Annotated in this window: 106 protein-coding genes and 1 pseudogene (1 of these 107 running past the window's edge); 41 read left to right on the forward strand and 66 right to left on the reverse strand. The window is 64.8% G+C overall.

Annotated elements, in window-relative coordinates; genetic code table 11:
* The first annotated feature begins 167 nt into the window (after positions 1 to 167).
* From ABIB38_RS03490 to ABIB38_RS03500, 3 genes are all read left to right on the forward strand, one after another.
* Positions 168 to 1670, forward strand: coding sequence for a calcium-binding protein (locus ABIB38_RS03490; RefSeq protein WP_005670894.1), 1503 nt, complete (start codon positions 168 to 170; stop codon positions 1668 to 1670).
* Between the two features lie 337 nt (positions 1671 to 2007).
* On the forward strand, positions 2008 to 2376 hold the full coding sequence (locus ABIB38_RS03495) for a c-type cytochrome (protein WP_370659810.1): 369 nt from the start codon (positions 2008 to 2010) through the stop codon (positions 2374 to 2376).
* Between the two features lie 80 nt (positions 2377 to 2456).
* The gene (locus tag ABIB38_RS03500) at positions 2457 to 2906 is read left to right on the forward strand and encodes a DUF305 domain-containing protein (protein ID WP_005670891.1); all 450 of its coding nucleotides are present in this window, start codon (positions 2457 to 2459) and stop codon (positions 2904 to 2906) included.
* Positions 2907 to 3218: 312 nt separating this feature from the next.
* Here ABIB38_RS03500 and ABIB38_RS03505 read toward each other — a convergent pair whose 3' ends face one another.
* The 8 genes from ABIB38_RS03505 to ABIB38_RS03540 form a co-directional block, all read right to left on the reverse strand.
* Entirely contained in the window at positions 3219 to 3662 is a 444-nt protein-coding gene (locus ABIB38_RS03505; RefSeq protein WP_005670889.1) for a YybH family protein, read from the reverse strand.
* Between the two features lie 25 nt (positions 3663 to 3687).
* Entirely contained in the window at positions 3688 to 4626 is a 939-nt protein-coding gene (locus ABIB38_RS03510) for a copper resistance D family protein (RefSeq protein WP_109343468.1), read from the reverse strand.
* 1 nt (position 4627) lies between these two features.
* The gene (gene copC, locus ABIB38_RS03515) at positions 4628 to 4993 is read right to left on the reverse strand and encodes a copper homeostasis periplasmic binding protein CopC (protein ID WP_005670885.1); all 366 of its coding nucleotides are present in this window, start codon (positions 4991 to 4993) and stop codon (positions 4628 to 4630) included.
* 75 nt (positions 4994 to 5068) lie between these two features.
* Entirely contained in the window at positions 5069 to 5425 is a 357-nt protein-coding gene (locus ABIB38_RS03520) for a copper-binding protein (RefSeq protein ID WP_005670883.1), read from the reverse strand.
* Between the two features lie 32 nt (positions 5426 to 5457).
* On the reverse strand, positions 5458 to 5901 hold the full coding sequence (locus ABIB38_RS03525) for a DUF411 domain-containing protein (protein WP_005670881.1): 444 nt from the start codon (positions 5899 to 5901) through the stop codon (positions 5458 to 5460).
* A 23-nt stretch (positions 5902 to 5924) separates the two neighbouring features.
* Complete coding sequence (locus ABIB38_RS03530) at positions 5925 to 7316, reverse strand: multicopper oxidase family protein (RefSeq protein WP_109343467.1); 1392 nt, start codon at positions 7314 to 7316, stop codon at positions 5925 to 5927.
* Between the two features lie 18 nt (positions 7317 to 7334).
* A complete protein-coding gene (locus ABIB38_RS03535) occupies positions 7335 to 8702 on the reverse strand; it encodes a TolC family protein (protein ID WP_005670877.1) in 1368 nt (455 codons plus the stop codon).
* 534 nt (positions 8703 to 9236) lie between these two features.
* The gene (locus ABIB38_RS03540) at positions 9237 to 9665 is read right to left on the reverse strand and encodes a hypothetical protein (RefSeq protein ID WP_040778120.1); all 429 of its coding nucleotides are present in this window, start codon (positions 9663 to 9665) and stop codon (positions 9237 to 9239) included.
* Positions 9666 to 10162: 497 nt separating this feature from the next.
* On the opposite strand from ABIB38_RS03540, the gene fdx reads away from it, so the two are divergent.
* The 3 genes from fdx to ABIB38_RS03555 all read left to right on the forward strand — a co-directional run bounded on the left by fdx (position 10163) and on the right by ABIB38_RS03555 (position 13170).
* A complete protein-coding gene (gene fdx, locus ABIB38_RS03545) occupies positions 10163 to 10501 on the forward strand; it encodes an ISC system 2Fe-2S type ferredoxin (RefSeq protein ID WP_109343465.1) in 339 nt (112 codons plus the stop codon).
* A 69-nt stretch (positions 10502 to 10570) separates the two neighbouring features.
* Positions 10571 to 12988 carry a heavy metal translocating P-type ATPase gene (locus ABIB38_RS03550; RefSeq protein WP_370659806.1) on the forward strand — a complete coding sequence of 806 codons (2418 nt, stop codon included), beginning with the start codon at positions 10571 to 10573 and terminating at the stop codon, positions 12986 to 12988.
* A complete protein-coding gene (locus ABIB38_RS03555) occupies positions 12985 to 13170 on the forward strand; it encodes a hypothetical protein (RefSeq protein WP_109343464.1) in 186 nt (61 codons plus the stop codon). The genes ABIB38_RS03550 and ABIB38_RS03555 overlap by 4 nt, the downstream gene beginning before the upstream one ends.
* A 104-nt stretch (positions 13171 to 13274) precedes the next feature.
* Here the strand turns inward: ABIB38_RS03555 and ABIB38_RS03560 are convergent, their stop codons facing one another.
* Positions 13275 to 13808 carry a hypothetical protein gene (locus tag ABIB38_RS03560; protein ID WP_157225732.1) on the reverse strand — a complete coding sequence of 178 codons (534 nt, stop codon included), beginning with the start codon at positions 13806 to 13808 and terminating at the stop codon, positions 13275 to 13277.
* A gap of 339 nt (positions 13809 to 14147) precedes the next feature.
* Between ABIB38_RS03560 and ABIB38_RS03565 the strand changes: the two genes are divergently transcribed.
* Positions 14148 to 15191 carry a DNA-binding protein gene (locus tag ABIB38_RS03565; RefSeq protein WP_162819330.1) on the forward strand — a complete coding sequence of 348 codons (1044 nt, stop codon included), beginning with the start codon at positions 14148 to 14150 and terminating at the stop codon, positions 15189 to 15191.
* Between the two features lie 130 nt (positions 15192 to 15321).
* Here the strand turns inward: ABIB38_RS03565 and ABIB38_RS03570 are convergent, their stop codons facing one another.
* Positions 15322 to 15723, reverse strand: coding sequence for a hypothetical protein (locus tag ABIB38_RS03570; protein ID WP_184236222.1), 402 nt, complete (start codon positions 15721 to 15723; stop codon positions 15322 to 15324).
* Between the two features lie 125 nt (positions 15724 to 15848).
* On the opposite strand from ABIB38_RS03570, the gene ABIB38_RS03575 reads away from it, so the two are divergent.
* On the forward strand, positions 15849 to 16127 hold the full coding sequence (locus tag ABIB38_RS03575) for a helix-turn-helix domain-containing protein (protein ID WP_184236219.1): 279 nt from the start codon (positions 15849 to 15851) through the stop codon (positions 16125 to 16127).
* A gap of 1028 nt (positions 16128 to 17155) precedes the next feature.
* Here the strand turns inward: ABIB38_RS03575 and ABIB38_RS03580 are convergent.
* From ABIB38_RS03580 to ABIB38_RS03600, 5 genes are all read right to left on the reverse strand, one after another.
* Positions 17156 to 17998 (reverse strand): hypothetical protein, encoded by an 843-nt coding sequence (locus ABIB38_RS03580; protein WP_429201807.1) that lies wholly within the window; start codon positions 17996 to 17998, stop codon positions 17156 to 17158.
* Positions 17999 to 18541: 543 nt separating this feature from the next.
* Positions 18542 to 20281 carry a GMC family oxidoreductase gene (locus ABIB38_RS03585; RefSeq protein ID WP_429201809.1) on the reverse strand — a complete coding sequence of 580 codons (1740 nt, stop codon included), beginning with the start codon at positions 20279 to 20281 and terminating at the stop codon, positions 18542 to 18544.
* 280 nt (positions 20282 to 20561) lie between these two features.
* Entirely contained in the window at positions 20562 to 21530 is a 969-nt protein-coding gene (locus tag ABIB38_RS03590; RefSeq protein ID WP_429201811.1) for an IS1595 family transposase, read from the reverse strand.
* A 502-nt stretch (positions 21531 to 22032) separates the two neighbouring features.
* Positions 22033 to 23133 carry a porin gene (locus tag ABIB38_RS03595; protein WP_429201813.1) on the reverse strand — a complete coding sequence of 367 codons (1101 nt, stop codon included), beginning with the start codon at positions 23131 to 23133 and terminating at the stop codon, positions 22033 to 22035.
* A gap of 487 nt (positions 23134 to 23620) precedes the next feature.
* A complete protein-coding gene (locus ABIB38_RS03600) occupies positions 23621 to 24832 on the reverse strand; it encodes an ABC transporter substrate-binding protein (protein WP_429201814.1) in 1212 nt (403 codons plus the stop codon).
* A gap of 207 nt (positions 24833 to 25039) precedes the next feature.
* Between ABIB38_RS03600 and ABIB38_RS03605 the strand changes: the two genes are divergently transcribed.
* The 5 genes and pseudogenes from ABIB38_RS03605 to ABIB38_RS03625 form a co-directional block, all read left to right on the forward strand.
* Entirely contained in the window at positions 25040 to 25810 is a 771-nt protein-coding gene (locus tag ABIB38_RS03605; protein ID WP_429201816.1) for an ABC transporter ATP-binding protein, read from the forward strand.
* Entirely contained in the window at positions 25807 to 26514 is a 708-nt protein-coding gene (locus ABIB38_RS03610; protein ID WP_429201817.1) for an ABC transporter ATP-binding protein, read from the forward strand. The genes ABIB38_RS03605 and ABIB38_RS03610 overlap by 4 nt, the downstream gene beginning before the upstream one ends.
* Before the next feature lie 10 nt (positions 26515 to 26524).
* Complete coding sequence (locus ABIB38_RS03615) at positions 26525 to 27412, forward strand: branched-chain amino acid ABC transporter permease (RefSeq protein WP_429201818.1); 888 nt, start codon at positions 26525 to 26527, stop codon at positions 27410 to 27412.
* A 10-nt stretch (positions 27413 to 27422) separates the two neighbouring features.
* Positions 27423 to 28463, forward strand: a complete 1041-nt coding sequence (locus ABIB38_RS03620) for a branched-chain amino acid ABC transporter permease (RefSeq protein WP_429201820.1) — start codon at positions 27423 to 27425, stop codon at positions 28461 to 28463.
* A 355-nt stretch (positions 28464 to 28818) separates the two neighbouring features.
* Positions 28819 to 28971: pseudogene (locus ABIB38_RS03625) on the forward strand (zinc ribbon domain-containing protein); the annotation flags it as partial.
* 36 nt (positions 28972 to 29007) lie between these two features.
* Here the strand turns inward: ABIB38_RS03625 and ABIB38_RS03630 are convergent.
* From ABIB38_RS03630 to ABIB38_RS03680, 11 genes are all read right to left on the reverse strand, one after another.
* Complete coding sequence (locus tag ABIB38_RS03630; protein ID WP_429201822.1) at positions 29008 to 30006, reverse strand: winged helix-turn-helix transcriptional regulator; 999 nt, start codon at positions 30004 to 30006, stop codon at positions 29008 to 29010.
* A gap of 148 nt (positions 30007 to 30154) precedes the next feature.
* On the reverse strand, positions 30155 to 31630 hold the full coding sequence (gene gabD, locus ABIB38_RS03635) for an NADP-dependent succinate-semialdehyde dehydrogenase (RefSeq protein ID WP_429201824.1): 1476 nt from the start codon (positions 31628 to 31630) through the stop codon (positions 30155 to 30157).
* Positions 31630 to 33174, reverse strand: coding sequence for a class I adenylate-forming enzyme family protein (locus ABIB38_RS03640; RefSeq protein WP_429201826.1), 1545 nt, complete (start codon positions 33172 to 33174; stop codon positions 31630 to 31632). The genes gabD and ABIB38_RS03640 overlap by 1 nt, the downstream gene beginning before the upstream one ends.
* Positions 33175 to 33207: 33 nt before the next feature.
* Entirely contained in the window at positions 33208 to 33963 is a 756-nt protein-coding gene (locus ABIB38_RS03645) for an SDR family NAD(P)-dependent oxidoreductase (protein ID WP_429201828.1), read from the reverse strand.
* Positions 33964 to 36336, reverse strand: a complete 2373-nt coding sequence (locus tag ABIB38_RS03650; protein WP_429201830.1) for a xanthine dehydrogenase family protein molybdopterin-binding subunit — start codon at positions 36334 to 36336, stop codon at positions 33964 to 33966.
* 44 nt (positions 36337 to 36380) lie between these two features.
* The gene (locus tag ABIB38_RS03655) at positions 36381 to 37142 is read right to left on the reverse strand and encodes an N-acyl homoserine lactonase family protein (RefSeq protein WP_429201832.1); all 762 of its coding nucleotides are present in this window, start codon (positions 37140 to 37142) and stop codon (positions 36381 to 36383) included.
* Positions 37139 to 37624, reverse strand: coding sequence for a (2Fe-2S)-binding protein (locus ABIB38_RS03660; protein WP_429201834.1), 486 nt, complete (start codon positions 37622 to 37624; stop codon positions 37139 to 37141). Before ABIB38_RS03660 ends, ABIB38_RS03655 begins: the two co-directional genes overlap by 4 nt.
* Positions 37617 to 38510, reverse strand: a complete 894-nt coding sequence (locus tag ABIB38_RS03665; RefSeq protein WP_429201835.1) for an FAD binding domain-containing protein — start codon at positions 38508 to 38510, stop codon at positions 37617 to 37619. Before ABIB38_RS03665 ends, ABIB38_RS03660 begins: the two co-directional genes overlap by 8 nt.
* A gap of 1 nt (position 38511) precedes the next feature.
* Positions 38512 to 39978 (reverse strand): enoyl-CoA hydratase-related protein, encoded by a 1467-nt coding sequence (locus ABIB38_RS03670; RefSeq protein ID WP_429201837.1) that lies wholly within the window; start codon positions 39976 to 39978, stop codon positions 38512 to 38514.
* 13 nt (positions 39979 to 39991) lie between these two features.
* The gene (locus ABIB38_RS03675; protein ID WP_429201838.1) at positions 39992 to 40444 is read right to left on the reverse strand and encodes an acyl-CoA thioesterase; all 453 of its coding nucleotides are present in this window, start codon (positions 40442 to 40444) and stop codon (positions 39992 to 39994) included.
* Positions 40441 to 41589 carry an iron-containing alcohol dehydrogenase gene (locus ABIB38_RS03680; RefSeq protein WP_429201840.1) on the reverse strand — a complete coding sequence of 383 codons (1149 nt, stop codon included), beginning with the start codon at positions 41587 to 41589 and terminating at the stop codon, positions 40441 to 40443. Before ABIB38_RS03680 ends, ABIB38_RS03675 begins: the two co-directional genes overlap by 4 nt.
* Before the next feature lie 172 nt (positions 41590 to 41761).
* Here ABIB38_RS03680 and ABIB38_RS03685 point away from each other — a divergent pair, with 172 nt between their 5' ends.
* Genes ABIB38_RS03685 through ABIB38_RS03700 form a run of 4 tightly spaced genes read left to right on the forward strand, consistent with a single transcriptional unit; the run spans position 41762 to position 44901 of the window.
* Positions 41762 to 42781: an XdhC family protein gene (locus ABIB38_RS03685; RefSeq protein ID WP_429201842.1), complete on the forward strand. Its 1020-nt coding sequence runs from the start codon at positions 41762 to 41764 to the stop codon at positions 42779 to 42781.
* Between the two features lie 13 nt (positions 42782 to 42794).
* Complete coding sequence (locus ABIB38_RS03690; protein WP_429201844.1) at positions 42795 to 43409, forward strand: phenylacetic acid degradation protein PaaY; 615 nt, start codon at positions 42795 to 42797, stop codon at positions 43407 to 43409.
* The gene (locus tag ABIB38_RS03695) at positions 43406 to 44209 is read left to right on the forward strand and encodes an alpha/beta fold hydrolase (protein WP_429201845.1); all 804 of its coding nucleotides are present in this window, start codon (positions 43406 to 43408) and stop codon (positions 44207 to 44209) included. The genes ABIB38_RS03690 and ABIB38_RS03695 overlap by 4 nt, the downstream gene beginning before the upstream one ends.
* Positions 44206 to 44901: a nitroreductase gene (locus ABIB38_RS03700; protein WP_429201847.1), complete on the forward strand. Its 696-nt coding sequence runs from the start codon at positions 44206 to 44208 to the stop codon at positions 44899 to 44901. The genes ABIB38_RS03695 and ABIB38_RS03700 overlap by 4 nt, the downstream gene beginning before the upstream one ends.
* 263 nt (positions 44902 to 45164) lie before the next feature.
* Here the strand turns inward: ABIB38_RS03700 and ABIB38_RS03705 are convergent, their stop codons facing one another.
* Complete coding sequence (locus ABIB38_RS03705; protein WP_429201849.1) at positions 45165 to 45818, reverse strand: BON domain-containing protein; 654 nt, start codon at positions 45816 to 45818, stop codon at positions 45165 to 45167.
* Between the two features lie 255 nt (positions 45819 to 46073).
* Here ABIB38_RS03705 and ABIB38_RS03710 point away from each other — a divergent pair, with 255 nt between their 5' ends.
* Together ABIB38_RS03710 and ABIB38_RS03715 are read left to right on the forward strand one after the other, a co-directional pair.
* On the forward strand, positions 46074 to 46520 hold the full coding sequence (locus ABIB38_RS03710; RefSeq protein WP_429201851.1) for a PRC-barrel domain-containing protein: 447 nt from the start codon (positions 46074 to 46076) through the stop codon (positions 46518 to 46520).
* A 160-nt stretch (positions 46521 to 46680) separates the two neighbouring features.
* The gene (locus ABIB38_RS03715; RefSeq protein ID WP_429201852.1) at positions 46681 to 47673 is read left to right on the forward strand and encodes an LLM class oxidoreductase; all 993 of its coding nucleotides are present in this window, start codon (positions 46681 to 46683) and stop codon (positions 47671 to 47673) included.
* Here ABIB38_RS03715 and ABIB38_RS03720 read toward each other — a convergent pair.
* Complete coding sequence (locus ABIB38_RS03720) at positions 47655 to 47999, reverse strand: DUF5335 domain-containing protein (protein ID WP_429201854.1); 345 nt, start codon at positions 47997 to 47999, stop codon at positions 47655 to 47657. The genes ABIB38_RS03715 and ABIB38_RS03720 overlap by 19 nt on opposite strands.
* Positions 48000 to 48303: 304 nt before the next feature.
* On the opposite strand from ABIB38_RS03720, the gene ABIB38_RS03725 reads away from it, so the two are divergent.
* Positions 48304 to 49452, forward strand: a complete 1149-nt coding sequence (locus tag ABIB38_RS03725; protein ID WP_429201856.1) for a low temperature requirement protein A — start codon at positions 48304 to 48306, stop codon at positions 49450 to 49452.
* A 79-nt stretch (positions 49453 to 49531) separates the two neighbouring features.
* On the opposite strand, the gene ABIB38_RS03730 is transcribed toward ABIB38_RS03725, so the two are convergent.
* The gene (locus ABIB38_RS03730; protein ID WP_429201857.1) at positions 49532 to 50932 is read right to left on the reverse strand and encodes a PLP-dependent aminotransferase family protein; all 1401 of its coding nucleotides are present in this window, start codon (positions 50930 to 50932) and stop codon (positions 49532 to 49534) included.
* A 286-nt stretch (positions 50933 to 51218) separates the two neighbouring features.
* On the opposite strand from ABIB38_RS03730, the gene ABIB38_RS03735 reads away from it, so the two are divergent.
* A complete protein-coding gene (locus tag ABIB38_RS03735; RefSeq protein WP_429201859.1) occupies positions 51219 to 51881 on the forward strand; it encodes a response regulator in 663 nt (220 codons plus the stop codon).
* 240 nt (positions 51882 to 52121) lie between these two features.
* Here ABIB38_RS03735 and ABIB38_RS03740 read toward each other — a convergent pair whose 3' ends face one another.
* Genes ABIB38_RS03740 through ABIB38_RS03765 form a run of 6 tightly spaced genes read right to left on the reverse strand, consistent with a single transcriptional unit; the run spans position 52122 to position 58364 of the window.
* Positions 52122 to 52643 (reverse strand): response regulator, encoded by a 522-nt coding sequence (locus ABIB38_RS03740; protein ID WP_429201860.1) that lies wholly within the window; start codon positions 52641 to 52643, stop codon positions 52122 to 52124.
* On the reverse strand, positions 52643 to 53965 hold the full coding sequence (locus ABIB38_RS03745) for an HD domain-containing phosphohydrolase (RefSeq protein ID WP_429201862.1): 1323 nt from the start codon (positions 53963 to 53965) through the stop codon (positions 52643 to 52645). Before ABIB38_RS03745 ends, ABIB38_RS03740 begins: the two co-directional genes overlap by 1 nt.
* The gene (locus tag ABIB38_RS03750; RefSeq protein WP_429201864.1) at positions 53962 to 54912 is read right to left on the reverse strand and encodes an ATP-binding protein; all 951 of its coding nucleotides are present in this window, start codon (positions 54910 to 54912) and stop codon (positions 53962 to 53964) included. The genes ABIB38_RS03745 and ABIB38_RS03750 overlap by 4 nt, the downstream gene beginning before the upstream one ends.
* Complete coding sequence (locus ABIB38_RS03755; RefSeq protein ID WP_429201866.1) at positions 54905 to 55762, reverse strand: HDOD domain-containing protein; 858 nt, start codon at positions 55760 to 55762, stop codon at positions 54905 to 54907. Before ABIB38_RS03755 ends, ABIB38_RS03750 begins: the two co-directional genes overlap by 8 nt.
* Positions 55759 to 56076 (reverse strand): hypothetical protein, encoded by a 318-nt coding sequence (locus tag ABIB38_RS03760; protein ID WP_429201868.1) that lies wholly within the window; start codon positions 56074 to 56076, stop codon positions 55759 to 55761. Before ABIB38_RS03760 ends, ABIB38_RS03755 begins: the two co-directional genes overlap by 4 nt.
* Positions 56073 to 58364 carry an EAL domain-containing protein gene (locus ABIB38_RS03765; protein ID WP_429201870.1) on the reverse strand — a complete coding sequence of 764 codons (2292 nt, stop codon included), beginning with the start codon at positions 58362 to 58364 and terminating at the stop codon, positions 56073 to 56075. The genes ABIB38_RS03760 and ABIB38_RS03765 overlap by 4 nt, the downstream gene beginning before the upstream one ends.
* 326 nt (positions 58365 to 58690) lie before the next feature.
* On the opposite strand from ABIB38_RS03765, the gene ABIB38_RS03770 reads away from it, so the two are divergent.
* Complete coding sequence (locus ABIB38_RS03770) at positions 58691 to 60400, forward strand: putative bifunctional diguanylate cyclase/phosphodiesterase (protein ID WP_429201873.1); 1710 nt, start codon at positions 58691 to 58693, stop codon at positions 60398 to 60400.
* An 81-nt stretch (positions 60401 to 60481) separates the two neighbouring features.
* Here the strand turns inward: ABIB38_RS03770 and ABIB38_RS03775 are convergent, their stop codons facing one another.
* Complete coding sequence (locus ABIB38_RS03775; protein ID WP_429201874.1) at positions 60482 to 62977, reverse strand: two-component system response regulator; 2496 nt, start codon at positions 62975 to 62977, stop codon at positions 60482 to 60484.
* A 79-nt stretch (positions 62978 to 63056) separates the two neighbouring features.
* Positions 63057 to 65285, reverse strand: a complete 2229-nt coding sequence (locus tag ABIB38_RS03780; RefSeq protein WP_429201876.1) for a sensor histidine kinase — start codon at positions 65283 to 65285, stop codon at positions 63057 to 63059.
* A gap of 302 nt (positions 65286 to 65587) precedes the next feature.
* Here ABIB38_RS03780 and ABIB38_RS03785 point away from each other — a divergent pair, with 302 nt between their 5' ends.
* Entirely contained in the window at positions 65588 to 65866 is a 279-nt protein-coding gene (locus ABIB38_RS03785; protein ID WP_429201877.1) for a hypothetical protein, read from the forward strand.
* A 3-nt stretch (positions 65867 to 65869) separates the two neighbouring features.
* Here the strand turns inward: ABIB38_RS03785 and ABIB38_RS03790 are convergent, their stop codons facing one another.
* On the reverse strand, positions 65870 to 67033 hold the full coding sequence (locus ABIB38_RS03790; RefSeq protein ID WP_429201879.1) for a tyrosine-type recombinase/integrase: 1164 nt from the start codon (positions 67031 to 67033) through the stop codon (positions 65870 to 65872).
* Between the two features lie 96 nt (positions 67034 to 67129).
* Positions 67130 to 67465, reverse strand: a complete 336-nt coding sequence (locus ABIB38_RS03795) for a four-helix bundle copper-binding protein (RefSeq protein WP_429201881.1) — start codon at positions 67463 to 67465, stop codon at positions 67130 to 67132.
* Positions 67466 to 67660: 195 nt separating this feature from the next.
* On the opposite strand from ABIB38_RS03795, the gene ABIB38_RS03800 reads away from it, so the two are divergent.
* Positions 67661 to 68059, forward strand: coding sequence for a hypothetical protein (locus ABIB38_RS03800; protein ID WP_429201882.1), 399 nt, complete (start codon positions 67661 to 67663; stop codon positions 68057 to 68059).
* Here the strand turns inward: ABIB38_RS03800 and pnuC are convergent, their stop codons facing one another.
* Both pnuC and ABIB38_RS03810 read right to left on the reverse strand, forming a co-directional pair.
* A complete protein-coding gene (gene pnuC, locus ABIB38_RS03805) occupies positions 68060 to 68644 on the reverse strand; it encodes a nicotinamide riboside transporter PnuC (RefSeq protein WP_429202823.1) in 585 nt (194 codons plus the stop codon). It abuts the gene before it with no gap.
* A 61-nt stretch (positions 68645 to 68705) separates the two neighbouring features.
* Positions 68706 to 69200 carry a pyridoxamine 5'-phosphate oxidase family protein gene (locus ABIB38_RS03810; RefSeq protein ID WP_429201884.1) on the reverse strand — a complete coding sequence of 165 codons (495 nt, stop codon included), beginning with the start codon at positions 69198 to 69200 and terminating at the stop codon, positions 68706 to 68708.
* Between the two features lie 149 nt (positions 69201 to 69349).
* Between ABIB38_RS03810 and nadB the strand changes: the two genes are divergently transcribed.
* From nadB to ABIB38_RS03830, 4 genes are all read left to right on the forward strand, one after another.
* Complete coding sequence (gene nadB, locus ABIB38_RS03815; protein WP_429201886.1) at positions 69350 to 70978, forward strand: L-aspartate oxidase; 1629 nt, start codon at positions 69350 to 69352, stop codon at positions 70976 to 70978.
* 3 nt (positions 70979 to 70981) lie between these two features.
* On the forward strand, positions 70982 to 71887 hold the full coding sequence (locus tag ABIB38_RS03820) for a DMT family transporter (protein ID WP_429201888.1): 906 nt from the start codon (positions 70982 to 70984) through the stop codon (positions 71885 to 71887).
* 90 nt (positions 71888 to 71977) lie between these two features.
* The gene (locus ABIB38_RS03825) at positions 71978 to 72871 is read left to right on the forward strand and encodes an NAD-dependent protein deacetylase (protein WP_429201890.1); all 894 of its coding nucleotides are present in this window, start codon (positions 71978 to 71980) and stop codon (positions 72869 to 72871) included.
* Complete coding sequence (locus ABIB38_RS03830; RefSeq protein ID WP_429201892.1) at positions 72868 to 73902, forward strand: alpha/beta fold hydrolase; 1035 nt, start codon at positions 72868 to 72870, stop codon at positions 73900 to 73902. Before ABIB38_RS03825 ends, ABIB38_RS03830 begins: the two co-directional genes overlap by 4 nt.
* Positions 73903 to 73978: 76 nt before the next feature.
* Here the strand turns inward: ABIB38_RS03830 and ABIB38_RS03835 are convergent, their stop codons facing one another.
* From ABIB38_RS03835 to queE, 11 genes are all read right to left on the reverse strand, one after another.
* Complete coding sequence (locus ABIB38_RS03835; RefSeq protein ID WP_429201893.1) at positions 73979 to 75004, reverse strand: hypothetical protein; 1026 nt, start codon at positions 75002 to 75004, stop codon at positions 73979 to 73981.
* Complete coding sequence (locus tag ABIB38_RS03840) at positions 74994 to 76661, reverse strand: N-6 DNA methylase (RefSeq protein WP_429201895.1); 1668 nt, start codon at positions 76659 to 76661, stop codon at positions 74994 to 74996. Before ABIB38_RS03840 ends, ABIB38_RS03835 begins: the two co-directional genes overlap by 11 nt.
* Before the next feature lie 195 nt (positions 76662 to 76856).
* On the reverse strand, positions 76857 to 77177 hold the full coding sequence (locus ABIB38_RS03845) for a hypothetical protein (protein WP_429201896.1): 321 nt from the start codon (positions 77175 to 77177) through the stop codon (positions 76857 to 76859).
* 37 nt (positions 77178 to 77214) lie between these two features.
* Positions 77215 to 78078, reverse strand: a complete 864-nt coding sequence (gene nadC, locus ABIB38_RS03850) for a carboxylating nicotinate-nucleotide diphosphorylase (protein ID WP_429201898.1) — start codon at positions 78076 to 78078, stop codon at positions 77215 to 77217.
* Positions 78075 to 79223, reverse strand: a complete 1149-nt coding sequence (gene nadA, locus ABIB38_RS03855) for a quinolinate synthase NadA (RefSeq protein WP_429201900.1) — start codon at positions 79221 to 79223, stop codon at positions 78075 to 78077. Before nadA ends, nadC begins: the two co-directional genes overlap by 4 nt.
* Positions 79224 to 79293: 70 nt before the next feature.
* Positions 79294 to 80892, reverse strand: a complete 1599-nt coding sequence (locus tag ABIB38_RS03860; RefSeq protein ID WP_429201901.1) for an ABC-F family ATPase — start codon at positions 80890 to 80892, stop codon at positions 79294 to 79296.
* 109 nt (positions 80893 to 81001) lie between these two features.
* The gene (locus ABIB38_RS03865; RefSeq protein ID WP_429201903.1) at positions 81002 to 81943 is read right to left on the reverse strand and encodes an LD-carboxypeptidase; all 942 of its coding nucleotides are present in this window, start codon (positions 81941 to 81943) and stop codon (positions 81002 to 81004) included.
* Positions 81940 to 82869: an alpha/beta fold hydrolase gene (locus ABIB38_RS03870; RefSeq protein WP_429202824.1), complete on the reverse strand. Its 930-nt coding sequence runs from the start codon at positions 82867 to 82869 to the stop codon at positions 81940 to 81942. The genes ABIB38_RS03865 and ABIB38_RS03870 overlap by 4 nt, the downstream gene beginning before the upstream one ends.
* 175 nt (positions 82870 to 83044) lie before the next feature.
* Positions 83045 to 83584: a tRNA adenosine(34) deaminase TadA gene (gene tadA / locus ABIB38_RS03875; protein ID WP_429201905.1), complete on the reverse strand. Its 540-nt coding sequence runs from the start codon at positions 83582 to 83584 to the stop codon at positions 83045 to 83047.
* The gene (queD, locus tag ABIB38_RS03880) at positions 83581 to 84024 is read right to left on the reverse strand and encodes a 6-carboxytetrahydropterin synthase QueD (protein WP_429201906.1); all 444 of its coding nucleotides are present in this window, start codon (positions 84022 to 84024) and stop codon (positions 83581 to 83583) included. The genes tadA and queD overlap by 4 nt, the downstream gene beginning before the upstream one ends.
* 15 nt (positions 84025 to 84039) lie before the next feature.
* Complete coding sequence (gene queE, locus ABIB38_RS03885; protein WP_429201908.1) at positions 84040 to 84675, reverse strand: 7-carboxy-7-deazaguanine synthase; 636 nt, start codon at positions 84673 to 84675, stop codon at positions 84040 to 84042.
* A 174-nt stretch (positions 84676 to 84849) separates the two neighbouring features.
* Between queE and ABIB38_RS03890 the strand changes: the two genes are divergently transcribed.
* Together ABIB38_RS03890 and ABIB38_RS03895 are read left to right on the forward strand one after the other, a co-directional pair.
* Complete coding sequence (locus tag ABIB38_RS03890; RefSeq protein ID WP_429201910.1) at positions 84850 to 85887, forward strand: hypothetical protein; 1038 nt, start codon at positions 84850 to 84852, stop codon at positions 85885 to 85887.
* Between the two features lie 145 nt (positions 85888 to 86032).
* Positions 86033 to 87007 carry a sensor domain-containing diguanylate cyclase gene (locus tag ABIB38_RS03895; RefSeq protein ID WP_429201912.1) on the forward strand — a complete coding sequence of 325 codons (975 nt, stop codon included), beginning with the start codon at positions 86033 to 86035 and terminating at the stop codon, positions 87005 to 87007.
* 378 nt (positions 87008 to 87385) lie between these two features.
* Here ABIB38_RS03895 and ABIB38_RS03900 read toward each other — a convergent pair whose 3' ends face one another.
* The 3 genes from ABIB38_RS03900 to ABIB38_RS03910 form a co-directional block, all read right to left on the reverse strand.
* Positions 87386 to 89485, reverse strand: coding sequence for a hypothetical protein (locus ABIB38_RS03900; RefSeq protein WP_429201913.1), 2100 nt, complete (start codon positions 89483 to 89485; stop codon positions 87386 to 87388).
* 261 nt (positions 89486 to 89746) lie between these two features.
* Positions 89747 to 90010, reverse strand: a complete 264-nt coding sequence (locus tag ABIB38_RS03905) for a hypothetical protein (protein ID WP_429201915.1) — start codon at positions 90008 to 90010, stop codon at positions 89747 to 89749.
* A 9-nt stretch (positions 90011 to 90019) separates the two neighbouring features.
* Positions 90020 to 90808 (reverse strand): DNA/RNA non-specific endonuclease, encoded by a 789-nt coding sequence (locus tag ABIB38_RS03910; protein WP_429202826.1) that lies wholly within the window; start codon positions 90806 to 90808, stop codon positions 90020 to 90022.
* Positions 90809 to 91082: 274 nt separating this feature from the next.
* Between ABIB38_RS03910 and ABIB38_RS03915 the strand changes: the two genes are divergently transcribed.
* The 5 genes from ABIB38_RS03915 to ABIB38_RS03935 all read left to right on the forward strand — a co-directional run bounded on the left by ABIB38_RS03915 (position 91083) and on the right by ABIB38_RS03935 (position 94877).
* Entirely contained in the window at positions 91083 to 91415 is a 333-nt protein-coding gene (locus tag ABIB38_RS03915; protein WP_429201916.1) for a hypothetical protein, read from the forward strand.
* A 112-nt stretch (positions 91416 to 91527) separates the two neighbouring features.
* Entirely contained in the window at positions 91528 to 91788 is a 261-nt protein-coding gene (locus ABIB38_RS03920) for a DUF5985 family protein (protein WP_429201917.1), read from the forward strand.
* Between the two features lie 4 nt (positions 91789 to 91792).
* Entirely contained in the window at positions 91793 to 92062 is a 270-nt protein-coding gene (locus ABIB38_RS03925; protein ID WP_429201919.1) for a DUF5985 family protein, read from the forward strand.
* 122 nt (positions 92063 to 92184) lie between these two features.
* Entirely contained in the window at positions 92185 to 92445 is a 261-nt protein-coding gene (locus ABIB38_RS03930; RefSeq protein ID WP_429201921.1) for a hypothetical protein, read from the forward strand.
* Positions 92446 to 92534: 89 nt separating this feature from the next.
* Positions 92535 to 94877 carry an ATP-binding protein gene (locus ABIB38_RS03935; RefSeq protein WP_429201923.1) on the forward strand — a complete coding sequence of 781 codons (2343 nt, stop codon included), beginning with the start codon at positions 92535 to 92537 and terminating at the stop codon, positions 94875 to 94877.
* A gap of 44 nt (positions 94878 to 94921) precedes the next feature.
* Here ABIB38_RS03935 and ABIB38_RS03940 read toward each other — a convergent pair whose 3' ends face one another.
* Both ABIB38_RS03940 and ABIB38_RS03945 read right to left on the reverse strand, forming a co-directional pair.
* Positions 94922 to 96100 (reverse strand): glycosyltransferase, encoded by a 1179-nt coding sequence (locus ABIB38_RS03940; RefSeq protein WP_429201925.1) that lies wholly within the window; start codon positions 96098 to 96100, stop codon positions 94922 to 94924.
* 398 nt (positions 96101 to 96498) lie between these two features.
* Entirely contained in the window at positions 96499 to 97701 is a 1203-nt protein-coding gene (locus tag ABIB38_RS03945) for a hypothetical protein (RefSeq protein WP_429201926.1), read from the reverse strand.
* Between the two features lie 139 nt (positions 97702 to 97840).
* On the opposite strand from ABIB38_RS03945, the gene ABIB38_RS03950 reads away from it, so the two are divergent.
* Together ABIB38_RS03950 and ABIB38_RS03955 are read left to right on the forward strand one after the other, a co-directional pair.
* On the forward strand, positions 97841 to 99133 hold the full coding sequence (locus tag ABIB38_RS03950; protein ID WP_429201927.1) for an NCS2 family permease: 1293 nt from the start codon (positions 97841 to 97843) through the stop codon (positions 99131 to 99133).
* A gap of 212 nt (positions 99134 to 99345) precedes the next feature.
* Positions 99346 to 100143 (forward strand): DUF481 domain-containing protein, encoded by a 798-nt coding sequence (locus tag ABIB38_RS03955; RefSeq protein WP_429201929.1) that lies wholly within the window; start codon positions 99346 to 99348, stop codon positions 100141 to 100143.
* On the opposite strand, the gene ABIB38_RS03960 is transcribed toward ABIB38_RS03955, so the two are convergent.
* From ABIB38_RS03960 to ABIB38_RS03970, 3 genes are read right to left on the reverse strand one after another with little or no spacing between them, the layout of a single operon-like run.
* On the reverse strand, positions 100131 to 100637 hold the full coding sequence (locus ABIB38_RS03960; protein ID WP_429201931.1) for a GNAT family N-acetyltransferase: 507 nt from the start codon (positions 100635 to 100637) through the stop codon (positions 100131 to 100133). The two genes, ABIB38_RS03955 and ABIB38_RS03960, sit on opposite strands and share 13 nt — an antisense overlap.
* Positions 100634 to 101923: an MFS transporter gene (locus tag ABIB38_RS03965; protein WP_429201933.1), complete on the reverse strand. Its 1290-nt coding sequence runs from the start codon at positions 101921 to 101923 to the stop codon at positions 100634 to 100636. Before ABIB38_RS03965 ends, ABIB38_RS03960 begins: the two co-directional genes overlap by 4 nt.
* On the reverse strand, positions 101920 to 102240 hold the full coding sequence (locus ABIB38_RS03970) for a thioredoxin family protein (protein WP_429201935.1): 321 nt from the start codon (positions 102238 to 102240) through the stop codon (positions 101920 to 101922). Before ABIB38_RS03970 ends, ABIB38_RS03965 begins: the two co-directional genes overlap by 4 nt.
* Before the next feature lie 184 nt (positions 102241 to 102424).
* Between ABIB38_RS03970 and ABIB38_RS03975 the strand changes: the two genes are divergently transcribed.
* Both ABIB38_RS03975 and ABIB38_RS03980 read left to right on the forward strand, forming a co-directional pair.
* Positions 102425 to 102601: a DUF3606 domain-containing protein gene (locus tag ABIB38_RS03975; protein WP_071362741.1), complete on the forward strand. Its 177-nt coding sequence runs from the start codon at positions 102425 to 102427 to the stop codon at positions 102599 to 102601.
* Positions 102602 to 102679: 78 nt separating this feature from the next.
* A complete protein-coding gene (locus tag ABIB38_RS03980; protein WP_429201937.1) occupies positions 102680 to 103519 on the forward strand; it encodes a glucose 1-dehydrogenase in 840 nt (279 codons plus the stop codon).
* A 27-nt stretch (positions 103520 to 103546) separates the two neighbouring features.
* On the opposite strand, the gene ABIB38_RS03985 is transcribed toward ABIB38_RS03980, so the two are convergent.
* Both ABIB38_RS03985 and ABIB38_RS03990 read right to left on the reverse strand, forming a co-directional pair.
* Positions 103547 to 104305 carry a class I SAM-dependent methyltransferase gene (locus ABIB38_RS03985; protein WP_429201939.1) on the reverse strand — a complete coding sequence of 253 codons (759 nt, stop codon included), beginning with the start codon at positions 104303 to 104305 and terminating at the stop codon, positions 103547 to 103549.
* Between the two features lie 89 nt (positions 104306 to 104394).
* Positions 104395 to 104715, reverse strand: coding sequence for a hypothetical protein (locus ABIB38_RS03990; protein WP_429201941.1), 321 nt, complete (start codon positions 104713 to 104715; stop codon positions 104395 to 104397).
* On the opposite strand from ABIB38_RS03990, the gene ABIB38_RS03995 reads away from it, so the two are divergent.
* On the forward strand, positions 104714 to 105292 hold the full coding sequence (locus ABIB38_RS03995; protein ID WP_429201943.1) for a M23 family metallopeptidase: 579 nt from the start codon (positions 104714 to 104716) through the stop codon (positions 105290 to 105292). The genes ABIB38_RS03990 and ABIB38_RS03995 overlap by 2 nt on opposite strands.
* On the opposite strand, the gene ABIB38_RS04000 is transcribed toward ABIB38_RS03995, so the two are convergent.
* Together ABIB38_RS04000 and ABIB38_RS04005 are read right to left on the reverse strand one after the other, a co-directional pair.
* Positions 105219 to 107738, reverse strand: a complete 2520-nt coding sequence (locus ABIB38_RS04000) for a penicillin-binding protein 1A (RefSeq protein ID WP_429201945.1) — start codon at positions 107736 to 107738, stop codon at positions 105219 to 105221. The genes ABIB38_RS03995 and ABIB38_RS04000 overlap by 74 nt on opposite strands.
* Before the next feature lie 101 nt (positions 107739 to 107839).
* Complete coding sequence (locus ABIB38_RS04005; protein WP_429201947.1) at positions 107840 to 110650, reverse strand: bifunctional diguanylate cyclase/phosphodiesterase; 2811 nt, start codon at positions 110648 to 110650, stop codon at positions 107840 to 107842.
* 131 nt (positions 110651 to 110781) lie between these two features.
* On the opposite strand from ABIB38_RS04005, the gene ABIB38_RS04010 reads away from it, so the two are divergent.
* Positions 110782 to 111255 carry a MarR family winged helix-turn-helix transcriptional regulator gene (locus ABIB38_RS04010; RefSeq protein ID WP_429201949.1) on the forward strand — a complete coding sequence of 158 codons (474 nt, stop codon included), beginning with the start codon at positions 110782 to 110784 and terminating at the stop codon, positions 111253 to 111255.
* Positions 111256 to 111258: 3 nt separating this feature from the next.
* On the opposite strand, the gene ABIB38_RS04015 is transcribed toward ABIB38_RS04010, so the two are convergent.
* Entirely contained in the window at positions 111259 to 112380 is a 1122-nt protein-coding gene (locus tag ABIB38_RS04015; protein ID WP_429201951.1) for a YbdK family carboxylate-amine ligase, read from the reverse strand.
* Positions 112367 to 113528: the 3' portion of a cation:proton antiporter gene (locus ABIB38_RS04020; protein WP_429201953.1), read on the reverse strand. Its footprint extends 68 nt past the window's final position; the window shows 1162 of its 1230 coding nt (coding positions 69-1230); its start codon lies off the right edge, out of view — the gene reads right to left on this strand; it ends in the stop codon at positions 112367 to 112369. The genes ABIB38_RS04015 and ABIB38_RS04020 overlap by 14 nt, the downstream gene beginning before the upstream one ends.

Consider the following 113528-nt stretch of genomic DNA (forward strand, 5'->3'; position numbering starts at 1 on the left):
GCTGTCGGTAAAACGGGAGGTCTTCATGTAGAGCTTTCTGTATCTTAAGTAGAAAATTCTACTTCTGATCGCGCTCTTTTTGCGGGGGGATTACCCAGTCATCGATGGGATGAAAACCGACTGTAGCCCCTTTTTGGAACAAGTATTGCATTCAAGGAGAGCAGATTATGGCAAATAACATGAACAGGGCAAAGGATGCACAGGATGCGGGCGCCCGGGCATTGGAGCGGGTTGGAGCACAGCACGCAAAACGTGATGGCATCTCTTTTGATTTCGACGCTGGTAGCGCCCCTTATGACTATGCAATCCGTGTCGGCACTGGCGCAGTCAATACATTGTCGGGCAGCGAAACGCGTGATTATCTGTGGGGCCTGGGCGGCGATGATGCGCTCGATGGCGGTGCTGGTGAAGACAATCTCTTCGGGGACGCAGGCGCCGATCTGCTCGTCGGCGGCGATGGTGGCGACCGGATGATGGGAGGGATGGGTAATGACCGGTTGTATGGAGGTGCTGAAGCAGACGGTCTGATGGGAGGAGCGGGTAACGACTTGCTTGACGAGGGCGAGGGCCATGGCGACCTCAACGGCGGCGCCGGCGACGACATCCTGATCGGGGGCTTGGGCGCGGACGCTTTCATGATCTCGCCCGACAGCGGCAATGACGTCATTCGCGACTTCACTGCTGGGCCAGGAATGTTCGATCACCTCGCGATCAACGGCCTGAGCTGGGCGGACCTTTCGTTTGCCGACACTCCCGACGGTGTCAAGATCAGCTGGGACGGCGGTTCGGTGCTCATGAATGGAGTGACAAAGGCGGATTTATCGCAAGACGATTTCATGTTTGCCGAGTCTCCTGAGCTTCCACCCTCCTCACGCCCGGCTGACGCTCCTACGCCTGAGCGGCCGACTATGAGCGAAGAAGGACCTGTGATTAACGGTTCGGACAGAAGCAATCCAGCGTTTGATCGCATCGCTGATGCAATGTTAAGGCGTGATACACCGGTGCAGTTCGGCTTTACCGGTGATGAAACCTACAGGGTGAAAGTAGGTACGGAGGTCGCAGACACCTTCGATGGGGCCGAGACATGGGATCACTTTTTTGGTCGCGATGGCAACGACCAGCTCTTCGGCAATGGTGGTGACGATATCCTCCAAGGCGACGCAGGCGACGATAGCCTGGAAGGTGGCGCAGGGTCTGATAGGCTCGACGGCGGGATGGGTAATGACCAACTTGACGGTGGCGATGCGGAAGACGAGGTCATGGGAGGGGACGGTAACGACGTCATCGATGCGGGCGCTGGTCACGACATGATTGAAGGCGGCATGGGTAACGATACCATACGCGGCGGTACTGGCGCAGACGCATTCATGGTCATGCCTGACAGCGGTAACGATGTCGTACTTGACTTCGAAGCGCGTGGTGCTGCCCAAGGGGCTTTCGATCACATCGCATTCATCGACATCATGCCAGACCAGGTATCTGTCCAGGATGCGACGGCTGGTGCCTTGATCTCGTGGGACACGAATGGGGATGGCGCGGCGGACGGTTCGGTCTTGCTGCAGGGTGTCTATATGGCGGATCTACGCCAGTCCGACTTCATGTTTAATGAAGAGCCTGCCTTTATCGCTGGGGTAAGTACGGTTGGCTCTAATTACGTCTTCCCGCTGTAAGGCGAAACGCCTTGCATGAGCTGTCAGTGACATCTTAGGCATCTTTTAATGCTTTAGATGTCACTGCTTAAAATTGCTATTAGCGTAGTATCGGGGAAGGTAAAAACACAACTTAAGTTTCCGTTCTTTGAGGTGACTGATGGTGGCATTGAAAACATTGCTTCTGGCGGCCGTGATAGTAATTGCCGCTGGATTCGCGTTTATATACTCTGGCTTATATAATATTGCGGCAAATGATATGCATACGGCGCCAGTCCGTTGGGCGCTTGAAACTACGCGCAACCAGTCAATTGATCGTCGTGACGACAGTATAAGGGTCCCTGCCGATCTCGCTGACATGCGACGAATCGAGAACGGCGCGAGGTCGTACGCAGCAATGTGCCAGATATGTCATCTCGGGCCTGGTGTCGAGCCAACGCCAATACACCTTGGGTTAAATCCGCAACCACCTTTATTTACCAAAGAAAATAGCCATCAGTCAGACGAGAGTTTGTTTTGGATTATAAAGAACGGTATCAAGATGACAGGGATGCCTGCGTGGGGAGCGACACACAGCGATAAAGAGCTATGGGATATCGTTGCTTTTCTCAAGAAGCTCCCTGAATATTCAATCGAGCAGTACGAAGATCTTAGTGGTCGCGCGGAGCACAACAGTAACCCGAGTTCGACACATGCGAATGGAGATTCCCCCGCTCATTCGCACTAGCAGTTTATTCCATAAAAAGCACTCGCACTGATGAATCTTCGAGCCTGAAGATTTTTTCACTCAACATGACAGGAGTAGCCATGAATAGTTATTTGCGGTTCGGTACGATGATTGCAGCATCTACGGTGGTAATGTTTGGCTTGATGTATTTGAACGTCTATGAGTCGGCGCATATATTTTTCAGCGAAACTCGGCTGTATATGGCCTTAGTGATGGGCGCGGCAATGGCGGTAGTTATGCTCGGATTTATGCTCGGCATGTACTCAAATAATAGGCTCAATGTAGGTATCTTTGTCGGCAGCATCGTATTGTTTGCGGTGGCGTTATGGCTGGCACGCAGTCAGAGCACAGTCGATGACGTGTCTTGGATGAAGGCAATGATTCCTCACCATTCGATTGCGATCTTGACCAGTGAGCGAGCGAATATTTCCGATCCACGCGTGCAGAAACTCGCTGATCAAATCGTCGAATCGCAGAGGAGGGAAATAGCGGAGATGAAAGCTCTTATTCTAGAGCTTGAGGGAAAATGAAACGCTGCGAGATCTGAATTTTTTGCCAAAAAAATATGTGTAAGACACCGTCGAGACACGGAATGTCTTTGTTCAGGTCCAATTTTTAAAAGCGGAAGTGATTCGAGGCAAACGAGGAGATAGAGCGCGGTAGAGGCTGATTTTCAGGTAAGCGCCATCTTGTTGTGCGTTGCGTACATCGCTGCGCGCGTATCACAACAGGGGACATCTGATGCTGAGTTCACTGTGTTTTGCTGGATTCGCCGTCAGATTTCGCTGTACAAGCGAGGAGCAATGCTCCTCGTTTCGAAGTATCAGGCGCAAGGCTTGCGATTACTTAGCCTTCCTAGAGGACCAATGCACGTGCACGATGGACCAGATATCGCCCTTCTTTTCGAGGACCGCCGTGCCTGTTCCGAATACGTGCACTGGTTTGCCTTTAGAAGTGCCCGTGGTTTCAGTTTCCTCCCACACGACGGCAGTATTGCCATCGATGCGTTCGGTCTGCTTCAGTACCTTCCGCGTCGAGTTCTTTGCGAATTCCATGTCGCCGCCCAGATGATGGCTCGCATATTCATCGCGCGAACGCTCGACGTAGCCCGATTCATAGATCGCAATTTCCGGGGACAGCAGGCTGAGTGCTTTCGCCTTGTCGCCGCTCGTGAGGGCATCATGGAAGGCTGCGAGCGCCTCTTTCGGTGACGCCGCCAGACTCGCTGCGGAGACCGCGAAGAGTGCAGCGCTCAGGACGAGCGCTGGAATGGTTTTCTTTTTCATTATTATTCCTTGGAAGATGAAGTCCTCACGACGCCGTCGGCGGTGAGGTGGAACTCAGGACGGCTGCTGCGACGAGTACGGCCACCAGGATGCATGCCTCGACCTGAAGGATGAGAGCAAACCTCCCATCGGCGCCGCCTTCCGGCTTTGGCTTGCGCAGTTGTGCCAGCAACTGGGGCATCACGACGAACCGGTTCAGGCCACCCAGTGCCGCTGCGGACAGCACCAGTCCGATCTTGATGAGCAGGGTCGTCCCATAGGGATTGCCGAATGCGTTCTCGAAGCTTCCCAGTCCGCGCCAGGCGCTCAGCACACCCGTGATGAAGATGCCGACGAGGGCGACGGTAGCCGATGTCGACAGCGACTTCACGAAGCGTGCGCATTCGCCGCGGTTCTTCGACTCCCATTCAGGCTGGGTGCGCAGCGTGACCAGGCCGGCCACGATGACTTCGCCGATCCAGATGCTGATCAACACGAGGTGGACCCAGTCGACGAGCACAGCCCAGGTGAAGTCGCCAGCGGCGCCGGCGTGGCTCACCATGCTGCGCGAATAGAGCAGTACGCCCAGGGCAACCGCACGCACCAGCGCGGCTGCGGCACCCGGCCGTTCGCCATGGTGTGCCCGGAGGGTGAAGACAACGACGAGCAGCGCCGCTGCGCCGATCATCCAGGCGAGTCCGTAATGCGTCGCGGTGATGACGGACCGCACTGCGGGAAAAGCCTCGCTTATCGGAACCTCCGCCATAGATGCCGCTTCGAGCCACAGGACCGCGACATACGCCACCGCTGCCGCCGAGACCGTAAGAAGCATGAGCTTGCGCAGTCGCGGAACCATGCCGATGCCCCATGCCGACCGTGCGCTGCGCAGCCAGATATGGGCTGCACTGGCGCCGACAAGTATGGCCATCGACAGGTTCAGGACGACCGTGACGAAGCGTTGTGCCAGTGCGAGGTCAGCCTCCATGTCACTTTACCCGGAAGTCGAATTGGCCTTTGACCTTGTGACCGTCCCGTGTAACCGTGGACCATTGAACCCGCCAGGCCCCGGAGTGCAGGGCCGGAACGGTGGCGACCAGCACCTTGGGATTCGCATCGTCGAGGGCTGTCTTGCTTGCCTCGACGACCGCGCCTTTCTCGTCAACCAGTTTGACCTTGCTGAATGGCAGCTCAAGTTGCTCGCTGAACTGCAGGCGCACTTGCGAAGGCGCCGGGCTCACTATCGCATTCGCTTGTGGCGACGACGACTCGAGTTTGGCGTGTGCGGACGCGGCGGAAGTCGCCACCAGTCCGGCTACCGCTACTGCCGCTGCAAAGAAAGATTTGATTTTCATGCTGGTCTCCTGGGAGGCTCGCCAAACGCGGTTCAAGCGTACCGAGCCTCCGGTTGATGGATGGGCTCGGTGGGCTTACTGGGCCGCCTGGAGCTGGACGATCGTGACCGCGCCGTTGACGCGGTCGGCTGCGAACTTGACCTTGTCGCCCGCCTTTACCTGGTCCAGCATGGCCGGGTCTTTAACCCGAAACACCATGGTCATCGCTGACATGTTGAGGTTCTTCAATTCGCCATGGCGCAGCGTGATTTTGCCGGCTTCCTTGTCGATCTTCTTGACTTCGCCATCGGTGAGTTCAGCCGTCGCCGGCGCCGCGTGGCCAGCATGAGCGTCATGAGCACCATGGGCGCTGTGCGCGCCGTTCTGGGCGGTGGCAACGGACGCTGCGGCGGCCAGGGTGATTGCGAGAGTCAGTTTCGAGAGTGCGTTCATGTTCATTCCTTTCGTTCGTGAGGAAATACTGTTCAGTTGTAGTGCTTGAATACTTTGGTACTGCCGTCGGCCTGTACCAGCAGGACGTTGTACGGATCCTTGCGCGGGCCCTCCATGCCCGGAGAGCCGAGCGGCATCGCGGGAACTGCCAGCCCTTTTGCCTTGGGCTTCTCGGCAAGGAGGCGCTTGATGTCGCTGGCAGGGACGTGGCCTTCGATGGCATAACCGCCTACCATCGCGGTATGGCAAGAGCCGAGTTCATTCGGGATCCCGCCACGTTCGCGGTAGTCCGAAGGATTGTCGACGTTGGCCACCCTAGTCTGGAAGCCGTTCGTTTTCAGGTGCTCCACCCAAGCGGTGCAGCACCCGCACGAGGCGCTCTTGAAGACGTCGATAACCGGTGCGGCCGCCATTGCGAGCGCCGGAGCGCACAATGCAGCGGCGAGCGCGATCTTGCTTGCTAGTCGTCGGATCATGGGTTCGTCCTTTCCTGTTGCGATCAGTGATGACCCTTGTGGCTGGTCGGCTTGCGGACGGTGACTTCGACGTCCCCAGGCTTGGCAGCGGGCATCGCCTGGCCGCCCGCGCTCTGGCTGCGCACTGCGGCCGGCGGCTCGCCTTTCCACTCGTAGGCGACGGTGCCGGCGGGGTGCTTGTACCAGCCCGGGTCCTTGTAGTCGCCCGGCTTCTGGTCCTTGCGCACCTTGAGCACGGTGAACATGCCGCCCATCTCGACGCCGCCGAAGGGACCCTGGCCGGTCATCATCGGCAGGGTGTTCTCCGGGAGCGGCATTTCCATGTCGCCCATCGAGCCGCCTTTCTCGCCCATCACCATGTAGTCGGGCACGAGCTTCGTGATTTTCTCGGCGACGCCGCGGTGGTCGACGCCGATCAGGTTCGGCACGTCGTGTCCCATCGCGTTCATGGTGTGGTGCGACTTGTGGCAGTGGAAGGCCCAGTCGCCCGGCTCGTCCGCGATGAACTCGATGGCGCGCATCTGGCCCACGGCGATATCGGTCGTCACTTCCGGCCAGCGCGACTCCGGACGGGTCCAGCCGCCATCGGTGCCGGTGACCTCGAACTCATGGCCATGCAGGTGGATTGGGTGGTTCGTCATCGTCAGGTTACCGGCGCGGATGCGCACGCGGTCGCCCTGGCGCACGTTCATGGTGTCGATGCCTGGGAAGGCGCGGCTGTTGAAGGTCCAGATGTTAAAGTCGAGCATCTCGTTCACGCGCGGCGTGTAGCTGCCCGGCTCGATGTCGTAAGCGTTGAGCAGGAACACGAAATCGCGGTCGACGCGGTGGTGGGCCGGATTCTTCGGGTGCGTGACCCAGAATCCCATCATGCCCATCGCCATCTGGACCATTTCGTCGGCATGCGGGTGGTACATGAAGGTGCCAGGGCGCCGGGCGACAAACTCGTAGACGAAGGTCTTGCCCGGCTGGATGCCCGGCTGATTCAGGCCTGTGACGCCATCCATCCCGTTCGGCAGGCGCTGGCCGTGCCAGTGGATACTGGTGTGCTCCGGTAGCTTGTTGGTGACAAAAATACGCACACGGTCACCTTCGACCACTTCGATGGTCGGCCCCGGGCTCTGCCCGTTGTAGCCCCACAGGTTCGCCTTCATGCCGGGCGCGATCTCGCGCACGACCGGTTCGGCGATCAGGTGGAACTCCTTGACGCCATTGTTCATTCGCCAGGGCAGCGACCAGCCGTTCAGGGTAACGACGGGGTTATACGGCCTGCCGTTGGGCGGCGGCGGTGGCGGCTGCGTGGCGGCGCTGGTCATGACCGGGGCTTCCGGGAGGGTGGCCGCGCCAGCGCGGCTGACCAGTCCGGCGCCGACCAGGGCGGCTGCGCCAGTGAAAAAATCTCGACGAGAACTCATTGCTGATTCAATCCTTGTTTAATGTTCGGCGGCGGCTTCGGTGGACGCGGCGGAGGAAGCCATGGAGAGCGACGAACCGCCGCTGCCGCTGATGGCGGCCTGCAGATCCGTTTCCGCGATCCAGAAATCACGCTGGGCATCGATGGCCGCGTTCACGCCCGCTATCTGTGCGCGTGCGTCGGCCAGCAGTTCGAACACGCTCATGAGCATGCCGTTGTAGCGAAGCAGACTCTCTTCGGAGATCTTCTTGCGCAGTGGTACCAGCTCATCGCGGTGCTGCCTGGCGACGTCATAGGTGGTCCGGTAAGCTGAATACGCTTCGCGGACCTGCGACCGGGCATTGATGGCGGTATCGGCGGTGCGGTGGACCGATTGCATGTACAGCGCCTCGGCCTTTGCGACACGTGCGCCTCCCCAGTCGAAGATCGGCAGGGCGAGCTCGATCTCGTAACCGTTCTCACGTGGCGCGCCGGATGTGCTCTTGTTGACGTAGCCAGCGTCGAGCACGTTGATGACGCCGGTTGCCTTCGTCAGTCCCAGGGCGCGCGCGGTCGACTCGGTCCCAAGCTTTGCCAGGCGCACATCGAGGCGCTGCTGCATGGCGAGCGACTCGATATTGCCTGCCTCACGTGGCGCCGCCGGCAGCTCCGGCAGCTTGTCGGGAAGCTGGAACGTCGTGTTCTCTCCCCACACACCCATCAGCCGCGCAAGCTGCTCGCGCGCAGCGGTCGCATTGTGGCGCGCGCGCGCAAGCTGGGTCGAGGCTTCGCTCGAGAATGCCTGTTCGCGCGCCTGGTCAAGGGCACTCAGGTGTCCGACCTTGGTCATGCGTTGCGCCAGCTCGGCACTCGCGCCGGCCGCCTCGCGGACCTGCTCTGCGTAGCGCGCCGACTGCACAGCGGCAACAGCATTGAAGTAGGCCTTGCGAGTGTCAAGCGCGAGCCGGACCGCTTCGGTTGCCGCGACCAGCTTGGCGCTCTCGAAGCGGCGCGACTCGATATCGCGGCGGATCGGAATGGTCACCAAACCGACGAGATCGAACATGACGCTGCGTTCGATCTCCGTTTCGCCGCCGCCGGACATGCGGCCAAAACTGAAACCTGGATTAGCCATTCGGCCCGCCTGCACCAGGTCCGCCTCGGCGACACCCAGCTCGGCGAGCGAGGCGCGCAGGCCCCGGTTGTTGATCAGGGCAATGCGAACGGCACTGTCGGCGGTGAGCGGCTGTTTCAGCAATTGGTTCAGCTCGTCCTGGATGGCCGCGCCATTGGCATTCGTCTTGGGCAGGCGAACGTCCTGGCCGGTGCGCTCGGCGGTCAAGGATGAGACTGCGTCCAGGCCGCCGTCCTTGGAGAACGTCGCGCAACCGCTCAACGCGAGGGCCATGGCAGCTGCCGCGACGGCACGCATTGTGGGAATTGAAAGCTTTGTTGTCATTATGTGTTCGGCTTAATGATGTTTGCTGTGATCCACAGGCGCAGGACTGGCCGGCTTCGCTGGCGACGTGGGCGCTGGTGCGGACGGAGCCGGCGCTTCTTTATGGCCGTGGTGATTCTGTTCACCGCCGTGGGCACCATGTCCCGCGTGTCCCGGCGCTCCGGCAACGGCATCGTTTGCGGCGCGCCAGGATTTGTCAGGCGTGGCCTGGTCGGCCTGCGGCGCCGGCGAAGATCTGGTGATGACCGATTCGTACACGGTCGGTGGCACTGCGACGGCGGGGTCTGCAGGGTCTGGCAGCGGACGGGATTGCTGGGCGTGCGCGTACATCGGCAGGACCAGCAAGGCGCCTATAGCGGCGGCCAAAAGCTTGGAGGTCATGGACAATCCTCAAAATCGGTAACAGGGCGTGCACGGGCACGCACGAGTGCTCAAGAGCGACGACGGCGCCGCCAAAGGACAGCGGGTCAGCTCTTGTTACGATTAAGCGGATTGGTGCCGGGGAGGGCGTTGAGGGCCGTCCTGGATGAAGCCAACGGCGAAGGCCGCAGGAGCAACGACGACTGCGTTGGAGCCGTCGAAAGCCGGGACAGCGAAATGAGTGGAGGGTGGCGCGACGGCGCCCAGGCAGAACGCGGAGCACGCACTGCAGGTGGAGTGCGGCTTTTTACCTGCCTTGGAGTCTGCCGGATCGGCGTCGACCAGGGAGTCGTCCGACTGGCTTGCATGCTCGCCACCGTGATGAGCGTGCGCATCGGCCATGTGCTCGTGGGACTGCATGCCCGGATCAATCGAAATCTGGCTGGACTGCTGGTGAGCCGGGCCGCACGACATACGGTTGGCCGCAAGCGCGTGCAGCGGAAGCACGGCCAGCAGGAGCCAAACCAGAAATGTCTTGAGTGCGCGGTTCATAGGTGTCGCGAGTATAGCACGACATTTTTTGGCCTGAAGCAGCTCTTAAGGCTGACTAAAGTCAGGGCGACAGGTACGCCGCATTGGCGAGATATGCAAACAGGGTGCGTCAGCGCACAGCATGGGTCGTCGGACTTCTTCCAGAATCGGAAATGGACGCGCAGTGTTTTCCTACGTCGCACGCGGCGCCGCTTCACCCTGGAAGGCATGCCGCTACCTGCGCCTTCGTTCAGCGGAAATTCCGCTTGACCTTTCCATCATTGGAAGGTTTACAGTGGAATAGTCCACTTTCCGGAGGCGTTTTATGTATGAATCCACCCGTCGCGAGGCCCACAGCTCAGACAAGCGCGTGGCCGCAATGCCAAGTACAGGCCTGCGCGACTTCGCGCGTGCGAAGCAGGCAGGGAGTGCCCTTTCCGATTCGGACGAGACGCCAGTGACACCACGCTGTCTGTTCTGCCGGTACCGCAGTCCAGGTGCCGGAAAGGAGTTGGCACATGCCTAGAATTACTGTGTTACCGCATCCTGAGTGCGCGCCTTCCGGCGCATCGATCGTGGCCGCTCCCGGCACCAGCATTTGCGACGCGCTGCTGGAGAATGACGTCGACATCGAGCATGCATGCGGCAAGGTTGGTGCCTGCACGACGTGTCACGTCATCGTAAGGGAGGGATACTCGTCCCTCGTCCAAGCGAGCGAGGATGAGGAAGACATGCTCGACCGGGCATGGGGCGTGGAGCACTTGTCCCGGTTGTCGTGCCAGGCCATTGTCGCGGAGGCGGATCTTACGGTCGAGATCCCACGGTATTCCCTGAATCACGCCAAGGAAAACGGATAGACATCACAGGTCGCGCACCGCTTGCGACAGGCGGGCCGCGCGAGGACAATGGTTTTTACTGGAGCTGCCATGAAACATGAAGTGCATGATCACGTCGGTCACCAGCAGAAGGGCCACGAATGCCACCACGCGCACGGGCATCATGCCGTCGACGCCTCCGGTGCAAGCATGGCCGGTGCATCCCAACATCATCCGACTGCTGCGTCCGATAAGCCCTATACCGATCCCGTATGCGGGATGAACGTTGCCGACCGGCCGGATCGGCGCGTCGAGCACGACGGCGTCCTCTATCACTTCTGCAGCGTGAAGTGCATGGACAGGTTTCGCGCCGATCCCACCAGCTATACGGAGAAAGGCGCCCCCGCGGCTATGCCCGAGGCGCCGCCAGGGACGATCTACACCTGCCCGATGCATCCGGAAATCCAGCAAGCCACCCCGGGTAATTGTCCGATATGCGGAATGTCCCTGGAGCCGATGCTGCCGTCGCTGGAGGATGAAGAGAATCCGGAACTGGAGGACTTCCGCCGTCGTTTCCGGTGGACGCTGCCGCTGACGGTCGTCGTCACCATCCTGGCGATGGCAGGGCACCGGATCTTCAGCGGAGGCCTTGCTTACCAGAGCTGGATCGAGCTCGTCCTCAGCACGCCGGTCGTCCTGTGGGCCGGGTGGCCTTTCTTTGTCCGTGGTGCGCAGTCGTTCAAGAATCGCAGCCCCAATATGTGGACCTTGATCAGTATCGGGGTCGCCGCGGCGTATGGTTACAGCCTGGTTGCGACCGTGTTCCCGGGCCTGTTTCCGTCGAACTTCGCGATGCACGGCCGTATCGGCGTCTACTACGAGGCCGCCGCCGTCATCGTTTCGCTGACCCTGCTCGGTCAGATCCTCGAGCTGCGTGCACGCTCGCAGACATCGGCTGCGATCAAATCCTTGCTCGGCCTTGCGCCGAAAACGGCCAGGCGGATCCGCGCCGATGGCACCGAGGAAGACATCGAGCTTTCGCACGTCCACATCGGCGATTCGCTGCGGGTCAGGCCTGGCGAGAAGGTGCCGGTCGACGGGGTGGTCCTGGAGGGCGAAAGCGCGGTGGACGAAGCCATGCTCACTGGCGAGCCGCTACCGGTGACGAAGCGCCCCGGCGACAAGGTCATCGGCGCAACCATCAACACTAGCGGCAGTCTCGTCATTCGCTCCGAGCGCGTGGGATCGCAGACCATGCTGTCCCAGATCGTGCAGATGGTCGCGCAGGCGCAACGTTCGCGGGCGCCCATGCAGCGCCTGGCCGACGTGGTGGCCGGCTATTTCGTCACCGTCGTCGTGGCCGTCGCGCTGCTTACCTTGATCGGTTGGGGGCTGTTCGGGCCCGAGCCCAGCTGGGTCTACGGCTTCGTAAACTCCGTTGCGGTCCTGATCATCGCCTGCCCGTGTGCATTGGGCTTGGCGACGCCGATGTCGATCATGGCCGCGACAGGCCGCGCCGCCACCCAGGGCGTGCTGTTCCGCGATGCCGCGGCGATCGAAGCGATGCGCAAGGTCGATACGTTCATCGTCGACAAGACCGGCACGCTCACGGAAGGGAAACCTGCGTTCGACCGGGCGATCGCTGCCCCCGGGTTCCAGGAAGTCGATGTTCTACGGATCGCGGCAAGTATCGACCAGGGGAGCGAGCACCCGCTGGCACACGCCATCGTCGCGGAAGCACGCAGGCGGAATCTGCCGCTGCACAAGCCTGAAACCTTCGAATCGTCCAGTGGGATCGGTGTACGGGGCACAGTGCAGGGCGAGCGGGTTGCGTTGGGCAATACGGCGCTCATGGACACCGAAAAGGTCGACTGGACGCCACTACAGAAGGCCGCGGAAGAGCTTCGACAAGTCGGTGCAAGCGTCATGTACCTGGCACTTCAGGGAAAGCTTGTCGGCCTGATCGCGGTGTCTGATCCAGTCAAGGCGACGACGCCGGAAGCGCTGGCGACGCTGCGCGATGCCGGCATGACGGTGGTGATGGCGACCGGAGATGGCGTGACCACGGCGAAGGCGGTCGCGTCGAGGCTCGGGATTTCGGAGGTCTACGGAGAGGTCACGCCACAGGATAAACTGGCCCTGGTCGAAAGGCTGCAGCAACAGGGCAAGGTAGTGGCAATGGCCGGCGATGGCATTAACGATGCCCCGGCGCTGGCGAAAGCGGACGTTGGGATTGCAATGGGTACCGGTACTGACGTCGCCATCAATTCGGCACACGTCACACTCATCAAGGGCGACTTGCGTGCCATTTCGCGATCGCGACTTCTTTCGTTGGAGACTGTGCGCAACATGAGGCAGAATCTCGCCTTCGCCTTTGTTTACAACGCCATGGGAATTCCGCTGGCCGCAGGTCTGCTTTATCCCTTCACCGGGCAGCTACTATCGCCGATGATCGCCGCGCTGGCCATGAGCCTGAGTTCGGTATCGGTGATCGGTAATGCACTGCGCTTGAGGGGAAGTACCACATGAACCTGGTTGTTACGGACGAGATGCGGGATCTGACGGTACTGGTCGGGGTTATCTTTGGCATCATCGCGGCCGGGTTCATCGCTTACGGCGAGGTTCAGCGACGTCGCGGCCGCAAAAGCCGGGCGAAAGAAACCAATACGCGTGGCAGAAGGAAGCCTGGCAGGGCCGGCAAGAGCAGGTAGTGCGCAATTTCGCTGATCGTCTGGCTGCGGCGGACTCACAATGTGCTCAGGCGGGCGAGGACCACTCGTCCGGTCGTAAGGTCGGGTCGCTGGAGCCTAGGGGCTTAGCGCACAGCGAGGACCGACTTCCGGATACTCTCGGCCCCAGACGGCATTGCGCCGCACTCAAGCGCTAACTTGTGGAACTCTTCCGCGGCCTCGTGTGGATTAAGCCGAGCTGATCGCACAGCGGCACGTGCAGCAGGAGCCAGGTCGTTGATGTCCCCATAGGTCAAATGCCCGGAGAACGACATGGCCTCCGTGAATTTCGCGACGATATTCGGCGGAAGGGCAGGGCCATAAATGAAGTATTCGAGAAACTTCAGGAAATTCCCATGAGCATAGATTTCAGTACCTGAGATGCCGTTATTCTCGAAAACCTGCTGACGGGATTTCCCGCGCCCTCCTGGATTGCGCTCGGGATCGGTGAAGTATAAAAGCCGCACCTCGGGGATCGCACCGCGTTCCAATAACGACTCGGTCAGGCCTGCCATCGGCATAAGAGACGCACGGAGCTCATCATGCGATGTGTAGCGGAACCTGATTTGGTTCAGGAGATCGGTCTCTCGCTCGGTCAGTTCGATGTCGGGTACTCGCAAACCAGAACCCCCTTACAAGATGAAAAAGCGACCAGCTCGACCTATAGCCTGCTATTGCTGCCTGCCAGTGTAGCAAAGACTAATTTCTTACGGTAGCTGAGCAAAAGGCCTTTGCTTCGTCGATATCTCCATGTTGTGGCTGCAGTTTTAGATCCCGCGGCTGTTAGACGGAGAGTGGCAGCCCGCGACGCTTCTCCAGCCAGCGCTTGAGCATATTCGACATTATAGGAGTAATGTCATATTTTCAGAGGAGGGCGCCGGTTTCGTTACGTTTTACGTAGTATTACGGGACTACGAAAAGGGGGGTATATGCTCGAGAATAGGCAAAGCACAGCCTCTATGCAGGCTGACATTGATTGCCTGCGTGATCGGTTTCCACGCACTGCGGATCTCTATAGGGAAGCTTGTGCCGTTATGTTCTTCAGGTACGGCGTGACTCCAACAACGAACGCTCTCTATCAGCTTGTTCGGAAAGGGAGTATGTCTGTTCCAAGCGAAGCATTGAAAAGGTTTTGGAGTGACTTGCGTGAACGGGCAAGGGTCGACCTTCAGCATGCGGACTTGCCCGATCAGGTAAAGCAGTCGGGCGGCCAGCTGATCGGTGAGATCTGGGCGCTAGCCCAAAAGGCTGCTGACGAGTCGATCATTGTATTGCGGCAGAGCGCAATGGTCGAACGCGACGCTGCCCTGGCCGAAAAGGACCGTCTGGAAGATGACATCGCTCAACTGTCTGCCCAGCTCAAGGACGGCCGCGATCAAATAGCAGCAGCTGAGGGGACGATCGTAAAACAGCGGGATGAACTTGGCGCGGCAGCAGCAGCCCAGCAAGAAACGGACTTGAGACTGAATGAGGCTAGAGCTGACATTGAAACGTTGCGCGACCAGATAAGTTCGATGTTAAGAGAGCGCGCGGCGGAGATCGAGAAATTAACTGACCGCATCCTTCAAGCTGAGCAGCGTTACACCGATCTGGCGAAAAGAACCCTGGTTGACCTGGACAAAGAGCGAACTGCGGCGACGAAACTGCAGAAGCAACTCGACGCCGAGCGCCGGACGTTCGCGTCCCGCATTGAAGAAATCCAGTCCGAGGCACAGCGGGCTCAGTTTCAGCTTGCCCGACAAGGCCAAGAGCTCAGCGCCTATATGACTAAGGCGGAACTACTTGCCGACGAGCGAGACCGAGCGGCTAGCCAGACCATGAGAACCGCATTTCAGTGCGGGGAACTGGAGAGCCAGCTCGCTGCAGAGCGAGCAAAGGTTGCTGAGTTGCGTGAACAACTCGAGCGATTCGCCAGCACATCGAAACCAAGCAGGCGGGAGCCGCGCTCGACGCCTGTAATCCCTCGCCAGCGGCGTCGACCCGGCAGCAAACAAGACAAATAGATTGCTAGCGTTGAACGAAGTTCGATACCGATCGAAACAGCAGACTGACTGCGAGCTTGGAGTAGGCGGTGTAGCGTTTGCTCTCGGAATTCGCGCGCTCGAGGTGTACTTCTGACCGCTTTAGACGAGCTCAGGCTGCTTCTCGTTTTGGCCGAGCCCTGTAAAGCGATTTCATCTTCTGCTTCGCTTCTTCTCGAGTCAGACCAACGGCTTCACCGGCATCAGTAAAGTAGACGGGTATCTCGACATCATCTTCGACGTATAGCCGAATATTCAAAACCGATGTCCAGCGCCAAGTGTTGACTTTCTCCTTGCGGTAAGGCTCAAGTAGGGAAATCTCAACAATTTTAAGTAACTTGTTGCCGTTGCAAGTGCGGCAGAACTGTAGTACGTCGCGAGGATCCCAGAGGATCGTCGTCTGTTGGACCCAGCGACGCTCTTCTTTAAATGCGTAGGTGATGAACACGTAGAGCATACCTAGGCTTAGCGTAGCTGCACGCCAGGTCGCGATCCCTGGCCCCATCGAAAACATGGGCGCCTCATGTGCTTTGTCTGTAGTAATCACTTGAATGCCTCTGCAGTACGAAATGAACACTATAGATTGTAGTCCTAAAGTGTTCGCCATGAGTACATCGTGCATTTTATGCGGAGGTGCTCGTGGGGTTGCTCAAACAATTTGGAACAGGACTGCAGAAGGCGAGGAAGAGTCGAGGTCTGACACAAGAGGATTTTTCGGTAGTTTCGAGTCGAACCTATCTCAGCAGCCTGGAACGCGGGATCAAAGCCCCTACGATTACAAAGATCGACGACATCGCAGCGGTGCTGGGTGTACATCCGTTGTCTCTCGTTGCGTTCGCGTATCTGCCGAAGGACATTGCGGAGCGAAAGAAACTTTTTTCTCAGGTAATAGCTGACCTGAAATCGTTCGAAGATTAGGACGACAGTTGCGATTCGCGGTAAGCAAACGTATGGGATTCTGGATGGCTCGAAAGGCAGCAGTCCCGCCGTACTGCAAGAGAATCGAACGCAAATGAGGATCCTTGCAGGGTGGCATGGCAGTCGGCTGGTATCCCGGCCATACTTCCGACGCATGCGCGTATTACCTAACGGTTACCGCAAAAATCGGGACTGCACGACGAGTTACGTAAAGCTCGCCGGTAAAACCAAGAAAGCCACAGGTTAGACCGCTATGAGCCTAGGATGAAGCACAGGCGGCAAGATACGAAGTAAAACTTGGACACCTATGCGACGCGGCAGACTTCAAACAATTAGTTCCGAAAACTTCCACGATTTACTTCGGAGCGCTGCTATATAGCAAAGACCGAACTACTGGCCGACGAACGCGACCGAGCCGCCCGCCAGGCTGCGGAAAGCGCGCACCAGAGTGCGGAGCTGGGTAGCCAGCTTGCCGCCGAGCGCGCCAGGGTGACTGAGCTTCGCGGACGGCTTGAGCGAACAGCGCCGAAATCGGAATCGGCCAGCGAGGAGTTGGGTTTGGCACGGGCAGCGCGTCGTCAGCGGCGACCCTCACGAAGCAAGCCAGACAAATAGGCCAGGCCTGACGCCAGCGGCCCGAGTCCCACACGCCGATCCGCGAGCTGCAGCCAGTTGTCTCGTCTGTCATCACTGAACATCCGACGCGATTCCGTATCCATAAATACTTCCGTTGTACCTAAAGCTATTGACGTGATGAGTAGGCCATGAAGATTTACCTAAACATATAGACTCGACGGGGAAAACGGGGCTTTGACGCCGAGTCGGTAGATTAAGGTGCCCCGAGTACGGAGTTTTAGGTACGAGCGCTTTTGCTTCCGAGAGCTGGTCAGAAAGGCGACGACGTCGACCCGCACCAGACTTCGCATAATCTATATTATGTTAAATACGCTATCGCCAACGCGCCCCGGCAGGTCGACAGTCGGGGCGCCTACCCCATTTCGCAATGCCTGCAGGCTGGAAACCGCCCGCTATCCGGCCCAGATCGCCGCCGACGCATCGTCCGCCGCCTTGACCGCCCTTGCTCCGGTGCCGCCGGCGACCGCCTCATGCGTCCGCAACTCATCCAGCATTGCCGGCAATCCCCGGTTGAGACAGGCATCCATCAGTGCGTCATCGGTATACCGGCCATATGGATCGACCAGCCGATAAAAGCCGTCCGTCATGATCAAGAGCCGCGTACCCGATTCCAGCTCGACCCTGCGCGTGCGTGCCTGGAATGCGCCGACAGGACGCAGGCACAGGACGGTCGGCGCGGACTGAGTATTCTGGAACTCGCGCCGCGCGCGCAGCATCGGCAGCATGCGCTCGCGCCGTTGTTCGGCATCGATGACGCCGTCTGCGCGCAGTCTCGCTATCTCGGCCTGCAGGACGGCATCCTGCGGATTCACGAACGGATCGAGATCGACGCAGTCTCCGGCGGCCGTGCGCAGCAGACTCTTGCAGTCTCCCAGGCTGTATAACGCTGCGCGCCCGACTCCGTCCCGCTCGTCGATGCGCAGCCAGGTCATGGCTGCGATCGGCCATGCATGAAGCGGCATCGCGCTTTGCCCCGTTGCCTGGCCGGCCCTGGTCAGCCGATCGAAGCTGTAACAGACGACGGCAATCGCGGCGTGCACGCATGCCTGCTGGCTCCGGCCCGGCGCCAGTTCCTGTTCCACCGCCGCCGTGAACGCGCGCACGAACCAGCTCACGTCGCCATGGACAGGATCGAGGTAGTCGCGCTGGGCCACCGACGTGCCGCCATCGATCACCAGGATGTCGGTGGCGCCGGCATGGTCGAACACGGCCACGTGGTCGTCATTACGGGTCAACGTTGCTCCTGCAGAGAGATGCGCGATCTTCATCGGTTGCGGCGTGTTTTCATGTGGTGGGGATTCTACCCGCGCCAGGGTCGAAAAACTGGCGCAATCACTTGCCCCACGCTTAACTCGACAATATATATGCTAATGTCGAGTTAGTTGCGGGCGGAGAAGTCGAGTGCGAGCGATGAGCCGTCCGGTAAAAAATGCTCACACCTAAATGTGTTCTATCTTTCTACACCTAAAAGCACCCTTTGAACACAGATCGACCGTTTCTGCGTTTTGGTAGCATTTTTTTAGGTGTGCTGCGCAGCCCTACCTAATTTGACCTAATGGTTAGGTGGCATTCCCCCACCAGCCGGATGACGGGCACCGCACACGCGCACTGCCCTTCGGGAGACCGGCTCACGGCGCGCCGTGAGCCGGATCGATGACACTGCAGGCGCCGGCGCGCGACGCCCTCTTCCGGTGCCACCGTCCGGCCTGCGCCGGCCGTTCAGACGCGGTGACCCGCCCTACTTCCGGGAACGCGCCCGCCCTGGGTGCTCATGACGTTCAGGCGCGTTTGAGAATCTCTGCCATGCGCAAGCCGATCAGCATGCAAGGTGCCATGGTGTTCCCGGTCGTCACGCGCGGCATGATGGAGCCGTCGGCGACGCGCAATCCTTCGATACCGCGCACGCGCAGCTTGCTGTCGACGACGGCCATGGCGTCGCGCCCCATCTTGCAGGTGCTGGTCTGGTGCCAGTAGGTGTTGGCGGCGTTGCGAACGAAGTCCTCCATCTCCTTGCCCTTGAGCGGACCGGGCATGACTTCGCGCTTGGCGAACTCGCGCATTTCGGGCGCGTTGCCGATCTCGCGGCACAGCTCCACGCTGCGCACCAGGGCCTTGACGTCGGCCGGCTCGCTGAGGAAGTTGGCGTGGATCTTCAGGCGGTCGCGCGGATTCGCCGACTGCAGTTCCAGCCAGCCGCGGCTTTCCGGCCGCACCAGGCCGGGTGCGATCGACCACCCGGCCTCGGGCATGGTATAGCGCTTGGCATTGGCGTCGCTGACAAACGGGATCTCGATCTGGAAGGGCTGCAGGTCCGGCGTATCGAGCCGGCTGTCGCTCTTCCAGAAGAAGGTGCATTCGGCCAGGTTGTTGCGCGGCGCCTCGGGCACGTTGTACTCCCAGACGCAGCCGCCCAGCAGGATGTGGTCCGTGAAGTTCTGGCCGACGCCCGGCAGGTGGTGCAGCGGACGTACCCCGGCGCGCCGCAGTTGCGCCTTGTCGCCGATCCCCGACAGCATCAGCAGCTTGGGCGAGTTGAGCGCGCCGGCCGACAGGACGATTTCCTTTCCTGCGGCGATCTTGTGCAGCTTGCCGTTCCAGGTGAACTCGACACCCGTCGCCCGATTCCCGGTGAGCGCGATCTTGCGCACCTCGGCACGGGTCAGCACCGTCAGGTTCGGCCGATGCATTGCCGGATGCAGGTAGTGCGCGGCCATGTTCAGGCGCCGTCCGTCACGGATGCTGGTGTTGGCGATGGCGCAGCCCCCGGGGCCTTCCATCATTGCGCCGTTGTGGTCGTCATAGGATGGAATCCCGATACCGGCGGCGGCCCTGACCATGGCTGGTGCGATCGGATTCGGATCGCGAGCCGGCTGCACCCAGACATTGCCGCCCGTACCACGGTAAGCCGGGTCCGGCGCGCCTTGCCAGTTCTCGACCCCCTTGTACATTTTCAGCACGTGCTCGTAGTTCCACTCGGGGTCGCCGGCTTCCGCCGCCCAGTAGTCAAAATCGTTCTTGTGCCCGCGCACGTAGCACATGACGTTGATACTGCTCCCGCCACCGAGCGCCTTGCCCATGGCAAGCTTCACGCTGCGGCCGTTCAGGTGCCGCTGGGGAGTCGACTCGTCACCCCACTCGCGTTCCGTACCGAGGTTGGTGTACCAGACTCCCGGGTTCAGGATGCTGGGCGCCTGGTCATCGCCGCCGGCTTCGAGCAGCAAGACCTTCACGTCGGGGTTTTCGGACAGGCGGCTGGCCACCACGCAGCCGGACGAACCCGCACCGCAGACGATGTAATCGTACTGAGCCAGCAGGTTGCGGGCTCGCTCGGCCTGGTTGGCGGCGATGGCGCTCGCCTGCTGTGCGATCGCGGCGGCGGAACCGGTGGACAGCCCGATCGCGGCGGCAAGCTTCATGAAACTGCGGCGGTCCAGCTGGCCGCGCATCAGCGCGAGCTCGAGGGCATTGACCCGGTCTCCCTGCTCGATTCCGAGGGGCTCATTGGAAGTGGTGTTCATACGGTCTCCGTGATTGGTATTGTGTTTTGCGTGGGTCACAGCAGGTGTGACCTCGTGCTATACGCAAGACGCGTGCCAATTCATTTCAGGCCGAACGAGTGCCGATCCGCGTCGAAGTTGTCGCAGGTTGCGACACTCGCGACGCGCAATTTGAGCCAGTTGTAACACTTTAGGAGCACCCTTGCGGCAGGCGGTCGACCGACAGAATATAACCCTTCATAGCGACAGAATTTCCCATCCGGCAGAGCGCGCTTTTCCATTTCTGCAGGCGCTGTACCCGCTAGCTGTTGATGACCCCGCATGCGATGCACAGCAATTGCTCGACAGATGGTACCCGCCCGCCATCGAGCGCCCAATGCCAGCCCAGGTAGTTGGGTAGCCGGCGCGACGCCACGCCATGGAAGCGCGCCAGCCATTCCTTGAAGCGCCGGTGGTAGGCGTTGACATTCTGCACATGGATGGCGCCCTCGACGCCCTTGCGGACCCGTTCGCCAGTGCTGAGATTGACGGCTTGATGCGCGATGCCGTGGGCACGGGCGAAGGCGGCATAGGCGGCGTTGGCGTCCGTCACTAGCAGCGCCTGGGGATCGAGTTTCGGCAGCAGGTGCTGGACCAGCTGGGCTAATTTTAACGCGCCGCGTCCGGTCACGGCGTCGATGGTCTGGCCGCCGCGGTCGCGCGCCACCAGGATGCAGTCGAGGTGGTGCGAGATTCCGCGCAGGGCGGCTCTGCCGCCGCGCTTGCGCGGCTGGCGATCGAGCTTGCGTGAACCCTTTTGCGATTCGAGCAGGAACATCTCGTCGGCCTCGACGATGCCTGAAAGACGCGCCGGGCGGTCGTCCTTGACCCGATCAAGAAAGCGATGACGCCAGCGAAAGGCCGTATTGCGGTGCACGCCGACACGCTTGGCCGCAGAGCGGACCGAGCGCGAATCAAGCACCGCTTCCAGATAGGCGAGCCACTTGCCCTTGAGCCTGAGCCGCGCCAGCGGCGTGCCGGTCAGGTCGTTGAAGGTGCGGCCGCATGCGCAGCAGCGATAGCGTTGCAGGTCGTTGGCCTGGCCGTGCCGGTGGCAGCGCCCGCAGGCGCAGTCCGGGCAGCGCCGCCCGGTTGACCGGATCTCGCCGATGAGGGCGGTCACCCGGTCCAGCCCGGCTGCCGGATGCAGGGCCGCGAGCACCTTCTGGCGCTGCGGCGGGTTTAACTGCGCCAGCTGGGCGAACAGCTGCGCAAACTGCGGCGCTTTCATCGTACGCTCCCGATCGATGACGACCGGGATTGGACCGCGGGTCAGCTCAGCAGTTCAATGCTCATCCACAGCTAATGAGGACAGCGCCTTTCTGCAAGCCGTTGCTCGGCCAAGTGAGTCCGCTCGGCCAACCCCTCCCTTTCAGCGAGGTGTGCAATGTTCTGTTGATCGGCGCGTAACATCGTGTCCGCCACTTGGCGCCGAAGGTCACGCAATCGCGTCTCCATACTTGGGGTTGTTGCAATAGCGGCCGCTAGTTCTTGACGCAGCCGATCAACCAACTCCTCATTTGTACGGATTCTTACTCGCGCTTGCTCGGGGTCTTCGAGAGTTGCCAGGTGCGCGGCTCGAGCCGGCGTTCCCGCAGCTTAGGCGGCGCCTGCAGTCGCCGCGGATTCCACACGATCACTCGGTCGACGCCACCCTCGGCTACCTGCTCGACCGCTGCAATCTCGGGGTGCGCCGCACCTGGCCGGAAAGCCGGCCGGACACGGCTGTCGATTCAGAACCCGTGTCGCACGCCAACCGACACGCCCGACTGGTTCATCCCCACGCCCACGGTGCCGCCGACATCGAGCGCGATCGCGGCCAGCCCCGCGTTACGCATGTGGCCAAGCGAGCTGTAAAGCGCAGTGCGCTTCGACAGGCTATAGGTCAGGCGGGCAACGGCCAGGCTCGAGTCATTGGCGCTGTTCATGACGGCGTGGCGCGCGACCTGTGCATCGAGCACCAGCGCCGGCGACAGCGGATGGCTGACGCCGAGGTAGTACAAGTTCGAGTCGAGATTGAAGGCCGGGGTCGCTGCGCTTTTCCTGCGCACCATCACGCCACCTCCGATTTTCGTCGCGCCGGCCATCGCGTAGGCGTTCAGCGTCGTCCTGCGGTCGCGGCTGTCGCTGGTCGTCAGGCCGGCTGCCGCACCCGTGTTTCCGTGCATCTGGTCGTACGAGGCAGTCACGCCGAAAGTCTTGTTATCGTAGCCCAGCAGCGCAGTCACCTGGCGGCAGGCCTTCGCGTTGCCGGGCACCTCGCCGCCGCAGTTGGTGGCCGCCGGCCCCCCGGCCGACGAGGCGTCACGCCCGAAGCTGTAGGTCGCGCCGGCCGTTACGTTGCCGAAGGTACCCATGTAGCCGATGGCGTTGTCGCTGCGCGCATTCGGGATATACAGGTCGATGCTCGACGTGCTGAAGATGTTCGGGCCCATGACGTCGGTCTTGAGCATGGAATGGAAAGTCATGTTGGTCTGGCGGCCCAGGGTCACGGTGCCGAACCCGCCCTTCAGGCCGACATAAGCCTGGCGTCCGAACAGGCGATTGCCCTGGCCGCTGGTGCCGGTGTCGACGTTCACCCCGCCTTCGAGGACGAACAGGGCCTGCAGCCCACCGCCGAGATCTTCGCTGCCGCGAAAGCCGATGCGCGAGGGGACGCTGCCGGTCAGGCCCGGGACCTTGGTCAGCGAGTCGCCGGCGGCATTCGTGTTGTTGGTATGCACCAGGCCGCTATCGAGCACGCCATAGATGGCGACCTGGCCTTGCGCCAGCGCTGGCTGTGCCGCAACGCAGGCCAGGGCCGCGATGGCTGCATGGATGGTGTTCTTCTTCATGAGGATGTCTCCAGTTGTAAAAATTATTATTGGATGGAAGGCCGGGCCTGCCAGCGCATCATTTGCCTGCTCGACCATGGCCGGCTCCGCCCGAGCTGCTCGGAACTGTCCTGCCCGGTCACCTGCTCTCTTCCATGACAAATCCACGCTCGGCGAATTTCATGCGGACACGGCCCAGGCGCGCAATCGCATACGACGGCATGCTCGAAGGCGCCTGGCCGCAAAACCGGATCGTGCCGGCGCCCACCTTGTTTCAGATGTCGCGTGAGCTTGCACTGGATATGTCGAGGCCCGCTTTTCGGCGCAAGGCCGCGTCGCTGGGCAAGGACGCTTGTTCCAGCCCAGCTGCCCGATCGCCCCGGTGCGGCGCGCCCGGCACGCGTACCGGTCTCCCGCCGGGGCAATACGGCCATCACACCGTCCCGGCGGTTCATCATGCGACGCCGCCGGAGAACTGGTGGAGCAGGCTGCATCGCAGGGCGGCGGATCAGCCCTTCGTCAGCGCACAGCCGCCTTCATTGATCGGGCGGTAAGCCTGTTCTGCTGGAATCACGGACTGGAACTTGTAGTAGTCCCATGGATACTTCGACTCGGACGGCTTCTTGACCTGGTAGACGTACATGTCATGCACCATGCGTCCGTCGGCGCGGATCTTGCCGTTCTTGGCAAACATGTCGTTGATCGGCATGGCCTTCATCTTCGCCATGACTGCCGCCGTGTCGTCGGTACCGGCCGCCTTCACTGCGTTCAGGTAGTGCAGCGTCGACGAATAGTCGCCCGCGTCACCCATGGTGGGCATGCGCTTGGTCAGCGCGAAGAAGCGCTTCGACCACGCCCGCGTTGCCTCGTCCCGGTCCCAGTAGAACGCGGTGGTCAGTGTCAGGCCCTGCGCCGCTTTCAGTCCCATTGCATCCACATCGGTGATCCAGACCAGCAGGCCCGCGAGAGTCTGAGTACGAGACTGCGTCAAGCCGAATTCCGAGGCGGATTTGACCGCGTTGATAAAGCCAGTGCCGGATCCTGCCAGGGCGATGACCTTGGCTTTCGACGCTTGCGCCTGCAGGATGAACGATGAATGGTCCGAGGTATTGATCGGGTAGCGAACGCTGCCGAGCACCTTGCCGCCCGCTTCCTTCACGGCCGCTGACGTGTCGGCCTCGAGCGAATGGCCGAATGCATAATCCGCGGTCAGGAAGTACCAGCTGTCGAGCCCCTGCTTGATCAACGCGTTACCCGTGCCGTGGGCCAGCGCATAGGTATCGTACGCGTAATGGATGCTGTTCGGGGTGCATGCGTCGCCGGTGATGCGCGACGAACCCGAGCCGTTGACGATGGCGATGCGGTTCTTTTCCTTGGCAACGCCGATGACGGAGAGTGCGACGCCGGAATTGATCAGGTTGGTGACCATGCGGACGTCCCTGGTGTCGAACCACTCACGCGCCTTGCTTGCCGCGACATCCGCCTTGTTCAGGTGATCGCTCACCAGGATCTCGATCGGACGTCCCAGAACGCTGCCGCCGAAATCCTGCACCGCCATCTTGGTCGCGTTGACCGAGCCCTGCCCTGCCTCATGCGAGAACTGACCGGACAAGTCCGTCATTACGCCGATTCGCAACGGTTGCTTGTTTTGTGCGTCGGCGGCGCCTGCCGCGAACATCATCGCTACGCTCAGCGGCAATACCTTAACGAACCATTTCATAGATCCTCCTCCAAGTTGTCGAATTTTCCAGCTAGTTTTGTTATGCAAGTCATTCGCTTGCTGGAAAAAGAGTAGTTTGGAAGTTGCGCAAAGTCAAAGGAATTATGTGACTACATAGGCAATTACTGCGCGTACATGGATCGATTGACACACCACAACCCCGCTGATAATCTGTTTATGCAAGTCATAATAAAGCATGGAGACACGATGACAGACCACATCCTCGAAACACAAAACCTCAGCAAGCAGTTCAAGGGATTCACGGCTGTCAATGCCGTAAACCTGAAGGTGCAGCGTGGGCACATCCACGCCTTGATCGGACCAAACGGCGCCGGCAAGACCACCTGCTTCAACCTGCTTACCAAATTCCTCGTTCCCAGCTCAGGGGACATTCTGTTCAACGGCAAGCGCATCACTTTTCACAAGCCCGCACAGATCGCCCGGCAGGGCGTGATCCGCTCGTTCCAGATTTCGGCGGTGTTCCCGCAAATGTCGGTCCTCGAGAACGTCCGCATCGCGCTGCAACGCAACCTGGGCACGTCCTACCATTTCTGGCGCAGTGAAGCCAGCCTGGAAAAGCTCAATGGGCAAGCGATGCAGTTGCTGGCCGAGGTGGATCTGGAGTCGTTCGCCGATTCGCGGACAGTGGACCTTCCTTACGGTCGCAAGCGCGCGCTGGAGATCGCAACGACCTTGGCGATGGCGCCGGAGCTGATGCTGCTCGACGAGCCAACCCAGGGCATGGGCCATGAGGACGTGCACCGCGTAACGGCGCTGATCAAGAAGGTCGCAGCTGGTCGTACCGTATTGATGGTCGAGCACAACATGAGCGTGGTCTCGGGGATCTGCGACAGGATCTCCGTGCTCCAGCGCGGCGCCCTCCTCGCCGAAGGGAACTACGACGAGATCTCCAACAATCCGCAAGTGATGGAAGCTTACATGGGGTCCACGGCTCCCCACGGGGGAGCGGTTCAATGAGTCAGGCACTCGACATCAGCGGGCTGCAGGCCTGGTATGGAGAATCGCACGTACTGCACGACGTGAACCTCTCGGTTGCGCACGGCGAAGTGGTGACGCTGCTGGGACGGAATGGTTCGGGCCGTAGCACCACGCTGCGCGCGATCATGGGTCTGACCGGTAAGCGTACCGGATCCATCAAGATCGACGGCGTCGAAGCGATCTCCGTTCCGACTCACAAGGTAGCGCACCTGGGCGTTGGTTACTGTCCCGAGGAACGCGGCATCTTCTCGTCCCTGTCGACCGAGGAGAACCTGATGCTGCCGCCGTTGCTGAACACCGGCCGCCCCGGCATGGCGGTCTCCGAAATCTATGAAATGTTCCCCAACCTCGCCGAGCGCCGCACCAGCCAGGGAACCCGCCTGTCCGGTGGCGAGCAGCAAATGCTCGCCATCGGCCGCATCCTCCGGACCGGGGCACGCCTGCTGCTGCTTGATGAAATATCGGAAGGCCTGGCCCCGGTGATCGTACAGGCGCTGGCGCGCATGATCGTCGCGCTCAAGGCGAAGGGCTACACCATCGTGATGGTCGAACAGAACTTTCGCTTTGCCGCCCCCCTGGCTGACCGCTTCTACGTGATGGAGCACGGGAAGATCGTGGAACACTTCGAATCGCAGCAGCTGCAGGCAAAGCTGCCGTTGCTGAACGAACTGCTTGGCGTATAAGGAAATAGAGATGACTGAACTGTTTGGTATTCCGCTGCCCGTCATCCTCAGCCAGCTTTCGCTCGGCCTGGTCAATGGCTCCTTCTACGCCATGCTTTCGCTTGGCCTGGCCGTCATTTTCGGCCTGCTCAACGTGATCAACTTTTCGCACGGCGCCCTCTACATGCTGGGCGCTTTCCTCGCCTGGATCGGCCTGAACCAGCTCGGCCTGAATTACTGGATGGCGCTCCTGCTCGTTCCAATCGTGGTCGGCGCCTTCGGAATCGTGATGGAGCGCCTGCTGCTGCGCCACCTCTACAAACTCGACCACCTGTACGGATTGCTGCTGACCTTCGGCATCACCCTGGTCATCGAAGGGCTGCTGCGCTCGATTTACGGCGTGGCGGGACAACCGTTCGATGTACCCGAGTTCTTCACAGGCGTGTTCGACCTCGGGTTCATGATGTTGCCCCGCTACCGTGCATGGGTCGTGTTCGCTTCGCTCGCCGTCTGCCTGGCGACCTGGTACACGATCGAGAAAACGAAACTCGGCGCCTACCTGCGGGCCGGCACCGAAAACCCCAAACTCGTCGAGGCCTTCGGCATCAACGTCCCGGTGATGGTCACCCTGACCTACGGCTTCGGTGTCGCGCTCGCGGCGCTGGCCGGCGTGCTTGCGGCGCCGGTGACGCAGGTCTCCCCGCTCATGGGATCGAACCTGATCATCGTGGTGTTTGCCGTCGTCGTCATCGGCGGCATGGGCTCGATTCTGGGTTCGATCCTTACCGGCCTCGGCCTCGGTGTCATCGAAGGTTTCACCCGGGTCGTGTATCCAGAACTATCGGCTACCGTGGTGTTCATCATCATGGTCATTGTGTTGCTGGTGCGCCCTGCGGGCCTGTTCGGCAAAGAGAAATAGAGGAACAAACATGAACAAGAAGCTCGGCTACGCAATCGCACTCGCCGCGGCATTGGCACTGCCGCAGTTCTTTTACCCCGTTTTCCTGATGAAGCTGATGTGTTTCGCGCTGTTCGCATGCGCGTTCAACCTGCTCATCGGGTTCACCGGCCTGCTCTCTTTCGGGCACGCCGCATTCTTCGGCGGCGCTGCCTATGTCACCGGATACGCGCTCCAGTCATGGGGCTTGTCATTCGAACTGGGCATCCTGGTCGGCGTGGGGGCTGCGGCCGCCTGCGGCCTCCTCATGGGAGCGCTGGCGATCCGGCGTCAGGGCATCTACTTCACGATGATTACCCTGGCGCTGGCTCAAATGCTGTACTTCGTTTTCCTGCAGGCGCCGTTTACCGGGGGCGAGGACGGCCTGCAGAGTATCCCGCGCGGAAACCTGCTGGGCATGATTGACCTGAGCGACGACAAGGTCATGTACTTCGTTGTCCTGGCCATTTGCGTGGCCGCGTTCGCATTGATCGTACGAATCGTTCACTCGCCGTTCGGTACGGTGCTCAAGGCGATCAAGGAAAACGAGGCGCGCGCGATTTCGCTGGGGTATGACGTGAATCGCTACAAGCTGCTGGCATTCGTGTTGTCGGCGGCACTGGCCGGGCTGGCCGGTTCGGTGAAAACGAGCATGCTCGGCTTTGCCACACTGACCGACGTGCACTGGTCGATGTCGGGACTGGTGATATTGATGACGCTGGTGGGAGGCCTTGGTACCCTGATCGGACCCATTGTCGGCGCCATCCTGATCATCACGCTTGAAAGCAAGCTCGGTGACATTGGCAGCGCACTGGCATCGCTGACTGGCTGGGAATGGTTCAACGGGCTGGGTGGATCGGTGACAACGGTCATCGGATTCATCTTCATCTTGTGCGTGATGAGCTTCCGCCGCGGGGTAGTCGGTGAGGCGAACGCGCTGATCGCGTCGTGGAGAGCCCGCAAGGCTGCCAACGCCGGACATCCGCCCGCCCCCGCCGCCGGCACCACCCGGACTTCCCATCCGGGCCTGTAGACATGGACGCTGCCGCGCCGTTTGCAATTCGTTGCCGGCGGATCAAGCGCGCGCAGTTCCCCTGCTGGAAGTGACGAAGCATGCCCCGCAAATGGCGATCATCCAGCTGGGGCGAGGCATTGACTTCTTTGCCCGCCGGGCACGCACCCTCGCTTCAAAAAATGGGCAGCGGAACCGTTTCGGTCTGGCCAGGGTGCGCGGCAATCCCTGTCCTTCAAGCCGGACAAGGATAGCGCGGACGCCGAAGGCGTCCTTTTGCAGAGGGTGGGGCGCCAATGGCGCACGCCGCATCCAGCGCCGGCGGCGCCCTGCTCGTGGACGCATGCAGCGACTCCAGGCCTGGCGCTACCAGCTGATGCCCGGTAGCGAACAGGCGCGCCAGCTGTGCCGGGCGATCCTCGACCAGGGCCGGTGCGAGTTCCGGCGCCAGCTGGAATACAAGATCGCATGGCGGGGCGGCCTGCTGCAGGCGGTGCCGCTGCACGACACCAGCCAGCGCTGCCCGGAGTGCCGGCCACGGGCATGTGACCGACGCGCCGCGATCTCAGTCGGCCGGCTCGAGCGTGTAGCGCATCTCGTAGTCCACCTGCCGTGCCTGGATCGGCTCATGGCACTCGCTGCATGCAATCTGGGCATGGAAGTCGTGCTGGCATTTACGGTGCCGCACCAGCAGTGGCGGACGCCCGTCCGCCAGCCAGCGATCTCCCCAGTGCATCATCACCAGCATTGAGCCGTACAAGTCACGCCCCTTGTCAGAGAATCGGTATTCAAACCGCTCCGGACGAAGTTGATATGCGCATTTGACAACGATGCCGTGATCGTTAAGCCGCTGTAGTCGATCGGTCAGGATATTGCTGGCGATACCAAGATTGGCCTGGAATTCATCGAAGCGTCTTACGCCGAAGAACATTTCTCTGATCACCAGGAAAGTCCAGCGGTCACCGATGATTTGCAAGGTACGCGCAACCGAACACGGGCGCACGCGCTCCAGTACTTGCGGATCGGACGGGCGGCGCGAACGCTTGCGGTCGGTTGGACGGGGACTCGAGCCGGCCCCTGGTCCATTCCGGTACTTCACGTCGTGGGCATCGATCGGCTCCCCGCATGCGGAACAGGTGACGACAGGCGAAAACGGTTTGCCACAGGCGGTATGCACCAGTTGCAGCGGCGGCTCATTGTCCCCGCGGAGCCAGGTGTCTCCAAACTTGAGCATCGCCAACATGACCGGAAAGAGGTCGAGGCCCTTGTCTGCAAAGCGGTATTCAAAGCGCGTGGAGCCGGCCGAGTAGCTGGCTTTTTGCAGAAGCCCGAGTTCGGTCAGCCGGTTCAAGCGCAGCACCAGGGTATTGCGAGGCAGGCGCAGCACACTCTGGAAGCCCTCGAAACGGCGGGTGCCGAAAAAGGCTTCACGTAGCACAAGGAAACTCCATGCGTCGGACAGGATTTCCACCGTGCGCGCGACTGAACAAAACCGGTCTTGCGCCGGTGCGCTTGCTACGGATGGCGCTGGAAGCTGGTCAATAATTTTTAACTGGGTGGACATAAATTTTTGCCCTCCGACAATACGGGCAAACGTAGTCGAAAGCGCAATGAAGGGCCGGCAGGATAGCATACATTGCCGGAACGGGTCCGTCGCTTGAAACGACAGACCCGGCTAGCCCTGGGGAGGTGTTACCACGCTCCCGGCGGCATCAAATGCCGCCCATGCAGAGGTACTTGATCTCAAGGTAGTCGTCGATTCCGTAGTGCGAACCCTCGCGACCATTGCCGCTTTCCTTGATACCACCGAATGGCGCCACCTCAGTCGAGATCAACCCTTCATTGATGCCGACCATGCCATACTCCAACGCTTCGGCGACGCGCCAGACCCGCCCGATGTCGCGACCGTAGAAGTATGCGGCGAGGCCGAATTCGGTGTCGTTCGCCATCTCGACCGCTTCCTGTTCCGTACTAAAGCGGAACACGGGCGCGACCGGGCTGAACGTCTCTTCGCGGAAGATCTTCATGTCCCGCGTGGCGCCGGCCAGGATCGTCGGCGTAAAGTAGTTGCCACCGTCCGAGCGGCGCTCGCCTCCGGTGACGACCGATGCGCCTTTCGAGACCGCGTCGGCCACGTGCTCTTCGGCCTTGCGTACCGCGTCAGCGTCGATCAGCGGGCCGATCGATATGCCCGGCTCCAGTCCGTTACCGACCTTCAAGGCGCGTACTGCCGCTGCAAAGCGTTCCACGAACAGCTCGTAGACGCCGTCCTGCACCAGGATGCGGTTCGCGCACACGCATGTCTGGCCAGCGTTGCGGTACTTTGCCACCATCGCGCCCTGGACTGCCGCATCGATGTCGGCGTCATCGAACACGATGAAGGGCGCGTTGCCGCCCAGCTCCATCGAGGTTTTCTTGACCGTGCCGGCGCATTGCGCCATGAGTATCTTGCCGATTTCGGTAGACCCGGTGAATGTCAGCTTGCGTACCACCGGATTGGAGGTAAGCTCGGCGCCGATCTCCGCGGCCGATCCGGTGACGCAGGACAGGACGCCGGGCGGGACGCCGGCCCGTTCGGCCAGCACGCACAGCGCCAGTGCCGACAATGGCGTCTGGCTCGCCGGCTTGATCACCATCGTGCACCCGGCGGCGAGCGCCGGCGCGGCCTTCCGGGTGATCATCGCGGCAGGGAAATTCCATGGCGTGATCGCCGCGCATACGCCGACCGGCTGCTTGATGACCACGAGCCGCTTTCCCGGCGTTGTCGCCGGAATCGTGTCGCCGTACACGCGTTTGGCCTCCTCGGCGAACCATTCGATGTAGGACGCTGCGTAGGCAATCTCGCCGCGGCTTTCTGCGAGCGGCTTGCCTTGCTCGACGGTCATGAGGACGGCCAGATCCTCCTGGTTTGCGAGCAGCAGCTCGAACCATTTGCGCAGGATGGCAGCGCGTTCCCTGGCGGTGGTCGCGCGCCATGCGACCTGGGCCCTGGCGGCGGCGTCGATCGCGCGCCGCGTTTCGGCCTGTCCCATTCTTGGCACCTGGCCGACGGTCTCGCCGGTCGCGGGATTGCTCACCTCGATGGTCTTGCCGCCGTCGGCGCCGAGCCATTCGCCGTCGATGAAGCATTGGTCGCGTAACAGGGTGGGATCGCGCAACTGGCTGGCGACCCGGTTCAGATTACTCATCATTGATCCTTTGTCATTTCGAGCTTTTCCCGGAGCCGGTAGCGCATCACCTTGCCCGACCCGGTCCGCGGAATTTCATGCACGACGTACACGGCTGCCGGCAGCTTGTAAGCCGAGATCTGCGCGCGGCAATGTGCGATCAGGTCGGCCTCCACCATCTCTTTCCCGGGGCGGGTCGTCACGAATACGACAGGCACCTCACCGAGGTGGGGGTGCGGCGCTCCCACGACCGCGCAATCGAGCACGCTGGCGAACGAACTGACGGCCTCCTCCACCTCCGAAGGCGCGATATTCTGGCCGCCGCGGATGATGACTTCCTTCAGGCGCCCGGTAATGGTCAGGAAACCGTGCTTGTCGGCGCGCGCCAGGTCGCCGGTGTAGTACCAGCCGTTGCGCAGCACGCTTTCGGTCTCGGCGGGCTTGCGGTGGTAGCCCAACATCACGTTCGGTCCGCGCACGATCAGTTCCCCTTCCGCGCCGGCGACAACGTCATCGCCGCTGATCGGATCGACGATGCGGGTTGACAGTCCAGGCAGCGGCAGCCCGCACGATCCCATGACACGCGCGCCGGTCGTCCAGTTCAGCGTCACCATGGTAGAGGTTTCGGTGATACCGTAGCCGTCCAGTAGCATCACCCCGAAGCGCTGCTCGAATTCGGCATTGATCGCGGCGGGCATGATCGCGCCGGCCGACAGGCACAGGCGCAGCTTGGGGAACCGGCACTCGGGGTCCATGCGGGCGGCTTCGAGCAGGTAGTGGAACATCGTCGGCACGCCGGGGAACACCGTGAATTCGCCGGTCTTCAGGAGTGCCAGCACATCCGAACTCGAAAATCGCTGGAGGATGGTTTCGCTGGCGCCGACTGCGAGCACGCTCAGCACCGACAGGTTCAGTGCGTACGAGTGGAACAGCGGCAGCGGCGAGAGCAGCGTATCGTTTTCGTTCAGTCCCGCGATCGGTGCCCAGCACGCCGCCGTCACCCACAGCATGCTGCGCTGGGACAGCAGCACCCCCTTGGCGCGGCCGGTCGTACCGGACGTGTAAACAATGAACGAAGGTTCGTCGATCGTGGCAGGATCGCGTGGCGCCTGGCCTGCGGGCGTCGAACGCAAGCGCTCGAAACTCAGTGCGCCGTACTGCTCCGCCGCGTTTGCCACGATGATCGGTACCGAGGCCGCCAGCGACTGCATGGCGGCGACGCGGTCGGCGGTCGTAATGATCACCCGGCAAGCCGCGTCGTCGAGCCGGTAGGCGATTTCCGGCTCGGTGGCATCATGACTGATTGGCACGCAGACGGCGCCTGCCCTGACGGTCGCGAAGCAGCATTCGACCCAGGCTACCGAGCTGGGCAGGCACAGCGCGACGCTGTCGCCCACGGCCACGCCCAGTGCCTCCAGGTGCCCTGCGAGGTTTGCCGTCGATTCGGCCAGCTGGCCGTAGGTGACGGAAGAACCGGCATCCCGGTAAGCGACCTTGTCCGGCCTGGCCTGCGCGTGCCGCTGAACCAGGGTGCCGACGGATTCGATCAGTTCGTTACGTATCATCGCTTGTCTCCATTATTTTTATCGGCCAGCGAGTCAGACCATGCAGAAGCCACCATTCACGCTCAGCACCTGGCCGGTAATCCACGCCGCGCCATCGGAAGCGAGAAACGCCACGGTGGGCGCGACGTCCGCGGGTTTGCCGATACGGCGCAGAGGATACTGTCGCACGATTTTATCGCGGTGTGCTGCGAGAAATTCCGGATCGGAGTGCGCCGTTTCGATCAAGCCCAGCGACAGGCAATTGCAGGTGATGTTCGCCCGTCCGAGTTCCCTGGCCAGGGATTTCATCAGCGCGATGCCACCGGCGCGCGCAGCCGCGGCGATGGCCAGGTTGCTTTCGCCGATTCGCGAAGAGTCGCCTGCCAGCGTGATGATGCGCCCACCTTGCTGCTTGATCATGTACGGCGCCACGGCATGGCTGGTGTGGATCGTGCCGTACAGGTCGACGTCGATCTGGCGTTGCCAGTTTTCAGGCTTGCTTTCGACGAAGCGTTCAGGAATCACCACACCGGCGTTGTTGACAAGAATGTCGATCCTGCCGAAGTCGCTGACGACCGCGTCGATCATCGCGCGCACGTCCTCGTAGTTGCCGACGTTCGCACGGTAGGCGCGCGCGTCGCCGCCGGCCGCCTTGATCGCGGCGACCACGTCCTGCGCTTCGCTCTCGGAACTGTTGTAGTTGACGGCTACAATGGCCCCGTCGGCGGCAAGCGCCAGCGAGATCTCGCGGCCGACGTCGCGACCGGCTCCGGTGACAAGTGCGACTTTCCCTTTCAGCGATGCATGCATTTAGTTCTCCTGGTTGGCTGATGATTGTTGTTGGATAAGGCGGAACAAGCGCTCTGGCGTGACCGGCAATTCGCGTATCTCGATGCCCATCGGGGTCAACGCGTCGGACACCGCGTTGGCGATCGCAGCGGGCGCGCCGATGGTCCCCCCCTCGCCCATCCCGCGGAAACCGCCAATGGTTGCCGCGAGAGCCGACTCGAGGTGGAGCACGTGGATGTCAGGTACCTCCGGGGCCGCCGGTGCGACGTAGTCGACCAGGCTCGCCGTGAGCAGCTGGCCACGCGCGTCATAGACCATTTCCTCGTAGAGCGCAGCGCCGATGCCCTGCGCGACTGCGCCGTGGACCTGGCCGTCGACAATCATCGGATTGATGATACGGCCGCAGTCCTCGGCAACGAGGTAGTCGGTGACGCGGACCGTGAAGGTCTCGGGATCGATGTCGACCATCGCGAAGTGGGTGCCGGAACTCGTGGTACCCCACACCGGATCGTAGGATTGCGTTTCCTCGAGCACCTCGATGACGTCCTTCGGGATCCGCCCCATCTGCGCGTACACCGCATGCGAGATATCCGAAATCTTGATGCTCTTGCCGCTGTCGCGCGCCGTCACCACGCTGTTTCGGATGTCGATCTGATCCGCATGGCTCTCGAGCAGGAAGGCACCGAGTCGGCACAGCTTGGCGCGCAGTCCCTGCGCGGCGAGCGTACCGGCGCCGCCCGCCAGCACCGCGCTGCGGCTGGCGTAGGTGCCGGTGCTGTGCGACACCACCGAGGTGTCGCCCTGGACCACCGTGATGTCTTCGAAGCGCGCGCCCAGTTCGTCCGCCACCACCTGGGCCAGCGTGGTCTCCAGGCCCTGGCCGTGGGAAGCGATGCCGAAGCAGGCGGTCACGGAACCGCTCGGATCGATCTTGATCGTGGCGATCTCGGTGCCGGTATTGATCGGCATCCCCGGCGAGGCCGAGATGCGCGAGCCAATGCCGGACAATTCGGCATAGGACGCGATACCGATTCCGACCCAGCGTCCGGCGGCGCGCGCGGCGGCCTGCTTGCGGCGCAGTTCGTCGTAGCCGAACGCATCGCGACCGGCGCGCAGGCATTCGATGAAGCCGGACCGGTCCCAGACAATACCGGGGGCGCTCTTGTAGGGGAAATCTTCGGGACGGATCAGATTGCGCAGGCGAATCTCTCCTGCATCGATGCCGAGACGGTGTGCGGCCATGTCGACCAGGCGTTCCATGACAAATGTCGAGGTCGGGCGGCCCACCCCGCGATAGGGGCCGGTCGGCGGTTTCGAGGTCGCCACTGCGCGCACCTTGCCGTGGTACACCGGGACCCGGTAGGGGCCCGGCATGAAGCTGATCACCTGCACCGGCTCCAGGCCCGCGGTCCACGGATAAATCGAGTAGGCTCCGACATCGCCGGTCACGCTGCAGCGCAGTCCCTGGATGACGCCATCCGCATCGAGCGCCAGCTCGGCGTCAACGGTCTCGTCGAACGCCTGGCTGGTACTGGACAGGTCCTCGAGGCGGTCCCCGGTCCATTTGATCGGCCGGCCCAGCTGGCGCGCGACAGCGCACACCAGGATCTCCTCCGGGTACAGTGAACCTTTGCCGCCAAAGCTGCCGCCGACGTCGGGCGCGACCACGCGGATCCTGTTTCCCGGGATGTCGAGAATGTCGACCAGCGCGTCACGCACGATTCCGGGGCTGCCGGTGCTCGAATACAGCGTGAGCGAGCGCCTGCCCTGGTCGTATTCCGCCAGGTAGGCGCGGTTTTCCATCGCGAGCGCAGTCTTGCGGTGAAAGCGGAAGCGCCCGCCGACTTTGACCGGCGCCTCCGCCATGACGGCGTCGATGTCGCCACGGCGAAACTCGCGCCTGACCAGTACATTGGTGCCGGCATCCTCGTGTAACAGCGGTGCACCCTCTTCGGCCGCAGCTTCCGGGTCGATCACAACCGGCAGCTGTTCGTACTCGATATTTATGAGTTCGGTCGCGTCTTCGGCCAGGTATCGGCTCTCGGCGACGATGGCCACCACGGCCTCTCCTACAAAGCGCACCTTGCCGCGCGCCAGCGGATAGATCGCGGTCGGATGATAATCCGGCATTCTGGAAGTGGCGAAGATCGGTTTCACCATCCCTTCCATCTGCTCGGCTGTATAAACGGCAACCACGCCGGGAAGGTCGAGCGCGGCGGCGACGTCGATCGACACAATGCGCGCATGCGACTGGTCGCTGCGGCGGAAAGCCACGTGCAGTACTCCAGCGACTTGCTTGTCGTCGACGTAACAGCCGCGACCGGTCAGCAGGCGCGGGTCCTCTGTCCGCTTGACGCGCGTGCCGACGAGTTTTTCTTGGCTTGTTGTTTCCATGATGTCATTGGTCCTGCGTTCGATGTGTTAGACAGCGGCCAGCTTCAGTCGTAGAAGGCGGCGCCCTTCTTGAGCGTTTGCCACTGCTCGTCGTCGTGCCCGTACAGCACCGTTGCCCCCTGCGCTTCGATGCGGCGGATTTCGGCCATGGACTTCGACGACAGGTCGGCATTCCACGTGTTCCGGGGGTTCATTTCGCGCTCGAGATTGGCGCGCAGCGGCACCGCGTCCGACGCCAGCAGGAACTGCCCCGCCTTGTCGAGCGAAACCAGGGCGGCCGTCATGCCGGCGGTATGGCCGGGCACCGGAACCAGCACGATGCGGCCATCGTTGAACAGGTCGCGCTGGGCATCGATCGTTTCGACCGGCAGCGGGTGCTTCCAGTCCACCGGCAGATAGCCGATCTTTTCGGCGCCCTCTGCATTCGCCGCCGCCAGCTCGTCGGCATGGCAGATGACGCTGGCATTCCTGAAGAACTCATTGCAGCCGCAGTGGTCGGAGTGGAAGTGCGAATTGACGACCAGGTCGATATCGCCCGGGGCGTAGCCAATCGCCTGCAGCTGGCTGACGACGTTCTCGCCTTGCGCCGACACCGGAACCATGGCCTTGGCCATGCTGCCCCAGCGCGCTTCGGGATCGGTCTCGGTGGACGGATGGCAGCCGGTGTCGAAAAGCACATTGCCCTGGGGGTGACGCAGCAGGAAGCAGGAGACCGGCAGCGTGATCGTCTCGGCGCGGTCGGCATCGGGAATGTAGACACTTTTCTTCATGCGCAGGCGGCCACCTGACAGTACGTGCATCTTCATTTGGACACCTCGCTGTTCAGGTCGCGCACGACCCGGACCGCCTTGACGATGTTGGTATACCCGGTACAACGGCACAGGTTGCCCGACAGGCATTCGCGGATCTTGCCATCGGTGGCGAGGGGGTATTTCTGCAGCATGTCGGTCGATGTCATCAGCATGCCGGGCGTGCAAAAGCCGCATTGCAGCGCATGGCAGTCCTGGAAGGCCTGCTGCAGCGGGTTGAGGTTCTCGACGCTGCCGAGCCCTTCAACGGTACGGATCTGCAGCCCGTCCGCCTGCACCGCGAGCATCAGGCAGGCGCGCACGCTGTCTCCCTCGACCATGATGGTGCAGGCGCCGCAGATGCCGTGTTCACAGCCGACATGGGTACCGGTCAGCCCCAGCGTGTGGCGCAGGAAGTCCGACAGCAAGGTGCGCGGTTCTACCTGGCGCCGGTAGTTGACGCCGTTGACGGTAACGGTGATGTCGTGGGTCTCACTCATGTTTCTCTCCAATCTGTTCGCCCAGCGCCCGGCGCCATGCGGTGGTGACGGCGCGTCGCACCAGGTTGCCGACCAGGTGGCGCCGGTAGTCGGACGACGCGTGCAAATCGCTCGGCGGCTCGACGGCCGAACGTACGGCCGCCACTACCTGGCCGAGGATGGCTTCGTCGCAGGCTTCGTCATACAGCACGGTCTCCGCGTCGAACATGCGCATGGGCGTGTCGCCGACGCCCATCACGCCCACCCGCGCCTGGGTGATCTTTCCATCTTCCACGGCCAGGATCACGCCGACCGCGGCCAGTGCGAAGTCGCCCGAGCGCCGCGCAACTTCCTCGAACGCCCAGCCGGCGCCCGGCGGTAATGCCGGCACGTTGATGTCGGTGACGATTTCGCCTTCTTCCACGGCCGAGGTCAGGGAACCGAGGAAGAAGTCCTCGGCCGCGACGGCCCGGCGGCCGCGTGGCGACACGATCCCGATCTCGGTCTCGAGCAGGACCATCATCAGCGGCAATTCCGCGGCAGGATCGGCATGCGTGATCGAACCGCCGATGGTGCCGCGGTTACGGATGGCAAGGTGCGCCACATGCGCCATGGCCGCGTTCAACACCGGGAACAGCCGCTTGACGACTGGCGACGTTTCCAGCACGTGATGGCGGGTCAGCGAACCGATGCGCAAGCCGCCATCGGGTTGTTCTTCGAGATAATTGAGCTCCTCGATCCGGTTGATGTCGATCAGGATCGTCGGGTTGAGAAGCCGGAAATTCAGCATCGGCACCAGGCTCTGGCCCCCGGCGATGATTTTGCCGTCGCCTTCTGCGGCCACGAGGGCGGCGATCGCCTCGTCTACCGTCGTCGGACGGATGTAATCGAACTTTGGTGGTTTCATGCTACTTCCCAGCGAATACAGGTTGGCGCTTCTCGACGAAGGCCTGGCGCGCGTCGCGGTAGTCCTCGCTCGCCACCGCGCGGTCGATCACCGCGTCCACGAGCTCATCGGAAAGCGTGCCCATGTCCATGGTCAGCCCGTCAAGCAGCACCTTGGTGCCGGCGATCGTCAACGGTGCGTTCTCGGCCATGACGCCCGCCATGGAGCGCGCCGCGCGCATGGGATCCGGGCTGACGCGCTGGGCAAAGCCCATGCGCAACGCCTCGCGTGCCCCGAACTTCCTGGCCCCGAACAGGACGCGCTTGGCGTTGGCGGCGCCGACCAGGTTCAAGAGACGACGGGTTCCGCGCACGCCATAGACGATCGACAGGCGCGCCGCCGGGATACCGAACTGCGCATCGCTGTGGGCGACACGGAAATCGCATGACATGGCCAGATTGCAGGCGCCACCCATGCAAAAGCCGTTGATGACAGCCAGGGTGGGCTTGGGTACTGCGGCGATCGCGTCGCAGCAGCGGTCGACCTCCTTCTCGTACTCGACGCCCTGCTCGACCGTTGCCCGCACCTTGGCGAACTCGGCAATGTCCGCGCCTGCGCTGAACGTCCCGCCGGCGCCGGTCAGGAGAATGGCGCGCACTTCCGGGTCGCGGCCAAGCTCGGTGAAAATCCGGCCCAGATCGCGCCACATCGCGAGCGACATCGCATTCTTCTGGGCCGGGCGGTTCAGCGTGACCAGCGCTGCCTTGTAGCGACCGGTCGCCGCCGGCGCCGGCGCGGGCGCTGGCGTGGTCTGGGCAGGAGCCAGACCCAGCCAGCGCGCAATGATGCCCGGGTTGAGCTGGGGGACTTCCGGCAGCGCGTCGAACTGCGCATCTTCTGCGACATCCACCATGGTCACAACGATGGCGTCCCCGGACGCACGGGCGCCGGAACTGGCTGGCCCGGCCTCGGACACGGACACAGCAGCATCGGCCACCATCGGCGTAGCCGTCGCGACCGCAGGCGCGGCGGCTGGCGCGCTGTCCTGGCTGAGCACTGCCTCGTTAAAGCTGGCGAAGAACTGGTCGGCCAGCTTCCTCGCCGTGGAGTCGATCATGCGCGACCCGAGCTGGGCCAGCTTGCCACCGATATTCGCGTTCACGGCGTAATGCAGCACTGTCGTGGCCGGACCTTCCGATTCGAGCCGCACGATGATGTCGGCCTTGGCAAACCCCGCGACCCCGCCCTGCCCCTCGCCAGTCAGACGATAGCTCACCAGCGGCACGATGTCCGACAGCGTGACCTTGCCCGCGAACCTGGCCCTGATCGGCCCGACCTTCACCACCACGTCCGATACAAATTCGGTGTCGGACACTTTCTCGAGCGACTCGCAACCAGGGATGCTGGCCTTCAACACCTCGGGGTCGTTAAGCGCTGCCCATACTGCTTCGCGTGAAGCCTCGAGCCGGATCCGATCGTTCATTTCCATAGTCTTGCTCCAATCAGTTGCTGTTTTCAGCCGCGTGCAGGGGTTGCAACGCGCGGCGATATACATCGGGTAAGGCCACCGGCCGGTTGCTCGCGCGGTCGACATAGACGTGTACGAAATGGCCTTGCGCCGCAGCGACGTCGTCGCTCTTGCGGAAGATCGCGAGTTCGTAACGCACGCTGCTGGTGCCGATCTTGCCGACCCGCAGGCCAACCTCGATCGTTCCCGGAAACGCCACCGGGCTGAAATAGCGGCACTGGGTTTCCACTACCAGCCCGATCACGTCGGCCCGCGCGATATCCAGCGCGCCTTGCGCGATCAGATAGTGGTTCACCGCAGTATCGAAGTACGAGTAGTAGGTGACGTTATTGACGTGGCCATATGCGTCGTTGTCCATCCAGCGCGTCTCGATCGCATGGAAGTGGAAGAAGTCGGCCCGGGTGGCGGCAGGTTCGCGGGTGCTCACAGGACCTCCTCGTAGATCGCGTGCGCATCGGCCAGCAGCAGCTCGCGCGGGTTATTCACGAGCAGGCGCGTCTGCAACATCGCATCCGCCGCCAGCGAGGGCAGATCGGCCTTGACGATGCCGACATCGGCCAGGCGGGTGGGCAGGCCCAGTTCAGCCGGCAGCGCCGCCAGTTGGCGTACGAGCGCGGCGGTCTTTTCGGATGCTGTCCCGCGCGCGCCTGGTACGACGATGTCCGCCAGCTGCGCGTAGAGTTCAGGCGCCGCCTCGGCGTTGAACCGCAGCACCGCTGGCAAGACCAGCGAATTCGACAAGCCATGCGGCACATGGAAGCGCGCCCCGATCGGGTAGGCCAGCGCGTGTACTGCCGCCACCGGGGAATTGGCGAACGCCATGCCCGCCAACATCGCGCCCAGCAGCATGTTCTCGCGTGCCGCACGGTTGCTTCCGTTGCGGCAGGCTTCATGAATATTCGCGACGAGCAGGGACAGTGCTTCCCTTGCGAAAACGTCGGACAAGGGATTCTTCAGGCGCTTGCTGGTGAACGCCTCGATCGCATGGACCATCGCGTCGACACCGGTCGCGGCAGTGACATGCGGCGGTAACCCGAGGGTCAGGTCGGCGTCCAGAACGGCCCAGTCGGGGATGATCACCGGGGTCACGACACCCTTCTTCTGCCCTTCGCCGGTTGTGACGATCGAGATCGGTGTGACCTCCGAACCGGTGCCGGCCGTGGTCGGCACGAGGATCAGCGGCAGGCGCGGCCCCTTGGCTGCGCCGACTCCGTACACCTGCTCGAGCGTTTCGCGTCCGGGAGCCAGCAATGCCACCAGCTTCGCGACGTCCAGTGAACTTCCGCCGCCCAGGCCAATGACGCCGTCCGCCTTGGCCGAGACGGCAGCGTCGACCGCCGCCATCACGATCGCCGCGGGTGGATCGGCCTGGACGTCCGAATACACGGTAACGGCCACGCCGGCCGCCGCCAGGCTGGCCAGGGCGGGCGTGAGCAAACCAGCCTGCTCCACGCCCTTGTCAGTCACCAGAAAGATTGTTTGGCAGCGCAGCTGCCTGGCCAGCTCGCCCAGCCGCGCGCTGGAACCGGAGCCCACCAGGGTGGAACGGGGGGTTTGAAATTCGAAGTTCACATTCACTCCATTTGGTCGCTTGCGTAAGTGGACTATATACCAGCCAATTTGGCAAAACAAGTACGGGGTAACAATATTTTTTGCGCATGATATTCGCTGGCGCAGGCGAACTTGGCTTTACTTTTCAAGCAATCATAACTAGACTAAAAACGTCATTTTTGAAAAGTGAACGATGGATAGTATCGATCTGGAAGTGCTGACGACCGCGGTCAAGTGGTCCGCCGATGGCGAATACACCCTGCTCGCCACGGTCGTGCGCACATGGGGGTCGGCACCGCGCCCGGTCGGGTCGATGATGACCATCCGCGCTGACGGTCACGTGCGCGGGTCGATTTCAGGTGGCTGCATCGAGGACGACCTGATCGCCCAGGTGCAGTCCGGCCAATACCATGCGCAGACCCCCCAGGTTCTTACTTACGGGCTCTCCGCCGACGAGGCGCACCGCTTCGGGCTGCCCTGCGGCGGCACCCTGCAAATCGTGGTCGAATGCGTCACGCCGCAGTCGCAGCTGGCGCCGCTGCTGGCTGCGATAGCCCGCCAGGGCCTGGTCACGCGGGAGCTCGACCTCGACAGCGGCGCAGCCACGCTACGCGCCGGCGCACACGTGGGAGCGCTGGCCCTGTCGCGCGACCGCCTGATCACCGTGCACGGACCACGCTACCGCCTGGTGATCATCGGCGCCGGCCAGCTGACACGCTATGTGGCGGGCATGGCGCGGGCACTCGACTACCAGGTGATCGTCTGCGACCCGCGCGACGAATTCATCGGGGAATGGGATGTCGAGGGCGTGGAGTTGTCGCGCGAGATGCCGGACGACCTGATATTGCGCCTGCAGCTCGACTCGCATTGCGCCGTTCTGGCGCTGACGCATGACCCCAAGCTCGACGACATGGCCTTGCTCGAGGCGCTGAAATCGCCCGCCTTCTACGTCGGCGCGATCGGTTCGCGTTCCAGCAACCTGCGCCGCCGCGAGCGGCTCGCGCTGTTCGACGTCAGCGCCGCGGAAATCGCTCGGCTCCACGGGCCGGTCGGTCTCCATCTGGGCGCACGCACGCCGCCCGAGATTGCCATTTCCATCCTTGCCGAGATGACCGCGTTGCGTAATGGCGTGGATGTGCTTCAAACACATGAGCGCCGGCCGGCGAGCACCGCCCATGACGATGCCGTCTGCGCTTTGCCCCAGACCACCTGACAGAAAGGCTTGCATGCTCCAGATATATTCCATCGACGGCGTCACGCCGGTCGTTCATCCGAGTGCCTATGTCCATCCGAGCGCCGTGCTGATCGGCGACGTGATCATCGGTCCGCGCTGCTATATCGGGCCGCTGGCCAGCCTGCGCGGCGATTTCGGCCGCATCATCATCAACGAGGGCGCCAACATCCAGGACGGGTGCGTGCTGCACGGCTTTATGGACAGCGACACTGTCGTCGACGTCGATGGTCACATCGGACATGGCGCGGTGCTGCATGGGTGCCGGATCGAGCGTGACGCCATGGTGGGCATGCACGCGGTCATCATGGATGACGCGGTGATCGGCGAGTCGAGCATCGTCGGGGCCTTGTCGTTCGTCAAGGCCGGCATGGAGGTGCCCGCACGCAGCCTTGTCGTCGGCCTACCGGCAAGGATAGTCCGCCCGTTGCGCGACGACGAAATAGCATGGAAACGGAAAGGGACGATGCAGTACCACGAACTGACCGAACGCTCGATACGCACGATGCGGGCCGTGCCGCCCCTTGCCGAGGTCGAGGCCGATCGACCGCGTGTTCAAGCGGTTGGTCGTGCGCAGCCCAAGATTCGCGACCGGGCAGAACGCACGTGACGGCGCTCAAGCGGACCGCACTCCTGCTGCAAGGCAGGCAGATCGAGCTCGAGTACGAATGGATCACGGCGCAGCGTGCTGATGCACCACTGATCGTGTTCCTGCATGAAGGACTCGGCGCGGCGGCGGTGTGGGGAGATTGGCCGACAGTACTGTGTCGCGCGACGGGCTGTCGGGGCCTGGTCTATTCGCGCTACGGTTACGGTAGCTCGACGCCCCGTCCGCCAGGTGAACCTTGGCCCATCGACTATCTCGGTCATGAGGCGCGCGAGGCATTGCCGGCACTGCTGGACGCTCTCGGGGTCGATGCCGCGCGCGACCAGCCCATCCTGTTCGGGCACAGCGACGGCGGGTCGATCGCGCTGCAGTACGCAGCGGCATTTCCACAGGCTGTCCGGGCGATCGTTGTCGTCGCTGCCCATTTGTTTACCGAGGAAATGGGGTCCGGGCGGATCCGCTGGATGCAGCATCGCTACGCCAATTCTGCCCTCCGGAGCAACCTCGCCGCCGTACATGACTGCCCCGACGACGTGTTCCGCGGCTGGAGCGAACTGTGGCTGTCGGAGCGCTTTCGCGACTGGAACATCGAACGATGCGTGCCAATGATCCAGTGCCCTGTGCTGGCTGTGCAGGGCGCGGAGGACCAGTATGGGACGTTGGACCAACTCGACCAGATCGCGCGACTGGCCCGGAACGCGACACGTGTCGTTCTCGAACGATGCGGCCACTTTCCCCATTCGGAGCAGCCCGCCGCGCTTGCGGCAGCAGTAAAAACGTTCTTGGAAAAGGAAATCTCATGATCTCAAGCCAGCAGCAGGAAGCGGTCGATGCCGCCATCACGTCGCGCCGTTCGATCCGCGCCTTCCTTGATAAACAGGTCGAGCGGACCGACCTCGAGCGCATCCTCGAAGTGGCGGCGCGCGCGCCTTCCGGCACGAATACCCAGCCATGGAAAGTGTATGTGCTGACCGGCCAGGCGCGCGTGGCCCTGTCGGACGCCATCCTCGCCGCGCACACGTCTCCGGAATTGTCGCGCCAGCACACCGAGGAATACGCCTACTACCCGCGCGAATGGGTGTCGCCCTTCATCGACCGCCGCAGGAAAGTCGGCTGGGACCTGTACAGCCTGCTTGGCCTGGCGCGCGAGGACAAGCCCGGCATGGCCGCCCAGCATGCACGCAATTTCCGCTTCTTCGATGCGCCCGTCGGGCTGATCTTCACCATCGACCGCATCATGGAGCAGGGCTCCTGGCTCGACTACGGCATGTTCTTGCAGAACATCATGGTGGCGGCGCGCGCACGCGGTCTCGACACCTGTCCGCAGGCGGCCTTCACCCAGTACCACCGCATCATTGCCGAGCAATTGCAGCTGCCGTCGAATGAAATGGTGGTCTGCGGCATGGCGCTCGGCTGGGCCGATCCCGCGAAGATCGAAAACTCGCTTGTTACCGAGCGCGAGCCGCTGTCGAGGTTTGTCGAGTTTGTAAATTAGGTATTGAGTCCGTTACACAATCCTCGGCTTTGCGCCAGTGCCCTGGCGGGCACCGGTCGCAAACGATAAAAGGCGTTCTCCTCGAATGCCTTGACTTGCCCCTGGGATCGGGGTGGGATATGCGGAATGCGAATCTGCAGCCAGGGGATGGGATCTCGCCGCGTGAGCTGAGCCAACGATCCGCCGGCGTGGTTCATTCCGGGTACATGGGAGTGCTCCTGTAGTCTGGCGTACATGGCTCCCAGATCTGTGTCGGCGTTGTCTCAGGGCTGGACAACGATACGGTCCTCGACCCTCTTGACGCCCGGCGCCATCCATGCCGCGCGTTCGGCCTGCTCGCGCTCAAACCAAGAGTGCACGGTTCCCTTGAGGACCACTTCGCCGTCGCTGGCCTCGACCTGGACATTTTTCGCATCGACCTCGGCACTGCGCATGAACGCTTCCTCGATCTTGCGTTTGATTTCTTGTGCAGCAACCTTGGGCGTGATCTTGATCGAGTTGATCACCCCTTTGCAACCTTTCACGCCACGTGCCGACATCTCGGCCTTTTCTTTCTGGTAGTGCCACTCGGCCTCGCCCTCCAGCGTGATCCAGCCGTCCCTGACGATCACCTTGAAGTTCTGGTAAGAATAAGGCAGCTGCGCTTTCAGCGCCGCGACCGCGTCGCGTGCGATGTCCGGATCCGGACGCTGGTCCACGCTCGGCAGGCGGACCTCGAGATCGTTAGCGACGCCAACCACCCCCTGTACCCGCTTCGCATCCTTTTCCGCCTCGATTTTCTGGAGGTAACTCGGAATAAACCCTGCCAGGGTGACAACCCCGCTCTTGACGCTCACCGCGATGTTCGTTGGATCGATGTCGGGGTCGTATCGCAATTCAGCCTCGACATCTCGTTTAATCTCGTCATCCGTTTTCATCATACCTCCACTTGCTCCATAGCTAGGAATCTGGCAAGGCTCTTCGCCGTTCGCCACCGTCCATGCGCCAGTCGACGTGACGCCGGCGCCGCGCATGAAGGATTCAGTATAGGTACGTACTGCGGACCCGCAAGTAAATACTAGTCTCTGAGACCTCAGGGTAGATGTAGATCAAGCTCCCAATGACTTCGATCCGTGCGTGCCACCGTCGCTCCTATAGTTGGATGCCAGATGGCTAACCAGGAGGGTAGCGTCATGAAACGAATCATTGCAGTCTTAGCGATATCTGCGGCACCGCTCTGCATGGGCGTTGCATCGGCCCAGGCGCCGGCGGCGTCGACCGCGCAGGCCCCTGCCGCGCCGGTTGTGGGCAGGGCGCCGTTGGGCGTCACCGTGATCGAGCTGGAAGCTGTCGTCGTCGGATGGAGCGCCAAGCAAGATCTGATCGGCAAGACAGTCGTCAACGACAAGAGCGAAAAGGTCGGCAAGATCGACGACCTGATCATCTCCCCAAGCAAGGATGGCAAGCTCCCCGCGGCCTCGTTTGCGATCATCGGCGTGGGTGGATTCCTCGGGATCGGCAAGCGCGACGTGGCCATCCCGATGGAGCAGTTGAAGCTCCAGAATAAGCAGATGACCTTGCCTGGGGCGACGAAGGAGGCGCTCAAGGCGATGCCCCCGTTCGTGTACCAGAAGAGGTAGCGCGTACCACCTCACCCGGCGCCGGGCGGCATCGGCCGGCTGCATACGGCGGCCTGCCCGGCGATCGCGCGACGTCGGGTTCCGGGCGTGCTGGGGCCGGCCGCCGACCGGCGATGTCCCGCGCTCGATATATCCGGTGGGAGATCGACAGGACGAGATCATGGCAGACATGCTGACAGTGAACCGGAGCGCCAAGCCAGGCGATTGCAAAGGCTTTCAGCGCATGTTTGCGCCGAACCGCCTGACGCTCGGCGTGTTCTTCCCGATCGAGGCGTTCGCCGGCGACCGGCCGACCATGCTCGGCCAGGAGCGCCTGGCGCGCCGCGCCGAAGAGCTGGGATATGCTGCGCTCTGGTGCCGCGACGTGCCGCTGCGCGATCCCAGCTTCGGCGACGTGGGCCAGGTGTACGATCCGTGGGTCTATCTGGGCTGGATCGCGGCGCAGACCCACGACATCGCGCTGGCCACCGGCGCCCTGGTCCTCACCCTCCGCCACCCCCTGCATACCGCGAAGGGCGTGGCATCGATCGACCGGCTGTCGGGCAACCGCCTGGTCCTCGGCATCGCCTCCGGTGACCGGCCCGTCGAGTTCCCGGCCTTCGGCATCGACTTTGAACAGCGTTCGGCCCTGTTCCGCGACAACCTGCGCGTCGTGCGCACGGTCCTCGCCGAAGAGTTCCCGCAAGTCCAGTGGCCGCACGGCACCCTGGACGGGAGCGCGGATCTCGTACCCAAGCCGATCACGCCCGTGCCGATGCTCGTGACCGGTCACAGCGGCCAGCCGCTGGATTGGATCGCCAAACATGCGGATGGGTGGATCACCTACCCGCGCGCACTCCAGCGTCAGGCCGAGGTCGCGGCGCTTTGGCGCGCCGCGGTCGAAACCGCCGCGCCCGGCGTCTTCAAGCCGTTCGTGCAATCGTTCTACGTCGACCTGAGCGACGATCCCGACGCCGCGCCAACGCCGATCCACCTGGGCTTTCGCGGCGGCCGGCACTTCGTCCTGCGCTTTCTCGAGGCGTTGCGCTCGATCGGCGTCAACCACGTCATCCTGAACTTCAAGTACGGCGCACGCAATGCGGGCGACGTGCTCGACGAGATCGGTCAAGAGATCCTGCCGCGGCTGGCGGCCGGTCACGGGGACGGGTCGTAAGGCAGCATGAGCGGATCGCGCAGCCGGATAATCTGGCGCACGTCGTCGGCGTCGATCACCTCCATGCTCGTCAATCCCGCCGGCTCCTGGTTGATGTAGATGTCGCGGGGGTGCCGGATCAGGTGGTCGAGTCCTTCCAGCAGCACCTCCACCAGATCGTTCTTGTGGTCGTAAGTGATGCCCAGCAGCGGCACCCACTTGGCGGCGATCTGCACGCCGATATTCAGCGACGCGACCTCGATCTCGGTTTGTTTGCCCAAGATTAACTTCGAAATCCGGTCAAAATAGGGTTGCCACACCTCTTTGTCGAGCTTGACTGTAGCCATCGGGTCTACCTCCGTGTGTTGCGGTTGACAAAGCGCCGCCCGAACCTGCTCGGCGCCGACCACCTGCGGCGCGCCGGGCGGGTTCCCGGCTGCGCAACACAGGCAAGCGATTTCAGTTAGACCGCGTGGCGCGCGCTAAATTCGCCTTGCGCAAAATGGAAAGGAATAGCGGAACCCTGGGTCGGCTTTGGTGTCCAAATAAGATGGAGCACTAGAGAAATGCGCATCACTGCCACGAACACCACGCGGTAGACCCTGGCGGGGCAACTGGCGCGGGTCTGGTGCAGGGCGAGCACCAGGCCACATGTACAACACAAAATATTTCGATCCTAATCGGCACGCCACCTGGCTGGAGTTGTTCTTCGACCTGATCTTCGTGGTAACGATCGGTGACGTCACGCATATCCTGAGCCACACACACGAGGGGCATCTCGACCCGGTCCAGTTCTGGAAGTTCGTGCTGATTTTTATCCCATTGTGGTGGATCTGGGCGAGCCACACGATGTATGCCAACCGGTTCGACGCGGACGACCGCAAGCACCGCCTGGCAACCCTGGTCATCATGTTCCTGCTGATCGTCGTCTCGGGCCTGATCGGCAAGCGATTCCTGACCAGCTTCGACGCCATCGTCTTCTGCTACGTCGGCGCGAAATACGTCATCGCCATGATGTACTTCGTGTCGAAATACCGGCACCCGGAAAGTGCGGGGCTCGCCAGCGCGATCGGCCGGGTGATCGTGGCCGGGGCCACCCTCAGCCTCGCGGCGGTCCTGTTCGCGCCGCCATGGCAATATGTGATGTTTTATGTCGGCATATTGTTCGATCTGCTGGCGTTCATCTTTTTCTTGCCGCGTCATCTACGGACCATTCCCGTGCACACCGAACACCTGATCGAGCGTGTCGGTCTGCTCACGATCATCATACTTGGCGAGTCCGTGTTCAGCATGTCCGCGGGACTGGCGAACATCAACTGGACCGCGCAGAGAATGGCCACTGCCGCCACCGGCTTCGTGATGGTATCGGCCATCTGGTGGGTCTATTTCGACAGTTTTCATCTGCTGACCGAACGCAAGCTCACTACCGGCCATTCGGTGCTGTACTCGCACCTTCTCGTCTTCGTCGGCCTGTCGGTGCTGGCCAGCCTGATCCGGCATGCGATCCTCGACGACATCGTGGAGTCCGACTTCCGTGCACTGGCGGTGATCGGCGCGCTCTGCTTTTTCATCGGCAAGCAGTACGGCTATTTCATGGAACGCCCCGAATTGCGGGGGCGGCTGGTCGTCAATACCCTGATCGCCTTCGCCTTGTGCGGCATCGCTATCCTGCTGCCCGGAACCAGCTACATGCTGCTCGGCCTCACCGTCGCGATGATCTGTTATGCTCTCCTCAGCCTGCGCTACCGGAACGTCCCGCCTGCACCCGCGCCCCCTGCAAGCGACGGCGCGCGTTTCTGATCCCCGTTTCTGGTCCCGTTTCTGATCCCGTTCCTGATCCCTCCCCCACGCGCCAGGTGCCGCCTGCACGGCGCGCGGACTACGCGGGCGGCGTACCAGAACTCTCCGGCCGCCGCGCCAGCAGCTGGGACAGCCGCTGCAGGCCCGTCTGCAGGCGTCCCCGGTCCCTGACACAGCCCAGCGAAATCCGGATCGCGTTCACCGAATCGCTTCCATTGGCAAACGCCTCGCCGGGGGCGACCGCCATGCCTTCCTTGTCCGCCGCGCGCGCAAGCTGGGTGCCATTCCAGTACGCGGGCAACTCGAGCCATACGTGCAGGCCGTCACCCACACCGGTGTACCGGCCGGCCAGGATATTTCGCGCCATCCGATGCCGGATCCGCGCTTCGGTGCGCACCCCTTCCAGCAGCCGGGCGGCGGAGCCGTCCAGGATCCACTGGGTTGCAAGCGCTCCCGCCAACGGTGGAGCCATCAATGCGAACGACCTCAATGCGACCAGCAGACGCTCACGTTCCTGCGGGTCGGGCACGAGGACGAAGGCGATCCGCAGTCCCGGAGTCAGGCATTTCGACAGGCTCGAGATGTAGTACGCATGGCTTGGGGCGGACGTGGCGATGGGCGGCGGCGGGGCCTCGGCGAGAAGCCAGTAAGGATCGTCCTCGACGATGCGCACACCGGCATGCCTGGCGATGGCGGCGAGCTCCTGCCGCCGTTGCGCCGGCATCGTGACCGTCGTCGGATTCTGCAATGTCGGATTCAGATAGACCAGCCGCGGCGCGTGTTCGCGGCACGCTTGTTCGAGGCGCTCGGGCAGCATCCCGTGCCGGTCGGCGCCAACCGTCACGATGCGCCGGCCGAACTGCGTCGCCGCCGCGCGCAGGCCCGGATAGCCGGTCGGCTCGACCAGGATCACGTCGTCCGGCGCGGTCAGCGTCAGGATCAACGCGGCGATCGCGGCCTGGGCGCCCGGACAGACGATCACCTGGCGCGGATCGACGCGCCCGAACATCGGCGCCATCCAGCGCGCGCCCACCTCGCGATCGGATTCGCTGCCGCCACCCAGGTGGTAGCTCATCAGCAATCCGCTATCCGCCCGCATCAGCACCTGGCGCAGGCCCTGCTTGAGCATGTCGTCGAAGTCGACGCCATCCGGCGGCGGCGGCGTGTTCATGCTCAGGTCGAGCACCGGCGCCAGGTCGAACTTCGGCGCCGCGACGTAGGTGCCGCGCGCGCCCCGCCCTTCCAGCAGGTGGCGGCGCTTCGCTTCGTCGTAGGCGCGGGTGACCGTGGTCAGGTCGACGTCCAGCTGCGCCGCCAGCTGGCGCTGCGGCGGCAGGCGGTCGCCCGACTTCAGGAGGCCATCGGCCACTGCCTGCTGCAGCGCATCCGCAATCTGCAGGAACCGCGGGCCGCCGTGCGCGGCCAGCCGGGGTAACCAGCTTGCCGATCGGTCATCTTGCAAGGATGTTAGCTGGGACATTTTGTCTCAATGTATGGAAATTGTTTCTGATTAGGATGTCGTGGGTTGTACATACATTGAGGCCAAGCCCGGCAAGTCGAGTGGCGGCCTGCGCCACTCATCTCATACATATTAGGCAAAAAATCGACGGGACAATGGTGCGATCCGGTCGTCCGTGAAAAATGACCGATCGTATGGCGCAGGAATCTGGCGCAGGAATCGCCTCTCACACCCTGCCGGTCCCGGCCGAGCCTTGGTCCGCGATGGCGGTCCTGGCGTTGTCATGAAGCTGGCTTGAATTTACCTTATGAACATCTTACCTCTCCCGTGCCCCCAGGTCATCCGGGTCGCCGTTGCCGACGACCATCCGCTTGTTCGCGAAGGCGTCAAGAACGTCTTGTCGGTGGAATCCGATATCATCCTGGTGGGGGAAAGCGGCAGCCTGCCAGCCACCCTGGACATGGTGCAGGCTACCGAGCCGGACGTGCTGCTGCTCGACCTGAACCTGAGCCCGACGCATGAACTGGACGCGCTGCGCACCGTGACCGCGCGCTGTCCCGGCATGCCGGTCCTCGTGCTCAGCGCGCACGGCGAGGAGCAGTTCGGCATTGCCGTCCTGCGGCTGGGCGCGTCGGGCTACATCAGCAAAACGCTGGCCGCCGACGTCGTGGTCAAGGCCATCCGCAAGGTGCACGCCGGCGGGCGCTACGTCAGCGAAACCCTGGCCGAACTGCTTGCCAACGAAGCGGCGTCGCCTTATCTGCGCAAGGCGCACGAGCGCCTGACCGACCGCGAACATCAGGTATTGGGCTTGCTGGCCACGGGCACCGCGGTCAAGCAGGTGGCGGGCAAGCTCGACATCAGTATCAGCTCCGTCAACACCTACCGCTGCCGTATCTTCACCAAACTGCACATCAGGAACAACGCCGAGTTGATCCGCTATGCCTTCCGGCACGGGCTGGTCAGCTGACCTGGCGCCGCGCGCGCTCCAGCCGGCACGGCCATGCCCCCCGGCAGCGCAGGTCGATCTGCGGCAAGCGGTCCGACCGGTCGAGCTCCTGTCGTGTTCCGCCAGCCATGCGCGCGCCTTCGACGTCACTCGTGTGTCAGTTTGACCAGCGCGTCGCCCTGTGTCACGACGCCCGCATCGTGCGGCACACTCAGCCTTGCCATCCGATCCGCCTTCGACAACACGCGCGCGCCCACCGCCTCAAAACAGCCGGACGTTGCCATGCTCATCCCAATCGACGTGCGTGATGCCCGGCTCTTCGCGCTCCAGCCGCAGCAGCTCGAGTTCGTGCGCGCTGGCCGGCGCCGGCGCGAGCGTCGCCCCGGGACGCGTGCGCATGCGCGCATCCCGGTACCTGAAGGCGGCGTGGATGGTCGCGATCAATTCGCGGCTCTCCCATGGCTTGGCGAGGTAACGGAACACTTCGGCGCGGTTCACCGCGGCCACGATATCGCTGCGCTCGGTGGAGGCGCTCAGCACGATGCGCACCGCCTCCGGCTGCAAGCCCTTGATCATCTGGAGCACGTCCGCTCCCGTCAACCCCGGCATGCGCAGATCCGAAACCACGATGTCGAAATCCTGCTCGCCGGCCCGCAACAGCGCGGCCTCCGGCTGCATGAAAGCCTCGACCTGGACGCTGTCGGTGGAGAATTCCAGGCGCAGGGCGCGCTGCAGCGCATTCAGGACGGCCTCCTCGTCGTCGAGAAGCAGTATTCGACGCATCAGGACGTCCCCGTCCGGATATGCAGCTGCAAGCTGCTTCCCGAGCGCCGCTCGAAGTCGGCAAGCTGCTTGAGCAAACGTTCGTTCAACACGTGTTCCGCCGACAGCAGCAGGGCCCCGTCCTCGGACACCAGGTCGCGGGCAAGCGTCATGCCCGGCTTGAGCTGGGCGACGCCCATCACGACGTCGGGAACCTCGTCGGTGACGTGGCGTCCCGTGCGGATGTCGTACAGCGCTTCGATGACGTCCGGGTCGTAACGCTTGCCGCGGCTCTCGGCCATCAGTCCTGCCGCCTGCCCGGCGTTCAACTGGCGCTGCACCAGATGGCCGCTCTGCAGCGCCTCGAAGTCGTAGGCGACGGCAAGGATGCGGGCGCCGACCGGGATGTCGAACCCGGCCAGCCGGTGTGGAAAACCGCTGCCGTCGAAGCGCTCCCGGTGCGCACCGACGAGGCGCGCCGTCTCGCGCAACTCTTCGAGCGGCATGAGCAGCTGCTCTCCGAGCTGGGGATACTTTCGATACTCGCCCAGGGTATCGCCCTTGAGCACGTATTCCGGAATACGCAGCAAACTGTCGGGAAACCCGGTCTTCCCGATCCCGTGCAACAGCCCCGCGATGAACACGTCCTGGGCCTCGCGCGCAGGCAACCCCATTCGCAGCGCGAGCTTGCGCGCCAGATCGGCGACACCGCGCGCATGGCCGGACATGGCCCCGCCGCGCATCTCGATCATGCTCGAGAGGATCTTGATCGACGTGAGAAAGTTGCCCTTGAGCCGGTGGTTCGAGACCAGCAAGGCCTGCTGGGCCGACTGCAATTCCAGCGTGCGCGCCCGTACCCGCTCCTCGAGCGTGGCGTTCAGTTCCAGCAGGCTGTGGTTCTGCTGCCTGGTCAGCTGTTCGAGCCGCTCCTTTTCCTGTTCGAGGCTCCTGCGCCCCAGCGCATCGCGCACGATCAGCAGGATGTCTTCTTCGTTCCAGGGCTTGGTGATATAGCGGTAGATCTCGCCGCGATTGATGGCGCCGACGATCGAGCCGAGATCGGCATAGCCGGTCAGCAGCAGCCGCATCGTGGCCGGCCAGCGTGCGCGGACACGCTCCAGGAAGTCGGTGCCGTTGCAATGCGGCATCCGCATGTCGGAGATCACCAGATCGACCGGCTCGCGCTCGAGCGCCGCCAGCCCGGCCGCGGCGCCATCGGCGCACAGGACGCGGAAATGATGCTTGCGGAACAAGCGTTGCAGGGAGGCCAGGATGTTCGGCTCGTCATCCACGCACAGGATCGTCGCGACGGCCATGGCCTCGGCCGGGGCCGCGGCGCTCACGGTCCCTCCGCGCCGGCGTCCGGGTCGCGCTCCTGCTGGATGGGCAGTTCGATCCTGAAGGTGGAACCGACGCCCGGTTCGCTCTGGACCTCGATGCGGCCGTGGTGCTTCTGGATGATGCCGTACGACAGCGACAGCCCCAGTCCGGTCCCGCTGCCGATCGGCTTGGTGGTGAAAAACGGGTCGAAGATGCGCGACTGGATTGCCTTGGGGATACCGCTGCCATTGTCGGCGATTTCGATCCATACGTTGGCGCCGTCGCAGCCGGTACGGATCGTGATGCGCCCCCGTACGCCACTGATCGCCTGGGCGCCGTTGACCACGATATTCAGGATGACCTGGTTGATCTGCGAAGGCAGGCACTCGACTTCGGGAATGGCGCCGTACTCCTTGACGATATCGGCCTTGTACTTCACCTCGTTGTTCACGATGTTCAGGGTCGAATCGATGCCATGGTGCAGATCGACCCACTGCCAGTCCTGGTGGCCGTCGACGCGCGAGAAATCCTTGAGGTCCTGGACGATCTTGCGGACCCGCTCGATCCCTTCGCGCGATTCGCTCATCAAGACGGGCACGTCTTCGACCAGGTAATCGAGCTCGACCTGCTTGCGCAAGGCGCCGATGCGCGCCTTCATCGCCGGATCCGCGATGAAGGGTTCCGCTTCTTCGTACTGGGCCAGCACCCGCAGCAGGTCGACGATGTAGGCGTCGAGCGTGCCGAAATTCGAAAACACGAAACTGATGGGATTATTGATTTCGTGAGCGACCCCGGCCGCCAGCTGTCCGATGGATGCCAGCTTTTCCGACTGCAGCAATTGCTCCTGGGCCCTCGACAGTTTCTCGTTCAGTTCGGTCAGCTCACGGTTGCGACGCAACAGCTCCGCCTCCGCGGATTCTTCGCGCGCGGCGCACTCGCCGGCGCACGTGATGTCCTTAATGTCATTCATTGTTTTTGGTACGCATCAGGAGTTGACAGGTCGCTTCGAACTGGGCCTCCGTTTCACGGCAGGCTTCTTGCAGTTGTTCGAAGCTGATGTGCAGGCTGGTCCACGTCGCATCGTGCAGCTGCGGCACGGCGGCGTGTTCGTCGGCGCCCAGGTCCAGTGCCTGGACCACCGCGTTCGCGGCATGGATCAGGCCCGGCAGGTTGGCCAGGCCCGTTCCCATCGGCCGATGGTGCTCGGCGATGGCGCTCTGGATCGCGACAGGGAATTTCCAGGCTTCGCCTAGGATACGCCCGACTTGCTGGTGGTCAATGCCCAGCACGCGCATCTCGGCATCGCTCAGGGTCGTCTGTTCGCGCGCGTAAACCGCGAGCACCTGGGCGTACTGCTCGGGGAATCCCGATGCCAGCACCAGGCGCCCGATGTCGTGCAGCAGTCCGGCGATGAAGGCGTGGTCCTGCGGCAGCCCGGCATGGCGTGCGAGGCCGCGCGCGCACAGGGCCGTTGCGATCGAGTGGCGCCAGAACTCGGCGACGTCGATCTGGCCGCCCTGCCCGGCCTCGAAGCTCTCGATCACATTGGCCGCCACCGCCAGCGCGCGGGCGGCGTCGAAACCGAGCACGACGATGGCCTGGTTGACCGTGCCCACCTTCGACGGCAGGCCGTAGAACGAGGAATTCGCCAACCGGAGCATTTTCGCCGACAGCGCCTGGTCGCGCGAAATCTTTTCCGCCAGCAGCCCGACATCGACATCCTCGCGCTCGAACGAACTGATGAGGTCGAGCACAATGGACGGCAGCGGCGGCAGGTCACGAATCCGGCGCACGACCTGGATGACATCGAGGCTGTTCATGCGAGCTCCGCCATCCGGTAAGCCTCGACCACTTGTCGCAGCAAGGCATTGGCCGACCCGGTCCCGGCATTGCGGAACAGGTACGCGATGCGGGCCTTCGCCTGCTCGCGCGCGGCGCCGAGCTGCTCCTCGGTGACGGTATCGTCCACGATCGACACGACCTCGATATCGCGCCGGCGCAATGCCTTGATGGTCGACGCGGTCAGCACCGTCGCCTTCGGGAGCAGCAGGTTGCCGGCGCGGTCGCGCAAGTCGTCGTACAGACACATGCCGTCCTGCGCAGCGTCCAGTTCCACAATTTGATAGCGTTTCATGACTGTCCACTCAGGTGTGATTCGAATCCGGTAACCGTGATCAGCCAGCCGCGCGACTGGCTGCCATGGCCCATCGGGTGCAGGCTGGCCGGGAAGACGCCGTCCTGGCCCCGGTACTCGAAGCCGAGACCGGCCCCTTCCGGCAACAGCGCGGGCAGGCAGGGAAACAAGCGGTGCAGGTCGTGGCCGAGCGGCGTGCCGTGTTCGGCGAACAGGCAGGACGCGGCGCGATTGGCCAGCACGATCGTGCCCAGGTCGTCGCTCGCGAGCACGGCGACCGGCACGTTGTTCAATACCTCGTGCGCGATGTCCAGGCTGATCGCGCCATATTCGAGTTCACGGCGTTGCCGCGCCAGCAGCGACTCGAGCCGCCGGTTGACTGCGGCCAGCTTCTGGTTGGCGGTATGCACCTGGAGTGTCAACAGGCGGTTTTCATTGGCCATCGCCCCGTAGGTGAACGCTTCCTGGACGTGGGCGCGCAGTTGCCCGTCGTCCCAGGGCTTGGTGAGGAATTTATAGATCGCGCCCGCGTTGACCGCATCGGTGACGGTCTGCAGTTCGGTGAATCCCGACAGGACGATACGCACGGTCTCTGGATAGGACTGGCGCACGGTACGCAGGAACTCGACGCCGGTCATCCCCGGCATGCGCTGGTCGGACACGATCACGTCGACCGCATGTTCGGCCAGGACGTCCAGGCCCGCCTGGCCGCTGTTCGCGGTCAGGATGCGGTAGCCGTCGCCGCGCAGCAGGCGCTTCAGGGACGACAGGATGCTCGGTTCATCGTCCACCAGCAACAGGGTCGGCTGCGCGCGGTCGAAGCGCAGCAGGCGCGCGGACAGGCCGGCGCCATCGTGCAGCATGCGCGTGAGCACCTCGCCCGCAACCGGCTCGGACACCAGGTAGCCCTGCACCTCGTCGCACATGTGGCGCGCCAGGTATTCGCACTGCGCTTCGTGTTCGACGCCGACGGCGACCACGCGCATGCCCAGGCTGTGCCCCATGACGATGACCGCATCCACGATCGCGGCCGCCTGGTCCGCTTCCGGAACGCCGTTCAGGAACGATTGATCGATCTTGAGGACGTCGATCGGCAGCCGCCGCAGCTGGGCCAGGCTGGAAGTGCCGGTCCCGAAATGGTCCAGGCACAGCCGTATTCCACGTTCCTGCAGCGCCAGCAGGAACTGCATGCTGCCGTTCATGTCATACATCAGCGCGCTTTCGGCAAGCTCGAGGTCCAGGCATTCGGGCGGCAGCCCGGTCTCCGACAAGGCCCGGTTCACCGATGCCTCGATCATTCCGGTGGAAAGCTGGCGTGTCGACAGGTTCACGGCAATGCGCAGCGCCGAAAATCCCATGGCGCGCCAGGCCGCGGCCTGGGCGCAGGCGGTGCGCAAGACCCAGTCGCCGAGCTCGCCGATCAGGCCGCAGCTTTCGGCAGCGCCGATCAGCGTGGCGGCAGGCACCTCGTCGTCTCCCCGCCTCCAGCGCACCAGCGCTTCCACGGTCGAGATCTGGCCGGTGACGAGGTCGACCTGCGGCTGGTAGTGCAGCCGCAACTCTCCGGCCGCGAATGCATCGCGCAGGGCCGCGCCCAGCTGAAACCGGTCGAGTTCGGCCTTGTCGATGCTGGTGTCGGCGTAGCGTAGCGATCCGGGGCCGCTCGCCTGGGCGCGCCGCAGGGCGCGGTCGGCGGCGCACAGCAGCGCATCCGCATCGCTGCCGTTCCCGGGAAACGACGCGATGCCGATGCAGCAGGCCGCATACACGGGGTGACCTGCGAAGTCGAGCGGCTCGGCCAGCGTGGCCGCGATGCCCTGGGCCGTTCCCGCTTCGGCGAGACATTGATCTCCTTCCAACAACACCAGGAAACGGTCGCTGCTTTCACGCGCCACCGCCACCTCGGGCCCCACCAGCGCCTCGATCCGGCGCGCCATGTCCTGCAACAGGCGCTCGCCCGCGTCCTGGCCGAACCAGGAGTTGACCCGTCGGTACAAGTCCAGGTCGACGGTCGCAACCTGCACCGGCCGGCCGGTGCCCGCGGCGCGATCCAGGGCCTGGCCCAGGCGCTGGCGGAACAGCGCATGATTGGGAAGGGCCGTGAGCGCGTCATAGCCGTGCACGCCGCATTCGAGGCGCCGCGCTCCCGGCTGCGCCGTCGCCCCGCGTTCCTTATGCGACAAGCCGGCGCCGTCCGCCCGCTCGACGGCGGCCGGCATTTGCGCATGGCCCGTGCTTGCCGGCATGTCCGCGTCGGGACCGGCAATGGGAGAGGTAGGAGCGTTCATGTCATTCGGCCTGAGCGAGTCGGAACTGCATCAGGATATAAAATAGTGACCGCAGGCAACATCGCGAAATTTGCGACAATCTGTCGCATGCCATGAAGGCAAGGCGCCTGTTCCCAGGTTGGCAGGGCACGGCGCTGCAGGGTGTCGGGCGCCGCGCAGCCTGGCGTCGCCGGCGCCGCGAACATGCGCGCCTCGGGCATCGAAGCAGGTCGGGACGCACGTGCATCACGACGTTCGTAGGTGCGGCGAATCGCGCGTAGAATGGACCTCCTGCCGCTTGGTCCGGAAGCGGCGCATGCATGACCGACCCGCGCGGAAGGTACACGATGGAACGTTATACTGATGCTCTTCCGCCATCCTGCGTGCCTGGGGCCGGCGCCAGGCAGCCCGCCCCGGCCCATCTGGGCGACATGCTCGACAGCCTGACCGACGGATTCATGTCCATCGACAGATCGTGGCGCTTTACCTATCTTAACCACACGGCTGAGCGATACCTGCAGCGCAAGCGGGAGAACCTGCTTGGACGGGACATCTGGGAGTGTTTTCCGGACCTGGTCGGCTCGGGCTACCAACACATCTACCGGCAAACGGCGGCGACGGGACGGCCCGGTCAGTACACCGGTTATTACCCGGCGCTCGGCGCCTGGTTCGAAGCGCGCTCATTTGCCCACGACGACGGCATCACGGTGCTGTTTCGCGACGTAACGCAGGAACACGAGCAAGCTGCGGAACTGGAATTTGAAGCCAGGCACGACTATCTGACCGGATTGTACAACCGGCGCGAGTGCATGGAAGTGCTGGCACGCGCCATCGCCGACGCTGGTTCCGCCGGCGCCACGCAGGGCCCCACCCTGGCGGTGCTGTTCATCGATCTCGACCATTTCAAGGAGGTCAACGACGCCTGCGGTCACGTCGCCGGCGACGGATTGCTGCGCGACTTCGCGAGCAGGCTGCGCGCGCTGCTCGATCCTGACGTGTTCGCCGCGCGCGTAGGGGGCGACAAGTTCGTTCTCCTGTTACGCAACACCACGCAAGACGCGGCGGAGGCGCTCGCGCACGCCGTGCTCGGTGAGCTGGCGCCGCCATTCGAGACATGCGGAAGGTCGATCTCCCTGTCCGCCAGCGTCGGCATTGCCTTGCTCAACGACGCGTCGGAATCCGCCGGGACGCTGCTGAGCGAGGCCGACACGGCCATGCTTGCAGCGAAGTCGTCCGGCCGGTTCCAGGTACGTGTCTACGACGAGGCGCTCGACCGTGGAATGCGGGAACGGCTCGCTCTGCGCATGGATTTGCCCGAGGCGTTTGCCGCCAACCAGTTCCAGCTGCATTTCCAGCCCAAGATCGCCATCGCCGACGCCGCGCCGATCGGCGCCGAGGCGCTGCTTCGCTGGCGTCATCCGGTGCGAGGCTTGCTGGGGCCGCAGGTGTTCCTGGACGTGTTGCTGAAGTCGCCCTACGAGGGAGTCCTGGTGGGATGGCTGCTCGACGCCGTCTGTCGGCAAATCGAGGAGTGGAAGAAGATGGAGGTGCCCATCGCGCGGATCAGCTTTAACTTGTCGCCGAGACAACTGCTGACCGTGGGCCTCGTCGACAAGATCCTCGATAGCGCGGCCGCGCACGGCGTCTCACCCGCCATGCTGGACGTGGAAGTGACCGAAGACTCGCTGGTCGGCGATATCGAGAAGGCGATGGCGGTGCTCGCGGTGCTCAGGCAAGCGGGCATCTCGACGTCGCTCGACGATTTCGGCTCCGGCTACTCCAATCTCGGCTACCTGGTGCGATTGCCGATCGACATGCTCAAGCTCGACAAGTCGTTCGTGCACGCGCTGCTCGATTCGGACAAGGCGTCGGCGGTCATCCGGGGCATTGTCGCGCTGGCCCGCTCGCTGGGTATGAAAACGATTGCCGAGGGTGTGGAGAGCCAGTCGCAGCTCGCGGAACTGCAAGGGATTGGGTGCGATCTGGTTCAGGGCAATCTGTTCAGCCGCCCGCTCGACTCGGACGCCTTTGCGCAATTCGTACTGCAGCGGCAATAGTTCCAGACACCCACTTCCAGGCGCCCACGACGCCGTCAAGCCGCGATCGTTGATGAGCGCCGGTGCGCGGGTCGAGTGGCGTCAGTGCCGGGCCGCCGCCGTCCCGTCGCGCCGGCCGGCGCCCGGCCCGGCCGCGCTGGCCAGCCAAGCCTCGAATTCGGGCGCCGGCGCAGGCCGCGCGTGCAGGTAGCCCTGCGCCATGTCGCAGCCGTGGGCGCGCAGGAAAGCCTGCTCGGCCTCGGTCTCGACCCCTTCGGCCACCACCAGCAGTCCCAGGCTGCGCGCCATGGCCAGCGCGGCCACCACCAGCCCGGCGCGCTCGGCGTCGCTGTCGACATCGGTCACCAGCGATTTGTCAACCTTGAGTTCGTCGGGCTTCAGGCGGCTGATGTAGCCCAGCGACGAGTAGCCGGTGCCGAAATCGTCGATCGCCACCAGCACCCCCAGGGCTTTCAGGGCGGCCAGCACGGCGCGGGTCTGTTCGGTATCGGCCAGCTGGGTCTGCTCGGTGATCTCGATGCACAAGTGCCCCGGCGCGAGGCCGGTTGCGCGCAGTGCCGCCTCTACCGCCGGCACCAGGCGGCCGGACTTGAACTGGGCCGCCGTCACGTTCACCCCCATGCGCAGGCCAGGCCCGCCGCCGGCGTTCCAGCGCGCGGCCTGGCGGCAGGCCTCGCCGATGGTCCAGGCGCCTATCTCCTCGCCCATCGACGATTCCTCGAGCATCGGCAGGAACAGGTCGGGCAGCAGGAGGCCCAGTTCGGGATGGTGCCAGCGCAGCAGCGCCTCGGTGGCGGCCGGGCGGCCGTCGCTGAGCGTCACGATCGGCTGATAGAATATCTCGAGCTCGTTGCGCTCGAGGGCGGTGCGCAAGCCGGCGCCCAGCCGCACCCGCATCTCCATGCGCACCGTGAGTTCGGGGCGGTAGAACTGGACGTTGTTGCGGCCCTCGCCCTTGGCCTGGTACAGGGCGCTGTCGGCGAAGCGCAGTAGCGTGCGGAAGTCCTGGGCGTCGTCGGGGAACAGGCTCACCCCCATGCTGACCGCCACGCGCACCTCGTGGCCATCGAAGTGCAGCGGGCGGCCGCATTCGAGCCGCAGCTTGTCGGTCAGCGTGATCACGTCGTGGGCGTCGGACACCTCGGACAGCACCACCACGAACTCGTCCCCGCCCAGGCGCCCGACGATGTCGATCGCGCGCACGCTGCGGGCCAGGCGGGTCGCCAGTTCCTTGAGCACCAGGTCGCCGGTCTCGTGACCATAAGTGTCGTTGATGTGCTTGAAGTAGTCCAGGTCGATGAAGACCACCGCCAGCCGGGAGCCGCGGCGGCGCGCCACGGCGAGCTCGCGCTCGACCTGCTCGCCCAGCATGGCGCGGTTGGCCACGCCAGTCAGGGCGTCGTGCTGGGCCAGGTGGGCCAGTTCGTCCTCGGCGCGCTTGCGCTCGGTGACGTCGTTCACCTGGATCAGGAAGTGCTGCGGTTCGTGGTTCACCGGCAGCAAGGTGGCCGACACCAGGGCCCACACCGTGCGGCCATCCTTCGGCCGGTAGCTGCGCTCGTACTGGACCGCGTCGCTGCGTCCGGCCAGCAGGTCTTGCTGGTACTCGCGTTCGATCGCATTGTCGCCGCTGTCGCCGAAGGCGTCCTGGGCGGCGCCCACCAGCGCCTCGGCCGGCGTGCGCAGCAGGCGGCACATGGCGCGATTGACGCGCACGAAGCGGTTGTCGCGGTCGACCAGCGCCACCCCCAACGGGGCATTGTCGAAGGCGCTGCGAAAGCGCTGCTCGCTGCGCGCCAGGCGCAGCTCGGCCGCCACCCGTTCGCGCTCGTCGTGCAGCACGATCGCCGTGCCCATCGGGCGGGCGTGATCGTCGCAGATCGCACCCGCGGAATAATCGACCGGGATGCGCTGGCCGGCGCCGGTCACCAGCGTCGCCGTCCCGCTGCGGGCGATGCAATCGTGGTGCACCAGGCCGATCGGGCCGCCGGCATCGTCTTCCAGGCGCACGACCTCGGCGGCGCTGCGTCCGCGCAAGACCTCCATGCCCAGCAAGCTTTGGGCGGCCGGGTTGACCAGGCCGACCAGGCCGTCGGCATCGGTGGCGATCACGGCGTCGCACACCCCGTGCAGCACCGCAGTGAGCCAGCGCTCATTGTCGCGCAGCGCGCGCTCGACCGCGGCCTTTCGCAGCGCGACCGCGATCCCGGCGCGCAGCTCGCGCCCCTGGAACGGCTTGGTCAGGTAACCATAGGGCATGGCGGCGGCGGCGCGGTCGACGGTCTGGTCGTCGCTGTAGGCGGTCAGGAACAGGACCGGGATCTGCAGCTCGGCGCTGATGGTGGCGGCCGCCGCGATGCCATCCATGTCGCCCCGGAGCACCACGTCCATCAGCACCAGGTCGGGCCGGTCGGCGCGCGCGCGCGCGATGGCGTCGCGGCCGTTGTCGACGCAGCCGCAGACCCGGTACCCCATGTCGCGCAACTGGCCGGCGATGTCCATGGCGACCACGGCTTCGTCCTCGACCACCAGCAGGGTCGGTGCGTCCTGCCCGGCGCCGGGAAGGGGTTGCAGCATAGCGGTTCCTGGGTCGATGGGAGCTGGTTGATGGAACTCGTTAATGGATACTGGTTAATTGGAGCTTATTCTCGGGAGCTCACTCTCGCGCCGCCAGCTCGGTGGCCGGCGCGTGCCGGGACGAGGCAGCCGCCGGGTGGCCGGCGCCGCGCCTGCCATCGCCATCGACCGGCACATGGAAGATGAGCCTGACGCAGGCGCCGTTGCGGTTCTCGAACACGAGCTTTGCGTGCAATTGCTCGCTCAGGGCAGCGACTAACCTTAGACCCAGCGTCCGGGGCGAAGTTCGATCGGTCTCGGGCGGCAGGCCGATGCCGTCGTCGTGGACCGTCAGCTGCAGCCGCTGTTCGCCGGCGGCGGCGCCTTCCCCGGGCTCCGGCGCCAGCGTCACCCGGATGGTGCCGCGCCGGCCGGCCGGGAACGCGTGCTTGAGGCTGTTCGAGACGAGCTCGTTGAGCAGCAGGCCCAGCGGCACCGCGAGGTCCAGGCCGACCTCGACCGGCGCCACCTCGAGCTCCAGGGAGATACCGCGCCGGCCGGCTCCGTAGGCGCTGGCCAGCTCGTCACACAGCACGCGCACGTAGGCGGCGAGGCAGATGGTGCCCAGGGTGCGCGCCTGGTACAGGCGCTCGTGCACCAGCGCCATGGCCCGCACCCGGTTGGCGGCCTCGACCAGGGCCCGCTTGGCGCGCCCGCCCTTGAGGGTGCGTGCCTGCAGGTTGAACAGGCTGATGATGAGCTGCAGGTTGTTCTTGACCCGGTGGTACAGTTCCTTGAGCAGGGTGTTCTTGTCTTCCAGCGCCTGGCGCAGCGCTTCCTCCTGCGCCCAGCCGGCGCTGACGTCGCGCACGGTCACGATCAGGAGCGCGCGCTCGGGCAGCGGGTTGGCCATGGCGTCGGCCGGGAAAGCCACGCCGTCCCGGCGCCGGCCGCGCAGGTGGGTGGTGCCCGCCATGCCGTTCCTGGCCGGGGCGGCGCGCATGCGCTCGTAGACCGGGACCGGCGCCCCCCCGCTGCCCACCAGCAGCACGTCCAGCGCCAGCCCTTGCAGCGCGCCGCTCGGGTAGCCGAACATGCGCTCGGCCTGGACGTTGGCGCGCGTCACCCGGCCGCCGGGGTCGACCAGGAGAATGCCGTCCGGCGTCTCTTCGAAGATCCCGAGCAGGAAGGCCTCGCTGCGCTCGACCGCGCGCTTGGCTTCGCGCAGGACCCGTTCGGCGCGCTCGGCCTCGTCGCGCTGGACGGTGCGTTCGCGCAGCAGCGCCGCGGTCTGGACCAGGGCATGGCCGACGTCCTGCGCCTCGTCCAGCGGCAACGGCGGCAGCACCACCTGTTCGCCATGGCCGAGCGCGATGGCGGGACGGACCAGCCCACGCAGCGCGGTCTCGATGCGTTTGCCGATCAGCGCCACCAGGACGGCGCCCAGCGCCAGCAAGCCGCAGCCAGCTGCCACGAACCATTCCAGCGTGCGCCACAGGTTGGCGTTGAGCACGCTGCGCTGGAGGGCGATCGCCAACGTCCAGCCCGATAGCGACGAGTGGCTGAACACGGTCACCACGCCGGCGTCATGCGGCCCGGTCTCTTCGACCGTGCCTTCCCGCCCCAGCGCGAATCCGGCCGCCAGGGCGGGACTGGCGCGCTGGCCGACCTCGGCGTGGCGGGCCCGGCTGCTCCACACGATGCGCGCCTGGCCGTCGTAGATCGTCACGGTGGACCCCGGCAGCGCCCGGTGGCGCTCCAGGATGGCGCCCAGGCGTTCGCCGAAGTACTGCATTGACAGCACGTAGCGCACCTGGCCGCCCCGCACCACCGGCACGTCGACGCTGGTCAGCAGGCGGTGGACGGTCGGCCCCACGTACAGGTCGGAAACCTGCGCCCGGCCAGTCTGGACCACCTGCCAGAGCTGGCCCACGTTGCCGTGCCGCGGCAGCGGCGTGCCGAACGGCAGGCCGGTATTGATCACCTGCTGCAGGCCGGGATCGACGGCCACCAGCACGTTGCCGGGACGGGCGTGCAGCACCTCGATGGCCTGGACACGGAAGGCGCGCAGGTCGTGGGCATCCAGGCTGGGCGAGGTGGCCAGCGCCTCGAGGGCGGCCTGCGCGCTGCTCAGTTCGCGGTCGATGGCCTGCATCAACGCCCGCGACACGTCCTGGTAGGCGCGTTCCATCCCGGCCCGCTCGCGCCCGTAGGAATGCAAGAACAGCGCAACCACCGCGATCGTGGTCGGCACGATGAAGGCGGCCAGCAGCAAGGCCAGCCATTGGCGGATGGTCGGCGCGCGGCGCGCGGGAAACGACAGGCCCATGTGCATGACCTCGGTCGGCTCCGGCCGCGGGGCGGGCCGGATCGGCCCCTACTCTAGGCCTGCGCGCGTGCGCCCGCAAGCAGGCCGGGCGTGTCGGTGGTTCTGGCAACCGCCGATATCTGGTCGAGTACTTGCCCAAGCGGCTCCGATGAAGCGGATAATCATGTCGATGGCATGCGATTGCATCGACCGTTCGCCCCTGCCAGACCCAGGGGTGCGCACGGCAGGCAGCGCGCGGTTTGCACGCGATCCCTGGCTGCGTGACAATGGGCTCACGCGAACTGATCATTCAAAGGAAGAGCATGAACATCACGGTCCAGAATACCGTCCCCGATACCGCGCGCATCACCCTGGTCGGCGAGCTGCAGGATGGCAGCTTCAAGGCGCAAGTGATGACCGAAACCGCCGTGCCTTACACGCCCTACTGGGACAACCTGCTCGAGCAACGCATCATCTACATCCAGCCCGACGATGAACAGCTGGGGTCGATCGTCACGGCGCTGAACGATCGCCGTCTGTCACTCGACGAGTTGCAGAATTACGGCAGCTCGGACGGCGGCACCTCGTCGATCCCGGTATAGCAGCTACAGGAGGCCCTTGCCATCCGCGCCGAGGATCTCGTCGTGGCGCTCCTTGTCGGTCTTGTGCAGGTAGCCGGCGGTGGTGGCGATATTGGCGTGGCCCGCGGTATCTTGCAGGGTCTTGAGCTGCACCCCGCTGTTGGCGTGGTTGGTGAGCATGCTGTGGCGTAGCCAGTGCGGCGACGCCTGGCGCAGCATGGCCGCGCTGTCGCCGTCGCCCCGGGCCGCCGCCGCGCTGGCGGCCAGCTGGAAGATCGCCTTGAGCGCCTCGGACGCCGCCTCGTCGGTCACGCGCACGTGGTCGCGCGTGCGGCTCGACAGCACCAGCGGCATGTGGTCGCCGCGGCTGGTCTGTTCCAGCAGGCCGAAGGCGCGCCGGTAGTCGCGGAAGGCCGCCAGCGTGGCCGGCGGCACCGGCAGCCGGCGCGGCTTGTTGCCTTTGCCCAGGACGTCCAGCCACCAGCGGCCGTCGCCCTCGCTGTAGATCGCGCCCATGCGCGCGCCGACGATTTCATTGAGGCGCGCGCCGGTCTGGGCGAAGGCGATCAACAGGAAGCGGTCGCGGGCGCGCTGGCGCGCCGCGGCCTCGGAATCGGCGTCGCGCGCCTCGGCCGCGGCCAGCGCATAGGCCAGCGCGGCCGGCGTCAGGTAGCGCGTGATGCGGCCGGCATGGGGCGCTCGCACATTGCGCACCAGGCGCGCCGGGTTGCGGCGCAGATAGCCGGTATGCTCGGCGAATGCGAGCAAGCCCTTGATGGCGATCATCGACTGGCGCCGGCTGGTATCGGACAGCGGGCCCGAGAACGGGCGATAGCGCGGGTCGTTGCGCGGCCACTTGGTGGCGCACACCCACTCGGGCGGCGGGTTGCGGATGAATTCCTTGTAGGCGTTCAGGTCGGCCACGTTCAGCTGCTGGAAAGTCTTGTGCGCTTCTTCGCGGCACCAGGTCAGGAAGCGGTACAGCTCTTTCTGCAGGTTGGCGATCGACTTGGGACTGAGCTCGCCATGCGAGATGTATTCGCGCGCCAGTTCGGCGTCGTTGCGGGCCGAGGTGACCGGCTCGTCGTGCACGCCGGCGAAGATCCCGGACTCCGGGCGACTCGCCGCCGCCCGGTCCGGATGTTCCGCGGGCAGTGGGTCGAGGTCGATCGGCAGGAAGGCAGGCATGGTGGCGCGATAAATGACTGTATAGATATACAGTATAGCACCACGTCTCCCGCCTCAGGAAGCGATATCGCGCAAAGCCGCATCATGCGGCGGCGGTCATGCGGCGGCGACCATGCGCCGGCATGCATCGGCGCACGCGCGGCAGGCGGCCGCGCAGGCCTGGCAATGGTCCATCGGGTGGCTGCCGCATTCCGCGGCGCAGCGGTCGCAGGCCTCGGCGCAGACGCCACACAGCGCGGCGGCGATCTCGCCACCGCGCGCCATGACCGCCGCGGCCAGGCGGCACAACTGGGCGCAATCGATGTCGAGGGCGATGCAGCGCGCCATCATGCGGACGTCGTCCTCGCCCAGGCAGGCGGCGGCGCAGCGGTCGCAGGCGTCGGCGCAGGCATTGCAGGCAGCGATGCAGCTTGCATATTCGGGGTGTTCCATGCGGGTCTCCATGCACTTATTGCGATTGCAGATACCCTAGCATCCACCGTCATGCGCGCGCGCACGTTACCTCCAGGCACGCTCATCGCTAACACATGCGCCGCTCTCCTACACCACGCCGCCGCCCGCGCCGATACCCGCGCCCGGCGCGCCGCGCCAGAATGGCGTTATCCACTCACACGACAGGAGGCACAGATGATGCAGTCCCCACCATCGACCACGTCCGGCAACGACGACACCGTGACGGTCGGCGTCGGCGGCCAGACGAGCGGCCAGCAAGGGGCGAGCCCCAGCCACGAGAGCCAGGCCGAAACCGGCGGCAACGGCGGCCCGGGCCTTACCCGCAACCAGTCCGGTCCCTACGTCAACGCGCCGGACGGTACCGAAGGCGCCGTACCGGACACGGCCGCCACCAGTGTCGAGACGCTCGACGCCGCGCCGCGCACCGAGTCCGTGGACGCGACCATGACCCATGCCAATCCCGGCGCCCAGGACACCCGCGCCGGCCAGGCGGGGCCGCGGGAAACCGGGCTGGGAACACCCGAGACGGGCGGCAACCAGGACGCCCGGGACCTGCCGCCGGTCCAGCCCTGATCAGGTGCGCGCTGGCCCGGCGCCCGCCTGGCGCCGGGCCAGCCTGGTCCACCAGACCCAGGACACGATCGCATTGACCCAGAAGCACAGGTAGAGAAAGGCCGTGAGGTGCAGTCCGCGGCTGAAGTACAGCGGCACGGCGATGGTATTGACCAGCAGCCAGACCGGCCAGCTCTCGATGCGCCGCTGCATCATGAGGAGCTGGGCGATGACGCTGAACACCAGCACCGCCGAATCGGTGAATGGCGCGTAGGCGTTCGTATGGAAATGCAGCAAGGCGCCATAGGCGGCAGTGGCGGCGATTCCCGCCGGAATCATCCATGCCAGGCTGCGCCAGCCGGCGTGGGTGATCGGCAGCGGTGTCCCGTCACTGCCGCGCACCCAGCGCCGCCAGCCCAGCACGCCGGTGCCGACGAAAAATACCTGCAGCACGACGTCGGCGTAGAGCCGGTTCTGCGCGAACAGCACGCCGAACAGCGTGCAGCCGACGATGCCGGTCCACCAGGTATGGACGTTGTTGCGGCCGGCCAGCAGGATGGCGGCGGCCGTGAAGGCATTGGCCGCCAGTTCGAGCGGGCTGGTCATCATGTGCGCTCCAGAATGCGGGAGCGCTACTGTAAGGCACGTACGTGCCCTATTGCAAGAATTACAGTTTGATGGTGCCGTGCTGCCCGTCCAGGTCCGGCTGGGTGCCGGTCACGGCCGCCTTGGCCATGGCGAACAGGCGCACCATCTTGCTGTCGTTCGAATCCCAGTATTCGGCGGCGTGCGGGTCGACCCGCACCAGCACCGCGTGCTGGTCTTCCGGGCCGGCCGGGAACCAGGCCTGGACCATCGGATTCCAGCGGGCCTGGACTTGTGCGCGGTCGACCACCCGCTCGGCGCGGCCGCTGACCGAGACATAGGTGCTGTTCTCGTTGTCGGCGAAGCTGACGTTGACCTCGGGCTGGTGCGCGATGCTGTCCCACAGCTCGGTGGTCGAGTTCACGAAGAACCAGAGTCCGCCTTCGGCGTCGACGTCCTGTTTGGTCATCGGCTGGCTCACCAGGTGGTCGTAGCTGTCGCGAAAGGTGAACATGGCGAAGCGCAGCGAGCCGATCCGGTCGGCGAGCGCGGCTGCGTGGTGGCGGTCTGCGGTCATGGTGGGTCCTTGATGATGAGGTAAAGCCCCATCCTAGACGGCCGCGCCGCGTCGTTCGGTGCGCAGCCGTACGGTGGCGGCCTTCGGGAAGCCTGACGTCCACCCGCAAATGGCTTATAGTGATGCCTCTGTACAAATATGACATTGCCATGAAATTTGACGTCGCGATCGTCGGCAGCGGCCTGGCCGGCCTGTCCGTTGCGCTGCACCTGGCGCAGACCCGCAAGGTGGCCATCATTTCGAAGCGCGCGCTGCTCGATGGCGCCAGCAGCTGGGCCCAGGGCGGGATCGCCGCCGTGCTCGATTCGGGCGACAGCCACGACCAGCACATCGACGACACCCTGGTCGCGGGCGCCGGCCTGTGCGACGAGGGCGCCACCCGCTACATCGTCGAGCATGGCCGCGCCGCCATCGAATGGCTGATCGACCAGGGCGTGCCGTTCACCCGCGACGCCACGGCCGAACTGGGTTTCCACCTGACCCGCGAAGGCGGCCACAGCCAGCGCCGCATCATCCACGCCGCCGACGCCACCGGCCATGCGGTGCAGGCGACCCTGGAACAGAAGGTGCGCGCGCACCCGAACATCGCGCTGTTCGAGCAGCACGTGGCGATCGACGTCATTACGTCGGACAAGCTGGGCGCCGACGCCGTCCATGCGGGCGCGCCGGCGCTGGTCGGGCAGCCGCGCTGCCATGGCCTGTATGTGCAGGACATCGCGAGCGGCCAGGTGCTGACCTTCGAGGCCGGGCACACGGTGCTGGCCACCGGCGGCGCCGGCAAGGTCTACCTGTACACCACCAATCCCGACACCGCCACCGGCGACGGCATCGCCATGGCCTGGCGCGCCGGCTGCCGGGTGTCGAACATGGAGTTCATCCAGTTCCACCCGACCTGCCTCTACCACCCTTATGCCAAATCGTTCCTGATCACCGAGGCGATCCGCGGCGAAGGCGGATTGCTCAAGCTCCCGCGCGAAGCCGGGCAGCTTGCCGGGGCCCGCTTCATGCCGGCCCACGACGAGCGCGGCGAACTGGCGCCGCGCGACGTGGTCGCGCGCGCCATCGACTTCGAGATGAAAAAGCGCGGGCTGGACCACATGGACCTGGACATCAGCCACCAGGACCCGGACTTCCTGAAGGAACACTTCCCCACTATTCATGCGCGCTGCCTGGAACTGGGCATCGACATCACGCGCGAGCCGATTCCCGTGGTGCCGGCCGTGCACTTTACCTGCGGCGGCGTGGTCACCGACCTGGCCGGGCGCACCGACATTCCCGGCCTGTATGCGGTGGGCGAGACCGCCTGCACGGGCCTGCACGGCGCCAACCGCCTGGCCAGCAATTCGCTGCTGGAATGCGTGGTGGTGGGCCGCGCCTGCGCCGAGCACATCGCGGCGAGCGGCCCGGCACCGCAGCCGGCGCTGCCGGCCTGGGACGAAAGCCGCGTCACGAATGCCGACGAAGAAGTCGTCATCGCCCACAACTGGGACGAGCTGCGCCGCTTCATGTGGAATTACGTCGGCATCGTGCGCACCACCAAGCGCCTCGAGCGCGCGCAGCACCGCATCAAGCTGCTCAAGGAAGAGATCGACGAGTACTACCGCAACTTCCGCATCACGCCCGACTTGCTCGAGCTGCGCAACCTGGTCGAGGTGGCGCACCTGATCGTCAAGAGCGCGCTGTCGCGCCACGAAAGCCGCGGCCTGCATTATTCGCGCGACTTCCCCGACACGCTGCCGAAGGCGCTGCCCAGCGTCCTGACGCCGCGCCGCCACTGACCGATGGCGACGCCCGGCTATCGGCTGACCCCGGCCACCGCCCTGCTCCTGACCGTCCCGCCGCTGCTGTGGGCCGGCAACGCCATCGTCGGACGTCTCGTGCGCGACGCGGTGCCACCGATGACGCTCAACCTGATCCGCTGGTCGATCGCGCTCGCCATCCTGCTCCCGCTGGGGCGCGCCGCCCTGCGCGACGGCAGCGGCGTGCTGGCCAACTGGAAGCGCTACAGCATGCTCGGCCTGCTGGGCGTCGGCCTCTACAACTCGCTGCAATACCTGGCGCTGCAAAGCTCGTCCCCGATCAACGTGACCCTGGTCGCCTCCGGCGTGCCGGTGTGGATGCTGCTGGTCGGGCGGCTGTTCTTCGGTGTCCCGGTCAAGCGCAAGCAGGTCGTGGGGGCGGTGCTGTCGATCGCCGGCGTGCTGGTCGTGATGTGCCGCGGCTCGCTGGCCGAGCTGGCGGCGCTGCGGCTGGTGGCGGGCGACGTGTACATGATCCTGGCCACCATCGCCTGGGCCTTCTACAGCTGGCTCCTGATGCAGCAAAAGGACGTACCGGCGCTGCGCGCGGACTGGGCCGCCTTCCTGCTGGCCCAGGTCGGGTTCGGCGTGCTGTGGTCGGGCGCGCTGGCCGGCGGCGAATGGGCGATCCGGGACGTGCACATCGCCTGGAGCTGGCCGCTCGCCGCCGCCCTGCTGTACGTGGCGATCGGCCCGGCCATCATCGCCATGCGCTGCTGGGGCGCCGGCGTGCAGCGCGCCGGGCCGAGCCTGGGCGCCTTCTTCATCAACCTGACGCCGCTGTTTACCGCGCTGTTCTCGTCGGCGTTCCTGGGCGAGGCGCCGCACCTGTATCACGTGGTGGCGTTCGGCATGATCGTCGGCGGGATCGCGGTCTCGGCAAGATGAGCGGCCTGACGGTCGGAATCGTGTGTGGGCGTCCCGATCGCTGATGGTACGATCCCATGCATGGGGGGCGGTATCGGAGGAAGAAACGGCATGGCGGAAGGGCTCAGCATTCACGACGGCGTCGAGGCGTTGGCCACGTTCCTGGCAAGGCGCCCGCGCACCCTGGTCCTGACCGGCGCCGGGCTGTCGACCGCCTCCGGCATTCCCGATTACCGCGACCGCGACGGCGTGCGCCGCGGCCGCCTGCCGATCCAGGGGCCGGAATTCCGGCGCGACGTGGCGATCCAGCGCCGCTACTGGGCGCGCAGCATGGTCGGCTGGCCGCTGCTGGCGCGCGCCAGGCCCAATGACGGGCACCGGGCGCTGGCCGCCCTCGAGGCGGCCGGCAAGCTCGGTTTCATCCTGACCCAGAACGTCGACGGCCTGCACCAGCAGGCCGGCAGCCACGCGCTGCTCGAATTGCACGGCAATATCCACCACGTGACCTGCCTCGCCTGCCATGCGCGCTTCCCGCGCGCTTTCGTGCAGACCCAGCTCGAATTCGCCAACCCGTCCCTGCTGCAGGCGATGGCCACGCCCCTGCCCGACGGCGACGCCGCGCTCGATCCCGACGCCGTCACCGGCGTCGCCATTCCCGCCTGCGTCCATTGCGGCGGGGTGCTGATGCCCGACGTCGTCTTCTTCGGCGATAACGTGCCGCCCAGCCGCACTGCCTGCGCCCTGGCCCAGATGGAGGCGGCCGACGCGTTGCTGGTGGTCGGCTCGTCGCTGATGGTGTATTCCGGTTTTCGTTTTTGCCGGCTGGCGCAGGCGGCCGGCAAGCCGATCGCCGCCATCAACCTCGGCCGCACCCGCGCCGACGACATGCTGGCGCTCAAGCTCGAAGCCTCGGCCGAACAGATCCTGCCGCAGGTGGCGCGACTGCTGGACGCCGACCGGCCGGCGCCGCCATCCGACCCCATCGACCATAGGGGGACCATGTGAAATCGCAACTTCACGGCGCAAACTCCGGCCGCCGTTTGTCGACCGGAGCGGCGCTGGCCGGCATTGGCCTACTGGCCTCGTGGCTGTTCGTGCGCGCCAAAACCCGGCGCGCCGAGCAGGCGCATCCTCCCGCCGGCCGCTTCATCACGGTCGACGGCGTGCGCCTGCATTACCTGGAACGCGGAACGGGGCCGGTGCTCGTGCTTTTGCACGGCAATGGCGTCGACGCCACCGACTGGGAGCGTAGCGGCCTGCTGGACGCCGCCGCCGAGCATTACCGGGTGATCGCCTTCGACCGCCCCGGCTTTGGCTACAGCGAGCGGCCGCGCACCACGGTCTGGACGCCCGACCGGCAGGCGCACCTGCTGCACCACGCCCTGCAGGAACTGGGCGTGGACAGCGCCATCGTCGCCGGCCATTCCTGGGGCACGCTGGTGGCACTCTGCATGGGACTGCAGGTGCCGGACTTCGTGCGGGGACTGGTGCTGGTGTCGGGCTACTATTACCCGAGCCTGCGGATGGACGTGATGGTGGGCGCGCCGCCGGCCCTGCCGCTGGTGGGCGATGCGCTGCGCTACACGGTGGCGCCGCTGGCCGGAAGGCTGATCTGGCCGGCCGCCGCGGGCTGCGCGTTCGCGCCGCTGCCGGTCTCGGAGCGCTTTCGCGCCATGTCGCCGTGGATGGTGTTGCGGCCCGCCCAGCTGCGGGCAAACGCCGCCGATGCGAGCCTGCTGGTGCCGGCCGCCATGTCGCTGGCGCGCCGGTATGGACGGCTGAAGGTGCCGGTGCAGATCCTGTCCGGCACCCAGGACGGCGTCTGCGATTGCGCCCGCAACGCCGAGCGTCTGCACGCCGCGCTGCGCCACAGCGAACTGGCGCTGACGCCCGGGGTGGGCCATATGCTGCACTACGCCGAACCGGGCAAGGTGCTGGCCGCGATCGACGCGATCGCATCCCAAGCCGGCGTGCCGGCGCACCTGCCTACCGCACGCGAGAATGCGGCCGCGGCAGCCGGCGAAAGCGGCGTTTGAATTCACCACACAATAGATTGCCGAAAATAGCTATAACTGGCTAGCGAAGGAAATCCAGTAACGTTTTGAGTTGCAGCTAAACGAGCGTGGGAGAGGAACGTCGTCGACGGGCCTCCTGATGCATATTTACGGGGGTGGCCGCTAGAACGCGCGAAGTCATCGCAGCAAGGAAGCGACCAGGTCCGAGCACTGCTGGAGTCTGCTCCCGAAGCACTGTCACTGTAGGAAGCTGATCGATCTGACGATCAAGTGTTGAATCAGGTATGGGTTCGGGAACCTCTTCTTCCTGATCTGCATCTCCACCGGGCTCCGGCACGCCTTTAGCAGGGATTTCTTCTCCTGGGTTCGCTATAGCGACATTATCTGCATATTCCATCAAAACAAGGCACGTTGCGTGATATGCATCGTCTTCGAGACCTAGTTTGGCTAGCAAATCAAATAACCATTCGGCTACATTATACTCTTTTTGGAGAATATCCGACCGGAGACCGAATACAAAGCCGAGGGCAGCCAACGGATGTCTCAGGCGCAGGTTTTTTGCATCACCGTAAGACTCTTCCACACGATTAGGGGCATTTTTTCCATAGGACGAATCCATCCGCTTGGTCGAGATTAACAGCTCTGGTCCTGTAGCCCAGTCTGTCATGGTGACATCAACTTGTTTAAGATAGTTCTTGCCAAGGATAGATGCACTCGACGAAGTAACACCAGGAATTGATGGCTTGCTGTTCACGTAATTCATTACCGCCGCACGAACAGCTTTGTCTTTGGATTTCATCAGCGCCGCTACTGGCCCCGGTAAAATTCGCGGGGGTAGAGGTCGTGGCCAAATTTGATCCGAATCAAATCCTGCCCGCCGTAACTCATAGCTCAACCATACATCGAGTGCAAGGGCTGGAACACCCGACTGAGTTTCTGCTCTCAAATAGAGAGGTACTCCAAGTAGTTTTTCCAGAGTCTGGTAGTCGGGCTCAAAAAAAAGCTGGCCATCTGCCGCTTTAAACCATGGGTTACTATGTTCGCCATTCGGTGCTGCGTGGTCGACAATCTGGTCAAATAGTACCCAAGCCTTAGCTTTTGTAGTTGGTAGTTTAGCGGCCACTTGCCCCCCTCATAGTACGGCGCATGGCAAGGTCCTGCCGGGCTTGCCGAATACACTTGATAGTTGCCGTTGAAAGGCCACTGAATTCTGTAAGAATAATCCTATCTACGACAGTCACAGCCTCCATCAGTTTACCGTAATTCAGCAATGCGGTGACCTCTTCCTTGACAGAAAGGAGCGAATTGGCGCTTCCCGAGATTAAAGCTGGCGAGGGCATTGCCCATACGTCTGCCTCCTTAGGTTCGATTTTTAGAATTCCTCCGCCATAAGCCCGGCCCACCATCTCCGCGTGTAGAAGCGTCACTGAGTTGACGCTTGCAAGAGGTAAAAGATCCCGCCCAATTTCACGGTATTTCGTATCAAGATAGACTCCGTGGACTGAGTTGAGGTGATGTGCACCAGCCTCATTTGCAGTAAGCCGCGGAGTGTCTGCATTCATACAAGTCAACAGCAGATCAGCAGGCGGGACAATCGGCACTCGAAACCAGCTTTTGCGGATTCGACACTTGTACGCTGTATCAACTCCCGTGCGATGCCCATCGTCGATATATGCAGCTGCATTGAGCGAGGGCGGATCGCTCGGGTAAAACAAATAGACGGCTTGGCCCTCTTTCCCCAATTTTGAGAGCGCTGCCTTCGAAAGCGTCAGTCCCCGTAAATGAGAGCTTCCAGGCGGAGAGAGATGCAGCAATTCTTTAGGTTTTAGTCCAAGTTCTTTAACTCGTTGAGGCGAAAGCGTAAAATATTTATTGTTGCCAGTGACGATTCCGAGAGTGGTATCTCCCCACGTTTCTAGTTCGGTGAAAAGTTCCTTACTCAGAAGCTTATCTAGCGACTTAACAGCCCTCGGATCGACGAGGCTGCTCGTCCATTTATCCGCCGGATCCGCAGGCTTCCAAGTTAGACCGACGTCTAAGGATGCGAGCTTGTCGGCATTCTTTGCCTGCCGAATTGTGGCGTGATCTGCTGGACCATCTAGGTAACCGTCCGCTAGCAATAGCACAACGTCTGCCTCTGCCTCAGAAAAGACCTGTTCGTCAAAGAGTACAAGTTGCACTTCTCGGAAGCGAGCGAAAAGAAAACGACGAACCGGGGCTGCATAGTTCACCGAGAGTAATTCTGCAGGTAAAACAAGTGCTAATCGACCGCCTTGCTTCAAGAACATTGCAGAGTGAACTGTAAACGCTGCCCAACTGGATGCAAGACCGGTTAACGACACGCCCCCTCGGAGTGCTGCCTCACGCGATCGTGCGCGGGATTCACCGGAGAAGTCCTGATAGCGGATATACGGAGGATTGCCAATGACAGTATCATAGATTGGCCTTGGCTCGATCGCGAAAAAATCGCTGTGACACATTCGTGCCTGACCGCCAGCGTCTTGCACTCGCTGGCGAGCAATCTCCATGCTGTGAGCATGAATCTCGACACCGTCTACCGTAGGTCGCGTCTTACGATCCTCGGATAAGTCGCGCAGACGATTTACTGCGGCGATCAGGAACGCCGCATCACCCGCAGCTGGCTCCAGAACCATATCACACGATGCGCGTATGGCCCAGTTAGCTATAAATTCGGTAATATTTTTGGGCGTAAAGAATGCGCCACGCTCCTTGCGTAGAGCGGGCGTGTCGTCCGGGTCAATTAAGCTTGCTACGGTCACTTGCTATCCTGAGAAACAGCTTCGCCGAACGAGATTCGTTGTCTCTGCCCGGTCCTTCTGATGTGTGAACTTGAAGTCAGTTTATGGCTTGGCGATCCAATTGTATAGCGCACTCAGCGGCAGAGTTCCGGTACCAAAGTTCAGTTGCTTTGGCGATTCCGCGGGCAATATCACAACTTCATAGGATAGTGGATGTCAGCTATTCCCCAGCTTGATCGCCAGGCCGGCGATCAAGCTCGCCGCCATCCCAATCGACAGCAGGCCATGCAGGCCGGTCGAGCCGATCGATGATTCGGCCGCCGCGTCATCGCGCTTGAGCGCCATCGCGCGGCCCAGCACCACCGGGCGCAGGAAGCCGCGGATGCCGACCAGCAGCATGCCGATACCGAAGAACAGTTCGCCCTTCATGCCATACATGATGCCGTCGAGGAGCTGGGGCACGCCCAGCAGCAGGCCGAAGCCGAGCCAGAACAGGCGAAAGCCGAGCGAACGTTTCAACTTGTCGGAAGTCGTCATGAAGATCCTGTAAAAATAATTGTTCGGTCCAGTGCGATCAGACGATGCGCAACGAGTAATCGGTCGCGCGCACGTCCTTGGTCAGGCTGCCGACCGAGATGCGGTCGACGCCGGTCTCGGCGATCGCGCGCACCGTTTCCATATTGACGCCGCCCGACGCTTCCAGCAGCGCGCGGCCGGCATTCACCTTGACCGCTTCCACCATGCGCGCCAGGTCGAAATTGTCGAGCAGGACCGACTTGGCGCCGGCGGCCAGTGCCTCTTCGAGCTGGGCGATGGTCTCGACCTCGATCTGCACCGGCGCGCCGGAATCCAGGCTGGCCGCCGCCTGCAGCGCGGCGGTCACGCCGCCGGCCGCCGCGATATGGTTTTCCTTGATCAGGATGCCGTCATACAGCGCCATGCGCTGGTTCTTGCCGCCGCCGACGCGCACCGCGTATTTTTGCGCCAGGCGCAGGCCCGGCAAGGTCTTGCGGGTGTCGAGGATCGCGGCATCGGTGCCGGCGATGACGTCCACGTAGCGCCGGGTGGCGCTCGCCACGCCCGACAGCAGCTGCAAGAAGTTCAGCGCGCCGCGCTCGGCGGTGAGGAGCGAGCGCGGATTGGCGCGGATCGTGCACACCGTCGAGTCAGGCGGCATGAGGTCGCCTTCGGCATAGTGCCAGTCGATCTCGGTGTCCTGGTCGACCGCCAGCATCAGGCCTTCGAACCACGGCGCGCCGCACAGCACGGCCGCTTCGCGCACGATGACGCGCGCCGTCACCTGGGTATCGCTTGGTACCAGCTTGCCGGTCAGGTCGCCGGCGCCGACGTCTTCCAGCAGCGCGGCCAGGATGTTCTGCTCGAAGGCGGCCTGCAGCTTGTCGTCGAACTGGGCGTGGGGGTTGTTCAGTGTGCTCATGCGGGCCCTACCCCCGAGAACATCGGGGCATTGTTTTCCAGTTTGCCGGTCGGCAGCGCCTTGGTGCGCCTGGCGGCGGCGAAGTCGAGCATGCGGTCGATGGCGCGCTTGGCCTGCAGGCCGACGGCCGGGTCGACGTGGATCTCGTTCGCGCCCGACTCCATGTTCGCCAGCGCATCGGCGACATTCCGCAGGCCGTTCATCGCCATCCACGGGCAGTGCGCGCAGCTCTTGCAGGTTGCGCTGTTGCCGGCGGTCGGCGCCTCGATGAAGGTTTTGCCGGGGGCCGCCATCCGCATCTTGTGCAGGATGCCGTTGTCGGTGGCGACGATGAAATGCGTCGCGTCCATGGTCTGGGCCGCGGTGATCAGCTGGGTGGTCGAGCCGACCGCGTCGGCCAGGGCCACCACGTTGGCGGGCGACTCCGGGTGCACCAGTACTTTGGCATGCGGGTACTCGGCTTTCAGCAGGTCGAGTTCGACGCCCTTGAACTCGTCGTGCACCAGGCACGAGCCCTGCCACAGCAGCATGTCGGCGCCGGTCTTGGCCTGGATCCAGGAACCCAGGTGGCGGTCGGGCGCCCACAGGATCTTCTTGCCCTGGGCGTGCAGCTCGGCCACGATGTCCAGGCCGATCGACGAGGTGACCATCCAGTCGGCGCGCGCCTTCACGGCGGCGCTGGTGTTGGCGTACACGACGACGGTGCGGTCCGGATGCTGGTCGCAGAAGGCCGCGAATTCGTCGGCCGGGCAGCCCAGGTCGAGCGAGCAGGTCGCGTCGAGGTCGGGCATCAGGATGGTTTTCTCGGGGCTGAGGATCTTGGCGGTCTCGCCCATGAAGCGCACGCCGGCCACCACCAGGGTGTGGGCCGGATGGTCGCGGCCGAAGCGCGCCATCTCCAGCGAATCCGAGACGCAGCCGCCGGTCTCCTCGGCCAGGTCTTGCAGGTCGGCGTCCACGTAGTAGTGGGCCACCAGCACGGCGCCCTTCTCTTTCAGCAGGCGCCGGATGCGCTCCTTCAGTTCGGCGCGCTCGGCCAGGTCGGGCGCGCTCGGCACTTTCGCCCAGGCCTCGGCGGTACAGGCCATGCCGGCCTGGGGCCGGTCGTATTCGTAGGTCTTGATGGGTACTGTCACGGTATTCATGCTCGCGCGTCTCCTCGCGTTGGCGGGGACCAGCCCCGCCTCGTCCTTCAAACCGATGCCTGCGCGACGGTCAGTCGATGCCCTGGCTGCGCAGGTATTCCTCGTAATTGCCCGGGAAGTCGACCACGTCGTTCTCGCGGATCTCGATCACGCGGGTGGCCAGCGACGACACGAACTCGCGGTCGTGCGACACGAAGATCAGGGTGCCGGCGTACTTGTCGAGCGCGATGTTCAGCGATTCGATCGATTCCATGTCCATGTGGTTGGTCGGTTCGTCCAGCAACAGCACGTTGTGGCGGCCCAGCATCAGCTTGCCGTACATCATGCGGCCCTTTTCGCCACCCGACAGCACCTTGACCGACTTCTTGACTTCGTCGCCGCCAAACAGCAGGCGGCCCAGGATCGAGCGCACGGCCTGGTCGTCGTCGCCCTCTTGCGTCCACTTGCCCATCCAGTCGGTGAGCGTTTCGCCGCTGGCGAATTCCTCGGTCGGATCCTGCGGCATGTAGCCCGGATTGGCGTTCTCGGCCCATTTCACGCGGCCGGTGTCCGGCTGCAGGCCGCACAGGTCGCCGCCGATCGCGCGCAGCAGCGTGGTCTTGCCGGCGCCGTTGGCGCCGATGATCGCGATGCGCTCGCCGGCCTCGACCATGATCGAGAAATTCTTGAACAACTGGCGCTCGTAGGCCTTCGAGATGTTCTCGGCTTCCACCGCCAGGCGGTGCAGCTTCTTCTCGCCTTCGAAGCGCACGAACGGATAGGCGCGCGAAGAAGGCTTGAACTCCTCGATCTTGATCTTGTCGATCTGCTTGGCGCGCGAGGTCGCCTGGCGCGCCTTCGATTTGTTGGCCGAGAAGCGGCGCACGAAGTCCTGCAGCTCGGCCACTTTTTCCTTGGCCTTGGCGTTGTTCGCCAGCTGCTGGTTGCGCGCCTGGGTCGAGGCCAGCATGTAGTCGTCGTAGTTGCCCGGATAGACCTTCAGGGTGCCGTAGTCCATGTCGGCCACGTGGGTGCAGACCTGGTTCAGGAAGTGACGATCGTGGGAAATGATGATCATGGTGGAGTTACGCTCGTTGAGCATGTTTTCCAGCCAGCGGATCGTGTTGATGTCCAGGTTGTTGGTCGGTTCGTCGAGCAGCAGGATGTCCGGATTCGAGAACAGGGCCTGGGCCAGCAGCACGCGCAGCTTCCAGCCCGGCGCCACGGCGCTCATCGGCCCCTGGTGCAGCTCGGTGCCGATTTCCAGGCCCAGCAGCAGTTCGCCGGCGCGCGCCTCGGCCGAGTAGCCGTCGTATTCGGCCACTTTGCCTTCGAGCTCGGCCGCTTTCATGTAGTCGTCGTCGGTCGCGTCCGGGTTGGCGTAGATCGCATCGCGTTCGGCGATCGCGTTCCACAGCTCGGTGTGGCCCATCATGACCACGTCCAGCACGCGCACGTCTTCATAGGCGAACTGGTCCTGGCGCAGCTTGCCCAGGCGCTCGCCCGGATCGAGGCTGACGTTGCCGGCGGACGGCTCGAGGTCGCCGCCCAGGATCTTCATGAAGGTCGACTTGCCGCAGCCGTTGGCGCCGATCAGGCCATAACGGTTGCCCTCGCCAAATTTAACGGAAATGTTCTCGAACAGCGGCTTCGCGCCGAATTGCATCGTGATATTGGCTGTGGATAGCACTGTATTACCCCAAAAAGCATATTTGATTAACCGGCTATTTTACCATTCCGCGCCCTGGCGGGCGAATCAGGCTGGTTTCCCGACAGTGGCGCAGACCGTGACGCGCGGCTCAAACCCGGCGCAAGGTCGGATAGTCGGACAGGGTCAGGCGGAATCCGTCGGCATCGGACACCAGGCGGCCCTGGGCGCCGAACGGGATGGTGACCCGGCGCTCGATGTGGCCGAACGAGAGGCCCGTCACCACCGGCAGCGGCAGGGTCTGGCGCAGGTAGGACAGCATGGCGTCGAAATCGTAGCCGTTGTCGAGCGGCCCCAGGCGATAACCCGAAAAGTCGCCCAGTACCACGGCGCGCTGGCGTTCCAGCACGCCGGCCTGCATCAGTTGCAGCAGCAGGCGCTCGATCCGGTACGGGTGTTCGGCGATATCCTCGAGCCACAGGATGCCGCCGTCGATGCGCGGAAAGTATGGCGTGCCGACCATTGCGCCGATCATGGCCAGGTTGCCGCCCCAGACGGTGCCGCGCACGTCGAGCGCCGGATTGCCGGCGACACATTCGGTGATGGTATGGGTGGGGCCGGCCAGGCAGGCGAAAAAGTCGTCGAGCGTAAATGCAACCGACTCCGCGACCGCCCCCGCGACCGACTCCGGCGCGCCGAAGTCGCCCGCGATCATCGGGCCGGCGTAGCTCAGGCCGCCCGCCTTTGCCATCAGGCCCATGTGCAGGGCGGTCAGATCGGAAAAGCCGACCACGATCTTGCCGCTGGCGGCGATCGCCTCGAAATCGATGCGCGGCAGCAGGCGGCTGATGCCATAGCCGCCGCGCAGGGCGATGACGAGGTGCACGTCCGGGTCGGCCACGGCCGCGTGGAGCTGCGCCAGGCGCGCCTCGTCGGTGGCGCCGAAGCGCTGGTGCCTGCAGCTGTGGTCGTAGTAATTACGCACCACGAAGCCCTGCTTCTCGAGGCGCACAATGGCGCGCTCGAGTGCGTCTGGCTCGGCAATGCAGCCGGCTGGCGCCACGATGGCGATGCCGGGACGGGAGGTGATCACTGTTTGACGAAAAGCCGGGGTGTTGAGTTTGGCAACATCTTACCCCGAGCATGGGAGTCGATCAAGGCAAGGATGCGCTCGACCAGCTGGGGCGGCAAATCGTGGCCCATTCCTTCGATGATCTCGAGCCGCGCGCCCTCGATGCGGCGCGCGACGTCCTGCCCGCAGGCCGCGGGCAGCAACGGATCGGCGGCGCCGTGGATGACGAGGGTCGGCGCCGCGATCGCCGGCAGCAGCGCGCTGCGGTCGCCGGCGGCAAGCAGCGCCAGCATCTGGCGCGCACTCCCGCCGGGGCAATAGCAGCGCCGCATCGAGCGCGTGACGCGCTTGCGCAGCTGCCGGTCCGGGGTCGGATAGGACGGGCTGCCAAGCAGCCGCAGCTGGCCGACCGCGTGGTTGATGAGGCTGTCGAGATCGGCCGGGTCGGCGGGACCGCTGGCCAGCGCCTTGCGCACGGTCGCGCTCGGTCCGGGCAGCGCCCGCCGGCCGCTGGTGGACATGATGGAGGTCAGGGTCAAGAGCCGCTGCGGGTGACGCGCGGCCAGCTGTTGGGCGACCATGCCGCCCAGCGCCGAGACGCCCACCAGGTGGGCCCGCGCCACGCCCAGCGCCGACAGCACGCCGAGGGCGTCGGCCGCCATGTCGTCGATGCCGTAGGGTGAGCGCGGCGGCCAGCCGAGGGCGGCCTTGACGCGCGCCAGCGCGAGATTCGGCGTGCCGGCCTGCTCGAACTTGGTCGACAGGCCGCTGTCGCGGTGGTCGAAACGGATCACGTAAAAGCCGAGCTCGACCAGGCCTTCGACGAATTCGTCGGGCCAGTTGGTCAGCTGCATGCCGAGGCCATGGATCAGGAGCAGCGGCGCGGCTTTCGCGTCGCCCGCGGTGTCGAAGGCGATGCGCAGACCATTGGCGTGGAGGGTAGGCATGACGGCGTTCAGGAGCGCGTGGGTGGCGCCAGCCTGGCGCCGATGCTGTTCGTGGTTCACATCCCTATGGTCGGACGGCGGTGCCGTCATCGCGACTTGAAAACAGCATAGCAGCTAATTGGCGCGCATGGCGCTTCGCCTGCTGGAATGGCGCGATTGCCCGCCCGGCCTGCCCTTACTCTAGGCTCTTAGCCGGCTTGCGCGCGGCGTTGCGGCGCTCCACGAAGAAGGCCTTGAGCAAGGCGCTCGCCTCCTCGGCCATGACGCCGCCGACCACCTCGGTGTGGTGGTTCAGCCGGTCTTCGGCGAACAGATCGACGACCGAGCCGCAGGCGCCGGTCTTGGGGTCGAGCGCCGCGTACACGACCCTGGCCAGGCGCGCATGCATCATCGCCCCCGAGCACATGATGCAGGGTTCCAGGGTCACGTACAGCTCGCAACCGGGCAGCCGGTAATTGCCCAGCTTGTCGGCCGCCGCCCGCAGGGCGACGATCTCGGCGTGGGCGGTCGGGTCGTGGCCGCTGATCGGCTGGTTGAAGCCGGTTGCGATGACCTCGCCGTCCTTGACCACGACCGCGCCGACCGGCACCTCGCCCCGCTCCCACGCCAGCCGCGCCTGGGCCAGCGCCAGCGCCATGTAGCGCCCGGCCTCGGCCGGCGCCGCGCTCGCGGCCGACACTTCCTGCGCGGCCTGGAAGGTCGACTCCGGCGTCATTGCGTGATCTCGGCCCAGCAGTTCGGGGTTTCGTGCAGCACCAGCTTGTGCAGGCGCAGCCCCGTGCCGTAGCGGTCGATGAACACGGCCTTCAGGATGTCGAACGCCACCTGGGCCAGGTTTTCGACGGTTGGAATGCGGTCGATCACGATCGTCTTGTGGTCCGGCAGCGATGCCAGGAAGTCACGTACCTTGTCATCTTTTTCGTACACGATGAAGGCATGATCCCACACATCGACCAGATGCTGCTTTGCCAGCGCCTTGACGTCGGAAAAATCCATGATCATGCCATTGTCGGAATTGCCATCGGAATCGATGACTTGGCCCGTCAGGGTAATCTCAAGGGTATAGCGGTGCCCGTGCAGGTTGCGGCACTGGCTCTTGTGGTCGGGAATCCGGTGTCCGGCATCGAATTCGAGCTTGCGGGTAATGGTCAACATGCTGCGTGTGGATCGTTAAGGAATCTGAAGAAGTTTATGGGTCTGGAGGCTGAGCTTCCATTTTGGATTGGCGCGGCAGGTCTCGATCGCCAGCCGGATGTTGCGCGCGGCCAGCGGGCCGTCCATCGCCTGCACGTAGAAGTGCTCGAAGTCGAGCCCCTCATAGGCGGCCAGGTCTTGCCCGAGCTGCGGAATGACGACCTTGATCTCGCTGCCCTTGTGCACCACCAGCGTCGAGCCCATCTTGGGGCTGACGCAGATCCAGTCCACGCCTTCGGGCACCGGCAGGGTGCCGTTGGTTTCGATGGCGATGGTGAAGCCGCGCGCATGCATGGCGTCGATCAGGGGGCGGTCGAGCTGCAGGAGCGGTTCGCCGCCGGTGAACACCACGTATTTGCTGGCTGGATGAGCGGCTGGCCACAGGCCGTCGATCTCGGCTGCCAGCAGGTCAGCGTCCCTGAACTTGCCGCCGCGCTCGCCGTCGGTGCCGACGAAATCGGTGTCGCAGAACTGGCACACGGCGCTCGCACGGTCGGCTTCGCGCCCGGTCCAGAGGTTGCAGCCGGAGAACCGACAGAACACGGCCGGCCGTCCCGCATGCGCGCCCTCGCCCTGCAAGGTATAGAAGATCTCTTTGATGCTGTAAGTCACGGTAAGCCTCTCGTCAACCTTCCATTATAACGCGCCGAGCGGCGCGCCGCTGAGGGGTTGCCTGGGTTCCACAAAAACCGGGTGCGGATTGGGTGTTTGAGAAGAAACAAGATTCCACCAGCTGCTCGGCGGTATGGTCCTACGGAATGTTCCGAATCCGTTAAGAGGCTACCCATGAAAAAGTCATCGGTTCTCCTAGCATCCCTCGCTTTCGTTTCCCACCGCGCCGTGGCCAGCGAAGCGCATGCGCTGGTGCCGCTGCCGTGGCGCGGCGCGGCGCCGGAAGTGCTGGCCTGCGTCATGGTCACGCTGGCGGCCCTGGTGCTGGCCTACATCGGCCTGCGCCGCAGCGTCGTCACCGACGAACGGGCGCGCGCGCTGCAGGACCAGCTCACGGCCGAGCGCGAGGCGCGCTGCCAGTCCGAGCAAGCGCTGGCCGACAACCACGACCTGCTGTGCCGACTGGTGCGCCAGTCCGACGGCGCGCGCGCAGGCGCAGGCGAGCAGACCCGGATCGGATCCGAATTGCAGGCCGAGCTTGGCCGACGCCTGTCGAGCTTGCGCAATGAGATGGCGAGTCTGCGCGAGTGCGCCGAGGCGACGCCCGCCCCGGTGCTATTGACTCACCTCGACCGCGTGCTGGGCGGCATCGACGGCGCGATCCATGCACTGCGCGCCGTCGGCGGCGGCCTGCGCGGCGGCGCGCATTCGGGCGACGGCCTGCGCCAGGCGCTGGAGCGCTGCCTGGCCGAGCATGCTCACCGCCACGGCCTGGGCTACCGCTTCGAGGCCGGCGTCGATCCAAGTTCGCGCGCCGGCCAGGACCGGGCGGCGCGCCTGGCCGTGTTCCGCGTGCTGCAGGACGTGCTGGCCGGCGCCGCGCGCGGGGCCGGCAATGCGGGTGTCGCACAGCGCGGGCCGGAAAGCGAACTCAGGGTGCGGCTGCTCGAAGGCGCCAGCACGCTCGGCCTCGAGATCGACGGCTGCGCCGGCACGGTGGACGACGTATCCGCCCTGCCCGTCGATCTGGTCGAGCAGATCCGCGCCATGGGCGGCGTGCTGCGGATCGCCGTCAGCGCCGGGCGGCGCGCCCGCTGGACGCTCTCGCTGCCGGTGCGCGCTGCGGCGCCAGATCCGGTGCGCGCTCCGGTGCGCGACCCGCTGCCCGATCCGGCGCCCGGCCTGCCCGCATTCACCCCGAAGGCCGCCTGACCGCTCAGCGTTGCAAAATGCCCCCTCGCCATTGTCCTTGCTTAAAATCAATGGCCCGAACAGGCGCAGGTTGCAGAATCGGTCCCTGGCGGCACCACATTGATTGCCGCTCTTCGACACCGCAACCATTCGCAGAGGACGGCTCATGAGCGCACCCAGCACCGGCACAGGCCCGACAGCCCTGGTCCAGGACGTCGCATTCGTGGGGCAGTTGATGGAAAGCCTGTCGGTGCCGGTATTCGTGCTGGACACCGATGCCCGCGTCATGATCTGGAACCGCGCCTGCGAGCAGCTGACCGGCGTGCCGGCGCCGGAAGTGCTCGGCACCGGCGACCATTGGCGCAGTTTCTACGACATCCAGCGTCCCACCCTGGCCGACATGGTGCTCAAGGGCCGGCGCGACGAGCCCCGGCCCACCATTGGCGCGGACGGCCGTTGTCCTGCTGCGCTGTCGATCGAAACCTGGTGCGACATGCCGCGCGCCGGCCGGCGCCGCTACCTGGCGGCCGACGCCAGCCCGATCTTCGATGCCAGCGGCCAGTTGTCGGCGGTGGTCGAGACCCTGCGCGATCTCACCGACGCCAAGATGGCGCAGCTCGCGCTCGAGCAACTGGCCACGCGCGACGGCTTGACGGGCCTGGCCAACCGGCGCTGCTTCGACGACACCCTGCATGCGGAATGGGCGCGCGCGCTCAGCCAGATGCAGCCGCTGTCGCTGCTGATGGTGGACGTCGACAACTTCAAGGCCTACAACGATGCCCATGGCCACCTGGGCGGCGACGAATGCCTGAAACGGGTGGCGCGCGCGGTGGCCAGCGAAATGCGGGCCAACGACCTGGTGGCGCGCTACGGCGGCGAGGAATTCGCCGTGATCCTGCCCAACCAGTCGCTGAAAGGCGCCGCCATCGTGGCCGAGCGCATCCGCTGCCGGGTCGAGCAGTTGCAGCTGCCATGCCGCTTCGCCGCCGGCCACGTGACGGTGTCGATCGGCGCCGCCACCGCCATTGCCGGGCCCGACAACCATGCCAGCCAGCTGGTCGCGATCGCCGACGCCGCCCTGTACCGCGCCAAGCACCTGGGACGCAACCGCATCAGCCTGCCGATGACGGAAGCGGCGTAAACACGGGAAGTTCCACAGCCCCGGCACCGGGGCGAGCGACGCGTTCGCGCCGGTCGAATACGACGCCAACAGGCCGCGGGCCTTGCTGAACGAGGACAGAGAGATCGGCGCGACGAAGCTGAACATCAAGCCGCAGGCGCTGACGATCGCGCCGGCGGCGCAGGTGTGAGGGATACAGGTCAGGTCCTGACCAGATATGTAGGCCTGAAAACGTCGCCCCCGCGGGAGGCGGGACCCAAGGCAAGCTTGCAGCACTGGTCCTGTCCAGTTTGCTGCACCGCTGGCTAACTTGGATCCCCGCCTGCGCGGGGACGACATGCTGGCGGCTAACCCAGGAGTGCGAGCTTATCGCAACTCCTGGAGTTCGCTTTAGCGCGCTCAGCGCATCATGCGCTCCCAGCCGTGACGCACGGCCGATTTCATCTTCTCCCAGGTCGACTGTTCGCCCGGATAGCGGGTATCCCAGTCGCTGCGCAGGTCGGTCTCGACGTCGTTCCACGGGCGGCCGCGGTACCTGTCGTTGAGCGCCATTTCCGAGCCGTAGCTGTAGGCCGGACGGTATTCGTCGTACGCCTCGCCAGTGGCGCCATACACCGAGCTCCAGTGGTTACGGTAATAGGCGTCGTTATCGCCGTCGGTCATCCGGTCCCAGCCGCGACGCACGGCGGACTTCATCTTGTCCCAGGTCGACGGCTCGTCCGGATGGCGGCGATCCCAGTCGCTGCGCAGGTCGGTCTCGACCGCGTCCCAGCTGCGCCCGCGGTACTGGTCATCACGCGCCATTTCCGAACCATAGCTGTAGGCCGGGCGGTACTCGTCGTACGAGCCGGCGGCGGCGCCGTACGTGGTGTTCCAATGATTGCGGTAGTACTCGTCGTCCTCGTCCGTCATGCGGTCCCAGCCGTGACGGACGGCGTTCTTGACGCGATCCCAGGCCGACGGCTCGCTGGCGTCGCTGCCGGTCGTGCTGAAGTCGCGCGTGCCGTCGATGCGGTTGTCCCAGCCGGTGCGCAGCGTGCCCTCGACGTCGTCCCAGGGCTGGTTGCGATACATCTCGCTGCGGCGCATCTCGCTGCCGTAGGAGTAGGCCGGTTTCAGCTCCTCGAACTTGGTGCCACTGGACGCATAGGTGCTGTCGTAGTGGCTGCGGTACAGGCCATCGTCATCGTCACGGGTCATGCGTTCCCAGCCGTGGCGCACCGCGGACTTCATCTTTTCCCAGGTCGATGGCTCGCCGCCGGCAGCGTAGCGGCGATCCCAGTCGCTGCGCAGGTCGGTTTCGATGTCGTCCCAGGCACGGTTGGTGTAGCGGCCGCTGCGCGCGGCTTCGCTGCCGTAGCTGTAGGCAGGCAGGTAGTCGTCGTAGGACGCGCCGCTGGCGCCGTAGGTGGTGTCGAAATGGTCGCGGTAGTCGCCGTCGTACGAGCCCGAGGCGCTCGATCCCGAGCCGGCGCCCAGGCCCAGCGCGGGATCGGCCTGCCCCGCCTGGCCGCGCGAGAAGATGCGCACGCCGCTGCGCTGCTTGTCCAGGTTCGCCCCTGCGCCCGCCAGCCCGCCGGTATGGCTGCCCTGGAGATCGCGCTGCAGCGAGTCGCTGCGGATCGAGCCTTCCAGGGCCGAACCCTGGATGGAAGCGGTATTGTTCGACAATGCGCCGGCCGCCGAAGCGGTCGAGCCGGTCGACGCGGTCGCAGCGGTCGAAGCGGTATTTGCACCCCGGGCCGCGATGCGGTCGTTGTCCAGTTGCGCGCTGCCGGCCGACAGGCCGCCCTGCTGGCTGCCTTCGAGCGGCGCATTCTGCACCGGGTCGTCGCGCAGCGTCGAGCTTTGCAGCGAGGTGCCGCCGGTGGCGGTCAGGCCGCTGTTGCCCATCGATTCCTGGTGGGTGCCGCCCACCGGCACGTCCTGGTTCATCGAGCGCTGCTGGAACAGCTCGCGGTCGCCGGGATTGTCGAGTTTGGGAGCCGACGCCGCTTGCGCATTGCCGAGCGCGCCCGACTGGGCCGACATCGACGACGATTGCTGCATGCCGGCGCTGCTGCCCATGCGCATGGCGCCGGCGCTGATGCCGCCCGCCGCCATGTCCGGCATGCCGCTGGAGCTCTCGTCGATGTCGGTCGGGCCATAGCGCTCGACGATGTCGGCGGCGCGTTCGACTTCCGGCAGCGAGACGGCGATCAGGGTGAGGACATGATGGCCGCGGGTCACGGCGCCTTCGTAACGGCTCACGTGTTCCGCGTGATCCGAGCCGAACAGGTCATTGAAGAAATTCTTGATGCTGGCGGTGATGCCAGTATCGCCATCGTGGCTGCGTTCTGCGCCAAGGTCGGAACGGCCGGTCTCGCTGTCGGTCTGGCCGGTCGGGTCAGCGTTCGACAGACGCACGTCGGTACGGATAAAGCCCGACGACAGCAGTTCGTTCATGGCGTTCTGCGCATCGGTGCGGTTGTCGAACACCGCGACAAGAGTGTGTTGCATGGTCGTTCCTCCAAAAAATGATCGTTCTGGCGCCAGCGGCGACGTCGCCGCACCGTATGCGCTTTGTTGTCAAGATTACTCCAATACTGATGGGGCTCGCACACCATTGACTACTGGAAAGTTAATGTCAGAACAAAGCGAAATCGCGCGTCGGCGCACAGCCGGACGGGGCTGTAGGCGCAGGACGACAAAGAGAGAAAGCGGGGAAAGGCCGGGCTGGCGCCCGGCGCGGGGAGCGCACCGGAACCGGTGCGCCGCGCTTCAAGCGAAGGGGTTGTCGATCGTCTTGATCTCGGGCGGCGGCAGCACGTCCGGCAGATCGCGCGCCTCGAGCGCCGCCACGATCTCGCCCAGCAGTGCGTGCAGGCGACGCGCCTTGTCCAGCCCTGCCAGGTCGGCGGTCAGATCGACGTCGCCCGAAATGGTGATGCGGTCGACGCGATTTTCCAGCATCAGGTCGCCGATGCCGGCGACGTCGGCCTCGTTGGCGAACGGGGCGAAGGAGGCGGGTTTCTTCTTGCTCATGGCGTTCCTTTACGATCGGTTCTTGCGCTGCTTGATCTTCGGCAGGCGCAGCATGCGTTCTTTTTGCTTCGCGGACAGGGACGGCAGCAGTTCGATGCCGACAATGCGCTCCAGTTCGGCGACCGGCACCACGTTGATCGGCGCATCGGCGCGGTTCTCGGTGAACCAGGCCGCCGCCAGCTTCTGGCGCGGACTGTACACCACCTTGTACAGGTGGGTCGGCACGATCACGTTGCCGACCTTCTTCAGGCTGGCGCCGAGGAAGGCCGGGCCGGTGATCACGTACAGTTCCCCTTCCTTCTTCGCCATGGTGCGCACCGCGCCCTCGATCGGCGCCCAGATGTGGCGGTTGTGGTCGCGGTCTTGCGGAACCATATTGGCCAGCGAAAAACTCTCGCGCTGGGTGCGGCGGTCTGGCATGTTGGCGTTCGGCGCCAGGTGGCCGCGGTCGAAGCCGCTGCGCGCATAGTCCGACAGCTCGGCGCGCTGGCCGCGCGGCAGGCGCTGCTCGGCGTGGAACTTGTCGTCGCGGTCCAGGCCCTGGGCCCGCTTGAGATTATCGGCGCGCACGTATTCGGCCGACCACAGCGGCGTGCGCGTCACGCCCGAATGCACGACCCCGAACACGCCGTAGCACAGCTCGCGCGTGGCCGTGGCCAGTTTCTTGTTCTGGATCTCGGGTGGGCGGCCGTCAAGGTAGTGGACGGGACAACTGTCGGCTTGCGCAGCGCCGGCGGACAACAGGGCGCCGGCGACGGCAAGGCGGGCAAGCAGTCTGCCCAGGGTGGAGCGAAGCATCATGGAACGGCCAGGTGAAGAAAGCGGGCATTTTAGCTGAGCAGGTGCTCTTGAGCATAAAGTTTGCGTCGATGGGTGCGCGACGCCAGCCACAATCGTGCGGATGATCGAGGCACAACGGTGCGCACAATTGTGTGAGCAATTCCACGCGGAATGTTTTAAAATTAACGCTTTCTCAATTAGATTTTCCATTTGGGAAACAAGTTCGCCACGAATGACTCACCCGTCAATACCGGAGGATCTGCGCCGTTTCGTCCTGACGAGCGTTCCTTCCGTGCCCTTCCTGGAAGCCATGCTGCTGCTGCGCGCCGACCCCACCCAGCAGTGGGAAAGCGCGATGCTGGCCAGCCGGCTCTACATCCGCGAGCGCGTGGCGGGCCAGTTGCTGATCGATTTATGCACGGCGGGCATCGCGCAGCCCTGCGATCCTCCCGCAGCCCATTGTTACCGCTACGAGCCTGCCAGCGAGGCCCTGCGCGACAGGATCGACCGCCTGGCCGACCTGTATGCCCGGCGCCTGGTGGAGGTGACCCACCTGATCCACTCCAGCCTCGAGCGACAGGCCCAGCAGTTCGCCGACGCCTTCCGGCTGCGCAAGGACGGGTGAAAGGAAACGGTGGTCAGCCTATCTGCATGCAAGACACTGAAGTAATCGGACGTAATGAGCGGGCGCCAGGCGCCGACACGAATAATGAGCATACCCTTCGGGATGATGTGATATGGGCCAATTGATCTATACCCTCTGCATGCTGACCTCGCTGACGTGCGCCGTGCTGCTGTTCGCCGGCTATCGGCGCACGCGCCACCGCCTCCTGTTCTGGAGCGGCGCCTGCTTCACGGGGATGACCCTGAATAATCTGCTGCTGTTGCTGGACAAGGTCGTGTTCCCCACCGAGATCGACCTGCTGCCGTGGCGTCAGGCCAGCGCGCTGGTGGCCTGCCTGCTGCTGCTGTACGGCCTGATCTACGAGAAGGACTGACGCGATGACCGATCTGCTGGCCGGCGCCATTGCCATGGCTTCCATCACCATCGCCCTGTTCTTCTTGCGCTTCTGGCGCGCCAGCGGCGACCGTTTCTTCCTGTATTTCGCCCTGTCGTTCGCGATCGAGGGGCTGCACCGCGTGTATGCGGCATTGCGCGACGACGGCGGCGAGTACTCGCCGCTGCACTACCTGATCCGCCTGCTGGCCTATGGCCTGATCTTGTGGGCCATCCTTGAAAAGAACTTGCCGCGTAAAAAGCGTGGCCCGTGAGCAGTCGATGCGCGCCTGACGCGCTCGTTGCTTGCAGGCGCGCGCAGGCGGCGCTGGCGTGCGCCTGACGCAGAGCCGCTGCCTCATAATCAAAACACATCCACTATGTCATGGAGTTCCTCATGAGCACTCCCGATCATTCGGACCGCAGGCAGGACGTCCCGGTTCCCGCCGGCGGCCAGGACAACCGTTCCGACAACTTGTTGCCGGGCGACGAAGGCGCGGAAGACGGCCGCTTCGACGTGGCCGAAGAAGTCAGCCTCGACCAGCAGTCCGACGAGGCGCGCCGCATCGGCCAGGCGCCATCGCAGGGGATCGCCGATGCCGTTCCCGAGGCGCTGCGCACGCCCGTTCCTTCGCAGCAGGTGCCTGACAAATCCTGACGAGAACACCGCACGGGAAGACGCAACATCGTTGACATGGCCCTGCGAGCTATTTAAATTGCCGAAATAACCATAATTCTCGGGCAACGATGTCTGTGACCGACACCCTACCGCACACCGGGGACAGGAGCATCCTGTTCATTTGCAAGCGCGCGATCGACGACCCGATCGTCACCCAGGTCTCGTGCGAACTGGACCAGGCCATCGTCCGCGCGCCCACCCAGTCCGCCGGCCTGGAACAGGCGCGCACGGGCGACTTTCCCCTGATCCTGGTCGGCTATGCGGGCGACGCCGAGGGCATCCTCGAGACCATTCGGGCGGTGCGCGCCAACCCGCGTTCCAGCCGCACCCCGATCGTGGCGCTCGGCCTGCCGCAACCCCTGCCCTTCCCACAAGAATACCTATACGACGCCGGCGCCATCGCCGTGCTCACCGAACCGCTTTCGCCGACGATCCTGCGCGCCAAGGCGCGCTTCTACACCGAGGCCTTCGACAGTCAGGTCGAAAGGCGCCGGGCCGAAACCGAACTGGAACAGACGCGCTCGCGCCTGGAACGCATCGTCGAGGCCGCCGAGCTGGGCATCTGGTCGTGGGACATCGTGGCCGACCGGCTCCGCGCCGACGCCCGCATGGCGGCGCTGTTCGGCGTGCCGCGCGAGCGGCGCCTGGACGCCCCGCTCGCCACCTACCTGGCGGCGTTTCATCCGGACGACATCGCCCCGACCATTGCGCTGATTAATTCCGCCATCGACGGCGGCGGCGCGTACGCCGCCACCTACCGCATCCGCGCGGCCGCCGGCGGCTGGCGCTGGATGATCGCGCGCGGCCACGTCGAGTACGACGACGATGGCGCGCCGTGCGAAGTGCACGGGGTGGTCATGGACGCCACGCGCCAGCGCGAGGCCGAGCAGCAGCTGCGCGCCACCGAGGAGCGCTACCGCACCGTGTTCGACTCGATCGACGAGGGCCTGTGCGTGATCGACATGATCTACGACGGCGATGGCCAGCCGTGCGACTACCTGTTCGTCGAGGCCAATCCGGCCTTCGTCAAGCACACCGGCCTCGTCGATGCGGTGGGCAAGACGATCCGCCAGCTGGTGCCCACCCATGAGCAGCACTGGTTCGAGATCTATGGCCGGGTGGCGCAAACCGGCGAGGCGGTGCGCTTCGAGAACGAGGCGCGGGGCCTGGACCGCTGGTACGACGTGCACGCAACGCGGCTGGGTCCGCCCGAGCTGCGTCGCGTCGCGGTGCTGTTCACCGACATTACCGAACGGCGCCGCTCCGAGGCCGCGCTGCGACGCATGGCGGCCGACCTGTCCGAAGCCAACCGCCTCAAGACCGAGTTCCTCGCCACCCTGGCGCACGAACTGAGAAATCCGCTGGCGCCGATTCGCAGCGGGCTGCAGTTCATCCGACGCTCGCCCGACGACCGCGAAGCGGTCGGCCGCGTGCACGGCATCATGGAGCGCCAGCTCGACCACCTGGTGAACCTGGTCGACGACCTGCTGGACGTCGCGCGCATCACGCGCGGCCAGGTCGAGCTGCGGCGCGAGCGGGTCGACCTGGCGACGGTGCTGGCAGCCGCGGTCGAGACCAGCATGCCGCTGATCGAGGCGGCGCGCCACGGTTTCGAACTGCGGTTGCCGGACGAAGCCCTGGTGCTGGAGGCCGACCCCACCCGCCTGACCCAGGTGGTGAGCAATCTGCTGAACAACGCGGCGCGCTATACGCCCAAGGGCGGACGCATCGCGCTGGAAGCCAGGCGCGATGGCGAGCAGGCGGTGGTGACGGTGACCGACAACGGGATCGGGATCGCGCCCGAGGCGCTGGAAGACGTGTTTCGCATGTTCACCCAGGTCGGTCAGGCGCAGCAGGCTGGATCCGGCGGGCTGGGCATCGGCCTGTCGCTGGTGCGCAGCCTCGTCGAGCTGCATGGCGGCAGCGTGAGCGCCGCCAGCGCCGGCGTCAACGCCGGCAGCGCCTTCACGATACGCCTGCCGCTCGTCGCCGATGCGGCGCTGCCGGCGCTCGAGGCCGGGGCGACCGGGACGGCCCTTGAGGCCGCGCCGCCAGGGCGCAGCGTGCTGGTGGTCGACGACAACCGCGACGCGGCCGACACGCTGGCCGCCCTGCTCAACATGATGGGCCACCGCGCACCGGTGGCCAACGACGGCCGCCAGGCGCTGCGCATGCTGCCCAGTCTGATGCCGGACGTGGTGTTCCTGGACCTGGGCATGCCGGGCATGTCCGGCTACGAAGTGGCGGCGGCGATCAGGCAGGACGCCCGCCTGGCGGGCATCCGGCTGGTGGCGCTCACGGGATGGGGTGGAGAAGCCGACCGGGCCAGAACCCGGGCGGCGGGCTTCGACGAGCACCTGACCAAGCCGGCGACGGTCGAGGCGATCGAACAGGTGCTCAGGAGGAGTTAGGTTGAGCCGGGCGCGCAGGCGGAGATCCGCCTGCCGGCGCGATTTTAGCCGACCTGCGCCACCGGCATCTTCTCCGCCGTCGACCGCACCGCTTCCTGGCTGTTGGCAAAGAAGCGCTCGACCTTGTTGCTCGGGACGGCGTTGCCGATCAGCTCGTGCATGCGGCTGGCGGTCAGGTCCCATGAGGTGCCGGCCACCACGTCGCGCATGCGGCTGGCCATCGCCTGGCGCTCGTCGTCGCCGAGCGCCAGCTGGCGTTCGCAGGCGGCGATGAAGTCGGCGTGGGATTCGGCGATCTCCACCACGTCGCCATACGGCACCTTGACGTCGGTGATCGGGGTCGACACGCATGGCAGCTCAACCGCCATGTATTCCAGCACCTTGGTCGGGCTGATGAACTTGGTCGAATCGTTCATCGCGAACGGCAGCAGGCAGACGTCCCAGCCGGCCAGGAACTGCGGCAGCTGGTCATAGGTGCGCTGTCCCATGTAGTGGACGTTCGGCTGCTTCGGCAGGGTCGCCGGGTCGATCTTGACGACCGGGCCGACCAGCACGATCTGCCAGTCCGGGTGGGCATCGGCCATGCTCGAGACCAGGTCGACGTCGAAGCGTTCGTCGATCACGCCATAAAAGCCCAGGCGCGGATACGCGATATGGGCCTGGTCCGGGTGCGAGATGGCGCGGTCCTGGGCCTGGCGGAAGTGCTTGGCGTCGACGCTGCTCGAGAAGCAGTGGGCGTTGGCGTGGCGGTCGCGCTTCGACTGGTACAGGCTCGGGCCGCCGGTAAAGACGACGTCGGCGATGTTCAGCAGCGCGCTTTCGCGCTGCAGCAGCTGTTTCGGCGCATTCTTGAACATGGCCAGTTCATCCATGCAGTCATAGATCACCTTCGACGGCTTGAACACCTGCAGCAGCGGCAGCGCCATCGGGGTGTAGAACCAGACGATCGGCGCCTCGTCCAGGGGCACGAGGTCGGCCAGCAGCACCTGCAGGGTCGGCAACTGGTCGTCATGGAAGCCGAACTGCTGGATCGGCGTATGCGGGCGGCAGACGGTGATGTTCGGTGCGACGGTGGTCTGTTCGAGACGTGCCTCGCCTTCGGTGTGCATCGGTTCTTCGATGAAGAGGATGTTGTAGTGTTCAGCCAGGCGGGTCATCAGGTGCTGCGGGCGCTGGAACACGAAATCCCAGCGGAGGTGGCAAAACACGATCAGGGTCGGCATGTCGATTTCCTTTCGCCTCGGCGGCGTTCTAGTAGTTTGGCAAGTAAAACCGGACCGGTCCTTATCATTCTGTTCAAGGCTGTGGCGCGCACGGGAAGCCGGTCGGACCACGGAATCGTATCATGCAATTTTCCCAATATTTTCAGTTGTGCAAAGCAACATTGCACCGAATGTAACTAAAGATTACTGGCCTACGGCTGGGCTTCATAGGGAGAGTTCGTCTATCCAGCAACTTTCTGTAAGCGGCGTCCTACACCAACACAGGCAAATCCACTACGAAAAAACGGCGAAAACTTTACGCGTTGCACTGGATTCCCTGGCCGAAAACGGTTGTTTACCGCCCCTGCGGTCGCAAATGCGCCCATATCGGGGCAGCGCACGGCGCGGGCGGCGGGACCTTACACAGGGTGATACGGCTCGGCCCCTTCGGCGTGACCGTCGGCACTGAAGCCGGCCGCGACCGATACGCCCTCCAGGCCGAGGGCCAGTAGTGCATCGCACAATTCGTCGACCTCGGCGGCCAGGTCGGCGGCCAGGTCGACGGGTTTGTCGACGCTGCCCCAGGGCTGGCCGCCGTCGAGCGCATACAGGTTGGCGCGCAGGATCACGTGCTCGCCCATGTCGAGCGGCGCCACCGCGGCGTGCACCGCGTCCGGCGCCAGGTCCTTGGCCGCCAGCAGGCGCTTGGCTTCGGCCAGCACGCCGAGCATCGCCAGTTCGGCCACGCCCTGCTCCTTGGCGCCATAGAACAGGTCCTGGTAGAGGAAGTTCAGCTCGAGGCGCTCCGGGTCGCGCGCGAGTACCCGCGCCACCAGCGGGGCGACGGCTTCGGTCCAGGCGCGGTAGCGCTCCATGCGGGCCGCGAAATAAGCGTCGCTGCCCGCTTCGTCCGGCGGCGCCTGGTAGAACGGATCGTCGGCGCGCTTGAGCGAGAAGCCGAGCAGGAAGCGCAGTTCGAGCGCGGTCTCGTCGGGCGCCACCGGCTCGCCGGTCCAGCCGCGCATGCTCGCTTCGATGGTCGGCGCCGGCTGCAGCTTCTTTTCCAGCAGCGAGGCGGCTGCTTCGCGCAGCATCTGGTGCAGCGTGCCGTAGGCGATGTGGTCGATCTCGCCCAGGTCGTAGGCATGCTGCAGCAGCACCACTTTCGCGCCCTTGCCTTCCAGGCCGTGTTCCTGGAAGCTGGCGGCGAGGCGCTCGAAGGCCTCGAGGTCCTGGAAGTTCTCGCGCCCATCGAGGCCGCCGCGGCTGCGCACGAACAGCGGCACCAGGAAGGCGTCGATCTCATATTCGGGACCGTCGTCGCGCCGGATGCGCAGGGTGGCGGCTTCTTCTTCCACGCGCGCGCGCAGCAGGCGGCAGGCCAGCGGGTCGGTGTAGCGCGCCAGTTCGATCGCCTCGTACAGCACCTCGTCATGCTTCCTGCGGATCGCCTTGCGCACCAGGCCGGCCAGGGCTTCGGCCTGCTCGTCGCCTTGCGCCGCATCGTCCTCGCGCTCGGCGATCTCGAGGGCCATGTCGGCCATCAGCCGGGCTTGTGCGTCGGTGTCGGGTTCGCGCGTGTTGTTCGAGGTGCGGGGTGCGGGACGCTTGTTCTTCGGCATAGTGTGGAAATGGATGGGCAAAATTGGGGAGGTTCGAGCCGGCATGGTAACACCGCCGCGTGGGCCGGCGTAGCGCCATGGTGCAGGCGCGGTGGCCCGGTGTTATGCTTCGGGCAAAAACCTATCCCGAAAGTCCCCCATGTTCGAACGACTCTTCAAACTCAGCGAAAACAAGACCGACATCCGCACCGAGATGATGGCCGGGCTGACCACCTTCCTGACGATGGTCTACATCATCTTCGTCAACCCCTCGATCCTGGGCGACGCCGGCATGCCGAAGGACGCGGTGTTCGTCGCCACCTGCCTGGTGGCCGCCGGGGGCACCGCCCTCATGGGCCTGTACGCCAACTATCCGATCGCGATGGCGCCCGGCATGGGCCTGAACGCCTATTTCGCCTACGCCGTGGTGCTCGGCATGGGCATCCCCTGGCAGGCGGCGCTGGGCGCCGTGTTCATCTCCGGCTGCCTGTTCATCCTGGTCACCATGGTGGGATTGCGCGCCATGATCGTGGACGGCATCCCGCGCTCGATGCGGATCGCGATCACGGTGGGCCTGGGCATGTTCCTGGCCCTGATCGCCCTCAAGAACGCCGGCATCGTGGTCGCCAACGAAGCCACCCTGGTCAAGGCCGGCGACCTGCACCAGCCGGCCGCGATCATGGCGGTGGTCGGCTTCTTCGTCATCGTGGCGCTCGACCGCCTGCGCGTGCGCGGCGCGATCCTGATCGGCATCGTGCTGGTGACTGTGCTCAGCTTCTTCTTCGGCGGGAACACCTACCAGGGCCTGTTCTCGCTGCCGCCGTCGATCGAGCCGACCCTGTTCCAGCTCGACATCGTGGGCGCCCTCGGGGCCGGCATCCTGAACGTGGTGCTGGTGTTCTTCCTGGTCGAACTGTTCGACGCCACCGGCACCCTGATGGGCGTGGCGCGCCGCGCCGGCCTCCTGGTCGAGGGCAAGATGGACCGCCTGAACAAGGCCCTGCTGGCCGACAGCGGCGCCATCGTCGCCGGCAGCGTGCTGGGCACCTCGAGCACCACCGCCTACCTGGAAAGCGCGTCCGGCGTACAGGCCGGCGGGCGCACCGGCCTTACCGCCCTGACCGTGGCCGCGCTGTTCCTGGCCTGCCTGTTCATCGCGCCGCTGGCGGCCGTGGTGCCGCCCTACGCCACCGCGCCGGCGCTGCTGTTCGTGGCCTGCCTGATGCTGTCCGACCTGGGCGACGTCGAATGGGGCGACAGCACCGAGAGCATCCCGGCCGCCATCACCGCCCTGACCATGCCGTTCACCTATTCGATCGCCGAGGGCATCGCCTTCGGTTTCATCAGCTATGCGGCGCTCAAGCTGCTGACCGGGCGCGCGCGCGAAGTCAAGCCGGTGGTGTGGGTGATCGCGGGGCTGTTCGCCTTCAAGATCGTCTACGTCGGCGCCTGAGCCGCCCGCAGAAAAAGTGACCGGTCGTTCGCGCCGGTCGCGACTAAACAGCGCCCGGTACGTGCCCGATTGCATCGCTTCGTGCTGTCCTTGCGTTACAATGTCCGCCAACTCGCGGCTACCATCACGGTCGCGCACGATCCACGAACGATGGCCGGTCGCCCTGGGTACGCCGTGCGGTAAGGCGCAACCCATGCGGCCGCTTGAAGCTGATGAAACCACTCTCGATCCTGGCGCTGGCCCTGGCTGGCATCCCGGGTGCGGCGCTCGCCGCTCCCGACCTTCCCCAAATCGGCGACGTCCACGCGCCGCTGATCGTCGCGAAGCCGGCGATTCCCGATGGCGGGTGGTTCACCTCCGCCGAGCTGGGCGCGATCACGACCTCGGGCAACACCAACGGCACGTCGGTGACGGGCAAGATCGATGCCCGCCACGAAACCTCGCGCTGGAGCCACGAATTCATCGCCAGCGGCTTCTTCAAGGAAGACGAGTACGAAGACGAGTTCGGCGAGCGCCAGAAAAGCCGCTCGGCCCAGCGCTGGGCCACCTCGGCCAAGGCTTCGCTCAAGCTGCTGGGCGACGGCCGCCGCGCCTTCGTGCTCGCTTCGCATACCGACGACAAGTTCGGCGCCTATTCGCGCTACTCGACGGTCGGCATCGGTTACGGCTCGCGCTGGTATACCGCGCCCGACAAGACGCTCGACGTCGAGATCGGTCCGGGCTATTCGGTCGGCGTGCGCGACAACGACGAAGAAGAAAAAGGCATGACGGTGCGTAGCGCCGCCCAGTTCCGCTGGCAGGTCAGCCCATCGGCCTTCTTCGCGCAGACCGTCAGCGTCGAGAAAGGCACCGGCAACACCCACTCGGTGGCCGAAACCTCGCTCAGCACCAAGATCAACGGCAGCATGCAGATGAAGGCCGGCTTCAGCGTGCGCAACGACAGCAACGTCCCGGACGACAAGAAGAACACCGATACCCAGACTTCGCTGACGATGGTCTACTCGTTCTGAGAGGCGTCGTACGCATCTGCTCTCGATCGGCGCCATTCAAGCTCCATGGCGGCGTCGTCGGCGCGCAGGAGCGTGAAGCCGAGTCCTTCGTACAGGCGGCGCGCGGCGACGTTCGCGCTGCGCACACGCAGCGCGATGCGCTCGTACTCATCCTGCAGCGCGTGCAGCAGGGATCTGGCGACACCCTTGCGCCGCGCGGCCAGCGCCACCGACAGGTCCACCACGCGCAGCGCGCCGCCCTCCCCGGCCAGCACGATGCGCGCGACCGGGCGCTCCCCATCGGTCACCAGCCACGTCTGGAGCGTGGCAAAGCGCCGCGCGTAACCGTCGGCCTGCATGGCGCGTTGATGGCGCGCGATGCCCTCGATGACGGCGCGCGGCACCGGCAGCGCCCCGAGGTCGGGACGGGAGTCGAGGTAGAGCGCGTCCAGGGAGGCCTCGTCGGCGCACGACGCAGATCGCGCTTCGAGGCTCCCGAACCTGCGTGCGCTCACCTGGCGTCGGACGGCACCAGGCTCTTGGCCAGCGCCAGGGCGACCAGGCTGACGAGCGCCGCGCCGCTCAGGTAGTAGCCGACGAATTCCAGCCCGTGATTCGTGGCCAGCCATAGCGCAATATACGGCGCCACCGAGGCGCCGAGGATGCCGGCGAAGTTGAAGGTGAGCGAGGCGCCGGTGTAGCGCACCTCGGCCGGGAACATCTCGGCCAGCAAGGTGCCGAGCGGGCCATAGGTGAAGCCCACCAGGCACATGCCGAGCACCATGAACAGGGTAACCGCGACCCAGCCGCCGGCGCCGAACAGCGGCCCGTACAGCAGTCCGAACACGGCGATCGCGGCGCTCACCAGCATCATGGCGCTGCGCCGCCCGCGGCTGTCGGCCAGGAGCGCCGACGGCGGAATCGTGAGCGCGAAAAACACGACCGCGAACAGCTGCAGCACCAGGAACTCCTGGCGCGTGTAGCCCAGCTGCGCCGTGCCCCAGGTCAGGGCGAACACCGTCATCAGGTAGAAGATGACGAAGGTCGACAGGGCGGTCAGCGTTCCGAGCACCAGCGCGCGGCGGTGGTCGCGCAGCACGGCCACCATCGGCACCTTGACCCGCGCCTTCTGGTCCAGCACCTTCTGGAAGTCGGGCGTCTCGGTGATTTTCAGGCGGATGTACAGGCCCACCGCCACCAGCAGGGCGCTGGCCAGGAAGGGAATCCGCCAGCCCCAGGCGAAGAAGGCTTCGTCGCTCATCAGCTCGCCCAGCAGCAGGAAGACGCCGCCGGACAGGAAGAAGCCGATCGGCGCGCCCAGTTGCGGGAACATGCCATACCAGGCGCGCTTGCCCGGCGGCGCATTCTCGGTGGCGAGCAGCACCGCCCCGCCCCACTCGCCGCCCAGTCCGAGCCCCTGGCCGAAGCGGCACAGCGCCAGCAGCAGCGGCGCCGCCACGCCGATCTGGGCGTAAGTGGGCAGCATGCCGATCAGGATGGTCGAGATGCCCATCGTGAGCAGGGCCGCGACCAGGGTCGCCTTGCGGCCGACGCGGTCGCCGAAGTGGCCGAACACGGCCGAGCCGACCGGGCGCGCGAAGAAGGCGATGGCGAACGTCGCCAGCGACTGCAGGGTCGCCGCGCCGGGGTCGGCGGCCGGGAAGAACAGGCGCGGAAACACCAGTACCGCGGCGGTGGCGTAGATGTAGAAATCGTAGAACTCGATCGTGGTGCCGATCAGGCTCGCAAACAGGACGGTGCGGGGCTTGTTGCCCGCGGCTTGGGTTGCCGCCTCGCTCATGCACCCGCCTGGGCCAGGGCCTGACGCACCGCGTCGGCGTCGACCGGACGCACCACGCGCGTCACCTCCTGGCCGTCCTTGAGCACCACGACCGTCGGCCACAGCTTGATGCGGAACGAGCGGCCCAGCGCCCGGCCGGGGCCGTCCTCGACCTTGACGTGCCGGGCGGTCGGATAGTCGCCCAGCGCCTGGTCGATCAGCGGCTCGGCGGCGCGGCAATAGCCGCACCAGTTGGCGCCGAAGTCGAGGGCGACCAGGCCCTGGCTGGCGTCGATGGCGCTGCGTTCGGGTTGGTTGGTAGCGTAGGGGACAGCCATGAAAACTCCTGATGTATTGCCATTCGAATACCGCAAGCGTACCTCAAAATGCGTTGCCTGGCATGGCGGCGCATTTGCCTGCCCGGATCTCGCCCCAGCGTGTGGCAGCTAACGGAAACTGCCCGACGAGACTGTCACGCTGTGACTCATCTTCTTCCACTCATCGTAAAACCGGGAGCGAATCATGTCGGATGACTTGAACAAGCGCGGCCAGCAGGACCGTTCGCGCATCAACATGCACGAAGAGCACGAAGTGCGTTACTGGACCGAGGCGCTGGGCGTGACCCGCGAGGAGCTGCAGCGCGCCGTCGACCAGGTTGGCGTGAGCGCCAGCGCGGTGCGCGAGCACCTCGGCCGCTGAAAGGCCACACAGTCGATCGCGCGGACCCGCCGCCGGCCGGTCCGCGCCCCGCTATTTTTCCCAGATATGGAGCACACGATGGATATTCCCAAGCAACAGCAACAACCGCCCGGCCGCGAAGCCGAATTGACCCCGCAAGCCGACCACGGCGAAACCAGCTACCGCGGCTCCGGCCGCCTGCAGGACAAGGCCACCGTGATCACCGGCGGGGACAGCGGCATCGGCCGCGCGGTCGCGCTGGCCTTCGCGCGCGAGGGCGCCGACGTGCTCATTTCCTACCTGAACGAGCACGACGACGCACGCGAGACCGCGCGCCTGGTCGAGGAAGCCGGCCGCCGCGCCATCCTGGTGCCGGGCGATATCGCCGAGCGCGCCCACTGCCGCGCCATCATCGACAAGGCGGTGGCCGAGTTCGGCCGCATCGACGTGCTGGTCAACAATGCCGCGTTCCAGATGTCGCACGACACGCTCGATGAGATCCCGGACGACGAGTGGGACTACACCTTCCAGGTGAACATCACCGCCATGTTCCACCTTTGCAAGGCGGCAGTGAAGCACATGGCGCCGGGCGCGTCGATCATCAACACCACCTCGATCAATTCGGACAATCCGAAGCCCACCCTGCTCGCCTATGCCGCCACCAAGGGCGCGATCGCCAATTTCAGCGCCGGCCTGGCCCAGCTGCTGGCCGAGAAAGGCATCCGCGTGAACTCGGTGGCGCCGGGCCCGATCTGGACGCCGCTGATCCCGTCGACCATGCCGCCCGAAGAAGTCGAGAACTTCGGCAGCCAGGTGCCGATGAAGCGCGCCGGCCAGCCGAAGGAAGTGGCGCCGGCGTTCGTGATGCTGGCATCAAACGAGGCGAGCTATATCTCGGGCGCGCGCATCGCGGTGACGGGCGGCACGCCGATCCTCTGAGCCAATCGCAAGGCCGGGCGGGACGCTTCAGCGGAACTTCATGATCGCCACGTGGCTCTGGTGAATGCTGCGCGTGAATTCGACGTCGCGCATGTCGAAGACTTCCCTCACCGCCTGCACCTCGCCCGGGAATTTCTGGTGCGTGAACTCGTCGAAGACGAGGACCGAGCGGCTCGTCAGGCGCGGCTTGATCTTCTCGAGCACCGCCTTGGTGGGCGCGTAGACGTCCATGTCGAAGATCGCGAGGGCGATCGTGGCGCCCGGATTGGCGTCGAGCCACGTATCGATGGTCTGCGTGGCGTCGCCCTTGATCAGCTCGAACTTGCGCTGGTGCTGGAAGGCCGAGATCGACTCGTGATAGCCCAGGATCTCGGCCAGCGTGGTCTCGTAACCGTCGACCGATGCATAGTCGCCGACCTTGGCCGCCGCGCCGTCCTTTTCGTGCACCGACGCGAAACCGGTGAAGGTGTCGAAGCCGTAGATGAAGCGTTCGACGTTATACGGCTCGTACATGTTGCGCAGGTTGAGCAGGACCGACAGGCTGGCGCCCCACTGGACGCCGAATTCGCAGATCACGCCCGGCACCGTGACGATGTCCCGGTACAGGTCGTTCAGGTACAGCACGCGCGCGAGCGCATTGCGCTTCATGACCGCCAGGCTGTGAATCGCCCAGTTCTCGCCGCTGTCGGCAATCTGCTTGAGCGCCGCCTCCTTGAAGCGGCGGTCATTCTCGAGCTGCTCCGGCGTCCTGCTGCCGACCAGTTCACCCTTGTGATTCTTGTCCATCGTGTGCTCCTTACTATCTGACCATTCAGATAGTTTACATACGGCAATACTTTCCGTCCATGGATGTTTACGCCGAATTGGGACATTTTTCATGTTCCACGCGAAGAAAGATTTTGAACATGGCTGTTTTGGCAATTTCCAGACGCATGAAGCCCGCCAGCGAAGGTCATCACCGGGGAAATAAGGCCTGGATTGGCGGTAAGCGAGCAGGTGCAGTCGGGCCGCGCCCGCATGAACGGCTGTCCCGGACATGCATGCTGTTCGCCCTTGCGGCGCCAGGAAGCGGCAACGTCGACGATGGAGCGCCGAGGCGCGTCTGGACGACTGGCTGCAATCTTCCGGTTTTCCCTGTGAAAGCGCGTGAGCGTCCCCAACTGGTTTGCATGACCACCGTCCAGCGGAGCCGCCATGACCGTTTTCCTGCGTAGCCTCTTCGTCGCCGCCATCCTCGTGCTGGGATACGGGCTGCTCGAACCCTACATCGAACGGGCCCTGTACACCATGCGCCTGGCGGCCATGCCCACGCCACTGGCGCTGCCGGTGCCGGTCGAGGGCGTGCAGCGGCGCGCCCTGCGCGACACCTGGCATGGCGCGCGCAGCGAAGGCCGCAAGCACGAGGGCATCGACATCTTCGCCAGGCGCGGCACCCCGGTCGTGTCCAGCACCGAAGGCATCGTCACGCGCGTGGGCACCAATCGCCTCGGCGGCCTGGTGGTATGGGTGCTCGGTCCCGGCGGCCAGCGCCATTATTATGCTCACCTGGACGGCTACTCGGACGTCCAGCCCGGCATGCGCATCGAGGCCGGCCGGGTGCTGGGCTATGTCGGCAACACCGGCAACGCCAAGGGCACGCCGCCGCATCTGCACTATGGCGTGTACGACACCGGCGGCGCGATCAATCCCTATCCGCTGCTCAAGGCAGATCCGGCGCTGGCGCAGGAAGCGGATCGCCCGACGGGGCCGGGAACCCGGACGGCAGCGCGCTAGGCTGCAGCGGCGGTTCGGCCGGCTCGAGCGGCTCGGGCGGCTCTACCGGCACGATCTGCTCGGGCAGCGGCGCGACCTCCATCGGTTCCGGGCCTTCTTCCGGCACCACTTCGTACGCTTCGTCGGTGAAGAATTCTTCCGGCTCTTCTTCCTCCACGTAGCGGCGCGGCGCGGGCGCGCGCCAGCCGGGCAGCGTCGCCTTGTCGTCCAGGCTGCCGGCGTCGAATGCGCCGCGGAAGAAGTCGCCCACCACCAGCGCCGCATTATGGCCGCCCTGCCCCCAGTAGCTGCTGCGGATGGTGACCCGGTTGTCGTTGAAACCGACCCAGGACCCGGCCACCAGGTGCGGATGCATCATGATGAACCAGCCGTCCTGGTTGTTCTGGCTGGTGCCGGTCTTGGCCGCCAGGTCGCCGCGGATGCCGAAGCGGTTGCGCACCCCGTTGCCGGTGCCGCGGGTGACGACGCCGCGCAGCATGTCGATCAGCGCTTCGGCCGACTCGCGCGACATCGCGCGCTCGGGCTGGCCGGCGCCGAAATCGGCGATTACATTCCCCTCGCGGTCCTCGATGGTGCGGACAAAGATCGGTTTGCGGTATTCGCCCAGGGCCGCGATGGTGGCGTAGCTGCTCACCATCTCGAGCAGGGTGACCGGGCTGGTGCCCAGGGCCAGCGAGGGCACCTCCTCCAGCCGGCTCTGGCGCACGCCCAGGCCCTGGGCCAGGCGCACGATGGGCCCGATGCCGACTTCCTGGCTCACCTGGGCGGTGATCGTGTTCTTCGAGAACACCAGGCCGTCGCGCATCGGCATCGAGCGGCCGCTGTTGCCGTCCATGTCGGTCGGGCGCCAGGTGCTGCCGTCGTCGCCCTTGAATTCCCGCACCACGTCGCGGTAAGCCTGGTCGGGCGGGATGCCGCGCTCGAGCGCGGCGCCATAGACGAAAGGCTTGAAGGTCGACCCCGGCTGGCGTGCGGCCTGGGCCACGTGGTCGTACTGGTCGCGCTCGAAGTCACGGCTGCCGACCCAGGCCTTGACCTCGCCGCTGGCCGGGTCGAGCGCGACGAAGCCGGCCTCGAGGCGCGACTTGGCGCTCTTGAGTTCATTCATGAAGCCGCGATCGGCTTTCAGGCGCTTGAGGGCGGCCGCCGGCGCTTCGCCCTCCTCGACCGCGCTGCGGTAGGCGCCGCTCTCGCGCACGAAGGCGTCCAGCACGCGCGCATTGCTGATCCAGTAGTACGAGAACGGGTCGATGTTCGGGCGGATCGCCGTATAGGTGGCGGTGGCGGTCGAACGCGGCAGGTTGGGGTTGGCCCACTCGACGTCGGCGATCGCCTGCAGGATGTCGGCCTGGCGCCGCACCGCGCGCTCGGCCGCCGCCTGCAGTTCCGGGTCGAGCGTGGTGCGCACCACCAGGCCGTCGAGCTGCAGGTTGTAGTCGTTCTCGTCGGCCCAGTCGAGCAGCCACTTGCGCACGTGGTGGGTGAAATGGTCGTCCTTGCCGCTGCGGTCGGGCAGGCGCGCGAAGCGCAGGCGCAGCGGACGCTTGACCAGTTGCGCGTAACGCTTGTCGTCGAAGGCGCCGTGCTTGCGCATCTGGCCCAGCACCACGTTGCGGCGCGCCAGCGAGCGCTTGGAATTGGCGACTGGATTGTAGTAATGGGTGCCCTTGAGCATGCCGACCAGGGTCGCCGACTCCAGCACGTCGAGCCGGGCCGCCGGCTTGCCGAAGTAGGTCCGCGCCGCCATCTCGATGCCGTAGGCGTTGTACAGGAAAGGCACCGTGTTCAGGTAGGCTTCCAGGATCTGCGTCTTGCTGTAGGTGTTCTCGATCTTGATCGCGGTGATCAGTTCCTTCATCTTGCGGCTCACGCTGCGGGCGCGGCCGATCTCTTGCGGGAACATATTGCGCGCCAGTTGCTGCGTGATGGTCGAGCCGCCCTGCGGGTCGCCCTTGAGGCTGGCCCAGAGCGCGCCGGCCACGCGCTTGAAGTCGACGCCGTGGTGCTGGTAGAAGCGGTGGTCCTCGGTCGAGATCAGCGCCTCGACCACGTGCGGCGACACCTGCGACAGCCGAACGCGTTCCTGGAGCCCTTTTTCGAACGTGCCGAGCGGGCGGCCGCCGGCGTCCAGGATCACGGTCGGGCGCGAGCGGCTGACCTGCTCGAGGTCGTCGATGCCCGGGGTGAACGGGATCAGGATCAGGAGCCAGGCCAGGATCGCCATCAGGCCGGCGGCCAGGCTCCAGAGCGACACCAGGGCCAGCTTGACCGGCAGCGGCCGGCCGTGCAGGCGCGCGCGGGCGCCGGTCTTGAGGGCGCCGGCCCGGGTCGAGGCGCCGGCCAGCAGGCGCCGGGCCAGGCGCCGGGAAACCAGCTTGAGGCGTTGCTGCACGGTGGGCGCGGCGTCCGCGTTTGCCGTGTTCTCGTCGTTCTGTTTCTGGTCCACTCGCTGTTCCTGCCCTGATCGAAGTCACAATGTGGGGCAAGTATAGCTGACCGCGTGCGCCGCCACGGGACGGGACGCGACCCGCATGGCCTCGCGCGGGCTCAGGCGGTGCTGGCGACCGGCTCCACCCGGCCGGCGCGCAGCAGCGCCTCGACCTGCGCGGCCGGCTGCGGACGGCTGTAGACATAGCCCTGCACCTCGTCGCAGCCGCAGCCGCGCAGGTAGTCGAGCTGCTCGATCGTCTCCACCCCTTCGGCGATCACCCCCATGCGCAGGCTGTGGGCCAGCGAGATGATGGCGTCGACCATGGCCGCGCCGTCCGGGTTGCCCACGATGTCTTGCACGAACGTGCGGTCGATCTTGAGCACGTCGACCGGCAGGCGCTTGAGGTATTGCAGGCTCGAATAGCCGGTGCCGAAGTCGTCGATGGACAGCTTGACGCCCATGCGCTTGAGACATTGCATGGTGTGGATGGCGGCATCGGCGTCGGCCACCATCATGCTTTCGGTGAGCTCGATCTCGAGCGAGGCCGGCGGCAGGCCGGTCTCGGCCAGCACCTGGGCCACGGTATCGACCAGGTCCGGCTCGGCGAACTGGCGCGCCGACAGGTTGACCGCGATGCGCAGCGGTCCCAGCCCGGCGCGCTGCCAGCGCCGGTTCTGGCGACAGGCCGTGCGCAGCACCCAGGCGCCGATCGGCACGATCAGGCCGGTTTCTTCGGCCAGGGCGATGAAGCGGTCCGGCCGGACCGTGCCCAGCAGCGGATGGCGCCAGCGGATCAGCGCCTCGTTGCCGACCACGCTGCCGCTGGCCAGGTCGACCTGCGGCTGGAAATGCAGCTCGAACTGGTCGTCCTGCAGCGCATGGCGCAGCGCGCTCTCCAGGGCCAGGCGGTCGAAGGCCTCGGCATTCATGTGCGGGGCATAGAACTGTACGCCGTTGCGGCCGATGGCCTTGGCGCGGTACATCGCGATCTCGGCGTGCTTGACCAGGGTGTCGGCGTCCAGCCCGTCGGCCGGGAACGCGGCCACGCCGGCGCTGCAGCTGAGCACCAGGCGCTGGCCGGCCAGGTGGATCGGTTCGCTCACCGCCTCGCGCACCTGCTGGATGCGGGCCGCGGCCTGGCGTTCGTCGGCCACGCCGACCAGCACCAGCACGAAGTCGTCGCCGCCGACCCGGGCCGCGGTGTCGGCCGGGCGCAGCGCGCCCTTGATGCGCGTGGCGAGCATGCGCAGCGCCTCGTCGCCGGCGCGCCGGCCGAGGGTGTCGTTGATCAGCTTGAAGTGGTCGAAGTCGAGCAGCACGGTCCATACCGGCGCGCCGCCGGCATTCGCGGTGGCGCGCTCGATGCGGTCGGACAGCAGGGCCCGGTTGGCCAGCCCGGTCAGCGTGTCGTAGTGGGCATGGCGTTCGAGCTCGGCCTCGTAGCGCTTGGCGGTGGTGACGTCGTAGACGGTGACCACGAAATGCCCGGCCCGGCCGTCGGCGCGGCGCACCGGCGCCACGTAGACGTCGCCGATCAGCTCCACCCCGTCGCGGGTATGGACCGTCACCAGGGCGTGCTCCTCGCGCTGCTGGTGCAGGGCGCGGCGCAGCTCCTGCAGCGCCGGCTGGTCGGCGTCCGGGCCGGCGAGCAGCTTGAGCGGCTGGCCGGCCAGCTCGTGCAACGCATAGCCGAAGGTGCGCTCGCAGGCCGGGTTGGCGTATTCGATCGGGTAGCCCGGCTGCTCGGCGTCGACCAGCAGGATCGGATTGGCGCTGGCCTCCATCGCGCGTTCGTACAGCCGCAGCGAGCCGGTGGCGCGCTCGAGCGCCGCGGTGCGCTCCTCGACCAGGGCCTCGATGCGGCGCGTGCGCGCCACCCGCTGCTGCACCAGAGCGGCGGCGGCGAAACTCAGGATCAGGCCCAGCGCCATGGCCACCAGCTCGGCCATGTGGCTGCCCAGCGCCGCCGGCCGCTCCTCGACCACCACCTGCCAGGCACTGCCGGCGATCTCGAACGCTTCGGCGTGGCGCAGGCCCAGGCCGTGCAGCAGGCGCTCCCGCCAGTCCTCGGGCGTGGCGAGCCTGCCGTGCTGATAGGCGGTGACCAGGTTGCCGAGGGCGTCCGGGCCGCGCAGCGACAGCGCGAAGTCGTCGTCGAGCAGGCGCACCGATTCGAGGGTGCCGCCAACCAGCAGGGCGACGTCGATCACCACCCCGGTGGCGCCCACCACGGCCGCGCGCCGCGCCGGCGTGTCCAGCGGCCGGGCGCCGCTGCGGTAGACCGGCAAGGCGATCAGCACCCCCTGGCGCGCCCCGCCGCCCTGCAGCAGGTCGATGATGGGGCTGGCGGCCGGCTCGCCGGTGTCGATCGCACGCTGGGTCGGGACCCGCTGCGGCGCGTTGGACCAGGCATCGTAGCCGAAGGTGGGCTCATTGCCGACGATCGGCGCCACGTAGTCGTCGACCAGGTAGCGCCAGCGCACGCCGGCCCGGACCAGGGCGGGCGCCCCGGTCCTGACGCGTTCGCGGATCTCGAAGCCGGGCCAGAACGCGCGCCGCTCGGCCTCGAAGGCGGCCCGCTCGCCCTGGCTGACGAAGCGCTGCCACACCAGCGCCTGCAGGTAGCCGTGGCGCGCCACCAGCGGCTGGGCGAAGGCGTCGAACTCTGCGCGCGTGACGTTGCTCGAAGCGCGGAAGAACAGGTTGACGGCGCGCGCGGCGTCGGTGGCCTCGGCGAAGGCGCGGGTCACGGCCGCGACCCGCACCACGGCGCGCTGGTGGAATTCGGCCTGGGCGCGGTCGACCTCCACCTTGCGCACCACGCCGCACAGCAGCGAGGTAAGCACCAGACCGAGCAGGCAGGTGCCCATCGCGGCCAGGGACAGGCCGCGCCGCGGGACACCAGGGCTGGCGGATGCGCTTCGCATGAATCGATGCTAGCGCAGAACGGGGCGTTCGGGGGAACCCGGGCGCCAAGAAAAAGCGAACGGCCCGGCCCCGCTTCGCCGGCTGTTGCATTATCATCTCGCCCATGCCGTCCGAACCCAATCGAGAATCCATGCCCGCTTCCACCGACGCGCCGCCCCAGCGCGTGCTGCGCCAGTTCCGTATCGTCTTCAATGCCGTCAAGACGCACTTTCGCCAGCTCGAGCGTGACGCCGGCCTGGGCGGGGCCCAGGTCTGGGCGCTGTCGGTGATCGAGAGCCAGCCGGGCATCGGCGCCACCAGCCTGGGGCGCGCCATGGACATCCACCAGTCGACCGCCAGCAACCTGGCGCGCGGCCTGGTCGAGCGCGGCTACGTGGCGGCGGCGCGCGAAGGCGCGGACCGGCGCAACGTCGCGCTGCGCATCTTGCCGGCAGGCCAGGAAGTGCTGCGCCGGGTCCCCGGCCCGGCGGCCGGCGTGCTGCCGAGCGCGCTGGCCACGCTGGACGAAGCCACCCTGCTGCGCCTGGAGCAGGACCTGGCGACGCTCATCGCCCGCCTCGACGCGGATGAGGCGGCGGGCAAGATCCCGCTGGGCCAAGCCTAGCGCTTATACCTCGCTGCGGAATTTCCCCAACGCCAGATTGACCATCGCCTCCACGCTGCCCTCGTGCTCGTGCACGATGCGCAGCTGTGCGGCGTCGCCGACCGCCTTCGCCATCCCCGACAGGTGGGCCAGCGCGGCGCTCGATCCGAGTCGCTCGGCGTGCGGCGCGATGCGCGCCAGGGTGGCCAGGATATCGTCGCGCAGGCTGACCTGCTGGTGTGCCTGGGGCAGCACGATATTGCCGTCCAGGCCGAAGCGGCAGGCCTGGAAGCGGTTGTAGTTGTAGACCAGGTAGTCGTCCTCGCGCGGCGGCGCTTCGTTACCCTCCAGCAGGTAGCTGCACAGCGCTTGCAGGTAGGCCGCCAGCGCCGCCGCGTGCTCGACCGTGAGCGGGGTGTCGCACACGCGCAGCTCGATGGTGCCGTATTCGGGTTTCGGCCTCAGGTCCCAATAGAAGTCCTTCATGCTGCGCACGATGCCGGTGTCTTCCATGCGCCTGAAGTAACCGCGCTCGAAGTCGGCCCATGTCAGCAGGAATGGCGCCCGGCCCGACAGCGGAAAGGCGAACACCGAGTTCAGGCGCGAGGAATGGAACTGGGTGTCGCTGCCCTGCAGGAAGGGCGACGAAGCCGACAGCGCGATGAAGTGCGGGATGTAGCGGTTCAGCGCATGCAGCAGGAACAGGGCGTTGTCGCCGCTGCCGCAGCCGATGTGCACGTGCTGGCCGAACACGGTGAACTGCTTGGCCAGGTAGCCGTACAGCGCCGAGACTTCGCGAAAACGCGGCTTTTCGTAGATGCGGCGTTCGGTCCACTGCTGGAACGGATGGGTGCCGCCGCCGCACACGCCCACGTTCAGGCGGTCGCCCGCGCGCAGCAGCGTGTCGCGGATCAGGCGCAGCTCGTCCACCAGCGGCGCGTAGCCGGTATGGATGCTGCTGTTTATCTCGATCATGCTCTCGGTGATCTCGGGCGTGACGGCGCCGGGGAACGGCGCGCGCGCCAGCAGGTCGAGCATGTCCGGCGAGGCCGGGGCCAGGTCGAAATCCGACAGGCCGACGAGCTGCAGCTCCAGCTCGACCCCCATGGTCAGCGGTTCCGAGCGCGAAAATTCAGGCAGCGGCATCCTTGTCCTCCTTCACGACGTTCTTGTATCTGGTAAAACCCGACTCGCGCGCGCCGGTCAGCGCGATCTGGGTCAGGATCGGCGCCAGCACCTCCAGGATCATGGCCATCGCCGCCAGCGGGGCCAGCGGCGCGAGGGTGTCGAACAGGTCGACGCCCGAGCGCCGGGTCTGCTCGATCAGGATGATGGCGAACACGGTCAGCGGCATGATCGCCACCCCGGTCAGGGCGCCCTTGCGCGCCGGGATGCCCGACACCCGCGCGGTGGCGGTGCAGACCCCGACCTTGACCAGGGCGCGCACCAGCAGCAGCAACAGGCCCAGCATCAGGCCCTCGGCGGTCGGCTGCCAGGCGATGGTGGTGGCCACGAAAAAGAACAGCAGCACGGTCAGGAGGTCGCCCAGGGCGCCGAAGTTGCGCTGCGCCGGACTCAGGGTGACGCGGCGGTGGCGCGCCACCAGGCCGAAAGTCAGCGCCGCCAGCACCGGCGACAGTTTCAGCACATGGGTGATCGCCACCAGCAGGAAGACGAATACCGCGAACGTGAGCGTGGAGTTGGAGCGCACATGGCTGGCCACGCGCTGCCACAGCGGCAGCAGCCAGCCCAGCGCCGCGCCCAGGCCGCTCGACGCGGCCAGCACCACCAGGCCGGTCCAGCTGGCGTGGACCACGTCGCCCGAGGTCTGGAACACGCCGAAGCCCACCGTCACGTTGAACACGAACACGGCCAGCACGCAGTTCAGCGCCGTCAGGTGCATGGCGCGCTCGGTCACCTGGCCGCCGCCGCCCTGCTCGTTGACGATGCGCAGCAGGCCGGCCGGCGAGCTGGCCATGGCCAGGGCCGCCAGCAGGCAGGCCGGGAGCACGGCCAGGCCGCAGATGCGCGAGACGTAGTACACGGCGGCCCAGGTCAGGCCGGCTTCCAGCACCGAAGTGAGCAGCAGCCAGGGATTGGTGCGCAGCCAGCGCAGGTTGATGCGGTAGCCGAGCTCGAACAGCATCAGGCCGAAACCGAGGTTGGCCAGCATCATGAAGTTGTCGGCCTGCGCCGGCGGCAGGTAGCCGCTCGACAGGTTGCCGAACACGAAACCGCACAAGCCATAGATGGAGATGCGCGGCACGTTGGCCCAGCGGTACAGCAGTTCGCCA

Origin of the sequence: Massilia sp. UYP11 (assembly GCF_050434805.1) — a bacterium.
Taxonomy (GTDB): domain Bacteria; phylum Pseudomonadota; class Gammaproteobacteria; order Burkholderiales; family Burkholderiaceae_D; genus Telluria.

Coding starts and splice junctions, on each gene's coding strand:
- ABIB38_RS03490 (WP_005670894.1), top strand. CDS start 168: ATGGCAAATAACATGAACAGGGCAAAGGATGCACAGGATGCGGGCGCC.
- ABIB38_RS03495 (WP_370659810.1), top strand. CDS start 2,008: ATGCGACGAATCGAGAACGGCGCGAGGTCGTACGCAGCAATGTGCCAG.
- ABIB38_RS03500 (WP_005670891.1), top strand. CDS start 2,457: ATGAATAGTTATTTGCGGTTCGGTACGATGATTGCAGCATCTACGGTG.
- ABIB38_RS03505 (WP_005670889.1), bottom strand. CDS start 3,662: ATGAAAAAGAAAACCATTCCAGCGCTCGTCCTGAGCGCTGCACTCTTC.
- ABIB38_RS03510 (WP_109343468.1), bottom strand. CDS start 4,626: ATGGAGGCTGACCTCGCACTGGCACAACGCTTCGTCACGGTCGTCCTG.
- copC (WP_005670885.1), bottom strand. CDS start 4,993: ATGAAAATCAAATCTTTCTTTGCAGCGGCAGTAGCGGTAGCCGGACTG.
- ABIB38_RS03520 (WP_005670883.1), bottom strand. CDS start 5,425: ATGAACGCACTCTCGAAACTGACTCTCGCAATCACCCTGGCCGCCGCA.
- ABIB38_RS03525 (WP_005670881.1), bottom strand. CDS start 5,901: ATGATCCGACGACTAGCAAGCAAGATCGCGCTCGCCGCTGCATTGTGC.
- ABIB38_RS03530 (WP_109343467.1), bottom strand. CDS start 7,316: ATGAGTTCTCGTCGAGATTTTTTCACTGGCGCAGCCGCCCTGGTCGGC.
- ABIB38_RS03535 (WP_005670877.1), bottom strand. CDS start 8,702: ATGGCCCTCGCGTTGAGCGGTTGCGCGACGTTCTCCAAGGACGGCGGC.
- ABIB38_RS03540 (WP_040778120.1), bottom strand. CDS start 9,665: ATGAACCGCGCACTCAAGACATTTCTGGTTTGGCTCCTGCTGGCCGTG.
- fdx (WP_109343465.1), top strand. CDS start 10,163: ATGCCTAGAATTACTGTGTTACCGCATCCTGAGTGCGCGCCTTCCGGC.
- ABIB38_RS03550 (WP_370659806.1), top strand. CDS start 10,571: ATGAAACATGAAGTGCATGATCACGTCGGTCACCAGCAGAAGGGCCAC.
- ABIB38_RS03555 (WP_109343464.1), top strand. CDS start 12,985: ATGAACCTGGTTGTTACGGACGAGATGCGGGATCTGACGGTACTGGTC.
- ABIB38_RS03565 (WP_162819330.1), top strand. CDS start 14,148: ATGCAGGCTGACATTGATTGCCTGCGTGATCGGTTTCCACGCACTGCG.
- ABIB38_RS03570 (WP_184236222.1), bottom strand. CDS start 15,723: ATGTTTTCGATGGGGCCAGGGATCGCGACCTGGCGTGCAGCTACGCTA.
- ABIB38_RS03585 (WP_429201809.1), bottom strand. CDS start 20,281: ATGAACACCACTTCCAATGAGCCCCTCGGAATCGAGCAGGGAGACCGG.
- ABIB38_RS03590 (WP_429201811.1), bottom strand. CDS start 21,530: ATGAAAGCGCCGCAGTTTGCGCAGCTGTTCGCCCAGCTGGCGCAGTTA.
- ABIB38_RS03595 (WP_429201813.1), bottom strand. CDS start 23,133: ATGAAGAAGAACACCATCCATGCAGCCATCGCGGCCCTGGCCTGCGTT.
- ABIB38_RS03600 (WP_429201814.1), bottom strand. CDS start 24,832: ATGAAATGGTTCGTTAAGGTATTGCCGCTGAGCGTAGCGATGATGTTC.
- ABIB38_RS03605 (WP_429201816.1), top strand. CDS start 25,040: ATGACAGACCACATCCTCGAAACACAAAACCTCAGCAAGCAGTTCAAG.
- ABIB38_RS03610 (WP_429201817.1), top strand. CDS start 25,807: ATGAGTCAGGCACTCGACATCAGCGGGCTGCAGGCCTGGTATGGAGAA.
- ABIB38_RS03615 (WP_429201818.1), top strand. CDS start 26,525: ATGACTGAACTGTTTGGTATTCCGCTGCCCGTCATCCTCAGCCAGCTT.
- ABIB38_RS03620 (WP_429201820.1), top strand. CDS start 27,423: ATGAACAAGAAGCTCGGCTACGCAATCGCACTCGCCGCGGCATTGGCA.
- ABIB38_RS03630 (WP_429201822.1), bottom strand. CDS start 30,006: ATGTCCACCCAGTTAAAAATTATTGACCAGCTTCCAGCGCCATCCGTA.
- gabD (WP_429201824.1), bottom strand. CDS start 31,630: ATGAGTAATCTGAACCGGGTCGCCAGCCAGTTGCGCGATCCCACCCTG.
- ABIB38_RS03640 (WP_429201826.1), bottom strand. CDS start 33,174: ATGATACGTAACGAACTGATCGAATCCGTCGGCACCCTGGTTCAGCGG.
- ABIB38_RS03645 (WP_429201828.1), bottom strand. CDS start 33,963: ATGCATGCATCGCTGAAAGGGAAAGTCGCACTTGTCACCGGAGCCGGT.
- ABIB38_RS03650 (WP_429201830.1), bottom strand. CDS start 36,336: ATGGAAACAACAAGCCAAGAAAAACTCGTCGGCACGCGCGTCAAGCGG.
- ABIB38_RS03655 (WP_429201832.1), bottom strand. CDS start 37,142: ATGAAGATGCACGTACTGTCAGGTGGCCGCCTGCGCATGAAGAAAAGT.
- ABIB38_RS03660 (WP_429201834.1), bottom strand. CDS start 37,624: ATGAGTGAGACCCACGACATCACCGTTACCGTCAACGGCGTCAACTAC.
- ABIB38_RS03665 (WP_429201835.1), bottom strand. CDS start 38,510: ATGAAACCACCAAAGTTCGATTACATCCGTCCGACGACGGTAGACGAG.
- ABIB38_RS03670 (WP_429201837.1), bottom strand. CDS start 39,978: ATGGAAATGAACGATCGGATCCGGCTCGAGGCTTCACGCGAAGCAGTA.
- ABIB38_RS03685 (WP_429201842.1), top strand. CDS start 41,762: ATGGATAGTATCGATCTGGAAGTGCTGACGACCGCGGTCAAGTGGTCC.
- ABIB38_RS03690 (WP_429201844.1), top strand. CDS start 42,795: ATGCTCCAGATATATTCCATCGACGGCGTCACGCCGGTCGTTCATCCG.
- ABIB38_RS03700 (WP_429201847.1), top strand. CDS start 44,206: ATGATCTCAAGCCAGCAGCAGGAAGCGGTCGATGCCGCCATCACGTCG.
- ABIB38_RS03705 (WP_429201849.1), bottom strand. CDS start 45,818: ATGAAAACGGATGACGAGATTAAACGAGATGTCGAGGCTGAATTGCGA.
- ABIB38_RS03710 (WP_429201851.1), top strand. CDS start 46,074: ATGAAACGAATCATTGCAGTCTTAGCGATATCTGCGGCACCGCTCTGC.
- ABIB38_RS03715 (WP_429201852.1), top strand. CDS start 46,681: ATGGCAGACATGCTGACAGTGAACCGGAGCGCCAAGCCAGGCGATTGC.
- ABIB38_RS03720 (WP_429201854.1), bottom strand. CDS start 47,999: ATGGCTACAGTCAAGCTCGACAAAGAGGTGTGGCAACCCTATTTTGAC.
- ABIB38_RS03725 (WP_429201856.1), top strand. CDS start 48,304: ATGTACAACACAAAATATTTCGATCCTAATCGGCACGCCACCTGGCTG.
- ABIB38_RS03730 (WP_429201857.1), bottom strand. CDS start 50,932: ATGTCCCAGCTAACATCCTTGCAAGATGACCGATCGGCAAGCTGGTTA.
- ABIB38_RS03735 (WP_429201859.1), top strand. CDS start 51,219: ATGAACATCTTACCTCTCCCGTGCCCCCAGGTCATCCGGGTCGCCGTT.
- ABIB38_RS03740 (WP_429201860.1), bottom strand. CDS start 52,643: ATGCGTCGAATACTGCTTCTCGACGACGAGGAGGCCGTCCTGAATGCG.
- ABIB38_RS03750 (WP_429201864.1), bottom strand. CDS start 54,912: ATGAATGACATTAAGGACATCACGTGCGCCGGCGAGTGCGCCGCGCGC.
- ABIB38_RS03755 (WP_429201866.1), bottom strand. CDS start 55,762: ATGAACAGCCTCGATGTCATCCAGGTCGTGCGCCGGATTCGTGACCTG.
- ABIB38_RS03760 (WP_429201868.1), bottom strand. CDS start 56,076: ATGAAACGCTATCAAATTGTGGAACTGGACGCTGCGCAGGACGGCATG.
- ABIB38_RS03765 (WP_429201870.1), bottom strand. CDS start 58,364: ATGAACGCTCCTACCTCTCCCATTGCCGGTCCCGACGCGGACATGCCG.
- ABIB38_RS03770 (WP_429201873.1), top strand. CDS start 58,691: ATGGAACGTTATACTGATGCTCTTCCGCCATCCTGCGTGCCTGGGGCC.
- ABIB38_RS03775 (WP_429201874.1), bottom strand. CDS start 62,977: ATGCTGCAACCCCTTCCCGGCGCCGGGCAGGACGCACCGACCCTGCTG.
- ABIB38_RS03780 (WP_429201876.1), bottom strand. CDS start 65,285: ATGGGCCTGTCGTTTCCCGCGCGCCGCGCGCCGACCATCCGCCAATGG.
- ABIB38_RS03785 (WP_429201877.1), top strand. CDS start 65,588: ATGAACATCACGGTCCAGAATACCGTCCCCGATACCGCGCGCATCACC.
- ABIB38_RS03790 (WP_429201879.1), bottom strand. CDS start 67,033: ATGCCTGCCTTCCTGCCGATCGACCTCGACCCACTGCCCGCGGAACAT.
- ABIB38_RS03795 (WP_429201881.1), bottom strand. CDS start 67,465: ATGGAACACCCCGAATATGCAAGCTGCATCGCTGCCTGCAATGCCTGC.
- ABIB38_RS03800 (WP_429201882.1), top strand. CDS start 67,661: ATGATGCAGTCCCCACCATCGACCACGTCCGGCAACGACGACACCGTG.
- pnuC (WP_429202823.1), bottom strand. CDS start 68,644: ATGACCAGCCCGCTCGAACTGGCGGCCAATGCCTTCACGGCCGCCGCC.
- ABIB38_RS03810 (WP_429201884.1), bottom strand. CDS start 69,200: ATGACCGCAGACCGCCACCACGCAGCCGCGCTCGCCGACCGGATCGGC.
- nadB (WP_429201886.1), top strand. CDS start 69,350: ATGAAATTTGACGTCGCGATCGTCGGCAGCGGCCTGGCCGGCCTGTCC.
- ABIB38_RS03820 (WP_429201888.1), top strand. CDS start 70,982: ATGGCGACGCCCGGCTATCGGCTGACCCCGGCCACCGCCCTGCTCCTG.
- ABIB38_RS03825 (WP_429201890.1), top strand. CDS start 71,978: ATGGCGGAAGGGCTCAGCATTCACGACGGCGTCGAGGCGTTGGCCACG.
- ABIB38_RS03845 (WP_429201896.1), bottom strand. CDS start 77,177: ATGACGACTTCCGACAAGTTGAAACGTTCGCTCGGCTTTCGCCTGTTC.
- nadC (WP_429201898.1), bottom strand. CDS start 78,078: ATGAGCACACTGAACAACCCCCACGCCCAGTTCGACGACAAGCTGCAG.
- nadA (WP_429201900.1), bottom strand. CDS start 79,223: ATGAATACCGTGACAGTACCCATCAAGACCTACGAATACGACCGGCCC.
- ABIB38_RS03870 (WP_429202824.1), bottom strand. CDS start 82,869: ATGCCTACCCTCCACGCCAATGGTCTGCGCATCGCCTTCGACACCGCG.
- tadA (WP_429201905.1), bottom strand. CDS start 83,584: ATGACGCCGGAGTCGACCTTCCAGGCCGCGCAGGAAGTGTCGGCCGCG.
- queD (WP_429201906.1), bottom strand. CDS start 84,024: ATGTTGACCATTACCCGCAAGCTCGAATTCGATGCCGGACACCGGATT.
- ABIB38_RS03890 (WP_429201910.1), top strand. CDS start 84,850: ATGAAAAAGTCATCGGTTCTCCTAGCATCCCTCGCTTTCGTTTCCCAC.
- ABIB38_RS03895 (WP_429201912.1), top strand. CDS start 86,033: ATGAGCGCACCCAGCACCGGCACAGGCCCGACAGCCCTGGTCCAGGAC.
- ABIB38_RS03900 (WP_429201913.1), bottom strand. CDS start 89,485: ATGCAACACACTCTTGTCGCGGTGTTCGACAACCGCACCGATGCGCAG.
- ABIB38_RS03905 (WP_429201915.1), bottom strand. CDS start 90,010: ATGAGCAAGAAGAAACCCGCCTCCTTCGCCCCGTTCGCCAACGAGGCC.
- ABIB38_RS03910 (WP_429202826.1), bottom strand. CDS start 90,808: ATGCTTCGCTCCACCCTGGGCAGACTGCTTGCCCGCCTTGCCGTCGCC.
- ABIB38_RS03920 (WP_429201917.1), top strand. CDS start 91,528: ATGGGCCAATTGATCTATACCCTCTGCATGCTGACCTCGCTGACGTGC.
- ABIB38_RS03925 (WP_429201919.1), top strand. CDS start 91,793: ATGACCGATCTGCTGGCCGGCGCCATTGCCATGGCTTCCATCACCATC.
- ABIB38_RS03930 (WP_429201921.1), top strand. CDS start 92,185: ATGAGCACTCCCGATCATTCGGACCGCAGGCAGGACGTCCCGGTTCCC.
- ABIB38_RS03935 (WP_429201923.1), top strand. CDS start 92,535: ATGTCTGTGACCGACACCCTACCGCACACCGGGGACAGGAGCATCCTG.
- ABIB38_RS03940 (WP_429201925.1), bottom strand. CDS start 96,100: ATGCCGACCCTGATCGTGTTTTGCCACCTCCGCTGGGATTTCGTGTTC.
- ABIB38_RS03945 (WP_429201926.1), bottom strand. CDS start 97,701: ATGCCGAAGAACAAGCGTCCCGCACCCCGCACCTCGAACAACACGCGC.
- ABIB38_RS03950 (WP_429201927.1), top strand. CDS start 97,841: ATGTTCGAACGACTCTTCAAACTCAGCGAAAACAAGACCGACATCCGC.
- ABIB38_RS03955 (WP_429201929.1), top strand. CDS start 99,346: ATGAAACCACTCTCGATCCTGGCGCTGGCCCTGGCTGGCATCCCGGGT.
- ABIB38_RS03965 (WP_429201933.1), bottom strand. CDS start 101,923: ATGAGCGAGGCGGCAACCCAAGCCGCGGGCAACAAGCCCCGCACCGTC.
- ABIB38_RS03970 (WP_429201935.1), bottom strand. CDS start 102,240: ATGGCTGTCCCCTACGCTACCAACCAACCCGAACGCAGCGCCATCGAC.
- ABIB38_RS03975 (WP_071362741.1), top strand. CDS start 102,425: ATGTCGGATGACTTGAACAAGCGCGGCCAGCAGGACCGTTCGCGCATC.
- ABIB38_RS03980 (WP_429201937.1), top strand. CDS start 102,680: ATGGATATTCCCAAGCAACAGCAACAACCGCCCGGCCGCGAAGCCGAA.
- ABIB38_RS03985 (WP_429201939.1), bottom strand. CDS start 104,305: ATGGACAAGAATCACAAGGGTGAACTGGTCGGCAGCAGGACGCCGGAG.
- ABIB38_RS03995 (WP_429201943.1), top strand. CDS start 104,714: ATGACCGTTTTCCTGCGTAGCCTCTTCGTCGCCGCCATCCTCGTGCTG.
- ABIB38_RS03990 (WP_429201941.1), bottom strand. CDS start 104,715: ATGGCGGCTCCGCTGGACGGTGGTCATGCAAACCAGTTGGGGACGCTC.
- ABIB38_RS04005 (WP_429201947.1), bottom strand. CDS start 110,650: ATGCGAAGCGCATCCGCCAGCCCTGGTGTCCCGCGGCGCGGCCTGTCC.
- ABIB38_RS04010 (WP_429201949.1), top strand. CDS start 110,782: ATGCCCGCTTCCACCGACGCGCCGCCCCAGCGCGTGCTGCGCCAGTTC.
- ABIB38_RS04015 (WP_429201951.1), bottom strand. CDS start 112,380: ATGCCGCTGCCTGAATTTTCGCGCTCGGAACCGCTGACCATGGGGGTC.